Annotated in this window: 81 protein-coding genes and 1 tRNA gene; 57 read left to right on the top strand and 25 right to left on the bottom strand. The window is 46.7% G+C overall.

The features are described 5' to 3' along the window. The 6 genes from J2W69_RS15375 to J2W69_RS15350 all read left to right on the top strand — a co-directional run. Positions 1-3555, top strand: a 3555-nt coding sequence (locus tag J2W69_RS15375) for a cadherin domain-containing protein (protein ID WP_310280104.1), incomplete at its 5' end; no start/stop codon positions are given. Positions 3556-3564: 9 nt separating this feature from the next. Further along, entirely contained in the window at positions 3565-4380 is an 816-nt protein-coding gene (locus tag J2W69_RS15370) for an MBL fold metallo-hydrolase (protein ID WP_310280102.1), read from the top strand. After that, positions 4374-6581: a CHASE2 domain-containing protein gene (locus J2W69_RS15365; protein ID WP_310280099.1), complete on the top strand. Its 2208-nt coding sequence runs from the start codon at positions 4374-4376 to the stop codon at positions 6579-6581. The genes J2W69_RS15370 and J2W69_RS15365 overlap by 7 nt, the downstream gene beginning before the upstream one ends. A gap of 14 nt (positions 6582-6595) precedes the next feature. Beyond that, the gene (locus tag J2W69_RS15360) at positions 6596-8224 is read left to right on the top strand and encodes an HD domain-containing phosphohydrolase (protein ID WP_310280097.1); all 1629 of its coding nucleotides are present in this window, start codon (positions 6596-6598) and stop codon (positions 8222-8224) included. A 51-nt stretch (positions 8225-8275) separates the two neighbouring features. After that, positions 8276-9031, top strand: coding sequence for a hypothetical protein (locus J2W69_RS15355; RefSeq protein WP_310280093.1), 756 nt, complete (start codon positions 8276-8278; stop codon positions 9029-9031). Positions 9032-9111: 80 nt separating this feature from the next. Beyond that, positions 9112-9870, top strand: coding sequence for a TerC family protein (locus tag J2W69_RS15350; protein ID WP_310280091.1), 759 nt, complete (start codon positions 9112-9114; stop codon positions 9868-9870). A 43-nt stretch (positions 9871-9913) separates the two neighbouring features. Here the strand turns inward: J2W69_RS15350 and J2W69_RS15345 are convergent, their stop codons facing one another. Continuing rightward, positions 9914-10540, bottom strand: a complete 627-nt coding sequence (locus tag J2W69_RS15345; RefSeq protein WP_310280090.1) for a trimeric intracellular cation channel family protein — start codon at positions 10538-10540, stop codon at positions 9914-9916. Positions 10541-10672: 132 nt separating this feature from the next. Here J2W69_RS15345 and J2W69_RS15340 point away from each other — a divergent pair, with 132 nt between their 5' ends. From J2W69_RS15340 to J2W69_RS15330, 3 genes are read left to right on the top strand one after another with little or no spacing between them, the layout of a single operon-like run. Then, positions 10673-11638, top strand: coding sequence for a hypothetical protein (locus J2W69_RS15340; protein WP_310280088.1), 966 nt, complete (start codon positions 10673-10675; stop codon positions 11636-11638). Positions 11639-11690: 52 nt separating this feature from the next. After that, positions 11691-13814 (top strand): TonB-dependent receptor, encoded by a 2124-nt coding sequence (locus J2W69_RS15335; RefSeq protein ID WP_310280086.1) that lies wholly within the window; start codon positions 11691-11693, stop codon positions 13812-13814. A 17-nt stretch (positions 13815-13831) separates the two neighbouring features. Continuing rightward, entirely contained in the window at positions 13832-14890 is a 1059-nt protein-coding gene (locus J2W69_RS15330) for a PepSY-associated TM helix domain-containing protein (protein ID WP_310280085.1), read from the top strand. Between the two features lie 46 nt (positions 14891-14936). Here J2W69_RS15330 and J2W69_RS15325 read toward each other — a convergent pair whose 3' ends face one another. The 5 genes from J2W69_RS15325 to leuA all read right to left on the bottom strand — a co-directional run bounded on the left by J2W69_RS15325 (position 14937) and on the right by leuA (position 20295). Next, a complete protein-coding gene (locus J2W69_RS15325; RefSeq protein ID WP_310280084.1) occupies positions 14937-15308 on the bottom strand; it encodes a DUF3718 domain-containing protein in 372 nt (123 codons plus the stop codon). Between the two features lie 307 nt (positions 15309-15615). Continuing rightward, positions 15616-16218, bottom strand: a complete 603-nt coding sequence (gene leuD, locus J2W69_RS15320) for a 3-isopropylmalate dehydratase small subunit (RefSeq protein WP_310280083.1) — start codon at positions 16216-16218, stop codon at positions 15616-15618. Beyond that, positions 16215-17639: a 3-isopropylmalate dehydratase large subunit gene (gene leuC, locus J2W69_RS15315; RefSeq protein WP_310280081.1), complete on the bottom strand. Its 1425-nt coding sequence runs from the start codon at positions 17637-17639 to the stop codon at positions 16215-16217. The genes leuD and leuC overlap by 4 nt, the downstream gene beginning before the upstream one ends. Then, the gene (gene leuB, locus J2W69_RS15310) at positions 17636-18724 is read right to left on the bottom strand and encodes a 3-isopropylmalate dehydrogenase (RefSeq protein WP_310280079.1); all 1089 of its coding nucleotides are present in this window, start codon (positions 18722-18724) and stop codon (positions 17636-17638) included. The genes leuC and leuB overlap by 4 nt, the downstream gene beginning before the upstream one ends. Continuing rightward, the gene (leuA, locus tag J2W69_RS15305) at positions 18724-20295 is read right to left on the bottom strand and encodes a 2-isopropylmalate synthase (protein WP_310280108.1); all 1572 of its coding nucleotides are present in this window, start codon (positions 20293-20295) and stop codon (positions 18724-18726) included. The genes leuB and leuA overlap by 1 nt, the downstream gene beginning before the upstream one ends. Before the next feature lie 477 nt (positions 20296-20772). Between leuA and J2W69_RS15300 the strand changes: the two genes are divergently transcribed. From J2W69_RS15300 to J2W69_RS15265, 8 genes are all read left to right on the top strand, one after another. Continuing rightward, a tRNA-Leu gene (locus J2W69_RS15300) sits at positions 20773-20859 on the top strand. 101 nt (positions 20860-20960) lie between these two features. Then, positions 20961-22190, top strand: a complete 1230-nt coding sequence (locus J2W69_RS15295) for an adenosine deaminase family protein (RefSeq protein WP_310280077.1) — start codon at positions 20961-20963, stop codon at positions 22188-22190. A gap of 460 nt (positions 22191-22650) precedes the next feature. Next, the gene (locus J2W69_RS15290) at positions 22651-22842 is read left to right on the top strand and encodes a hypothetical protein (protein ID WP_008899183.1); all 192 of its coding nucleotides are present in this window, start codon (positions 22651-22653) and stop codon (positions 22840-22842) included. Positions 22843-23183: 341 nt separating this feature from the next. After that, positions 23184-24545, top strand: coding sequence for a sensor histidine kinase (locus J2W69_RS15285; RefSeq protein ID WP_310280075.1), 1362 nt, complete (start codon positions 23184-23186; stop codon positions 24543-24545). Further along, a complete protein-coding gene (locus J2W69_RS15280; RefSeq protein WP_310280073.1) occupies positions 24542-25117 on the top strand; it encodes a hypothetical protein in 576 nt (191 codons plus the stop codon). Before J2W69_RS15285 ends, J2W69_RS15280 begins: the two co-directional genes overlap by 4 nt. 3 nt (positions 25118-25120) lie before the next feature. Further along, positions 25121-26470: a sigma 54-interacting transcriptional regulator gene (locus J2W69_RS15275; protein WP_310280071.1), complete on the top strand. Its 1350-nt coding sequence runs from the start codon at positions 25121-25123 to the stop codon at positions 26468-26470. A gap of 36 nt (positions 26471-26506) precedes the next feature. Continuing rightward, complete coding sequence (locus J2W69_RS15270) at positions 26507-26833, top strand: DUF2288 domain-containing protein (RefSeq protein WP_310280070.1); 327 nt, start codon at positions 26507-26509, stop codon at positions 26831-26833. 19 nt (positions 26834-26852) lie between these two features. After that, positions 26853-27608, top strand: a complete 756-nt coding sequence (locus tag J2W69_RS15265) for an arylamine N-acetyltransferase family protein (protein WP_310280068.1) — start codon at positions 26853-26855, stop codon at positions 27606-27608. A gap of 110 nt (positions 27609-27718) precedes the next feature. On the opposite strand, the gene ggt is transcribed toward J2W69_RS15265, so the two are convergent. Further along, complete coding sequence (gene ggt, locus J2W69_RS15260; RefSeq protein ID WP_310280066.1) at positions 27719-29431, bottom strand: gamma-glutamyltransferase; 1713 nt, start codon at positions 29429-29431, stop codon at positions 27719-27721. 84 nt (positions 29432-29515) lie between these two features. Beyond that, entirely contained in the window at positions 29516-29908 is a 393-nt protein-coding gene (locus J2W69_RS15255) for an acyl-CoA thioesterase (RefSeq protein ID WP_310280064.1), read from the bottom strand. Between the two features lie 18 nt (positions 29909-29926). Here J2W69_RS15255 and J2W69_RS15250 point away from each other — a divergent pair, with 18 nt between their 5' ends. Beyond that, the gene (locus tag J2W69_RS15250; RefSeq protein WP_310280062.1) at positions 29927-30634 is read left to right on the top strand and encodes a 2OG-Fe(II) oxygenase; all 708 of its coding nucleotides are present in this window, start codon (positions 29927-29929) and stop codon (positions 30632-30634) included. Positions 30635-30665: 31 nt separating this feature from the next. On the opposite strand, the gene J2W69_RS15245 is transcribed toward J2W69_RS15250, so the two are convergent. Beyond that, on the bottom strand, positions 30666-31142 hold the full coding sequence (locus J2W69_RS15245; protein WP_310280060.1) for a GNAT family N-acetyltransferase: 477 nt from the start codon (positions 31140-31142) through the stop codon (positions 30666-30668). Between the two features lie 165 nt (positions 31143-31307). Here J2W69_RS15245 and J2W69_RS15240 point away from each other — a divergent pair, with 165 nt between their 5' ends. Beyond that, positions 31308-33116: an EAL domain-containing protein gene (locus J2W69_RS15240; protein WP_310280058.1), complete on the top strand. Its 1809-nt coding sequence runs from the start codon at positions 31308-31310 to the stop codon at positions 33114-33116. 19 nt (positions 33117-33135) lie between these two features. On the opposite strand, the gene J2W69_RS15235 is transcribed toward J2W69_RS15240, so the two are convergent. Beyond that, complete coding sequence (locus J2W69_RS15235; RefSeq protein WP_310280056.1) at positions 33136-34053, bottom strand: 1-aminocyclopropane-1-carboxylate deaminase/D-cysteine desulfhydrase; 918 nt, start codon at positions 34051-34053, stop codon at positions 33136-33138. 103 nt (positions 34054-34156) lie between these two features. On the opposite strand from J2W69_RS15235, the gene J2W69_RS15230 reads away from it, so the two are divergent. From J2W69_RS15230 to pssA, 25 genes are all read left to right on the top strand, one after another. Continuing rightward, positions 34157-35119: a hypothetical protein gene (locus tag J2W69_RS15230; protein WP_310280054.1), complete on the top strand. Its 963-nt coding sequence runs from the start codon at positions 34157-34159 to the stop codon at positions 35117-35119. Further along, complete coding sequence (locus J2W69_RS15225) at positions 35103-35720, top strand: PilN domain-containing protein (RefSeq protein WP_310280052.1); 618 nt, start codon at positions 35103-35105, stop codon at positions 35718-35720. The genes J2W69_RS15230 and J2W69_RS15225 overlap by 17 nt, the downstream gene beginning before the upstream one ends. Next, positions 35717-36367, top strand: coding sequence for a hypothetical protein (locus tag J2W69_RS15220; RefSeq protein WP_310280050.1), 651 nt, complete (start codon positions 35717-35719; stop codon positions 36365-36367). The genes J2W69_RS15225 and J2W69_RS15220 overlap by 4 nt, the downstream gene beginning before the upstream one ends. Beyond that, positions 36345-36677, top strand: coding sequence for a hypothetical protein (locus J2W69_RS15215; RefSeq protein ID WP_310280049.1), 333 nt, complete (start codon positions 36345-36347; stop codon positions 36675-36677). Before J2W69_RS15220 ends, J2W69_RS15215 begins: the two co-directional genes overlap by 23 nt. After that, positions 36674-38359 (top strand): pilus (MSHA type) biogenesis protein MshL, encoded by a 1686-nt coding sequence (mshL, locus tag J2W69_RS15210; RefSeq protein WP_310280047.1) that lies wholly within the window; start codon positions 36674-36676, stop codon positions 38357-38359. Before J2W69_RS15215 ends, mshL begins: the two co-directional genes overlap by 4 nt. Then, the gene (locus J2W69_RS15205) at positions 38341-39273 is read left to right on the top strand and encodes an ExeA family protein (RefSeq protein ID WP_310280046.1); all 933 of its coding nucleotides are present in this window, start codon (positions 38341-38343) and stop codon (positions 39271-39273) included. Before mshL ends, J2W69_RS15205 begins: the two co-directional genes overlap by 19 nt. Further along, the gene (locus J2W69_RS15200; RefSeq protein WP_310280044.1) at positions 39270-40514 is read left to right on the top strand and encodes a tetratricopeptide repeat protein; all 1245 of its coding nucleotides are present in this window, start codon (positions 39270-39272) and stop codon (positions 40512-40514) included. Before J2W69_RS15205 ends, J2W69_RS15200 begins: the two co-directional genes overlap by 4 nt. Before the next feature lie 4 nt (positions 40515-40518). After that, entirely contained in the window at positions 40519-42282 is a 1764-nt protein-coding gene (locus J2W69_RS15195; RefSeq protein WP_310280041.1) for a GspE/PulE family protein, read from the top strand. Then, positions 42282-43499, top strand: a complete 1218-nt coding sequence (locus tag J2W69_RS15190) for a type II secretion system F family protein (RefSeq protein WP_310280039.1) — start codon at positions 42282-42284, stop codon at positions 43497-43499. The genes J2W69_RS15195 and J2W69_RS15190 overlap by 1 nt, the downstream gene beginning before the upstream one ends. Positions 43500-43603: 104 nt before the next feature. Then, on the top strand, positions 43604-44299 hold the full coding sequence (locus J2W69_RS15185; RefSeq protein ID WP_310280037.1) for a prepilin-type N-terminal cleavage/methylation domain-containing protein: 696 nt from the start codon (positions 43604-43606) through the stop codon (positions 44297-44299). A 23-nt stretch (positions 44300-44322) separates the two neighbouring features. After that, positions 44323-44886 (top strand): prepilin-type N-terminal cleavage/methylation domain-containing protein, encoded by a 564-nt coding sequence (locus J2W69_RS15180; protein ID WP_310280035.1) that lies wholly within the window; start codon positions 44323-44325, stop codon positions 44884-44886. 15 nt (positions 44887-44901) lie between these two features. Beyond that, positions 44902-45333: a type IV pilin protein gene (locus J2W69_RS15175; RefSeq protein ID WP_310280032.1), complete on the top strand. Its 432-nt coding sequence runs from the start codon at positions 44902-44904 to the stop codon at positions 45331-45333. Continuing rightward, positions 45327-45989, top strand: a complete 663-nt coding sequence (locus J2W69_RS15170; RefSeq protein ID WP_310280030.1) for a type IV pilus modification PilV family protein — start codon at positions 45327-45329, stop codon at positions 45987-45989. The genes J2W69_RS15175 and J2W69_RS15170 overlap by 7 nt, the downstream gene beginning before the upstream one ends. After that, positions 45989-46852, top strand: coding sequence for a PulJ/GspJ family protein (locus J2W69_RS15165; protein WP_310280028.1), 864 nt, complete (start codon positions 45989-45991; stop codon positions 46850-46852). Before J2W69_RS15170 ends, J2W69_RS15165 begins: the two co-directional genes overlap by 1 nt. Further along, positions 46842-47285, top strand: coding sequence for a pilus assembly PilX N-terminal domain-containing protein (locus tag J2W69_RS15160; RefSeq protein WP_310280026.1), 444 nt, complete (start codon positions 46842-46844; stop codon positions 47283-47285). Before J2W69_RS15165 ends, J2W69_RS15160 begins: the two co-directional genes overlap by 11 nt. A 67-nt stretch (positions 47286-47352) precedes the next feature. Next, entirely contained in the window at positions 47353-52086 is a 4734-nt protein-coding gene (locus J2W69_RS15155) for a DUF6701 domain-containing protein (protein WP_310280024.1), read from the top strand. A gap of 342 nt (positions 52087-52428) precedes the next feature. Continuing rightward, entirely contained in the window at positions 52429-53472 is a 1044-nt protein-coding gene (locus tag J2W69_RS15150; protein WP_127686481.1) for a rod shape-determining protein, read from the top strand. Between the two features lie 14 nt (positions 53473-53486). Then, positions 53487-54374 carry a rod shape-determining protein MreC gene (mreC, locus tag J2W69_RS15145; protein ID WP_310280019.1) on the top strand — a complete coding sequence of 296 codons (888 nt, stop codon included), beginning with the start codon at positions 53487-53489 and terminating at the stop codon, positions 54372-54374. After that, positions 54374-54856: a rod shape-determining protein MreD gene (gene mreD, locus J2W69_RS15140; RefSeq protein ID WP_310280017.1), complete on the top strand. Its 483-nt coding sequence runs from the start codon at positions 54374-54376 to the stop codon at positions 54854-54856. Before mreC ends, mreD begins: the two co-directional genes overlap by 1 nt. A gap of 8 nt (positions 54857-54864) precedes the next feature. Beyond that, positions 54865-55428 (top strand): Maf family protein, encoded by a 564-nt coding sequence (locus J2W69_RS15135; protein ID WP_310280015.1) that lies wholly within the window; start codon positions 54865-54867, stop codon positions 55426-55428. After that, complete coding sequence (rng, locus tag J2W69_RS15130) at positions 55425-56894, top strand: ribonuclease G (protein ID WP_310280013.1); 1470 nt, start codon at positions 55425-55427, stop codon at positions 56892-56894. Before J2W69_RS15135 ends, rng begins: the two co-directional genes overlap by 4 nt. Further along, positions 56894-60868 carry a YhdP family protein gene (locus tag J2W69_RS15125; RefSeq protein ID WP_310280012.1) on the top strand — a complete coding sequence of 1325 codons (3975 nt, stop codon included), beginning with the start codon at positions 56894-56896 and terminating at the stop codon, positions 60866-60868. The genes rng and J2W69_RS15125 overlap by 1 nt, the downstream gene beginning before the upstream one ends. Continuing rightward, complete coding sequence (locus J2W69_RS15120) at positions 60861-61703, top strand: carbon-nitrogen hydrolase family protein (RefSeq protein ID WP_310280010.1); 843 nt, start codon at positions 60861-60863, stop codon at positions 61701-61703. The genes J2W69_RS15125 and J2W69_RS15120 overlap by 8 nt, the downstream gene beginning before the upstream one ends. Next, positions 61696-63135, top strand: a complete 1440-nt coding sequence (gene tldD, locus J2W69_RS15115; protein WP_310280008.1) for a metalloprotease TldD — start codon at positions 61696-61698, stop codon at positions 63133-63135. The genes J2W69_RS15120 and tldD overlap by 8 nt, the downstream gene beginning before the upstream one ends. Positions 63136-63229: 94 nt before the next feature. After that, positions 63230-64573: a CDP-diacylglycerol--serine O-phosphatidyltransferase gene (gene pssA / locus J2W69_RS15110; protein WP_310280006.1), complete on the top strand. Its 1344-nt coding sequence runs from the start codon at positions 63230-63232 to the stop codon at positions 64571-64573. A 27-nt stretch (positions 64574-64600) separates the two neighbouring features. On the opposite strand, the gene yjgA is transcribed toward pssA, so the two are convergent. Further along, entirely contained in the window at positions 64601-65128 is a 528-nt protein-coding gene (gene yjgA / locus J2W69_RS15105; RefSeq protein WP_310280004.1) for a ribosome biogenesis factor YjgA, read from the bottom strand. Positions 65129-65329: 201 nt separating this feature from the next. Between yjgA and pmbA the strand changes: the two genes are divergently transcribed. Beyond that, positions 65330-66676, top strand: a complete 1347-nt coding sequence (gene pmbA / locus J2W69_RS15100; protein ID WP_310280002.1) for a metalloprotease PmbA — start codon at positions 65330-65332, stop codon at positions 66674-66676. A 59-nt stretch (positions 66677-66735) separates the two neighbouring features. Here pmbA and J2W69_RS15095 read toward each other — a convergent pair whose 3' ends face one another. The 8 genes from J2W69_RS15095 to agaR all read right to left on the bottom strand — a co-directional run bounded on the left by J2W69_RS15095 (position 66736) and on the right by agaR (position 77183). Continuing rightward, positions 66736-68919 (bottom strand): M3 family metallopeptidase, encoded by a 2184-nt coding sequence (locus tag J2W69_RS15095; RefSeq protein WP_310280000.1) that lies wholly within the window; start codon positions 68917-68919, stop codon positions 66736-66738. A 217-nt stretch (positions 68920-69136) separates the two neighbouring features. Beyond that, positions 69137-70444: a sugar MFS transporter gene (locus tag J2W69_RS15090; RefSeq protein WP_310279998.1), complete on the bottom strand. Its 1308-nt coding sequence runs from the start codon at positions 70442-70444 to the stop codon at positions 69137-69139. A gap of 43 nt (positions 70445-70487) precedes the next feature. After that, positions 70488-71627 (bottom strand): N-acetylglucosamine-6-phosphate deacetylase, encoded by a 1140-nt coding sequence (gene nagA / locus J2W69_RS15085; protein ID WP_310279996.1) that lies wholly within the window; start codon positions 71625-71627, stop codon positions 70488-70490. Continuing rightward, positions 71617-72543, bottom strand: coding sequence for an ROK family protein (locus tag J2W69_RS15080; protein ID WP_310279994.1), 927 nt, complete (start codon positions 72541-72543; stop codon positions 71617-71619). The genes nagA and J2W69_RS15080 overlap by 11 nt, the downstream gene beginning before the upstream one ends. A gap of 3 nt (positions 72544-72546) precedes the next feature. After that, positions 72547-73695, bottom strand: coding sequence for an SIS domain-containing protein (locus J2W69_RS15075; RefSeq protein WP_310279992.1), 1149 nt, complete (start codon positions 73693-73695; stop codon positions 72547-72549). Beyond that, the gene (locus J2W69_RS15070; protein WP_310279990.1) at positions 73695-74978 is read right to left on the bottom strand and encodes a class II D-tagatose-bisphosphate aldolase, non-catalytic subunit; all 1284 of its coding nucleotides are present in this window, start codon (positions 74976-74978) and stop codon (positions 73695-73697) included. Before J2W69_RS15070 ends, J2W69_RS15075 begins: the two co-directional genes overlap by 1 nt. A gap of 2 nt (positions 74979-74980) precedes the next feature. After that, positions 74981-76369 (bottom strand): Gfo/Idh/MocA family oxidoreductase, encoded by a 1389-nt coding sequence (locus J2W69_RS15065; protein ID WP_310279988.1) that lies wholly within the window; start codon positions 76367-76369, stop codon positions 74981-74983. Positions 76370-76397: 28 nt separating this feature from the next. After that, complete coding sequence (gene agaR, locus J2W69_RS15060) at positions 76398-77183, bottom strand: transcriptional repressor AgaR (RefSeq protein ID WP_310279986.1); 786 nt, start codon at positions 77181-77183, stop codon at positions 76398-76400. Positions 77184-77506: 323 nt separating this feature from the next. Between agaR and J2W69_RS15055 the strand changes: the two genes are divergently transcribed. Next, positions 77507-80347 carry a TonB-dependent receptor gene (locus J2W69_RS15055; RefSeq protein WP_310279984.1) on the top strand — a complete coding sequence of 947 codons (2841 nt, stop codon included), beginning with the start codon at positions 77507-77509 and terminating at the stop codon, positions 80345-80347. A gap of 89 nt (positions 80348-80436) precedes the next feature. After that, complete coding sequence (locus J2W69_RS15050) at positions 80437-81750, top strand: DUF3472 domain-containing protein (protein WP_310279982.1); 1314 nt, start codon at positions 80437-80439, stop codon at positions 81748-81750. Between the two features lie 44 nt (positions 81751-81794). On the opposite strand, the gene J2W69_RS15045 is transcribed toward J2W69_RS15050, so the two are convergent. Then, positions 81795-82625, bottom strand: a complete 831-nt coding sequence (locus J2W69_RS15045; protein ID WP_310279980.1) for an alpha/beta fold hydrolase — start codon at positions 82623-82625, stop codon at positions 81795-81797. A gap of 311 nt (positions 82626-82936) precedes the next feature. Here J2W69_RS15045 and rnk point away from each other — a divergent pair, with 311 nt between their 5' ends. The 6 genes from rnk (at position 82937) to J2W69_RS15015 (ending at position 91095) form a co-directional block, all read left to right on the top strand. Next, on the top strand, positions 82937-83797 hold the full coding sequence (gene rnk, locus J2W69_RS15040) for a nucleoside diphosphate kinase regulator (RefSeq protein WP_310279978.1): 861 nt from the start codon (positions 82937-82939) through the stop codon (positions 83795-83797). Positions 83798-83903: 106 nt separating this feature from the next. After that, the gene (locus J2W69_RS15035) at positions 83904-84932 is read left to right on the top strand and encodes an FAD:protein FMN transferase (RefSeq protein ID WP_310279976.1); all 1029 of its coding nucleotides are present in this window, start codon (positions 83904-83906) and stop codon (positions 84930-84932) included. Between the two features lie 27 nt (positions 84933-84959). Next, on the top strand, positions 84960-85349 hold the full coding sequence (locus tag J2W69_RS15030) for a hypothetical protein (protein WP_310279974.1): 390 nt from the start codon (positions 84960-84962) through the stop codon (positions 85347-85349). A 59-nt stretch (positions 85350-85408) separates the two neighbouring features. Then, entirely contained in the window at positions 85409-86722 is a 1314-nt protein-coding gene (locus J2W69_RS15025; RefSeq protein ID WP_310279973.1) for a TolC family protein, read from the top strand. Beyond that, positions 86719-87966 carry an efflux RND transporter periplasmic adaptor subunit gene (locus tag J2W69_RS15020; RefSeq protein WP_310279971.1) on the top strand — a complete coding sequence of 416 codons (1248 nt, stop codon included), beginning with the start codon at positions 86719-86721 and terminating at the stop codon, positions 87964-87966. The genes J2W69_RS15025 and J2W69_RS15020 overlap by 4 nt, the downstream gene beginning before the upstream one ends. Positions 87967-87972: 6 nt before the next feature. Continuing rightward, positions 87973-91095: an efflux RND transporter permease subunit gene (locus J2W69_RS15015; protein ID WP_473091927.1), complete on the top strand. Its 3123-nt coding sequence runs from the start codon at positions 87973-87975 to the stop codon at positions 91093-91095. Positions 91096-91162: 67 nt separating this feature from the next. On the opposite strand, the gene J2W69_RS15010 is transcribed toward J2W69_RS15015, so the two are convergent. Next, the gene (locus tag J2W69_RS15010) at positions 91163-92230 is read right to left on the bottom strand and encodes a pectate lyase (protein WP_310279969.1); all 1068 of its coding nucleotides are present in this window, start codon (positions 92228-92230) and stop codon (positions 91163-91165) included. 280 nt (positions 92231-92510) lie between these two features. Here J2W69_RS15010 and J2W69_RS15005 point away from each other — a divergent pair, with 280 nt between their 5' ends. Continuing rightward, positions 92511-93863, top strand: a complete 1353-nt coding sequence (locus J2W69_RS15005) for a GGDEF domain-containing protein (RefSeq protein ID WP_310279968.1) — start codon at positions 92511-92513, stop codon at positions 93861-93863. Positions 93864-93914: 51 nt separating this feature from the next. Here the strand turns inward: J2W69_RS15005 and J2W69_RS15000 are convergent, their stop codons facing one another. Then, positions 93915-94799 carry an SMP-30/gluconolactonase/LRE family protein gene (locus tag J2W69_RS15000; protein ID WP_310279966.1) on the bottom strand — a complete coding sequence of 295 codons (885 nt, stop codon included), beginning with the start codon at positions 94797-94799 and terminating at the stop codon, positions 93915-93917. Positions 94800-94990: 191 nt separating this feature from the next. Here J2W69_RS15000 and J2W69_RS14995 point away from each other — a divergent pair, with 191 nt between their 5' ends. Then, entirely contained in the window at positions 94991-96514 is a 1524-nt protein-coding gene (locus tag J2W69_RS14995) for a S41 family peptidase (RefSeq protein ID WP_310279964.1), read from the top strand. Between the two features lie 392 nt (positions 96515-96906). Here J2W69_RS14995 and J2W69_RS14990 read toward each other — a convergent pair whose 3' ends face one another. The 3 genes from J2W69_RS14990 to J2W69_RS14980 form a co-directional block, all read right to left on the bottom strand. Further along, positions 96907-97629 carry a DUF3800 domain-containing protein gene (locus J2W69_RS14990; RefSeq protein WP_310279962.1) on the bottom strand — a complete coding sequence of 241 codons (723 nt, stop codon included), beginning with the start codon at positions 97627-97629 and terminating at the stop codon, positions 96907-96909. Further along, positions 97626-97769, bottom strand: coding sequence for a GNAT family N-acetyltransferase (locus tag J2W69_RS14985; protein WP_310279961.1), 144 nt, complete (start codon positions 97767-97769; stop codon positions 97626-97628). The genes J2W69_RS14990 and J2W69_RS14985 overlap by 4 nt, the downstream gene beginning before the upstream one ends. Positions 97770-97876: 107 nt before the next feature. Beyond that, the gene (locus J2W69_RS14980; protein WP_310279959.1) at positions 97877-98986 is read right to left on the bottom strand and encodes a phosphoribosylaminoimidazolesuccinocarboxamide synthase; all 1110 of its coding nucleotides are present in this window, start codon (positions 98984-98986) and stop codon (positions 97877-97879) included. Positions 98987-99403: 417 nt separating this feature from the next. On the opposite strand from J2W69_RS14980, the gene J2W69_RS14975 reads away from it, so the two are divergent. After that, positions 99404-99949: a hypothetical protein gene (locus tag J2W69_RS14975; RefSeq protein WP_310279957.1), complete on the top strand. Its 546-nt coding sequence runs from the start codon at positions 99404-99406 to the stop codon at positions 99947-99949. A 2-nt stretch (positions 99950-99951) separates the two neighbouring features. Next, complete coding sequence (locus J2W69_RS14970) at positions 99952-101820, top strand: DNA phosphorothioation-associated putative methyltransferase (protein ID WP_310279955.1); 1869 nt, start codon at positions 99952-99954, stop codon at positions 101818-101820. The last annotated feature ends 255 nt before the right edge of the window (positions 101821-102075 follow it).

Raw genomic sequence — 102075 nt, 5'->3', positions numbered from 1 at the left:
ACTTTTACCTATCAGCCTGTTGCTAACTCTTATGGTGCTTTTTACTTCACATACCGGCTGACTCAGGGGGCGCTTACTTCAGATGCACAGGTGGAGTTAAATGTGACCTCTGTGATTGACGCTCCTGTTTTACAGGATGCGACAGTCACTATTACGGATAATTATGCGGACTTACAGCAAGTACTGACGCTGAACCTGTTTGACCCGGATCCTGGCAGTTACAGCTATGAGATTTTATCTGGCAATACAGGCGGTGCTTTTAGTGTGACTGCTGGTGGTGTGATTACAGTGGCGAATTCGGCAGCACTGAATGCAGGCACCCTATCTACCTACAGTCTGGTGGTGAAAGTAGTAAAAGATAATGAGGCCAGCCTGAGTGATACCGCGACCATAGTGGTGAACGTGACTCATGCTCTACTGGCTTCAGCTGACGCTTACACCCTGGATGAAGATACGCTACTGACAGTCACAGCAGGTAGTTCATTGCTGCAGAATGATATTTATGACCCAGACCTGGCCTTCAGTGTCAGTCTGGTACAAGCGCCGCCTTATGGCACCCTGAGTTTAAATACAGATGGTACTTTTACCTATCAGCCTGCAACTGGCTCCTACGGTGCCTATTATTTTACCTATCGACTGACTCAGGGGAATTTAACTTCTGACGCACAGGTGGAACTAAATATTCTTCCCGTTAATGCACCTCCGACGCTGCAAGATGCAACTGTTACTATTTATGATGACTATGTCAATTCACAACATGTGCTGACCATGACAGTGTCTGACCCAGATCCGGGCAGTTACAGTTTTGAAATTTTGTCAGGGAACACAGCTGGGGTTTTTAGCATTACATCAGCGGGTGTTATTCAGGTTGCGAATTCATCACTGTTGAATGCCGGAACTACCCCTTCTTATAGCTTGGTTGTCAAAGTGACAGAAAATGGCGATGCCAATCTGGTGGATACAGCCACAGTGGTCATTACAGTCATTGCAGCCCAGACCTATGAAACGCTGGTCAGTCCTGACACGACCTTTGCCGGCGGTGGCAACCTGTCCTTAGAAATGATGTTAAGCGGAGAATACAACGACCCGGTACAGATAATTCCATTAAGTGATGGCAGTAGTCTGGTGATTGGTAACGTCAGCAATTCTTCTGTGCAGGAACTTTTTGTCGCACGCTTGAATCCAGATGGATCTGTTGACTCCAGCTATGGAGAACGAGGCTTGTTCAGAACTAAGATGTTTTCGATCTATACCACAGAGCAAGCTGTAGCCGGGGTTTTAACCAGTAACAATAAACTGGTGATACTGGCAAACTACATTGAAAGTGGAGCTTCAGGTTTTTACCTGATTAAACTCAGTGACGATGGGTCTCTGGATTATAACTTTGGCAATATGCAGGGTTATGTGCTGTGTGAATACACTCCATGTGATAGTGGTGATGTGCAGGCAACAGATCTGATCCTGAATCATCTTGGACATTATGTGGTGTCTGGCAGCAAGGATGATCGTGCTTTCCTGTTTGAGTTTGCAGATTCCGGCTATCAGTCTGGCTGGGTTAGTACAATCAATACTATTGCACAGTTCGATCTGGTTCGTCAGGACAGCGACCATAATTACTATGGCATAGGCCAATCGTCCGGTGATCATATAGTGATTGCCCGATTCTTATCTTCTTTTGTACCAGACAGCAGCACCTTTGGTTGTACTCCAGGCTGTGTTGGCTACCGGCAGTATGATTTCTCTCTAGCTTCTTCCAAAGCTTATGATGCTGTGATGTACAACGATGAGTTGTATGTGGTGGGCAGCGTGACTGAGTCCTCTGCTCCTGCAAGTCCGGATGGGTTGTTTTTTAAACTGACTTACGACGGCAGTCTGACCTCTGGCTTTGGCAATGCTGCCGGATTTATTCAGGTCAGTGGTCATTCAGGTTATCCGTTGCATTACCAATCTCTGGCGGTCGATCAGAGTGGATTCTATGTGCTGACCAGTACAGAAGAGAGCGGCGGTGATAGGGTCTCGCTTAGTCAATACAATCTGATTGGGGACTTTATGTCCGATCAGCCTCTTGCCGTGGATGGACAATTAAAAGCCGTTGATCTGCAAAGCAATGGTGCAGGCTTATGGTTGCTCAATCATTTCAGTAATCCAAATTATGGAGCTGCTGGCAATGTCAGCTTTAACTGGGTCGGTAAATATCAGCACAATACTTTGGCTGCGGACACAGCATTTTCCGGCGATGGACAACGCTGGTTTAATGCTGGTTTTGGTGAAGATACCCTGATGGGCAGTCGACGATTGCTGCTGGGAAGTCAGGTCAATAAAACTCTGTTTTATGGCTATAGCTATTCATTCCTCAATGGCAGCTATCAGCAGGCTTTTGTTGGACGACTTACCGCCAGCGGTGCCTTAGATCAAAGTTTTGGTAATCATGGGCTGATATTACTCGCTACTGACCAGCTAGCTCATATGACTATTGCAACCATAGCTGAGGCGGCTGCAAACCAACTTTATGTGGCTGGTGATGGCATAGATGGCAATAGTGATCAGACAGGTTTCGTTTTGAGGTTAAATCAGAATGGTACTCTGGATACTGGTTTTGCCAATGGACTTTTTGCTTTAACTCCGGCTGCTGTAGGTGGTTACGACAGATCTGAGGCTCGAAAGCTGCAGGTCAGGGCCAACGGTGATCTGCTGATTGGTGCCGAGTACAGCTATATGTATGACAATACAGATGTGGTCTTGTTGCAACTCAATGCAGATGGCAGTCTGGATTCTGGGTATTTTGGTGACTCAGCTGCGGGCTTTGTGGTCTTTAGCGCCATAGATACCAGCTCAGCGACTAGAGAGACGCTCAGTCAAATGAAGCTGGATCCTGTGGATGGCAGTTTGGTGATTGCGGGGCAGCATTATTTGGCAACCGACCCTCAACTCTATGTTGCGCGCTTTAATGAATCTGGCTGGCTAATGAATTCGGCTAACAGCCCTTCCGACCCTTTTGGCGTTGCTGGTGTAGGTTATCGCCTGATCAATGTGGTGAATGAGCAAAGCTATTATTCTGAATACATCAATGGCTTGGAGTTTGATGCCGGACGCAATCTGGTTCTGGCATTGTCGAGCAATTACGAAGGTGATAAAGCACATTACCTGTACCGGCTGTTGCAAAACGGTTTGACGGATCTTGCTTTTAACTCAGGCATGCCAAGACTTTATGGCAGTTTCAGTGATATGGTGCCAGCTGATTTGGAAATCACGAAACTCCATATTGATGCCTCAGGGCGTTTACTGATGGCTGGTACTGTTGATTCTGATGTGTGGGTGGGACGAGTATTGCTGGATGGCAGTGGCTCTGATGTTGGCCGTTGGGATCCCGCATTTGAACCTGATTCTACGATTTATGGTGCTTATGTGTTTACCGGTTTTAGCTTCTCCTATGACTTATTTATCGAGCTGACCAGCAGTAAAGTCACGTTAGGCTGGAGTAACTATGGCTCGGGTGGCTACACTGCGACATTGCGGCAATTCCAACTTTATGAATATCAAAATAATCCGATTTAGTGAGTCATTATGCAGATTAAATTCTATGGTGTGCGTGGCTCAATTCCAACACCGGGTGCGGAGACACAAAGGTATGGAGGTAATACGCCTTGTGTATTGCTGACCAGTCAGAGTGGTCAGCAATTAATTCTCGATTCAGGTACTGGTATCCGGCAACTTGGCCATGAATTGTTAGCTGACAATACAGAACTGGTGTTGCTGCTGAGCCATAACCATTGGGATCATATTCAGGGCTTTCCATTTTTTGCACCAGCCTATCAGACCGGGCGGCAGATCCGCATTATTCCGGGTCATACGTTGCATGGTGAGCACGACGCTATTTTAAAGCAAATGTGTGGTGAGTTTTTTCCTGTACCACCCAATCAGTTACCCTCTGCTATACGCATTACCCCTATGGCAGAAGATCAGTGGCAACTTGGCGATTTTCATATCCGGCGTTGCCGGCTGAACCATCCGGGATCTGGCAGTGCTTATCGTATTACTGCAGACGGACAAAGCCTGGCCTATGTCACAGACAATGAACTATTCCCACCACAACAAGAGCTCACTCCAAGAGCGCAATGGCTGGAGTTTGTCGCTGGAGTTGATCTGCTGATCCATGATGGTCAGTATCTGGAAACAGATATGCCACATAAATTAGGCTGGGGTCACTCGCTGGTGACTGAGGCTGTGGTTTTAGCTGTGGAAGCTAAAGTGAAAAAGCTGGTGATCTTCAGCCATGATCCGGCCCGCAGCGATCAGCAATTGGATCTGTTGGCGCAGCAATGGAGTGGCCAGCAGCCTGAAGTAGTGATGGCGATGGAAGGAATGGAGTTGTGGTGCTGAATTATTGGCGTCGTCATCACTGGATACTGCTGTGCAGCCTGTTGTTTAGTGGGGTGCTGGTGCTGGTTCAGCTCAGCGCCGTCTATTCAGAGCAGTCAGTGTTAAAGCGGCTGGATGGGTTGTTGTATGACATCAGATTAAAATTGACTCTGCCTTATCGATCCTCGACCGATCTGCCTGTTGTCATTGTGGATATAGACGAAAAAAGTTTGCAGCAGGTAGGCCGTTGGCCCTGGAGTCGGCAGATGGTAGCGCAAATGCTTGAGCAGTTAACTGCTGCAGGTGCTTCAGTGGTCGCTTTTGATGTGATTTTCTCCGAGCCCGAGCGTAATCCGGTACAGCAAGTATTGCAGGGCGGAAAGCAGCAGTTATCGGCAGAAATGACTGAAGAGTTGCAGCTATTAGCCCCGGCTCTGGACGCCGATCAGCAGTTTGCCAGGAGTCTGGAAAATAAAGATGTGGTGCTGGGTTTTTTGTTCCAGCAAGAGCAACTGGCGGTAGGTCAGTTGCCTGAAAGTTATGTCGCCATGGACAGCCTGGCCAGCCAAAGTTCAGCCAGCAATTTTGCAGGCTATGTCGCCAATACCGCAGTGCTGCAACAACAAAGTTCTGGTACAGGTTTTATTAACTCTTCCCCTGATCCCGATGGTTTTATCCGTCAGGCGGCTTTACTGATCCGTTATCAGGATAAAGTTTATCCTTCGCTGGCGCTGGAAGCCGCCCGTTTGTATGCGCTGGCAAATGAGCTGATAGTGGAAACAGCGCCTTTGGAACAGATTAATACTATAATCGGTGTCACTGTGGGCAATACCCGCATCAATACAGATTTATACGGCAGGGTGCTGATCCCTTATCGCGGGCCGGCCCGCAGTTTCCCTTATATTTCCGCTTCCGATGTGTTGCATGGCATAGTGGATAAAACCTTGCTCAAAGATGCTGTGGTTTTTGTGGGCACTTCTGCGGTAGGCCATGCGGATTTACGGTCCACTCCCGTTGGGGTGCAATACCCCGGTGTCGAAGTGCATGCCAATGTATTTGAAGGTTTAATTTACCCGGAACTGATTCACTCCCATCCGGATTGGGCTGAAGCTTTGGTGTTTTTGTTTTTAGTTGTGCTGGGTTTAATTATGAGTTTGTTATTCCCTGTACTTGGCCCTGTCAGCCTGGCGTTAACGGGCGGCAGCCTGCTGCTATTAACTCTGGGCGGTAACTTATACTGCTGGCAGGAGTTAAAGCTGGATTTACCACTGACCTCCAGTTTGTTACTGATTCTGGGTCTGACCTTGCTGAATTTAATTTATGGTTTTTTTGGTGCTTCAAGGCAAAAAGCGCGAATTAAATCTATTTTTGACCAGTATGTGCCTCCTGCTCACATTGATGAAATGCTGAATCACCCTGAAAGCGTTAGCCTGGATGGCAAACGTAAGGAAATGTCGGTGTTGTTTTCTGATATCCGTGGTTTTACTACTTTGTCTGAAAAGCTGACAGCCACAGAACTAAAATCTTTATTAAATCGCTACTTTTCACCTATCACTAAAACTATATTTGAACATCAGGGCACCATAGATAAATATGTGGGTGATATGGTAATGGCTTTCTGGAATGCGCCTCTGGATGTAAAAGCTCACGCTGAGCTCGCAGTAAAAGCTGGTTTTTCCATGCTAAAGATCACCGATGAATTGAGTAAGAACTTTGTCTCTGATGGTTTGCCAGCTATTGATATTGGTGTTGGCGTCAATACAGGTGAAATGAATGTAGGCGACATGGGATCTGAATACCGCCGGGCTTACACAGTGCTGGGCGATGCAGTGAATTTAGGCTCAAGGCTGGAAAGTCTGACCAAATATTATGGGGTCCGGTTTTTAGTCAGCCAGGTGACAGTGCAGCAATGCCCGACTTTAACCTTCCGTACTGTGGATAAAGTCAAAGTAAAAGGCAAAACTGAAGCTGTCACTATTTATGAACCTATAGATCCAGAGCAACTGGAGAGTCCACATTATATTGCCGCTTTTCAGCAGCATGAGCAGGCGCTGATTCTGTATTTACAGCAACACTGGTCTGAAGCTGAAACCTTATGGACCTTGTTACAGCAGCAATCCAACCACAAGTTGTATAGTTTGTATCTCGAACGTATAAATGTTTACCGTCAGCAACCACCAGGTGCTGATTGGGATGGTGTATATACCCATGCGGAAAAATAGGGCAGGGAAGACAAATGACTGAACCTTCTGTATTAAAGCATCTGATTGAAATTGGTATTTCATTATCGGTGGAGCGGAATACTACCCGCTTACTGGAACGTATTCTCACCAGTGCTCAAACCTTAACCCAGGCCGATGGCGGCACCATTTATTCCATCACAGCAGACAAAAGTCTGAAATTTGAAACCCTGATCAACAATTCGTTGAATATGTATATGGGCGGCAGTTCAGGCCAGCCTATTCCTTTCCCTTCTATTCCTATCTACAAAGATGGCGAGGTGAATCAACACGCTATAGTGGCTATAGCCGCAGCTGAAGGTGAAATGATCCATATTCCGGATGCCTATGCCTGTCAGAAGTATGATTTAAGTGCCGCCCGCAGTATGGATCAGCGCACCGGCTATCACACTCAGTCGGTGTTGACTGTGCCAATGAAAAATCATGAGGGTGAACTGAACGGCGTATTGCAGCTGATCAATGCCACAGTGAATGGCAAAGTCAGTGCATTTTCCGCGCAACAAATGGAGTTAGTGCGCTCACTGGCTTCTTTGGCCGCTGTGGCATTAACCAATAAGCAGCTGATTGAAAACATGGAGGAGTTATTTCAGGGCATAGCACGGCTTATTGCTAAAGCTATAGATGAAAAATCTCCTTATACCGGCGGTCATTGCAAGCGGGTTCCTGAACTGACCATGATGCTGGCAGATGCTGTGCATCGCCACGATAGCGGGCCTTTGGCTGACTTTGGTCTGACTGAAGCCGACCGGCATGAATTAAGTGTCGCGGGCTGGTTACATGACTGTGGAAAAATAGCGACTCCCGAATATGTGATGGATAAAGCCAGTAAGTTGCAGACTATTTTTGACCGGATAGAACTGGTCGATGCCAAAATAGAGATTGCCAAAAGAGATCTGGAACTGAGTCTGGCGGGTCCTTTGTATCTGGCCTCGCATCAGCAGGATCTGGAACAAGTTGCCAGATTGCAACAACAGCTGGATCAAGGTTTGGCTGAGTTGGATGCTCAACGTGAATTTTTGCGTAAAGCCAATATTGGCGGTGAGTTTATGGATAAAAACGATCAACAGCGTGTGGCTGATTTTGGTCGTCAGCAACAGATCCTCATCGCAGATCAGTTACAGGATTTGTTGTCGGAAAATGAAATTTATAACCTGAGCATAGCCCGGGGCACCTTAACCGCCGAGGAGCGGCAGATCATCAACCGCCATATGGATATTACGGTTGATATGCTGGAGTCTTTGCCATTCCCTAAACACTTACAACGAGTGCCTGAGTTTGCTTGTGGTCATCATGAAAAAATGGACGGTACAGGTTATCCCAAAGGATTAAGCAGAGAACAAATGTCAGTGCCAGCCCGAATGATGGCAATAGCTGATATTTTTGAAGCCCTGACCGCTTCTGATCGTCCATACAAAGAGGGTAAACCTTTAAGTGAATGCCTGATGATTATGGGACGAATGAAAGAGAACCAGCATATAGATCCGGACTTGTTTGATATTTTTATCGATCAGAAAGTGTATCTGCAGTATGCAGAGCAATTTTTAAAACCGGGTCAGATGGATCATATCGACCTGAACCGTATTCCGGGTTATTTGCCACCAGAACAAAGGTATGCAGGTAAATAAGCTCTGAATCAACTAGGCTTATAAAAGTATCATTGAAGAAGTTGGAGTTGCATGCGCCTTGTCCTGATGTTGTTGTTCAGTAGCTGTTTTTGTTGGAGCCTGCAGGCTAAAACCTATGTGATAGGTATAGAGCAACTGGATTATTATCCACATTATGATTTTCTATCGCCTCAGCCGCGTGGTTATTTTTTTGATTTGATCGGGCTTTACAGCAAGTGGAGCGGTGACGAGTTCAGCTTTAAGGCTTTACCGGTCAAACGCTTGTACAAAGACTCAGCCGAATTAACTGATTTTGTCTATCCGGATAACAAGGCATGGCAACCTCATTTAGATATCGATCAGAACCAACCCAAATACTACAGCGCTCCGGTGATTTATACCCTGGGCTCAACATTAGTTTTACCGGAAAAACGTTTAATGCAGCTGGCTGACTTTAAAGTGTTAGCCAATATTCATGGATTTTCGCCCAGCCTCTGGCTTCAGCTGAAACAAACGCATAAGTTTAAAATACTGGATGTACCTGACGCTGAATCGGCTTTACGTATGGCGATCCGGGGCAGGGTGGATGCTGCTAATGTTGAATACAATGTGGCACAGTACCATTTAAAACAAATGCAGTTGCCGGGTGCATTAGTGATGGCTGAACATTTACCTTTTACCAATCTGGCATTTCACTTATCCAGTCAAAAACATCCGGAGCAAATCCGTCGCTTTAATCAGTTTCTGATTGAACAACAAGATCAGATCCAAAAGTTAAAACAACGTTATGGTCTGGTTGAATACAAGGAACAATTGCCAAAGCCCTGAGATATATCAGAGCTTACAGCTGAAGTTCGCCAGTAAAGTCGTTAGACTAGCCACAATGAATTAAACTTTGGGAAGGTCGTATGTTTGAATGGATCGCAAGTCCGGAGGCCTGGATTGCGTTAGGTACTCTTGCTGCTCTGGAAATAGTGTTGGGTATAGACAACATTATCTTTTTATCTATTCTGGTTGGACGTTTACCTGCACATCAACGGGAGTTTGCCCGTCGTGTTGGTTTAGGTTTAGCTATGTTCGCCCGTCTGGCATTGTTATTCTCTATTTCATGGGTGATGGGGTTAACTGATAATTGGTTTACTGTGCTTGGTCATGATATTTCAGGCCGTGATCTGATTTTAATAGGTGGAGGTTTATTCCTGCTGGCTAAATCTACTCAGGAAATTCACCATAGTCTGGAAGGTGTCGAACAAGAAACAACTGGCCCTAAGGTAGTGGCGAATAGTTTGTTTATGGTGCTGATCCAAATCGCAATTTTAGACATTGTATTCTCGCTGGATTCTGTGATCACGGCTGTAGGTTTGGTAAACGACATTGAAATTATGGCTATAGCTATCATTTCCGCTGTGCTTGTGATGTTGTTTGCAGCTAAGTCTATTGGGGAATTTGTCGATGCACATCCGTCCATCAAAATTCTGGCGCTGTCTTTCCTTATTCTGGTGGGTGTGACCTTAATGATTGAAGGTTTTGATGTGCATGTGCCAAAAGGTTATATCTATTTCGCCATGGCTTTCTCTATGACAGTGGAGATGATCAATATACGCATGCGTAAAAGCCGTAATGCGGTGAAGTTACATAAAGCGATGACGGAAGAAAAAGCAGAATAAAGCTGCGTTGGGTGATGGACAGCCTCTGGCCATCACCCCTTCTTCAGCGCAGGTCGTTGGCTTTTTTACCAAAGACCGGAATGGTCAGATGCCAGCGAATGGCAGCCAGACGCAAAGCCAGTAAAGCTACCATGCCTGCCAACATAGCGGGCATTTGTGCTAGACCAAACCCCAGGAGTTGCACATACACCAGACCGCCAAAAATACAGGTGATAGCATACAACTCACCACGGAACACCATAGGGATCTCCCGACACAACACATCGCGGATCATGCCACCACAGACGCCACTCATAGTACCCAGCATAATGGCGACAAAACCAGAAGTGCCGTGATCCAGGGCTTTTTGGGTGCCCATAATGACAAAAAATGCCAACCCTATAGCATCGGCAATTTGTAAGGTATTGTTCGGGATCACCAGTCGGTTGCGTACCAATAAAATAGTCAGCACAGCCGCAGAAAAAATGGCTAAAAAGTAACTGTTGTCAGTCAGCCAAATGACGGGTGAGTCGAGGATCAGATCCCGTAAGGTGCCGCCTCCTATGGCTGTTACAGTAGCCAGCACTATGACACCAAAGCCATCCATTTGTTTTCGCCAGGCCGCTAAAGTGCCGGAGACAGCAAATACAGCTATACCCAATAAATCAAACCAATGGAAATAGAGCTCCATAGCACACCCAAAAAATGAGATGAATAACGTCAAATTAACAGGCTTTTACACTGAATCACAGCTTCAGGCAGGTGTTTTATTTTCTGCTCATGCTAGTATGGCGTCGTTAGTTTTGTGGAAGGAAAAGGGAATATGGGTAAAAAGGTTTGGCTTGGGGCTGCATTCTTTGTATCGGCCAGTGCTCTGGCAGGTTTTTTTTATGCGAACCATCATGCGGAGCAACTGATGGCTGGGCATATAGAGCGCAGTAATCAGCAGTACCTGCAATTGGCCGAACATGGCGATATGCCGCCTATTCATATGAGTTACAGCAAACTGTCTGCCAACATTATTACCTCAAGTTATAAAATCCAGAATTTGCATATTGGCATTGCTGGTATGGGAGATTTAGTCACTATAGGTCAGGTTGAGCTTATCGGTTTGCAGCGTGATGGTTTACCCGAAGATGGCGCAGCCCGCTTAAAAGACTTAAAACTGGCGCCACAGGCTCTGGCTTCTTTACCACCTGAGTTAGCGACCTATCTGGGGACTTTGTTGATGGAGCTGAGTTATCAGTACAAATACAAAGCAAAAACGGGAGAGCTGTCTTTTCAGCAAGAATTGCGAGTTAATCATCACTTTAGCCTGAACTACCGTTTTGCCTTAACCGGGGTAACGGATCTATGGCATTTTGCTGAAGAAGTGAAACAGCTGACCCCTGAACAACAACAACAACGCTCTGAGCATCCTGACTATTTACCTGACTTAATGAAAAAGGTGGGAGTAATAGCTATAGCCAATGGTTCGGTTGAACTGGAAAACAAAGCCTTTTTAGAGCAATTTTTTGATCAACTGGCTCAAGCACAAATCACCGCAGATTATGCTGGAATGCAACAGCAATTCACTGCTGCTTTGCAACAAAATCCACAAATTCCGGAGCAGATAAGTACGCCTGTACTGGGCTTTTTGAAGCAACCACAACGTTTAAAACTCAGCTTCCAGTTCCGGCAACCTCCTAGCTTTTCTCAAATGCAGGATGGTTCGGCCATGGCTGGAATTAATACGGCAGAAGATTTTATCAGCTTTGCCAGTTTAACTTTGAAAGCAAATTCAAACTAAAACCAGACTCGTATTTTATTCAACTTGACATAAGAATAGTTCGCATTTATAAATGCGACCTATTCTTATTCGTTTGAGTGTAGTGATGAAATTGTCCAGACTGGTGTTAGCTTTGGCTTTGCCATTTCCGTTGTTAGTTGCAGAAACAGTAGCTGCAGAAACAGCTGTTGAAATCGAAACCATCCAGGTGTCAGCAACCCGTTCTTCTTATCCGGTCAGTACAGTGCCAGCCACTATCACCGTGATTGATCAGGAAGAATTGAAATCACAGCTGGCCGTGACTCAGGACCTGTCACAAATTTTGGGGAATTTATTACCCAGCTTCTCACCGAGCCGACAGAAACTAACGGCCAATGGCGAAACTCTGCGTGGCCGCGAGCCACTCTACATGATTGATGGTGTGCCTCAGTCGACCCCTTTACGTAATGGTTCCCGTGACGGCAATACCATAGACCCTTCGATGATTGAACGTATTGAAGTGATACGTGGCGCCAATGCGATTCAGGGCATGGGGGCCAGTGGCGGCATTATTAATATCATTACCAAATCACCGGCTGAGCATCAGCATCAGGTCAGTTTATCTGGCTCTGCACCCACTGCAGGCGGCTCGGACACCCAAAGTTACAAAGCCAGTTATTTGTTTTCAGAACAGTTTGATGATGTCTCTTTCATCGCAGGCGGCGCTTTTAATAAAACAGGCTTGTATCTGGATGGTAATGGCCAGCCTATAGGTGTCGACACCACTCAGGGCGATACCATGGATTCAGACACGGTCAATTTGTTTATCAAAAGCAAATGGCAGATGTCTGAAGATCAAAGTGTGCAGTTGATGATCAATCACTTTGATTTACAAGGAAATAATAACTATGTGACTGTGCAGGGCAATGCAGCCGCAGGTGTTCCTACTACCTCAGCGCGCGGCATCACCGAAGGCAAGCCGTCGCAAAACAAAGTGACCTCCGCTTCTTTGGATTATCAACATCAGGATATAGCGGGTGGTCAGCTGAACCTGCAATTGTTTGCTCAGGATTTTGCCTCTATGTTTGGTGGCAGCAGAGCTGGCGTATTTCAGGATCCGGCGCTTGGCGTCAGTGTTTTTGATCAATCCCAAAACATCTCCGAAAAAGTTGGCAGTCGACTGACCTGGTTCCGCGCCAATTTGGCGGACTCTGGAGTGGATTTAAGCACTGGTTTGGATTGGTTGCAGGACAGTACTTATCAGGAACTGGTGATGAGCAACAGAAACTGGGTGCCTGAAACCGAATTCACTAACTACGCGCCTTTTGTGCAGTTACGCTACAACCAGATCAACGACTGGACCTTCAGTGCTGGTGCCCGTTATGAATATGGCCAGTTATCAGTTGCTGATTTCACGACACTGGCTTCGTCTAACAGCAGTTTTGTTACAGGCGGTGAGCCCAGCTTTAACGAACTGCTGAAAAACTTTGGTGTGGTGCATCAGTGGTCCGACAGTATTCGTTTGTATGCCAGCTACAGTGAAGGTTTCAGTATGCCCGATGTGGGTCGGGTATTAAGAGCCATTAATACGCCTAATCAGTCTGTGGCTCAGTTTCTGAATTTACAGCCTGTGGTATCAGACAATACTGAAGTGGGTATTGAACTGACGGAAGATAAGTACCGTTTGCAATTGAGTTACTTCCAATCGGATTCAGACTTAGGTTCCCGTCTGCAAGCGGATGCCGATGGTATTTACAGTGTGATGCGTGAACGCACCGAAATTAGCGGTTTTGAAGCCGAAGGTGAGTATAACCTGAATGAAGACAGCACTTTAGGTTTCACTTATGCCCGCACTGAGGGCCAGTTTGACAGTAACAATGATGGTCAGGTAGACAAAGATCTGGGCGGCATCAATATAGCCCCTGAACGGTTAAATCTATACTGGTTACAGCAATGGCCAATGCAACTGAGCAGCAGAGTGCAACTCAGTCAGTTGTTCGATGTGAACTACAACGACGGGACCTCTTTTGATAGCTACCATACGCTGGATCTATCTGGTCGCTATGAAACAGACAACTGGGGCAGTTGGACTTTGGGTCTGGAGAATGCGCTGGATAAACAGTACATTACCTATTATTCCCAAACCACTCCTGCCAACAACAGTTATTTTGCCGGCTTAGGCCGCACTTTAAATCTGAACTGGCAAATAAGCTTTTAATTGATCCGGTGCCCTGAATGGCCAAAAAGTTACACAGGTTTTTTGGCCTGATCCTGGCGTTATGGCTGGTGCCCGCCAGCCTGACAGGCTCCGTACTGCTGTATAAAAACGTTTTACTGCAATGGCTTTACCCTCAATTGCAGCAGCCTTTAGTCACAGATTTAGCCACCTGGGGCAAGGTATTGGATGCCTTGCCCCAGACAGACTACCACTTTGTCCGCCTTGCCAACACTGAACGCCCATGGCTGGAATTGTCCCGTCTGGACGGGTCTTTAGAATACTGGTCCGCTTCAGGTGAGTTATTGCTCAGTCGCAGTCAGTACCAGGATTTCATCGGCTGGTGTTATGAATTCCATTTGCATTTATTCAGTGCAGATTTGGGTGAACAAATGATTGGTGTGTTGGGATTATTGACACTGCTGTTGATTGGGGCGGGTTTATGGCAGAGTTGGCCCAGACACTGGCGCTGGAAATTATGGCGTTTACCCTGGTCGGCTTCCACTATTCGCTGGTCCAGACAATGGCATTTTGTTATTGCATTCTGGACTGCTCCGTTGTTAGTGCTAACCAGTCTGACTGGTACTGCTATGGTTTATAACCAGCAGGTACAACAAAGCTTAAGCTGGTTGTTCAGCGATGCTGAAGTCACACTGCCTGAAGTTGCTTCTGAGGTTTACTCTGTGACTCAAAGTCAGTGGGCCTTATGGTTGCCTCAGGCACAGCGGCATTTGCCTGAGGCTGATTTACGTTTAGCCAGTTTTCGAAAAACCGCAGAACAAAGCCAATCTATTCGTGCTCAGTTGACCGAAGAGTGGCATCCAAATGGCCGTACTCTGATCAGCATCAATCCAAAAAGTTCTGAGGTGTTAGCTATGCAAAAGGCTACGGAAATGGGACTGGGCAAACAACTCAGCCAGATGATTTATCCTCTGCATATGGCAGCTGTAGGCGGAGAACCTTACAAAATTCTGTTGCTACTGACAGGCTTGATTCCGTTATTACTTTGGGTGTTAGGTTTGGTTTTTTATACACAGCGTAAAGCTTTGGACAGTGGTAAAAAAAGATTTCAATTGTAGGGGCGGGGTTTATCCCCGCCCGTTGGCTTCAAGTACCAAGGCTATATTAATCCTGGCCGATACGGGCTTTGATATCGTTGATCAGCGGGGATGCGGCTAAACCATTAGCGCTAGCCCAGACTTCCAAATCTTCAGCCACTAAAGCTTTAGCTGGCATCTGTTTTACAAAAAATGAACCTGTTTCATAAGCATCGCTGCGCATAGCAAACTTGATCAGTGAGTCGCCGTTGCATTGAATAGCGTCATAGACTTTACGAACGTTTACTTTGTTATCTGATAATACCTTGCGAACGCGGTTTTTATCGTCTGCTTTAGTGTATTCACATAAAGAGGTGGCCCATTGATCCTGTGCTAGAGCTGCTGGCGCTGCTGCGAAATACGCAGTTGCTACTACTGCTAATGTAACGAGCTTTTTCATAAAAATACCCCTTAGAGGTTTATAGGTGAACTGGTAAAATTGATAATAATGAAACTATATACTGTCTGATACTGCTTTGCCAAGTATTACCTGCATTTTCTGATAAGCAAGTAGTCGATTAAAATCAGTAGTTTACGGCTAGATGGCTGGCAGGTGAAGGAGCTGTATGGGTTATGTCAACATTGGGTTATGAAACAAGGTGTTGAGGTGTAGGGGAGGGGCTTGCTCCTCCCGTCTACATGATACCGTGGTGCCCATAGACGGGCCGTGACAAGCCGCGGCCCCTACGGCCTGTACGAAAGCGTGGTTAACCTAACCAGGGCTGTGCTGTGGCGCGTTGTTTTTCGTAGTCGCTGATTTGCGGTGCAAACTGCTCACTGGCACCGATAAAATCCAGACCACTTAATAAACGCTGTTTAATATCAGGGTCGATTTGAAAACCCACAGCGGCATTGTTACCCAGAATAATCTGCTGGCCTGCCAAATCAATTTTCCATTCCTGTGTGCCTTGCTGGCAACGGCTGAATAAAAATTCGATATTGGATGCGCTCAGGCTGATCAGTAACATGCCGTTATTGATACTGTTATTAAAGAAAATATCGGCAAAACTCTCGGCAATCACTACGTTAAAACCATACTGTTGAATAGCCCAAGGCGCATGTTCACGGCTGGAACCGCAACCAAAGTTAGCCCGGGTAAGCAGTATAGAAGCACCTTTAAAGGCAGGCTCATTTAACACAAAGTCAGGGTTAGGTTGTTCATTCGCCAGATAACGCCAGTCATAAAACAAGGCTTCGGCAAAACCGTCGCGGCTGACTGAAGTTAAAAACTGCTTTGGAATAATCTGGTCGGTATCGACATTGTTTTTATCTAAAGGGCACACCAGCCCTTGTGCAAATATCTGGCTCATGAGTAACTCCCTTCAGCGCGCTCTACATAAGAAATATCTACAAAACGACCGGCAATAGCTGCAGCAGCTGCCATAGCAGGGCTGACCAAATGAGTGCGGCTGCCACGACCCTGACGGCCTTCAAAGTTGCGGTTTGAGGTGGAGGCACAACGTTGGCCTGCTTCAACACGATCGTCGTTCATGCCTAAACACATAGAGCAACCGGGTTCACGCCATTCAAAACCAGAGGCTTTAAAGATATCAGCTAAACCTTCGGCCTCGGCCTGACGTTTGACCTGACCTGAGCCCGGTACTATTAAAGCGCGAACACCGGACGCCACTTGTTTGCCTTGCACCACGGCAGCAGCCTGACGTAAATCTTCAATACGGCTATTGGTACAGGAACCAATAAAGACCACATCAACTTTCAGATCGGTTAACTTCTGGCCCGCTTCAATGCCCATATAAGTTAAAGCACGACGGGCGGCGTCGGCTTTAATTAAATCGCTGAACGACTCAGGGGAAGGAATAGGCTGATCGACTGCGATCACCTGCTCAGGATTCGTACCCCAGGTCACTTGTGGTCTGATTTTTTCTGCGGCAATAGTCACAGTTTTATCAAAGACGGCATCAGCATCTGAATACAGGCTTTGCCAATACTGCACTGCTGCATCCCAGTGCTCTGCTTGTGGCGCATGAGGTTTGCCTTTTAAATAGGCAAAAGTCACTTCATCCGGCGCTATTAAACCGGCTTTAGCACCCATTTCAATGCTCATATTACACAGCGTCATGCGGCCTTCCATGCTCATGCCACGAATAGCAGAGCCGCAGAATTCCGCCACATAACCATTACCGCCAGCTGTCCCTAACTGGCCTATCACCGCCATAATCACATCTTTTGGTGTGACAAAAGGTGATAAAGAGCCTGTCACTTCCACTTTTAAGGTTTTCGCCACTTGCTGCTGTAAGGTTTGAGTGGCCAGCACATGCTCTACTTCAGAAGTACCAATACCAAAGGCGATAGCGCCAAAAGCGCCATGAGTAGAAGTATGGGAATCACCGCAGACAATAATCATGCCCGGCTGGGTTAAACCCAGCTCAGGGCCAATCACATGCACTATGCCTTGATCCGGGTGCATTAAATCCAGCAAAGGCACATTAAATTCTTTGCAGTTGGTTGCTAAAGCTTCCAGCTGTTTACGTGAGGTTTCCCCTGCAGCATCTATGCTACGCAACTGAGTGGAGACGTTATGATCCATAGTGGCATAAGTTAAATCAGGGCGGCGCACAGTCCGGCCGGCCTGACGTAAACCGGCAAAAGCCTGAGGGCTGGTGACTTCATGTATTAAATGGCGGTCGACAAACAACAAGTCGGTGCTGCCATTGACCGGTGCCACTACATGGCTTTGGTAAATTTTCTGATATAAGGTTTTAGCCATCATGAAGCTCTCTTTGTATCAATAGCGTTTAACGCAGCAATGACTGCTGCGCCTACATCTGCAGTGCCATAGTTAGAGGCGGAATTAATATCCCGCGTTACTATGCCTTGCTCTAAAGTGCTGGCAACCGCCTGCTCAATAGCGCGGGCTGCTGCTTCTTCGGCAAAGCTGTACCGTAACATTAAAGCTGCACTTAAAATCTGTGCTATTGGATTGGCAATACCTTTGCCTGCAATGTCTGGTGCTGTGCCACCTGCAGGTTCATACAAACCAAAGTTGGAACCATTTAAGCTGGCTGAAGGTAATAAACCTAACGAGCCGGCAATGGCAGCAATTTCATCTGACAAAATATCGCCAAACAGGTTGTCGCATAACAACACATCAAAATGCTGCGGTGCCCGAATCAACTGCATTGCGGCATTGTCTATATACATATGTTCCAGCTGCACCTGTGGGTAGTCTTTAGCGACACGCTCCACCACTTCACGCCATAACACACTGGTCGCCAGCACGTTAGCTTTGTCGATGGAGGTCACCTTATTCCTGCGTTTAGTGGCAGCTTCAAAAGCCACCCGGCTGATGCGTTCAATTTCACTGACACTGTATTTTTGTGTATCAAAAGCTGCGTCTTCAGTGCGGCCTTTTTCACCAAAATAAATACCGCCTGTCAGCTCGCGTACACATAGAATATCCATGCCCTGGCTGCTGATTTTTGGATGCAAAGGCGATAATTCGGCAAAAGCAGGGTAAATCTGGCCAGGGCGTAAGTTGCAGAATAAATCGAAAGTTTTACGCAATGGCAATAAAGAGGCTCGCTCTGGTTGCTGAGCCGGTGGCAGGCTGGTCCACTTAGGGCCACCAACAGAGCCAAATAAAATGGCATCACTGCTTTTGCATAAATCCAGTGTCGCTTCCGGTAAAGCCACACCCGTTGCATCAATAGCTGCGCCACCAATTAAAGCTTCAGTACTTTGCATGCTGAAGTTAAATTTTGCTGAAACTACATCCAGTACTTTTAATGCCTGAACCATCACTTCAGGGCCAATACCATCTCCGGCTAACACGGCAATTTTATAGTTTTTCATCATTACTTCTCTGTCTGTGATTCAGATAAACGGCGAGCCTGCTTAGCGGCGTCTACCTGTTTGCTGCGTTCAATTAAATTTAATACGTGTACATAAGCCAACACTGAAGAGCGCACTATGTCGGTGGCTAAGCCTGCACCGTGGTAACGGCGGCCCTGATGTTCGGCAATAATATCCACCTGGCCCAAAGCATCTTCACCACTGCCTTTGGCTTGTAAGTTAAAGTCGACCATCTTGACGTCAGTGCCAACAATGCGCTGAATGGCCTGAAATGAAGCTTCCACCGGGCCATTGCCTGTGGCTGCTTCGGTATGAGTTTCACCATTAAAGCTGATGCCCACTGTGGCGCTGGCAACATGGCCGGTATGAGTGGACGAGCTTAAAAACTCCAGTTTGTACGGTTCGTTGGTGTCCTGTAAATTCTGGAAAAACACCAGAGCTTCTAAGTCGTAATCAAAGACACGGCCTTTTTGGTCAGCTAAGGTAACAAAGGCCTGGTAGATCTCGTCTAAGTTGTAATCTTCACTGGTGTAACCCATTTCGCTTAAACGATGTTGGATCACAGCGCGGCCAGAGCGCGAGGTCAGGTTTAATTCGTTCTGACGGATACCCACCTGCTCAGGCGACATAATTTCATATGTGTTTTGCGCTTTTAATACGCCATCCTGATGAATGCCGGAAGAGTGGGCAAAAGCGTTTTCACCGACAATAGCTTTATTCGGCTGAATTGGCATATGGCAAATCTGGCTGACCAAATGGCTGCTGCGATAAATTTCAGTACTTTTAATGTCTGTGTAAAACGGCAGAATGTCCGGGCGGGTTTTGATAATCATCGCCACTTCTTCTAACGAACAGTTACCTGCACGTTCACCTATACCGTTGACTGTACATTCAATCTGGCGGGCCCCGGCCTGAACCGCAGTGATACTGTTCGCCACAGCCAAACCTAAATCGTTATGGCAGTGCACACTTAAAATGGCCTGATCAATATTGGGCACTTTATTGCGCAGGTCAGTAATGATGCGGGCAAATTCATTCGGAATGGTGTAGCCAACAGTGTCCGGAATATTAATGGTGCGGGCTCCGGCCTTAATAGCGGCTTCGACAATGCGGCATAAATCATCAATAGGAGTACGGCCGGCATCTTCACAGGAAAACTCGACATCGTCTGTATAACGACGAGCTAACTGAATCGCAGCAACAGCTTGTTCGGTGGCTTGCTCTAAAGTGCGGCGTAATTTGTACTGCAAGTGCAAAGGTGAGGTCGCGATAAAGGTGTGGATACGGCGACGCTCCGCATTAGCCAAAGCCTGACCACAAGCTTCAATATCAGCACTGACAGCCCGGGCCAATCCACAAATAATGGGGCCTTTTACCTGAGTGGCTATGCTTTGCACCGATTCAAAGTCACCAGGGGACGACACAGGAAAACCTACTTCCATCACGTCGACATTTAGACGGGCAATAGCATGCGCCAGTTGAATTTTTTGCTTATGGCTTAAACTGGCACGCAACGCCTGTTCGCCGTCTCTTAAGGTGGTATCAAAAATCCAGATTTTGTCCTGACCACTCATCACATATTCCTCATTCATTGATTAAAACCCGTTCTGGTGGCCTTGGTTAAAACAAAAAACCCCGGCCTGTGGCACGGGGTTTTTGGTTTACTGGTACAGTCGTTTTACCAATGCACAAAGCCCCGTGGCCTGTTGAGGAGCACGAGGAGAGTGAGCAGGTTAGCGAAACGCTGGTTTAAATTCATTGTTGTTTGAGTCTTCATTGGGTTTAATTTATACAACTGCTATTAGTAATATCACGGCACTTTTGGCTTTGCAACAGTATAGACGGCTAAATATCTAAGTATTTTTGTTTGAGTAAGAGTCACAGCCTGATGTTTTTTGAGGCAATCGCAGTGAAATACAGTTGTTTTTGTTGAAAAATTAGGCGGTTGATGTCTTTTTTTAGTTTTTTTATGAAAAACACATGACGAACGCCTGTTATTCAGCATAAAATGCGCCCCGTTCTGCCAGTGTTATCAAACACGCTCTGCTCATGCCCGGGTGGTGAAATCGGTAGACACAAGGGATTTAAAATCCCTCGCTCGAAAGGGCGTGCCGGTTCAAGTCCGGCCCCGGGCACCATTTATCTTCTGTGATACCTTACTCATTCCCTTTTAAATTCCTGTTCTATCACTAAACTGCTATAACTAAAACATGTTGCTTATTTTGCAGGTTTATCTGTTATGCATTTTTACTCTCTTGATTTTATTAAAGAAATGCCCAAGTCCGATCTGCATTTGCATTTAGACGGCAGCTTACGTTTAGACAGCCTGATTGAGATGGCTGCTAAAGCCGGTGTGAAACTGCCGAGTCAGACAGTGGAAGGTTTAAAAGAGCTGGTGTTTAAAGACAGCTATCAAAATCTGGGCGAATACCTGCATTGTTTCCAATATACCTGTGCAGTGCTGCGCGATATGGATAATCTGGAGCGCGCGGCTTATGAACTGGCCATCGACAACCAGCTTGAAGGCGTGAATTACATCGAAGTGCGTTTTGCGCCTCAGTTATTAATCGACTTGCCAACAGGCATAGATTTTGACCGTGTCATGCATGCGGTAAACAATGGTCTGAAAAGAGCGCAGCAGGAATACAACAGCCAGGCTGCTATTCTGAGCGGCGACAAACCGCCTTTTGCCTACGGCATTATCAACTGTGCTATGCGGATGTTTGGCGACAAGGGTTTTTCTCCTTATTACACCAACCTATTCCAGCTGATGCGGGATTTCAGTCCTATTGAAGTTATTAAGCTGGCCGCTATGGAACTGGTTCGTGCCAGTGTGCGGCTGCGTGATGAAGCAGGCATTCCTATAGTGGCTTTGGATTTGGCAGGGCAGGAGTCTGGTTATCCGGCCAGCAAATTTAAAGAAGTTTATGAGTTTGCTCATCAGCACTTTTTGCTGAAAACTCTGCATGCAGGTGAAGCTTATGGCGCTGAAAGTGTGTTTGAGGCTATCACCGAATGCTACGCCGACCGTATAGGCCATGGTTATTCGTTGTTTGTACCGGAGATGATCCAGGACCCGGCCATCAAAGATAAACAAAAGTACATTCGTGAACTGGCGTCTTACATCGCCGACAAACGTATTGCCATTGAAGTTTGCCTCACCAGCAACCTGCAAACCAATCCAGGCATCAGCGACATTAAGGCGCATAAATTGGCGGATATGCTGGATCACCGTATTGTCACTGTGATTTGTACTGACAACAGGCTGGTATCAAATACCACGGTCAGCCGCGAATACAAACTGGCTTTGGATAACTTTGATATTCCGCTGAAACGCTTAAAAGACATGGTGGCCTACGGCTTTAAGAAAAGCTTCTTTCCGGGCAGCTACGTAGAAAAGCGCCAATACGCCAAACAATGTTTAGAGTACTTCGATAAAGTCGCACAAAAATACGGCTTTATTAACTAGCCTTAAAATAGAGTCAGATTACATTGCTAACTGTTAACAATGTAATCTGACCTCGTAGTCCCTTCGCTCTCCCCCTAAAACCTCTATTTTCATATGCTGTAAGTTATTGAAATTTAAATGAATTAGTTCGTTTTCAGCAATGCTCCCAAAACTGTCGCAAAAAGCATACAGGTTAAGTTGTTGAAATATATAGATATTATTTTAAGTCCTGTTTTGCTGTTGCTAATTAGCGACAGATCTTTTGGGGTTTCTGTTCAGTTTCAGCTAAAAACAAAATAAATGATATTTAAGTTATTGATTTTTAATGGTTAAATGTCAGCTCAAAGACTTGGCACGAAGTCTGCATTTATTAGTTCGTAACGGTAAATTAGGTAAGAGGTACGATGTTGTTACTCTTACCTAATTTACCGGCAGGCTCAGCAAAACGCTGAAATGAACAGTAGTAAAGACGGGGTGAATTATGGACTTATTTTTAATCGCAGCTATCGCATTCTTCATGGTTAACGCTTTTGTATTCGTAACCTACATGCGCAAAATTGATTTAAACGGCAATGCAGTTTTAGAGTTAGAGCGTGTTCAGGCCGCTGATGCTTATGCCCGTACTGCTGCTAAAGCACGTACTTCAGTTGCATTGGAACAAGCCACTAACTAATGAGTTGCTGTGAATACGAAGAAGCCGGTCCCTGACCGGCTTTTTTTATGCTCTGCAATCCTGCAGAGCACCCCAAGGGGCCAACGCTTCGCGTTGTTAAAAATCGTTCCAGACGATTTTTTATGCGCTGCCATCCATGGCGCTTACTCACATTGGATTGGAATTTGAGACGGGCGGGGACAAGCCCGCGCCCCTACGGTTAAAAATCGTTCCAGACGATTTTTTTACCTGCCTGTTTAAATCCGTTATGATAAGCACCTGATTTTTCGTGGAACCTTGTTCTGATGCGAATGCCTGTTCAGCCTGCTTCTTTGCGGCAGTTTGTTTTACTCAGCTTTTTTATGGCATTAATCCCACTTGGGGTTTTGTTGTGGCAAAGTCATAGTGCTTTATCTGATGTGAGCCGTTATGCCATAGCTGAAGCCGAGAGTTCAGTTACTAATGTGCGCCGGGCTGAAAATATGCAAAAGCTGGTGAACGATATTGAACGTTCAGTCTTGCAATTCAGCATTTTAAAAACCGATGCCTTATCGCAACTGGCTGCCACTCATTTAAATAACTATCAACAAAACCTGGGGTCAGTTTGCCTGAACCTGAGCCAGCCTGCGCTCTGTGCGCAGCAACAGCAACAGCTTGAACTGTTATTTAATAGTTATCTGCATGAAAGCAATGAAGATCTGAGCCCGATTTTGCAAAGAATCCGCCAGCAGCAGGTGCAACTGACTCAAGTGATCTGGGCATTGCTGGAACAACGATTACAGCAGCAGCAAGTTTATGCTGAAAAAGCTCAAGGCCATTTAGCCTGGCAAACTGTGGCTTTAGTGGTGTTAACTTTGTTAATGGTGCTTTGGGCTTCTGCCCGTATTACTGCACCGGTGAAGATGCTCGACACCATGATCCGTTCTATAGGTCAGGCCAGCCATCATTTCCCGCACGATAAAGTAGATGGCCCCCGTGAACTGACCGAACTGGGTGAGCAGTTGCGTTGGCTGGCGTCACGTTTGCAGCAATTGGAAGCCTTACGACTGATTTTATTACGTCATGCTTCTCATGAATTAAAAACGCCTTTATCCAGTATTCGGGAGGGCTGTGCGCTGTTAAGTGAACAGTTGGTTGGGCCTTTGAATCTGCAACAAATGGAAGTGGTGAGTTTACTGAATGGCAGTGCCGATCGTTTAAGTGTGCTGACGGAGCAGTTACTGGATTACAACAAGTTATTGCAACAAGCCAAACCCGAGTTTGACTGGCACGACAGTGAAACTCTGCTGCAAAACTGTTTTAATGACCATGCTTTATCTTTGCAGCAGCGAGATCAAAAAATAGTACTGGATTGTCAGTTACCCCGCCTGTATACCGATTCTATGTTGTTCAGACGTATTCTGGATAATTTAATCAACAATGCACAGGCTTATGGTGCTGAAGGCAGTAATGTCTGGGTCAATTTACGTCAGCATGATAAATTTATGCTGTTAGATGTGGCGAATAACGGCACTCCAATCCCGGCTGAGCTGCGGGCTAAATTGTTTGAGCCCTTCCAACGGGGTAAAGCTCCTCGTTTTGATTCGGTACAAGGGTCTGGTTTAGGTTTATCTATTGTTGCCGACTGCGCCCGTTTATTAGGTGGTTTGGCAGAAATTATCGATGTAAGTTACGCCGACGTGTGTATTCAGGTGCGTTTGCCTTTAGTTGAGGATGTGGTATGAAAGTTTGGTTAAGTCTTGGCCTTTGTCTGGTATTAACAGCCTGTCAGGGTGTTAAACCTGTTACTCCTGTGGTCAATAAAACCATACCCAAAGTTGAACCAGAACAAGCCCAACAAGTGGATCCACCTAAACCAGTTAAAGCGCAACTGGCTATTGCCGATGATAATTTAACCTTGCAGGCCTGGCGTGATTTCCGCGCTCAATTATTGTTGATGCCTGTAGCTGAACGGGACTTATTACTGAAAAGTTTTAAAACCAGCCCTGTGACTACCTTACAAACTTTATTAATCAAACTGCATCCGGATAGCCCTTATGCAGTGCGTTTTGCCGCTCAAACTCAATTAAATGACAAGCTGACCACTTTACCTAAAGGCCTTGCTGATTTATTGCGCTGGGATTTAGCCTATAACCAGAAACTACTAGAAAGTGAATCTGCAGTTACTGCTTTATCCCGCCTGAACGCTCAGCAGCAAGAGCAGTTAGACAAGCTGCGTAAGCAAAGCAAAGACTTACAAAAGAAAATTGATGCACTGACTCAAATTGAAGCCAAACTAAACCAGACAGGAAACTAAATCATGAGCAATGGCGCCCGGTTATTGCTGGTGGATGATGATCCCAGCTTATTACGTTTGCTGACGTTGCGGCTTGAAGGCGAAGGTTATCAGGTGATCAGTGCTGACTGCGCTGAAACTGCCTTGGTATTGCTTGGCAAAAATAAAGTGGATGTGGTGCTGAGCGACTTGCGTATGCCGGGCTTAGATGGCATGGCTTTATTTGATGAAATTGCCAAACGCCACGCCGGTTTACCTGTGGTATTGATGACGGCACATGGCTCAATTCCTGAAGCTGTGGCCGCTACTCAGCGTGGTGTCTTTGGTTTCTTAACTAAGCCGCTAAACAACAACGATTTACGCGATATTTTAGCTCAGGCTGTGCATCAGTCTCATGTACCCAGCCAAGACGAATGGCGCACCGATATTATTACCCGCAGCAAAGTGATGGAGCAGGTGCTGGATCAAGCGTACCGCGTTGCACAACGTGACGTCAGTGTACTAATCACTGGTGCCAGTGGCACAGGTAAAGAAATGCTGGCCAAAGCTATTCATAAAGCCAGCCCTCGGGCTAAGGGCCACTTTGTGGCCATTAACTGTGGCGCTTTACCAGAGCATTTGTTGGAATCCGAGCTGTTTGGTCATACCAAAGGTGCTTTTACCGGTGCTGTCACTGAGCATTTGGGGTTATTCCGTGAAGCTGATGGTGGTACTTTATTCCTTGATGAAATTGGTGACATGCCAATGCCATTGCAGGTGAAGTTATTGCGGGCTTTGCAGGAAAGGCAAATCCGCCCTGTGGGCAGCACTAAAACCATTGCTATAGATGTGCGGGTATTATCGGCCACTCACCGGGATTTAAAGCAGGCAATGCAGGAACAAAGTTTCCGCGAAGATTTGTATTACCGCTTAAATGTGGTGAATTTACAGTTGCCGACCTTAAGAGAGCGGGCTGAAGATATTCCGTTATTGGCCCGTCATGTGCTGCAACAAAATGCTGAACGTCATGGTGTGCAGGTCAACCGTTTTTCTGAAGATGCCATGCAGGCGCTGGTGACAGCTCAATGGCCTGGTAATGTACGTCAACTGGTAAATGTGGTGGAACAATGTGTGGCTTTAACCCAAAGCCCAGTGTTGAGCGTGGCTTTAGTGGAGCAGGCGTTATCGCAAAATCGCAGCTTTTGGCCGACTTTAAGCGAAGCCCGTGATCAGTTTGAACGCCAGTATTTAATCAGGGTGCTCAAAATGGCTGAAGGCAATGTCACCCGTGCTGCAGAGTTGGCTGGACGCAACAGAACCGACTTTCATAAACTACTGAAAAAACATGAACTCAGCGCAGCTCAGGTGTCCGAGCAAAGCGACGAACTTGAATAGTAAAGCGATGAATTAGAATAGCTAAGAGATGAATTGATGCACGAAAATTTTGAAGTAGAACCCGATGTACTGAAAGCTAAAATCATCAGTGAAACCGCCCGGATCCAATGGCTGGAGCTGCAGAAGTTTTATGCGGCAGGTTCTGTGGTTCAGGTGTCTGCACAACTGGATTTAGTGGATGTGGCTTTTGCTTTTAGTCAGGATGATAAAGCCGCAGTGCAACATTGGTTGCAGGCTGGTTTGGTGGACAGAGTCAATGACACCCAGGCTCAGCTGTGGGTAGAACAACAGGCCGAGCTTTGGGCTGTGGTGATTTCGCCCTGGATTTTGGTGCAGGATAAAACCGCTCAAGCTCCCCATTAATCAGGCAGGTCACAGTTTTATGTATGCAGAAAATTTCCAGTTAGAGTCTTACCTGAAACGTATTGGCTATCAGGGGCCTTTGGAGCAAAACGCCGGGACGTTAAAACAACTGATGCGCGCCCAGCTCTTTAACGTTGCCTTTGAAAACCTTGATGTGCAGGCCGGCAAGATAGTCTCCTTAGTGCCAGAACAGATAGTCGATAAAATAGTGGGGCAGGGCCGTGGTGGTTATTGTTATGAGGTGAATGGCCTCTTTGCAATGGCATTGCAGGCTTTAGGGTTCAGCTACAAGTTTGTCGCTTGTCGCCCTATGTTTTATCCGGTGCGCCGGCCTAAAACTCATATGGTGTTGTTGGTTGAAGCCGATGGCGATGAATGGATCTGTGATTTAGGCTTTGGCAGCTACGGTATTCGGGCTCCCATCGCTTTGTCCTCGCTAGAACAAGTCCAGCACCAGGATTTTGATCAGTTTCGTTTAACCACAGAAGACAGCGGTGCTTATGTGGTGCAGGCGATGGTGGATGGCCAGTGGTTAAGTCAGTTTGGTTTTGAACCTTATGCCAGCGAATGGGTGGACTTTATGCCTGCCAATTATCTGAACTCAACCCATCCGGACACTATTTTTGTGCAGAAGTTACTGGTGATTAAGCACCATGAACAAGGTCGCGATATTCTGCTGGGCGATCAGTTCAAACAGATACGAGCCGATGGCACAAAAGTACAGCAGTTGAGCCCTGAGCAGCGGGAAGAAGTGCTAAAGCAACTGTTGAAGTAAAATTGGAGTTGCAACGAGGCGCAACGTAGGAGCGGGTGAAGGGCGGGGACAAGCCCAGCCCCTACAATACCCGCCCGTCTTATGATACCGCTGACCCCAATTTTAAAAAGTTAATAGCCTGCAGCCTGACCGTCTTTACGGGACTCTGAAGCGCCGTAATAAACACCGGTTTTGGGGTCTTTCATAATGGCCTGATAACCACCAAATTCGCCTAAACCATAACGCACATCATGGCCTTTTTTCATCAGCTCGCGGGCTGTTTCATAAGGCACACCTTTTTCCAGCTGCACATAACCGCCATTGGTTAAGTAAGTGACCTGATCGTCTGTAGGTTCAGTGCTGCCCAGATGTTGCCAGCGCGCTGCGTCCCCTGCTTCCTGCAGGTTCATGCCGTAATCAATCATATTCACCACAATTTGCACATGACCCTGAGGCTGCATAGCGCCACCCATCACACCAAAGCTGGTCAGTGGTTTGCCGTCTTTACTGATAAATGCCGGAATAATAGTCTGGAAAGGGCGTTTACCCGGTTCATAGGCATTGGCGTGTTTTTTATCCATAGAAAACATCTGACCTCTGTCCTGGAACACAAAACCTGTGCCTGGTGCAACCACACCTGAACCCATACCCCTGTAGTTACTTTGAATAAGCGAAACCATAGTGCCGTCTTTATCGGCTGTGGTCATATAAATGGTGTCCCCTTCATAAGCGGCCGGATTGCCAGCGTCCACCCGTTTTGCTGCGGTAGCACCGATCAGTTTGGCGCGCTCTTTGCCATAGCTTTCAGAAATCAGACCTTTGATGGGCAGCTTGTTAAAGTCGGTATCCGCATAAAATTTGGCTCTGTCTTCAAAGGCCAGTTTTTTTGCTTCCACTAAGGTATGAATACTTTCGACACTGTTGTAACCCATAGCTTTTAAGTCGAAGTTTTTCAGAATTTGCAGCATCTGTAGTGCCGCTATGCCCTGACCATTAGGGGGTAATTCCCAGACATCATAACCACGGTAATTCACTGATACAGGTTCTACCCAGTCTGAGCTGTGGTTGGCGAAATCCTCATAACGCAGGTAACCGCCATTGGCTTTCATAAAACCATCGATACTTTTGGCGATATCGCCTTTATAAAAGGCATCACGGCCGCCTGTGGCTATGGCTTTATAAGTGGCTGCTAAATCGGGGTTTTTAAACATCTCCCCTTTGGCTGGTGCTTTGCCATTAATAGTAAAAGTACCAACAAAATCACCTGGCTGATCTTTTAAACGGGGTACGGATCTATCCCAGTAATAAGCAATCAGTTCGCTGACAGGGAAACCTTGTTCGGCATAAGTAATAGCAGGTTGCAGAATTTGTGTCATAGGCAATTTGCCAAACTTCTGGTGCATTTCAAACCAGCCGTCTATAGCACCAGGTACGCTGATGGGCAGCATGCCATAAGGGGGGAGGTCTTTCAGGCCGAGTTTTTTCAGCTCTTTAGACAGTTGTGTATGGCTTAAGCCTTTAGGTGAACGGCCTGAGGCATTTAAACCATAAATTTTGTTGGTTTTACCGTCCCAGATAATAGCGTACAAGTCGCCGCCTATGCCGTTGCCTGTAGGTTCCATTAAACCTAAAGCCGCGTTAGCTGCTATGGCTGCATCTACAGCTGTGCCGCCTTGTTTCATTATATCCAGCGCAATTTGGGTGGCTAATGGCTGACTGGTGGCTGCCATAGCATGAGGTGCTATCACTTCAGAGCGACTGGCAAAGTCAGCGCCAGTAATGCGGTCATAGGCCATCAGTTGAGGGGATAAAGCAATCAGGCTGCAGAGTAAGAGTTTTTTCATTGTGGTTGTGTCTCTGAAATACAGGAGCACACAACCTAGTCAGAGAATGCTGAAATTACCAGCAGCACGCGACCAAAAGCCAGATTAGCTGGCTAAGTGTTCATTCAACGATGCTTTTTGTTCGATGCTGAGCATTAGTTTTTGTTTAGCGGCAAAATCGTATTGCACCAGCACGGCTTTACCCACAGCGCAGCATTGATTGTTTTGCCAGGCTTCCTGATGCACTTCAAACGAGCTATTGCCCACCATGCTGATGCCAGAGCGTAATTCCACCGGCAGGCCATAAAACAGCTCCGCTTTAAACTGCACACTGATGCTGGCGAGGATCAGTTTCCATTGTCTGGTATCGAGATCAGGTGTAAATAATTTGAAAATAGGATCACGAGCCCCTTCAAACCACGCCGTTAGCACTGTATTGTTGATATGACCTAAGGCGTCCGTTTCATTGAAACGTGGCTGAATAATTTCTTTAAACATAACAATAACCTAAAAACTATGAATGATTTTATTGAAGTATACGATGATGTATTACCCGCCGAATTTTGTCAGCAACTGATCTCTTTATTTGAGCAAAGCCCTTTTACTACTGCAGGTCGTACAGGCGGTGGGGTCGATACCAGTAAAAAGCTCAGCACTGACTTGTATTTAAATCAGTATCCTGAGTATCACCCGGCTCTGGCTGAGATTATCCGCTACACCACCACTTATGTAGCTGATTACTTTCGCAAGTACCATTTTGCCTTGATTGGCCCTGTCAGCATGACAGTGCCTCATCCGGCTGAAAACCGTATGGTGGCCATTACTGCCGATAACTACCTGCAATTGGGTGCTCCACAGGCCGATCACTTTATGCGTACTTTGTACCGGCTTGGTCCTATTCAGATGCAAAAATATCAGCAGGGTAAAGGCAATTATGGCTACTGGCACTCAGAGGTCTATCCACAGTTACCGCACAATGAGCCACTGCATCGTACTTTGTTATTTATGTTTTATTTAAACGATGTGGCAGAGGGTGGCCAGACTGAATTTTATTATCAGAATAAAGCCATTCAACCCAAAGCCGGGCGTATGGTCATAGCTCCGGCTTACTTTACCCATACCCACAGAGGTTGTGTGCCTGTGTCTGATGATAAATATATTCTGACCAGTTGGGTGCTGTTTAATCGCGCAGAACAGCTATACGGTCAGGCACCAGAAAGCTGACAATCAGCCCTTGCAGAGCTCCGTTGAGCCATTACAGCTGTGCTGAGCTGAGTGGCTTTGCCGGGCGTGCCATTTCCAGATGTGGAATATCGTCCTCAAGATAAGGTTCGCTGCAAGAAATAAAACCAAAAGACTCGTAAAAACGTTGCAGATAACACTGAGCTGAAATGCGGATGTCTAAATCAGGCCAACAACTGCTGGCAACATCCAGAGCTTTATCCATTAAACCCCGGCCTAAGGCCAGGCGGCGAGCTGTTTGTGATACACAGATACGACCCAAAGCCGGGCTGTTTTCATAGCTGACACCTGGCGCCAGAACCCGGGCGTAAGCTAAAATTTTATCGCCTTTTTTAAGTAAGATATGCCGGGTTTGCGGGTGTAAATCTTTATTATCCAGCTCAGGATATGGGCAGTTTTGTTCCACTACAAACACATCCACCCTTAATTGCAACATGGCGTATACCGTGTACGAATCGAGCTGACTAAAGCCTGCAACTTGCCATTCCATCTGTCTGTCCTGTTTTTTCTCTAATGATTCTGGCTTTACTATATCAAAGTCATCAATTCTTGTCTGATTGCATATAACCAGCAAAAAACCAATAAAATAATCAGCATAGTGACCAAACTTGACGCACACTTATCAGACTCGTTCGACAGGGCAAAAGGAGTTGGAATGTGGTTAAGCCAGATAGTCCAAAAGAAACGCCATTGGCAACAGTTGCTCAGTGTATTGGTGTTGCTGCTGGTCAATATCAGCTTTTATAGTATTGGTCAGTTGCAGCTGCAACAGCGCCAGCAGCAATGGCAACAATGGCTTGTGTTGCAGCCGTTACAGCAACAGTCATGGCTGGTCAGTGAACAAAACCAGCTTAAACTGTTGTCCAGCCCACCTTCGGATGCTGCTGATTTTGTGGCTTTGGATGGCTCTAACCCTGTATTGCATCTGTCGCCACAACTGGTGAAAAGCTGGACTGTTCTGGACTACCTGTTATTAAATTTGCCTTTTGCGATCTGGCTGGGCTGGCTGTTGTGGATCCGGCCTTATCAGCAACAATTCAGGCAGGAGTTACAACAACTGGAGCAGCAAACCCAGTTGTTACTTACTCATTTAGACTTACCATTTCATACCGAAACTAACCCTGCTACCCAATTGCAGCGGGTGTTGTTAAAACTACAAAACTGGCAAAAACGCGATAGTGAAATCCGTCAACTGGTGCGGGTGCAAGGTCTGGTGGATCACGAGCTGGCGATAGGCAACAGAGTGTTTTTTGAAAGCCGTTTAAATCATTATTTAACTGAAAATGGTGAGGCTGGTAGTGGTGCTGTGTTTTTGGTGCAGCTATCGCACCCTGAATCTAATTTGTCCAATCTGATCAAATTACAGCGTTTAAGGGGCTGTGTTGAGTTGATTGCTGAACTGGCATCTGGCTGGCCAGATGCTGTGATGGCGAGGTTGGCCGATAACGACCTGTCGTTGCTGATCCCAGGTTTAGCCGGGAGAGACGCTGAACAATTGGGCGATCGTATGGCACAGGTGTTGAGTCAGGCCAACTTTTTTGACGAATGTCAGGATTTTGATCTGATCCATATAGGCTTTGTATTGTATCAGCAAGGGCAAAGCTCTTATCAGCTCATGGCTGAAGCAGATATGGCGTTAAAAACAGCCCAATTACAGGGGCCTAATGCTGCTTATGGCTTTAATGATCCACAAAAACCAAAAATCAAAGGCTCAGTCTGGTGGCGAACTGAGTTGCATAATGCGTTAAAAGAAAACAGATTTTTGCTGAGTTTCCAGCCGGTCTTTTCCTGGCAGGACAATGATGTATTGCAGCATGAAGTTTTGGTGCGTCTGGCCAGCAGTGACGGTGACAAACTGGCGGCTGCGCTGTTTTTACCTATGGCGGCGAACTGTGGTCTGGTCAGCGCTATAGACCAGTATGTACTGCTGAAGGTTGCTAAGCTGGGCGAAACTGAAGTGCTGGAACATTGCCGTTGCAGTGTGAACTTAAATACCCAATCTCTATTAGATGAAGCCTGGTGGCATTGGCTGCAACAGCAGGTCAATAACGGAACTATAGTAGCCTCGGATCTGGCGCTGGAATTTCATGAGCATCATTTAATTAAGCACTACAAAAACCTGAAACCCAAATTGATGCAGCTCCAGCAGTGGGGTTTTGAATTGATAGTCGACCATGTAGGCTTAAGTCTGGATGCCACTCCTTATACCGATGAGCTGCCCATTCGAATGCTAAAAATCCATCCGGCCGTGGTGCGGGGCATTGACCATCAACTGGAGCAGCAGCTGTTTATCCGTGGTTTATTGGCCTCTTGTGTAGGCAAAGATATTAAAGTGATAGCCACAGGGGTAGAGCAGGACCCTGAATGGCAATGCCTGAAAAAGCTGGGGGTTGTAGGTGCTCAGGGCTATTACTTCAGTCAGCCACTGGCGCGTCTTATCGCCCAGAACCAGTTGTCGGAATAAGAAGCCCTGCGAGCCCTTTTTATTGCCTGGGATCAGCGCCGGGAATAAGGCCTCTGTAGGCAAGCCCCTTTAACCCTTGTAATCCGCCTGTATGGAAAAAGCTCAGGCGACTGCCTTTAGCAATCTTCCCGGCTTTAATCAGTTCAAATACAGAATACAAAGCCTTGCCGGTGTAAACAGGTTCAAGCTGCACATCCTGCTCTGCAAAAGACAGGCAAAACTGCCATAACTGCTGATCAAAGCGACCGTACATGGGTTGATGCAGGGCCTGAATTAACTGCCACTCCGGCCAGTTGCGATCTGTGGCTAAAAAGGCTCTGATTTTTTCTGGCAGGCTCTGATCCTGTACTACTGCAATACCTAATACAGGCGTTGTTTCAGAGCCCCGGATTAAACCTGCCACTGTACCACCGCTGCCAACAGCACAAATGAGCATAGAGGCAGGGCCATCAGGCGTAGCGCACATATCCAGTTCACTGACGCCCTGAACTGCGGCTTCACAAGTGCCCCCTTCCGGAATATGCAGATAACCTGGGTATTGATCACCGAGTTGCTGCAATATGTCTTGCTGATAACGGCCCCGATAAAAATCTCTGCTGACCCGGATCAGTTGCATGCCATAAGAGCGACATAAGGCCAAAGTGGGGTTATCTAAATCCACCTCTTCACCACGCACTATACCAACACTTTTCAGCTTATTTTCGGCAGCCGCCGCCGCAGTTGCGACCAAATGATTGGAAAATGCACCACCAAAGGTCAGCAACCCTGACGATTTTTGTTGCAGTGCCTGCTCCAACTGGTATTTTAGCTTCAGTATTTTGTTTCCGGATATATCCGGATTATTGCCTGGAGCATAACGCAGCCAAAGTTCAGTCTGATGTTCATGCAAAACAGGGTGGTGCAGCTTTTTCCACTGCAAATAAGAAGTTAGAATCATTGTATCTTGTCATTGAGGAACGAAATTTTTATCATTTTTATCGTTTTTGTGATAATTTACAGTTAATAAGATTAAGAAAGCACAGTAGGTAGTATTTGCCGTTATGTTAACAAAGCTATTGGCGCAATTAAAATTTACCAGAAAGTCAGGCAATTCGCTTGCTGGCGTTCATCTGTCTGCCAATAGTTTAAAGGTTGTGGTGGTCACTCAGCAATCCACAACAGAGCAAAGGGTAGAACAAGTATTCCAGGAACAGTTCAGTTCTGCTGCACAATTACCTGCTGCTTTTAAAGCTTTAGCGGCAAAATTACCACCTGATTGTCAGTGTACCTTAGTGATCCCTCCTGAACGTTATATGGTGCTGCAGATCGATAAGCCTGCTGTGCCTGATGAGGAAATCTCTCTGGCTTTACCCTGGACTATCAAAGATTTAGTCACTCTGCCTGATGACGATATGGTGCTGGACTACCTGGATTTGCCACTGCAAAACCAGTTGCAGGGCATCAAAGTGAATGTAGTGGTCAGCTCTAAAAGCTGGCTGGCCGATATAGTGGCCTTGTTTGTGCAGAATAAATTGCAATTGGTGGGAATTCAGCCGGAAGAATGGTTAGCCAGGAACCTGTTGCCAGCTAAACATCAGGCATTGATGCTGGTCTCACATCAGCCTGGTCAGGATTTAGCAGTGCAAATTCTGCAGCAAGGTAATTTATGTTTTTCCCGTCGTTTACGTGGCTTTAATCGCCTGGATCAATACAGTCTGGATGAATTACAGCAGGGCGTTTTTGATAACTTACTGCTGGAACTTCAGCGTTCCATTGATTACTTCGAAGGGCAGCTCAAACAAGCACCGGTCAGGGAAATTGCGTTGTTATTAGCCAATTCGGATCAGGCCGGAGTGGTGCAATTGTTTGTACAAAATGGTTTTTCTCAGGTGTTTGCATTGTCAGCCAAAGAGGCTGGAGTACAAATGTCTGCTGAACAGTTCAGTTCATATTGGTTGGCTCTTGCCGGTGCTATTGAACCTTTATGCGCTCAAAAGGAGGTGAACCTTGAAGCTGCGGGTTAACCTTTATGTTCAGGCGTTGCAGCCTGTTAAAGAAAAAATCAGTTTAAAGTTAGTGGTCGGCAGTACAATGGGCCTCTCTGCTGTATTGTTGGCTGCGGGTTTTCTCATTAATCTGCAAACTGACTCAAAAAAAGCTGAATTAACACTGTTGCAGCAGCAAGTAAAAACGCAGGAACAACAACTGGCTCAGTTGCAACAGAGTGTTGGCAATCGTCAGCCCTCTGCTGTTCTGGTAAAGCAGCATACCGAACTGAACCAAATCATTGCACAAAAGCAAAAGTTGCTGAATTTTGTGCAAGGTGAACAACTGAAAACCTCAGTGCAATACTCTCCGGTATTTCAGTACCTTGCCAGTATAGATCCGCAGGGCTTGTGGTTAGATGGGTTTAGTTTAAATGCAAGTTCCAGTCAGTTTAGTGGTTATGTCACAGCACCTGAATTGTTGCCACAATGGTTAACCCAACTCAGTGGTACAGCCTTTTTCAAGGGCCATACCTTCTCTCACTTTGAAATAAAACAAGCTGAAAACACTGAAGCTTTGGCTTTTAAAGTCACTTCTTCTGCAACAGGTTCAGCCGCAGCGGCGGAGGCAAGACCATGAGTGCATGGCAACAGCTGTCCGATCGTTTCAGAGCCTTAAAAGAGCGGGAGAAATACACCATTCTTATTGGAGCCCTGCTGTTATGTCTGTGGCTTTTTATGTTGCAATTTTTAATGCCCGCTTTTGAAGATCTGAGAAAAGTGGAGCTGCAGATGAAAAGTGCCACTATGACAACACAGCAACACAACAACACTTTGACGGCTTTACAGCAACAAGCAGGTACAGACGTAGACGCCAGCTATAAACAGGAAGTAGAGAAACTGCAACGTCAGGAACAAGAGCTGCAGCAACAGATTTCTCAGCTCACCAGTTACTTTGTAGGTTCGGAGCGCATGGCGCTGGTACTGCAAGATGTGTTAAAAAGTAGCAATAATGTAAAATTGAAATCGATCATTGCCAATCCGCCAGTGCCTTTAACCTTCGCCGATCAAGGTTCTGACAACAAAGCTGTTATTTATCAACACTCGACTGTTGTTATTTTAACGGGGGATTATTTTTCATTAACTGCTGTGTTAGAGCGACTGGATAAGTTGTCCTGGTCTCTGGGCTGGCAAAGCATTGATTACAAGGTAACTGAATACCCTGATGCAGAGCTTACTTTGCAATTACTGACTGTGAGTGACAATGAAAGTTATATTAAGTTGTAGCCTGTGTTTAGTTCTGAGTGTGGCTGTTGTGGCTGCATCAGATCCAACCAAACCTGATATGGTGGTGGCGGTCGCTGTCAGTACAAATGAAGCAACTACTGTTGTGGCCGATCAGGGCGCGAGGTTTAAACTGGGCTTGATCAAAAATGTGCAGGGGCAACATATGGCGTTGATCAACGGTCAGTCGGTGAAGCAAGGCGATGAAATTGAAGGCTATACAGTGATGAGCATTAACCGGCAGCAGGTTGTGCTACAGCAGGCGAATGAACGTTTAACTTTAAATTTGTTTAAAGCGATGAAAACTCAATGAATTATTTTAAGAAAAACTATTTCACATTAGCTTTCATCAGCCTGGGTTTAGCTGGTTGTCAGGGTATGCAGGAAACAAAAGTCCCCCGCGATGCGCAGGCCGCTTTAGCTGAACAGCAAAAACAACACCGGGTTGCGGCAACAGTTGTGCCTGACAGCGTAACTCAGGATTTATTGGCTTTGACCAGTCCTATGCAGCAAGCTCAGCCTATGCAGCAACGTTTTAACGTGGCCGCTGCGAATGTGGATGTAGCAGACTTTTTTACTTCATTGGTGGCAGATACAGATTACAGCGTGGCTATTCATCCGGCTGTTTCGGGCCAGATCACGCTGGATTTAAAACAAGTCACGTTAAACGAAGCTTTTGCTGTGATAGAACAGTTGTATGGTTACCATATTAAGCAGGTCGGCTCAATTTATAAGGTAATGCCTGGTGGCTTACGCACTGAAACTATTGCCGTGAATTATTTGCTGATGCAGCGTTCCGGCAGTTCTTCTATTTCTGTGACTGCTGGTGGTATTTCGTCATCTCAGGGCGGTAACAGCGGCGGTAATTCAGGTGGTAATAACCAAAACAGTAATCAGAGCAATAACCAAAATAACAATAACCAGAATGGCAACCAGAATAGCCAGGGTGGCTCAGGCAATGGCAGTTCAGTGCAAAGCTCCAGCCAGACCGATTTCTGGAAAGATTTAAAAGAAGCCATTACAGGCGTGATGGGAGCAGGTCCTGATCGCGCTGTGGTCATTAGTCCGCAGGCTGGTTTAGTCACAGTGCGGGGCTTACCTTCAGAAATAGAGGCTGTTCGTGCTTATTTAGGTCAGACTGAAGAAAGCTTGCAGCGCCAGGTGATACTGGAAGTGAAAATTATTGAAGTGACCTTAAATGATGATTACCAGCAGGGGATCAACTGGAGCCAGATCGCCAGTACCATAGGTTCAACAGATCTTAACTTTAGTAATAACAGCTTTAGTCTGGGTAATAATATTACCGCTCAGGTGGGTGGCTTGGGCCGTATAGGTTTTGAAGGCGACGATTTTAGTGGCGTGATCAACCTGCTGGAAACTCAGGGTAATGCACAAGTGTTATCCAGCCCCCGTGTGACTGCTATTAATAATCAAAAAGCTGTGATTAAAGTGGGTTCTGACGAATACTATGTTACAGGGGTCAGCAGCAGTTCTAATGTCACTGATACCGGAGGTACAGGCACTGGTATCACCAGAGATGTGCCTATCCCGCAGCTTGAACCCTTTTTCTCTGGCATAGCTTTGGATGTAACGCCGCAGATCAATATGGATGGCGACGTGATTTTACATGTACATCCTTCGGTTTCTGAAACCACAGAACTGAGTAAATCCATTAATCTGGGCGGAAACAGCTCTTTCAGCTTGCCTTCTGCTCAAACCAATATCCGTGAGTCCGACACTATAATTAAAGCCCGTAACGGTGAGATTGTAGTGATTGGTGGTTTGATGCAGTCCACCATCAGTGACAGTGAATCCAAAGTCCCGGTGCTTGGTTCTGTGCCTTTATTTGGCAAGTTGTTCACTAATATCAGCAAGATAGAGCGGAAAAAAGAACTGATTATTTTGATAAAACCTACGGTATCGTCCAGCAGTGCTATGCAGCAACAGATAAAGCAGTCTGCTGATTTGATTGATCAATGGTATCCAAAGAACTGACTATGTTGTATTTACGCCATTTTGGTTTACAGCAAACCCCTTTTAGTTTGACACCAAACACGGCGTTTTATGTCGACTTGCCCCAACATCATGAAGCCTTGGAGGTGCTGACCACAGCGTTGAATGTGGGCGAAGGTTTTATCAAAGTGACAGGCGAAGTGGGCACCGGCAAAACTATGTTATGCCGTAAGCTGATGAACGAAGCGCCGGATGACTGGGTAATAGCCTATATTCCGGATCCCTATTTGTCGCCTGTTGAATTACGCTGGGCTTTTGCCACTGAATTAGGATTAAAACAATCCGACACCATAGACAACCAACAGCTGGTGCAGTTGTTACAGCATTGTCTGGTGGCGCTTGCCGCTGAAGGCAAAAGAGTAGTGCTGATTATCGATGAAGCCCAGGCTTTGCCTGACGATACGCTGGAGGCTTTGCGGCTGTTAACTAACCTTGAAACTGAACAGCGTAAATTATTGCAGGTGGTGTTGTTTGGTCAGCCAGAGCTGGATAAACGATTAGCCAGCTACAAGTTTCGCCAGTTACGTCAACGCGTCAGTTTCTCCTATTTTTTGCGTGGCATGTCTTATTACGAAGTACAGGCTTATATCAGCGCCCGTGTTGATATAGCTGGCGTTCGACAACCATTGTTTTCACCCGGCGCGTTAAAAGCGATTTGGAAATACAGCAGAGGGATCCCACGTTTAGTGAATGTATTAAGTCATAAAGGTCTGATGCTGGCTTTTGGTGAAAATAAGCTGCAGGTGGATACCAGGCATTTACGTTATGCCGCAAAAGATACTGAAGACGTCAGATATCATAACGCAAGCCTGAACCCTGTATGGCTGGGTGTTTTAGTGTCATTGCTGATGATTGCGGCTGCGGCAGCCTGGCATTTCAGGGGGTTGTGGTTATGAGTGTCATTAATAAAATGTTGCGTGATTTAGACAAGCAACAAGAGCAGCAGCACCACAGAGGTTTCGTCAGTTTTAAACCACAACGTAAATCCCACTGGCTGCTGTGGATTTCCGTGCCTTTCGCTTTATTGGCGGGCTGGTGTGGGCAGGCCTGGTATATGGAACGTTTTACTATCAAAACAGATCAGGCAGCTACTGTATCCGAAGTGCAACAAGGTCAGTTGCATCCATTGGCTGCTGTAGCAAAGCTGGTTCCGGAAGTACAACAGTTGGCTGCGGTAACAACACCAACACCAGGCACAACAGAACAAGTGGTTAGTTTGCAGGATGTGGTGGCAAGCCGTATATCTCCTGAGCTGGCAGCTGAGTTGGGTAAATCAAAAGCGGCCAAACCTGTGGTCGAGGTTGAACCTAAGCTGAAACCTTTTACCAGTCAGCCCGTTGCAGCAGAGCGGGTGGTGCAGGTACAAATGCGTCAGCCAGATGAAAGCGTAAACAGTGCAGAGCCTGTAGCTGAGCTCTTTGCCAGTACTGAAGTTCAGGTCAGCGAATTTGATCAGGCGGCTGAGTTTGTGCCTGAGCAGGAAAGTCTGGCAGAAACCAACTGGAATGACAGCGCCCCCGAAGTAAGCAAACCTCGTTCTCTGGCGATTGAAAAAGTACAACTCAGCCCGCAGCAGCAAAAAGATTTACTGATGCAAAAAGCCAAAAAGGCTGAATCAGGCGGCAATCTGAATCAGGCGGTCAGTCACTGGCAACAAGTTCGTCAACTGGAACCTGGGTCCAGTCAGGCGTATTTAGAGTTATCCCGTTTGGCGCAAATTCAGCGTAATGATGAAGGCGCAGTGCAGATACTGGAACAGGCCAGCGCTGCAGGTGTGCAGGATCCTAAAGTCTCCATGGCATTGGCCGCCTTGGCTGTTAAACAGCAGAATTGGGCCAAAGCCCTGAGTTATTTAGAGTACGAGCCTGATATCTTAAATTACACAGATTTTTATGCATTAAAAGCTGCGGCTTTGCAAAAAACCAATCAGCATGCGCAGTCAGTGCAGGTCTTTCAACAACTGGCACGGCAGCAACCAGAACAGGCACGTTGGTGGTTAGGTATGGCATTAAGTTATGATGCTATGCAACAACAGGAACAGGCACTGCTGGCCTATCGTCAGGTGGCAGTAAACGGCTTTGGCTTATCAGCGGCCAGCCTGGACTATGTAAAAAAGCGCATCGCGGCGTTAGAGTGATTTTATGTTAAAACCCAGACTAAAAATGCGGCTTGGCGACCTGTTGGTGCATGAAAACATCATCAGCGAACAACAATTGCAGCAAGCCTTAGCCCAGCAACAAAAAACTGGCCGCAAGCTGGGTAGTAGCCTGATTGATATGCAGTTTTTAACTGAAGATCAGTTACTGCAGTTTTTGTCTCAGCAGCTTAAAGTCGATTTATTGGATATCAGCCAACAGCAAATTGATCCTAAAGCTGTGGCTTTATTACCTGAAGTGCATGCCCGCCGTTTCCGCGCTTTAGTACTGGAAGACAGAGGCAGTTCTGTATTGCTTGGTATGAGCGACCCGGCTGATTTGTCAGTGCTGGATCAAATATCGCCTATGCTGGCGCCAAAAGACATTTCCATTGCGATAGTGCGGGAAAGCCAGCTGATCAGTGCGTTTGACCGCCTGTACCGTCGTACTAAACAAATCGAAAGTTTTGCCACCCAGCTCAAAGAAGAATACGCCGAAACTGATATTCTGGATTTTGGTGCGCTCAATGACGCCACTGACAAAGACAATACCATTGTTAAACTGCTGCAATCTATTTTTGAAGATGCTGTGCAGGTGCGGGCTTCGGATATTCATATAGAACCTGATGAAAAGCTGCTGCGTATACGGCAGCGTGTCGACGGTGTGTTACAGGAAAACGTCTTAAAAGAAGTCAGTATAGTGCCGGCTTTGGTGTTGCGGTTAAAGCTGATGGCACAGCTGGATATTTCGGAAAAACGTTTACCGCAGGATGGCCGTTTTCAGATCAAAATTAAAGGCCGTACCATAGATGTGCGGATGTCGACTATGCCTGTGCAGTATGGCGAGTCTGTGGTGATGCGTTTACTGGATCAGTCGGCAGGCTTGCTGACGATGGAACAAACCGGCATGCCGGATGCGCTGCTAAAACGTTTACGCCGGATTTTGAAAACGCCCCATGGCATGATTCTGGTCACAGGCCCGACAGGTTCAGGTAAAACCACCAGTTTGTATGGCATGCTGAGCGAGCTGAATAAAGAAGGTAATAAAATTATTACCGTTGAAGACCCGGTGGAATACCGCTTACCCCGTATTAATCAGGTGCAGGTGAACCATAAAATTGGCCTGACGTTCAGTAACGTGTTAAGAACCAGCTTACGTCAGGATCCGGATATCATCATGGTGGGTGAGATGCGGGATCAGGAAACCGCAGAAATTGGTTTGCGTGGTGCTTTAACGGGTCACTTGGTATTGTCGACTTTACACACCAATGACGCCATCAGCAGTACCTTGCGTTTAATAGATATGGGAGCAGCTGAGTACTTAGTGGCCAGCGCATTACGGGCTATTCTGGCGCAGCGACTGATCAGGCGTTTATGCGCTCATTGCAAAACAAGCTATACCCCGGATCCGTCTGAAACCAGCTGGTTACAGTATAAAAATATAGCGCTCACTCAGCAGTTCTGGCGCAGCGAAGGCTGTCAGAACTGTAATAACACAGGCTACTCTGGCCGTATTGGTGTCTTTGAATTATTGGTGATGAACCGCGAGCTGGCCGATGCCTTGCGCCGTGGTGATGCCGAAGGTTTTGCAATAGCTGCCCGTAACAACGAAGGCTTCCGGCCTTTGGGGGATATGGCACTGGATTATGCAATGCAGGGCCTGACCAGTATCGAAGAAGTGATTAAGGTGTCTGAATACCTGGAGCTGGAAGAACCGGTCCAGAGCAGCGCAGGTAACGGTGTTGCCACTGCAGAGCAGGAGCCTGACTAATGGCTACCTTCAGCTATACAGCAAGAGACAGGCAAGGCCAGTCTGTTAGCGGTAGCATTGAAGCTGGTAGTGAAGCTGCAGTTGCGGATATGCTGCTGCAACGCAGTCAAACCCCTATTAAAATTAAGTTGCAGGAAGAAAAGCAAGCCAGCGCCGCCATCGTCTGGCCATGGCAGCAGGTCAGTATGACCGAGCTGATTATTTTTTCCCGCCAGATGTATTCCCTGATGAAAGCCGGTATTCCCATCATCAGAGCTATAGTGGGCTTAGCAGAAAGCACAAGTTCAACAGCATTAAACACAGTGCTGCTGGATTTAGCTGATCAGCTGGAAAAAGGCCGCACTTTATCAGCAGCTATGGCACAGCATCCGAAGATATTCAGTCGTTTGGTGGTTTCTATAGTGCATGTGGGCGAAAACACAGGTCGTTTGGATGAATCCTTTTTGCAACTTTCCGGCTATTTTGAGCAGGAAATGGAAACCAAAAAGCAAATTAAACAAGCCACCCGTTACCCCACTTTTGTACTTATTGCCATCAGCATCGCCATGGTAATTATGAATATTATGGTGATCCCTCAATTCGCAGGTATGTTTGCCAAATTTAATACAGAGTTGCCCTGGGCCACTAAAGTACTGCTGGCCAGCTCGAATCTTTTTGTGAATTATTGGCAATGGATGGCAGGGGCCGTTGTGGGGCTTTTATGGGCATTAAAGCTGTATTTACAAACAGACAAAGGCCGCTACCAATGGAGTTACTGGAAACTGAAAATGCCACTGATGGGCACTATTTTAGTGCGCGCCAGTTTAGGGCGTTTCAGCCGCAGCTTTGCCATGATGCTCAGAGCAGGTGTGCCTTTAACTTCAGCCTTAACATTGGTAGCTGAGGCAGTCGACAACGATTATATGGCGGAAAAAATCCGTGATATGCGAAAAAACATCGAAAGGGGCGAAAGTTTACTGCGCGTTTCGGTACAAAGTGAATTATTTACACCTTTGGTACTCCAAATGTTGGCTGTAGGCGAAGAAACAGGTCAGGTTGACGAAATGTTGACGGAAGTTGCCTCATTTTATGAGAGAGAAGTGGCATACGACTTGAAAGGACTTACAGCAAAGATAGAACCTATTTTGATTTCAGTAGTGTCTGCTATGGTGCTTATTTTGGCCTTAGGTATCTTCACACCTATGTGGGATATGTTGAATGCCTATAAGGGTGGCTAGTAAATAATCGGGAAAATGAAAAAAATAGAAGACAACTTGGTAATAGTGGGTAAAATGAGCGCAATTAGCGATAAACTAACAAAAAAAGATGTGGAGTTAACAAAATGAGACGACAGAGCGGTTTCACTATTATCGAAATTATCATTGTGATAATTATTTTAGGCTTATTGGCAGCCACAGCTTTACCTCGCTTTCTGGATGTAGTGGATGACGCTGAAGGCGCTTCACTGGAAGGCGTCACTGGTGGTTTTGCGACATCTGTAGGTTTAGTGCGTGGTCAATGGGAAGTGGCGGGTCGTCCAAGTGGTTCTGCAGCCAGTGGCAGCACTGGTGCACTCCAGGCCAACCTGACCTTTGTCACTGTCGATAACCGTCGAATTGGTGTGGATGCCAGTACTGCCCAGGTTTTGGGTGGTTTTACCCGTGGTTATCCTACTGCTGGCGTCACTTCAGCTGCAACTGCAGCAGTAGTGAGTGGCACTGCAAACAACACCCAGGTAGCGAACATGACAGAAGCCCGTTGTCTGGAAGTGTTTAACCTGATATTGCAAAACCCACCTGCAGCCATTGTTGGCACTGGTGCTACCGCCGCTACTTTAGCACAAAATAAATTTGTTGTTAGGGAAGGAACTGGCACAGCTGATAACATCTGTTTCTATTTCCAGACTGCTGGTATGGTCGCAGTGCCAACGGCACCTGCGACAGCAACAAACAATGTTCCAGCAGCTGTAACTGGTCTCAACTATTTTTGGTACAATCCTGCGACTGGCGTAGTAAACGCTGTTCGTAACAAGGCGTAAAGAATTTTTAAACGAGGTGAAGTATGAAGACTTTAAATAAACAACAAGGTTTTACGTTAGTAGAACTGATTATAGTAATAGTAATTTTAGGTATTTTAGCTGTGACAGCAGCGCCACGGTTTTTGAATTTCAGTGGCGATGCAAAAATTAGTGTATTAAACACAGTGAAGGCTTCGGCTCAAACTGCCGCTAAAATGGTTTATGGTAAAGCTGTATTGCAAAGCCAGGTAGGTACTGCACCAACGGCAGCAAACGCTGGACCAGAAGTCGAAGGTGTGGAACTGACACACGGTTATCCTCAGGCAACTGCCGAAGGTATTATCGCTGCTATTGATATGCCTGATGGCTGGGTTTCCAGCTCAGATGTAGCATCTGGGTTAGTTGCAGAGACATTTACAGCTGAAGTTGCTGGTCCTCCGGTTGTTCCTGCTTACATCAGCGCCGCAGGCCAAATTCGTATTGCAGCAGCAACTGCAGACTTGGCTAATGGCGGCTGCTATGTACTGTATACAGCAGCGTTTAAAGCAAACGCAACAGCAACAGAAACTGAGCCAGTCACCACAGTTGTAACAACTGGTTGTAATTAATAGAGAGATGTAGCCGTGAAACATTCTTGCGGCTTTACTCTGATCGAGCTGATTATAGTTATCATGTTGCTCGGTATTATTTCTGCTACTGCGTTGCCCAAATTTATGGGCAAAGGTGGCATTGAAGAAGCTACGGTGCAAGATCAGATGATTTCTGTCTTGCGTCGTATGCAAATTCAGGCGATGCAACAAACCAATACCAGTTGTAGTTTACAGTTGTCAGCTTCAGAACTAAGCCCTACTGGTTGCACTGCCGCAGAAAGTTTCAACCTTATTTTACCTACAGACTCTGGTTTAAGTTTTTCTCCCGCTATAACCTTAACTTTTGATTCGTTAGGCAGATTAAGCTCAAAGCCTTCCTCTGTCACCACTCTCGTTATTTTGTCTTCCGGCGTCCCCACCGCTAATGTTTGTATTGAAACTGAAGGCTATATCCATCCATGTTAAAACCTTCAAATAGTGCATCCATAAAACAACAAGCTGGTTTTACTTTGGTAGAACTGGTGATCGGTATAGTGGTGTTAGCAATAGCCTTAACTATGATTACCGGAGTATTAGGCCCTTTGTATCAGCGCAGCACAGACCCGTGGCATCAGGTGCGGGCTGCAGAACTTGGTCATAGTTTTTTAAATGAAATTATGGCGCGTTCTTTTGATGAAAACTCTGACAGGGCAGGCAGTGAATTCCGTTGTGATGCAAGCTCAGACCCTTCAGATGCAGCCTATGAGGCCGGTGCTGATGTGTGTAGTAATGAACCTGTATTAACAACACCTCCTTTACTATGCGCCAACCAAACAGCTTTTGTTTTTTCTTGTTCAATAGCGCCATGCTGGGGACCGGATCCTGACGATACCGGAGGACGTTCAGGTTTTGATGATGTGGATGATTTTCATGGTTTTGTAGGCTCGGGCTCCACATTGCTGAATGTGTTAGGTAATAATTTAGCTGACAGTTATACAAATTATAAAGTTTGTGTTGATGTGCGCTATGCCGGTGCTGATTTAGGTGATGCAAATAACAGAGCTGCAAAGCGTGTAACTGTGAGTATTGTTACTCCTTCAGGTGAGCAAATTGACTTCTCTGCTTATCGGAGCAACTGGTAATGCGGACTGGTAACAGAAAAAGCAGTGGATTCACTTTAGTTGAGTTAATTTTGGTGATTGTGGTGCTTGGTATTCTGGCAACTGCAACAACCAGCTATCTTGGTTTAGGTGCCAGAATGTATGCCGAAGCTTCAGACCGGGATCAATTATTAAGCCAAAGCCGCTTTGCATTGGAACGCTTAACCAGAGAGCTACGTAATGCGTTACCAAATAGCGTAAGACTACATGATGCGAATAACGGATCGCAGTGTATTGAATTTGTTCCTGTTGTTGTTGCAGCTCGTTACACAACCATTCCAACTTTGACTCAGCCCGGCAATAGCATTCCTTTGTTTAGTATGGCGACTGAATGGGTCAGATTAAGCGCCGAAGAAGCCGGTTATATTGCAGAAAGCAAAACTTTCCGGGTTTACATTTATGCGACCGACAGAAGTCAGATTTATCCTGCAGCCCACTCAAACCCAGGACGTTTTCATAGTCTGAACTCAGCGGATTTGTATAACATAGTTGGAGTAAGCGCTCCCTTTGCTGTGACATTGAATTTATCAGGCAATGTCAGCTTTTCAAACAGCTCTCCAAGTAACAGGTTATATCTTGCAGATCAACCTGTGAGTTATTGTATTACTGTATTAAACCAGTTATTACGTTATGAGGGTTATGGTTACAGTACCAGCGGCCCAACGTTTGATACTAATGACGGAGTGTTGATGGCAAAAAATCTCAATACACTGCAGTCGTCTTTTGTCATTGAAGAGCCTGTATTAAGCAGAAACTCTGTAGTGCATGTAGTTCTGGCATTTGAATCAGGCTTTAGCGACGATTTGTTTTTTAACCAGGAGGTTCATATCCCCAATGTCCCCTGAGAATCTGACGAGATCTGGCAAATTACAACAAGGCAGTGCTTTAGTTGTTGCTGTGTTTATTATTGTAGTGATGTTGCTTTTGATTGGGTCACTGTCAAAGCTTCTGGTAAGCAGCACTGAGTCAGTTTCTTATGAAGTGCTGGGGACCCGCGCTTTTTTTGCGGCCCAATCTGGCATGGAATATGGAGTAAAGCTTTTGTATCCTTTCGGTGAAGTTGACTCCGCTGTCTCTGTTGCTGCCTGTACGGGGATGGCGCCATTGCTGTTACCAGATTTTGACGCTGCAGGGCTGCAATCCTGCAGCGCTTCAATCTCTTGCCTGCCATCAGCTTCTCCTGAAGGAACAATTCATTTTCTGTTAAGCAGTACGGGTCGTTGTGATGGCGGGTCCATCCAAACGTCCCGCACTATAGAAATGGAAGTGTGGCAGTAGTGGGTGCTATAACTAATCAAAGCGTTGTTCAAGGTTGTGCTCTTCATAAAAAGAGCGGAGTAAAGGCATGAAGAGGTTGTTGTGGGTTGTTGTGGTTCTCCTGCTGTCCATGTATGGGCAGGCTATGGCAGCCACTCTGAATTTTAATGATAGCAGCAGCCTCGCCGCACTTCAGGCCAGCGGTACTTGTGCTACCTGGAATAATGCATGGGATTACAGTGCTGGCGAATTCTCCTGTAATGCGCAGGTTACTTTTAGCAGTGGTGATCAAATCCGCACTACCAGTGCATCGGTGATCATCAGAGGTAATGCGGGCATTAGTGGCAGTAATCTCTCTGTGGGTACCAGTACCAACAGAGTGAATTTAACAACCACTCATGGTGTACTTCAGATCAGCGGTTCTTCTACAGTCTATGGCAACCTTCAGACCTCAAGTGGCGCTGTTACGGTACAAAGTTCTACTGTAAACGGCAGCATCACTTCGTCGGGTGCTCTTACATTAAATGCGGCCTCAATCAGTGGCAGTGTCAGTACCAGTGGTACTGGATCGATCACAAACGGCAGTAGTCTGGGCGCTGCGGTCAGCATAGGCAACGGCCTGACAAGCAGTGGGTCAACATACCTTTCAACTTTGGCAGTGACTAATGGCGGCTTAACTACCAACACCAGTGTTTATCACGGTGCTGTTACCGTAAGAAGTCATATTCTTTCCACTAATGATACATTTCTGTCTGATGTCACCAGTACCAATGGTCGGCTGGAGTTTACCGGAGGCTCAGTCACAGGTTTGATTTACACCCCTTGCTGTACTCTGACCACCAATAATACCAACCTTGCCGGTGGGGCCACAGTGCAATCCGGTATCACTATTACCGGCGGTACCATAGCGGGTGACTATACCATGACATCGAATAACCCGGCTGTAGTGAGTAATGTCACTATGACCAGCGGTTCTATTACCAGTGCCAGCACAGTAACTATTACCAACAGTACTTTAGGTTCTGATACTTCTCCTGTGCTTGTTACGTCGGTATCGGGCAATATTTCGGTAAATAACTCTCAGGTTTATGGTGATTTAACCACGCCTGGTTATGGTGTTGTGCAGGTGAACGGTTCCAGTGAGGTTATTGGATCCTGTGTGCCTATAGATGAACCGCTGTTTGCCTGTGGTGGCGTGGCTTCTGTTACGCGCGAATCGTATTGGCGCTTTGATGAAGTGCTCTGGAATGGCACTGCGAATGAGGTAAAGGACTCTTCGTTAGAACAGCGGGATGGCAGAGCCAGAAACAGTGCTGTGGTGGCGCAACTGACTCCTTCGCCTGCGTCCTGTACTTATGGCGATTTTCAGTCCGTGGGAGCCTCTAACCATCCTTTTGTCGATATCAACAGAAACACCTATTTTCACGACAGTGACGAATTTGGTTTTACCTTATGGCTTAAAATGAACGCTTCAGCTCAGGCTGCCGGCAGCCAGACTATTATGGCCTATGGTGGTGCTATCAACAGTGCCAATGGACGTTTTCAGTTAACCCGGGAGTCGGGTGGCAATTTACGTTTCACCATACGAATGACAGGCGGCACAACCCGTTTTGTTGAAGTCAGTGGCGCTAATATCTTTAATGATCAATGGCAACACATTGCGTTTAGTTATAGTAAAAACAATAGGCGGATGCGGCTCTACGTTAATAATCAACTGGTGGATGACACGCCTAATAGCAGTATAGATAATGCTGATGCTACCAAAACTCCGAACGACGGTAGCGGAAATTTTGCTATAGGTGCATTGCCTGATGGTACTTCGGGCATTCGTGGTCAAATTGACGAAGTGCGGTTTTTTAACCGTGAGTTGAGCACCTCCGATGTCAAAAATATGTACGAACAAACAGCCACTTGTATTAACGAATGTTTTACTGAGAACTTCAGCAACGACGCCAACTGGTATCTGACTCAACTGAACAGCACACCTCCTTCGTTAAGAACAGCGCCAAGTCGTTTACGTTTAACTGAAAATAGCCAAAATCAATCCACCTCTATTACCTTTAAGCGTAGTTTCCCTGCTGCCGGCAATAAAATGACCATAGAGTTTGACCATTATGCTTACGGTGGTAATGGTGCTGACGGTATTGCTGTGGTGTTATCTGATGCAACAGTCAGTCCGGTACCTGGTAGTTATGGCGGCAGTTTGGGCTATGCACAGCGAACCAATGTGAATCCGGCTCAAAGCGGTTTTGCCGGAGGTTGGCTGGGTATAGGTTTTGATGAATTTGGTAATTATTCTCAGGCCACCGAAGGACGGGTTGGTGGTACTACAGCCCGCCCGAATGCAATAGGGGTGCGTGCTGCCAGCAGCACTAATTTTGGCTGGCTTGGCGGCACCAATACTTTATCACCCGCCTTGAGTGCTGCTGGCAGTACTTTGGCTCGTGGTGACAGATACAGAATTACTATCGACTCCAGAATTCAGAGCCCACAAACCGTTTCTTTTCAGCTGGAAAGACGTTTAGCTGGCGGTTCTGCTTACAGTACCTTGCTGACATCTGCTAATTTGCTGAGCTTAGGCCAACCTGCACCTCCGGCTAATTTATTATTGTCTTACACTGGCTCTACAGGAGATAACACCAACTTCCATGAGATTACCAATATTCAGGTCTGTACCCAGCAACCTTCAGTGCCTGTAGAAATCGGCTCACAATTGCACCATATTGAATTCAGTTATCCTGCGTCACCTTTAACCTGTAATCCCACAGCTGTGATCATTAAGGCTTGTGCCAATGCCTCTTGTACTGAGTTGTATACTTCCCCTCTGACTTTAAACCTCGCTGCTACAGGTGGTAGTTGGGAAGGTGGTAATGCGGTGACTTTTACCGGTTCAACCACGAAAAATCTGATAAAAACAACTGCAGGAAGTTTCACTCTCGCGGTCAGCTCGTCCAGCGTGCCGCCAGCCAATGCACAGCAATGCCTGCAAAATGGTCTGGCTGACGATTGTATTTTTACTGTCGCGGATAGCGGTTTTGTATTTGATGTGCAGGATATGATTGCGAATCAATCCCAAAATGTGCTGATCAGTGCGGTGCGTAAAGACAACGCCAGCCAACAGTGTGTACCTGCTTTTGCCAGTGTCACAAAACCGGTTAAATTCTGGTCTGGGTACATTGACCCTGTGGCTGCTGGCCGACCAGAAAGCCGTTCTGTGTTATTAGACGCAGTAGCTGTTGCACAGTCTGAAGTCGCAGCACAAACAAGAAATCTGAATTTTAATGCCAGTGGTCAGGCTACTGTGTCGCTGAATTACATTGATGCTGGTCAAATGCAACTTAATGCCCGTTATGATGGCTCTGGTGCCGATGCCGGACTGCTGATGACGGGTTCTGATCAATTTATTGCCCGTCCAGCCGGACTTTGTGTGCAGGAAGGAAATACCAGTGTTGCTCCGGTCAGTTGTGCTTTACCTTATGCAAACTGCGCTGCGTACAAAAAGGCTGGCGAAACTTTTCAGTTGTCTGTTATTGCTAAAGCCTCTGCCAATAACGGTGACGCCAATTTATGTTCCAACCCACTGAGCACTCCGAATTTCAGGATGAATACTGTTGGATTAACTCATAATTTGCTGGCTCCATTGGCTGCTGACGGCGGCAGTGCTGGTGCTCTTGGCGTTGCCTCTTATAATCATATTCAGGCAGTTGGTGGAGTAGTGACAACCAATCAGACGGTATCTGAAGTAGGAGTCTATAGCTTTACTGCAACTCCGGCGGAAAATAGCTACTTTGGTTACACTATCCCTGCAGCGACCAGTGCTGCTGTTGGCCGTTTTATTCCTGCTTATTTTACCGCTTCAGTGAATACTCCTGTGCTGGAAGCAGCTTGTAATGCAAATGACCCTGATCCATCAAAGACAAAATTTGCTTATCTGGGCCAGGCCGTGGGTTATCAGGTTTTCCCTCAGGCTACTTTAATTGCAAAAAATGTTCAGGGAGCGACAACGACAAACTATGGCCTGAATTTCTTCAAAGCTCAGTCGATGACTGCAGATACAGTTGCTGAAATGAACGCCGCAACCAGCTATTCCACTTTAAGTACAGTGGCAACTTCTTCTGCGCCAAGCAGGGGCGAGCTGACGCCAATAAATTTTGACAATTATGATGGTCAATTTGACCTGGCTATGAGTAATGTGACAACACCAACCATCAGAGCTGAGCAACTGAGTTTCGCCCGCACTTTGCCTTACAGCGCTCCTGTGTTAAGTGCGGCTTTAGGTTTGAGACTGGATTTAGCAGATACCTTTGTCAGAGACAGTGACGGAGTTTGTGTTAAAACTGCAGATAACGGCAGTTGTTTGCCTGTTACTTTTAGCACTATTACAGCTCCTGAGTTGCGATATGGGCGCTTGCGTCTAAGTGGTGGATCTGTTCCTGAAGCCAATCCGACAAATGCTGTTTCAATACCTGTGGGTTTATTCGCGGAGTATTGGAATGACACTGCCTTTGTATCAAACACAGCGGATAATTGCAGTGCCGTGAACTTTAATAGTATGACTGTTGAGTCGGGTCATGGCAAAAGTGGTACTGTGGGTACCCTTACTGCTGGTAAAAACGACCTGAATACTTTGATAGTTCAGGTTCCTGCTTCCATAGAAGGCAGTTGGCCTGTGTTTTACACCGCACCTGACTGGCTGAAGTTTGATTGGTTAAAAGAGGCGACTGGCCAGCCGCTGGTATTGGAAAATCCAACAAGTGAAATCAGCGTTGGCCGTTACCGTGGCAATAAACGCCAAATTTTCTGGCAGGAACGGCTGAACTAACTAAATGTTGAAACCTGTTGGATGGGAGCGTCATTTGAGACGGGCGGGGGCAAGCCCGCGCGCTTTGGTTTACCTGATGCCGATGTAAATTTGAAACCGATGCATCATCATGACGGGCAGGGGCAAGCCCGCGCCCCTGCAATTTTATATTCTCAGCCCCGCTAAACTTAAGTTCATCTCTCTTGTCTGACTACGAAACATTTGGCTTTTCAATGGCTTTGGTTTAATTTGGTAAAAACTAAAGATAAAGCTATTTTCTTGGCGTTTTGTTACTTAAAATAAGCGACATTATTTTGGGCACCTTGTGTCACCACCTCTTAGTTAAAAGGATTAGTCTGTTCCATGTTCAATAAACTGCGTGGTCTGTTTTCAAATGATCTGTCGATCGACCTGGGGACAGCCAATACACTCATCTATGTAAAAGATCAGGGCATAGTCCTGAACGAGCCTTCAGTAGTTGCTATTCGTCAGGAAAGAACTGGCGGACCTAAGAGTGTTGCGGCCGTAGGCCACGCTGCCAAGCGTATGCTTGGTCGTACTCCTGGCAATATTAAAGCCATTCGTCCAATGAAAGACGGTGTAATTGCCGACTTTTATGTGACTGAAAAAATGCTGCAGCACTTTATCAAACAAGCACACAGCAACAGTTTCCTGCGTCCAAGCCCACGAGTACTGGTTTGTGTGCCTTGTGGTTCTACTCAGGTTGAACGCCGCGCTATCCGTGAATCGGCTCAGGGTGCAGGCGCCCGTGAAGTCTATTTAATAGACGAGCCTATGGCCGCTGCTATTGGTGCAGGTTTACCTGTGTCTGAAGCCACAGGTTCTATGGTGGTCGACATAGGTGGTGGTACTACTGAAGTTGCCATTATTTCTCTGAACGGTGTGGTGTATTCCTCATCAGTTCGTATTGGTGGCGACAAGTTTGACGATGCCATTATCAACTACATCCGTCGTAACTACGGCATACTGATTGGTGAAGCTACAGCGGAACGCATCAAAACAGAAATTGGTTCAGCTTACCCAAGCGACGAAATTCTGGAAATTGAAGTCCGTGGCCGTAACCTGGCTGAAGGTGTACCTCGCAGCTTCACTATGACCAGCAACGAAATTTTAGAAGCTTTACAAGAGCCATTGGCTGGTATCGTTTCTGCAGTCATGGTTGCTTTGGAACAGTCTCCACCAGAACTGGCTTCAGATATTTCTGAACGCGGTATGGTATTAACTGGTGGTGGCGCTTTATTGCGTGACTTAGACCGCCTGTTAATGGAAGAAACCGGTATTCCTGTGGTTGTGGCTGATGACCCGCTGACCTGTGTGGCTCGTGGTGGTGGTAAAGCTTTAGAAATGATCGACATGCATGGCGGTGATGTGTTTAGTTACGACTAACAAGTCAGTTCTGAATGAAACCTATCTTTGAGCGTGGCCCATCTCTGCCGCTAAGACTGTTTTTTGCAGTCTTGTGCAGCGTTGGGCTGATGACGCTGGATCGATTCACCGACAGCTCCACACAGTTGCGTAGTTATTTAACCGCAACTGTAAGTCCTTTGTATTATCTGGCCAATTTACCCCAGGCCATGATGTCTGATGCTTCCGAACAATTTATGTCTCACCAGCGTTTACTGCAGCAGAACCAAAAGCTGCGTGAAACCTTGTTGCGGCAAAATACCCAAATGCAGCGCCTGCAATTTTTACAGCAGGAAAACGACAAATTACGCTCCCTGTTAGGTTCTGTACCTGTGGCTGAAAGTAAGCGCCTGGTGGCTGAAGTGCTGGCTGTGTACAGCCATCCATTCAGTAATCAGATAGTACTGAACAAAGGCAGCAACGACGGTGTTGTGGCACAACAGCCTTTGATTGATGATTTAGGGGTTCTGGGGCAAATTGTCAGTGTGGGTCCTACCAGCAGCCGTGCTTTACTCATTTCCGATACCACTCATGCCATTTCGATGCGGGTTGAACGCAACGGCGATCATGTGGTGGCTGAGGGTTTAGGTCAGGCCGACGAAGTACGGCTGATGCATATTCCACACAGTGCTGATATTCAGCAGGGAGATAAACTCATTACCTCTGGTCTGGATGGCGTTTTTCCTGAAGGTTACCCTGTCGCTGAAGTAGTACGTATTATTCGTAATGCACAACAGCCGTTTTTACAGGTATATGCCCGGCCTTATGCTCAGTTGGATCGCATTCGTTACGTGTTATTGGTATGGCCGAAAGAAAAACCGGAAATTGATGAACAAATTGCGCCGCCTGATGCCGAAGCTGCTGCTGTAGCGGGAGATTTCTGATGGAAAAGTCGCATCGTTTAATTCTGGTGTATTTGTCGTTGATGTTTGCGCTGGTGCTGGCTGTAGTGCCACTGCCTGCCATTGTGAAGTTATTCCGGCCTGACTGGCCTTTGCTGGTGTTGTTTTACTGGGCTTTGGCTTTGCCGTTTCGCGTCAGTATAGGCACAGCTTTTGTCACAGGTTTTTTATTGGATGTATTGGTCGGCACTGTGCTTGGTGTCAATGCACTGGCGTATTCAGTGATTATTTATTTCTGCTCAGTGCACCATCTGAAAATCCGCAACTTCTCTATTTTGCAGCAAAGCCTGGTTATAGCGCTGTTTTTAGCCTTTTATCATTATTTTATCTTTTGGTTGAGTCACTTCTTAACAGGTGTTGTTTTTACCATGGCGTATTTGTGGCCTGTAGTCACAGGTGCTGCGGTCTGGCCATGGATCTTTTGGTTACTACGTCGTATCCGCCGCCAGTTTAAAATTCATTGAGTACCGCCATGATAGCCCTTGCGTCCGCTTCACCCCGTCGCCGCGAATTATTAGTTCAGTTGCAGCAGGATTTTGTGCTGGTCAAAGGCGAAATTGATGAAAGCCAACTCGAAGGCGAAACTGCCGATCAGTATGTGTTACGGTTAGCCGAACAAAAAGCCCTGGCCGGCTATCAGAGCCAGCAGCGACCGCTACCGACTCTGGGGGCTGATACCATAGTGCAGGTGGACGAATTAGTTTTAGGTAAACCTGTTGATCTGGTCGATTTTCAGCGCATGATGGGCTTATTGTCGGGCCGCAGTCATTGGGTCAAAACAGCGGTGGCTATTGCAACAGCACAGGGTATGATCAGCACTACTGTCGCGACTAAAGTCTGGTTTAAACCACTGTCCGAACAGGAAATACTCTGGTACTGGACTACCGGCGAGCCCGCTGATAAAGCCGGTGGTTATGGTATTCAGGGGCTGGCAGGTCAGTTTGTACAGCGTATAGATGGTAGTTATTTTGCTGTGGTAGGTTTGCCTTTGTATGAAACCGCACAGCTGTTACAGACTCTGAAGGACATGCAATGAGCGCAGAATTACTGATCAACGTCACGCCAAGTGAAACCCGGGTGGCTTTGATTGAAAACGGTGTATTGCAGGAAGTGCATATTGAGCGCCAGGCCAAACATGGGCTGGTCGGCAACATTTATATGGGTAAAATCAGCCGTGTCTTACCTGGCATGCAGGCTGCTTTTGTCGATATAGGCTTAGATAAAGCCGCTTTTTTACACGCCTCAGATATAGTCACAGCAGGTTTAAACATTGCGGATCCTGAACTTAAAGCTGGTCCGGTGAAAGATATTCGCCTGCTGGTGCATGAAGGTCAGTTTTTACTGGTGCAGGTGGTGAAAGACCCGCTAGGGACCAAAGGCGCCCGCTTAACCACTGATATCACTTTGCCAAGCCGCCATCTGGTTTTTATGCCAGGTTCTGCTCATGTTGGCGTATCACAACGTATTGAAAGTGATAGCGAGCGTCAGCGTTTAAAAGATATTGTCAGCACTTGTCTGGAAGAAAGCGGTGGTTACATAGTTCGTACAGCGGCCGAAGGTGCGGGTGAAGACGAGCTGCTGCACGATGGTAAGTTTTTACAGAAGCTGTGGGCTAAGATCCAAAAACGTAAAAAAAATGCCCGCAAAGAAACTATGTTGTACGAAGAGCTCACGCTGGCGTATCGCATTTTACGTGACTTTGTGGGTTCTGATTTAGAACGGGTGCGCATCGACAGCAAGCTGACTTATCAGCAATTGCATGCCTTTACCGAAGAATTTGTGCCTGAAATGACAGCACGGCTGGAGTATTATCCGGGCGAGCGGCCGGTCTTTGATTTATTTGATGTTGAAAATGAAATTCAGCGTGCGCTGGAGCGGCGCGTGATGCTGAAAAGTGGTGGTTATCTGATGATCGACCAAACCGAAGCCATGACCACTATAGACGTCAATACTGGTGCTTTTGTTGGTCATCGCAATTTAGAAGAAACCATTTTTAATACCAACACAGAAGCCACTCAGGCTATAGCCCGTCAGTTGCGGCTACGGAATCTGGGCGGCATTATTATTATCGACTTTATCGATATGCAAAGCGAAGAGCACCAGAAGCGCGTACTGCATAGTTTAGAGCTGGCTTTAGGCCGGGATAAAACCAAAACCAATATTCATGGTTTTTCTGCTTTGGGTTTGGTTGAAATGACCCGCAAACGCACTCGTGAAAGTCTGGAACATGTGCTTTGTGGTGAATGCCCTATTTGTGCTGGCCGCGGCAGTTTAAAAACCGTCGAAACTGTTTGTTTTGAAATTTTGCGTGAAATAGTGCGGGTAAACCGGGCTTATGTGGCAGATAAATTTGTGGTTTATGCCTCACCTGCGGTAAAAGATGCCTTAATTAATGATGAATTTCACAGCATGGCTGAACTCGAAGTCTTTATTGGTAAACAAATCAGTGTCGTGATCGAACCTCAATACGGTCAGGAACAATTTGATGTGGTGATGATGTAGTGCGGACTGTAAAACAGGCCTGGTTTTATTGCTTACACAAAATTTGGATCTTCTTTGCTATCTTCGTGGTGTTGATGGCCACATTAGTCTCGGCTTTACGTTTTGGCCTGCCTTATGCCCCGGGTTATAAAACCGACATCGAACACTGGATCAAAACACAATACGGTACTGAAGTACGAATTGGCGCTTTGTCAGCAGGCTGGCAGGGCACTGGTCCGGCTTTGGTATTGCAGAAACTGCAAGTACTGGACAGCAATTTTCAGCCGCAATTAACCATAGAGGAAACCGGCATCCGGCTGGATTTCTGGCGATCATTACGCACTATGGAACTCAGTGCTGCTCATTTTGAACTGACGGGTTTAATCTACAGAGTGGATGCACAGCGCTGGTTAGGTACTGGTGTAGCTACTCCTTCGGATAACCAGCCGTTATTTGATGCACTGCAGGATTTGTTTTTTAAGCAGCTGCAGCATTTTTCTGTACTCGACAGTCAACTGGTGTTTAACAACACGCAGGATGAAGATATCCGGCTGGATATTAAAGCGCTGAACTGGCGAAACGAAGGTGAACGCCATCAGGGCTGGGGCGAATTGTCTGTCGCTGATGTGACCGCCAATACCTTGTCTTTTATTATCGATTTAACAGGCGAGCCGTCTAAAGCCAATGGCCAGCTGTATCTGGCCAGTCAGCAACTGGATTTGTTGCCCTGGTTTCAGCAGCTACTGCCGCAAACCCGCAAGCTGAACAGCGCTAAACTCAACTTTGCCGCCTGGGGGGATATTAAAGCCGGTAAGTTGCAAAAAATTGATGTGGCTTTGTCTGACAACAATGTTGGCTGGTTAAAAGATGGCGTCTGGAACAAAGTGGCTTTGTCTGATGGCTATCTGCGCTGGTTGCCTATGGCCAAAGGCTGGAGTTTAAGTTCAAGCCCTATGAGGCTTAGTAACAGCCATCAAAGCTGGCCGGGTTTGCAATTGCAAATGAGTCAGAATGAACTGGGTTATCAGGCATCCTTACAAAACCTGCAGTTAGGTATAGCGCGGCCTTTGCTGGAATTATTCTCTGATGGCTCTGAGCAATTGCAGTCGCTGTTGGCTTACCAACTGGATGGCAAAATAGACAGACTGGATTTACTCACAGAAAACGAGCAGTGGTATCTGGCAGGGCAGTTTAATGAATTGTCTTCTGCGCCAGTTGCCGATGTACCAGGCGTGAAAGGCTTTCACGGCAGTTTTGTGGCTTCGCCGCATTTTGGCTGGCTGGGCTTAAAAGCCAAAGAGGGCAGCTTGCAATGGGGCCAGGCTTTTAGTCAGGACTGGAACTACAAAGGCGCTGAATTAGAGCTGGCCTGGCGTAAACGTGCCGGCAACTGGCAAATTCTGGTGCCTTACCTGAGTTTATGGCAGGACGCTTTTAGCCTGGAAGCCGAGCTGGTGGTGAATCTGGACGACAAACCCAATATGGATTTAGTTGCACAACTGCATGGGGTGCCAGTACAGAATGCGGAGCAGTTCTTCCCTAAGTTTTATATGCCTGGATCTGTCATCAACTATCTTAAGCCTGCGTTGTTATCCGGTGATCTCAGTTCAGGCAAAGTGTTATGGTCCGGTGAATTTTCTGCTTACCCTTATGCAGAAAAAGACGGTGTATTTCAGGCTTTGGCTGACGTAAACAATGCTGAGTTTTTATTTGATGAAAGCTGGCCAAGCATTACCGAGTTATCAGCAGAATTGTTGTTTGAAAATGCCTCTATGCTGATCAGCAGCAAATCGGGTTATCTGGTGGATGCTCCTGTTGAACAAGGTGTACAAGTGGCTATTCCTGATTTGTACAACGCCGACAACTTAATTATTGATATTAAACAACAACTGCTGGCAGAGCAGGTGACTACCCTGATGCAGGCTTCGCCTATGCATGATTCAATCGGTGAAACTCTGGCTTACTTAGGTGTCACAGGGCCGGTGAAAGGTGATGTGCGCCTGACTATAGGTTTAGAAGAACCCACTGTGGATGTAAAAGGGGCTATTGACTTTGAACGCAATGGCTTATCTTTGTCTGCACCCGTTTTAGTGGGCGAGAACCTGACGGGCCGTCTGGAGTTTCATAATGACAAACTCAGCGCAGACGATTTGCAGCTTTTTATCAGTAATATTCCGCTGCAGTTTGGCTTTCGTGGTGAACAGCAACAAGATAACTACAAAGTCTCTTTGTTAAGTCAGGGCTTACAAAACAGCCAGGAACTGTTGCTGAATTTAGCGCCGCAACTGGAACATTTTGCCAGCGGCCCTTTAAACTGGCAGTTTAAACTCGACTTGCTGCTGGCAGGCGAAGGTTATACCTATCAGGCCGATTTAGCGCTGGATTTAACCAACACTGAATTAATGCTGCCCATGCCGCTGGCGAAAAAGCCTGGTCAGGCCGGTACTCTATTCTGGTCTTCCAGTGGCAGTCAGGACAACTCAGTGCTGGCTCTGAGTTATCAGGATCTGGTGTTTTTTGATGCCAGTTATGCACATGCACAGGGCCAGATAGGCCGGGCTCATTTAAGTTTAGGTGCCAAAGACAATGCGGGTTTTGCCGATGGTTTTACCATCAGTGCTCAACTGGACAACACTGATTTTATGCCCTGGTTTGAGCTGGTTCATCAACAAGTCAGTCAGCAATCCGCTGAAGCTGGCTTGCTGCCCGCTTTAACGTCGGTCAAGGCCAGTATAAATAAACTGACGGTGACAGAAGATATTCAGTTTGATCGGGTGCAGTTGCAGATAAAACCAGAAGCTGATTATTGGTTGGCAGATGTAGCAGCCACTCAAACCAAAGGCCAGTTAAAACTACCAAGAGACTTAATGGAACAGGGCATTGAAGCCAATCTGGAGTTTTTGAAATTATTCCCCTTTGACCCTCAGCAAGTTGAAGCTGAAGCTTTAGTGGCGGAAGAGGCCATGGCCAAACTGACGAAGGAGCAACAAATTGCCAAAGCTCTGGCTGAAGTGGTGAAACCTGAACCTATGCCATGGCTGGCCGATTTGCCGCCATTAAAACTGGATTGTAAAAGTTGTGTGTTTGGACCTTTTGATTTGGGCCAACTGAGTATACAAACCGAATCTGATGGTGAGCGTTTAACTATTCACAGCTTTGAGTCGCGCTATAAAAAACATCAGTTAAGTATTAAAGGTCACTGGCAAAAAGATGCAGAAGCAGGTGTCACCAGGTTATCCGCTAAATTAACAAGCCCTGATTTTGGCCAATTAATGAAAGATTACCATTTAAGCTCTGCTATAGCGGGCAGTCCGGCCGAAGTACAGATAGATAACTTAAGCTGGGCTGGTGGCCCAACTCAGTTTAACTACGCGACTTTAGGCGGCAAACTGAATTGGAAATTAGGCGAAGGCTCTCTGTCAGAAGTCAGCGACAAAGGTGCGCGCTTATTATCTGTGTTCAGCCTGGGTTCTCTGGTACGTAAGCTGAAGCTGGATTTCAGGGATATTTTCTCTAAAGGTTTTTTCTACACCGAAATGAAAGGTGATTTGCAGCTGGATAAAGGCGTGGTTCACACCAACAATACCCTGGTGGACGGGGCTGCAGGCAAAATAGAACTTCAGGGTTATGCCGATTTAGTCACACGTCAGCTGGATTATCAGATGGCATTTTTGCCAAAAATCACCTCCAGTTTACCTGTGCTGGTGGCTTTGCTGCAGTTTAATCCGGCCACGGGTTTAGCTGCTTTGGCGCTGGATGAGTTGGTTGAATCGGCTGAGGTGGTTTCCAAAGTCAACTTTGTAGTGACAGGTAATTTTGATCAGCCAGAAGTACAGGAAGTCGCGCGCCATACCACAGAAATTGAAGTGCCACGTTCTGAGTTATTAAAAGCTGAGCAGGAAAAACGTTTGCGCTTGCAGCAGGAACAAGAAGCACAAAAGAATCCCGCTAAACCATCGGCTAAGCGACAAAACAAGGACAAAGCTAATGGCTAAGCTCTGGCGTTTATCTGCTGTGCAGCTGACCAGTGGTCCGGATCCTGCGGTTAATCTGGCTAAAGTAGAGCAGTTACTGGCGCAACTACCCAAAGCTGAGCGACACCTTGCTGTATTACCAGAAGGTGTGGCTGTATTTGCCGGCGCTGATGGCCTAAACCTGCAATTAGCCGAAGCCTTGGGGGCTGGCCCGTTACAGTCCGCTTATGCCGCTTTAGCGAAAAAACATCAGTTGTATTTGCTGGTGGGTACTTTACCCACTCAAACTTCTGATCCGATGCGTTTTGCTGCCAGTAGTCTGTTGTACAATCCAACTGGTGAATTGATTGGCGACTATCAGAAAATCCATTTATTTGATGCCTTAATAAACGACTGCAGCAAGCAGTACCTGGAATCTGCGACTACTATGCCGGGAGACAAAGTAAGTCTGGAGCAGCTTGATGAGCTAAAACTTGGCATGCTGATTTGTTACGATATGCGTTTTCCGGGTTTAAGCCAGACTCTGGCAGCACAAGGCATGAATGTGCTGGCTGCTCCTTCTGCTTTTACTACAGTGACAGGGGAGGCCCATTGGCATACCTTGTTAAGAGCCCGGGCTATAGAAACTCAGAGTTTTGTCGTAGCGCCTGCTCAGGTGGGGACACACATCAATGGCCGTCAAACTTATGGCCATAGTTTAATTATCGACCCATGGGGCCGCATTCTGGCAGAAGCCGATGGCAGCAGCGAAATGGTGCTGAGTGTCGAAACAGATTTAGATCTTTGCCAGCAACTGGCAGAGAATATGCCCGTAAGGCACCACAACAGATTTCAAAGTGAGTTAAAGCATGAGTAATGTCGAACACAACCTGTTAAGCGCCAGTGACTTAAGCGCCAGTGATTTACAGCAAAGTCTGGGCTTTTTATTTGCGCACAAGCTGGATTATGCCGATCTGTATTTTCAGTCCAGCGTGCATGAATCCTGGGGTCTGGAAGATGGTTTAGTGAAAGACGGCTCTTTTAATATCGAACGTGGAGTAGGTGTTCGCGCTATTAGCGGTGAAAAAACCGGTTTTGCTTATGCCGATTCTATCTCCGCCGCAGCGTTAAAACAGGCTGCAGAAGCTGCCCGTGGTATAGCTGGTGCTGGCAAACAAGGTTCAGTGCAGGTATTTAAACAACAAAGCCAGCCACAAATTTATTTGCCTTGTGAGCCGCTACAAAGTTTAGATAACACCGCTAAAGTTGAGCTGCTAAAGCAGATGGAAGTTTATATTCGCAGCCTGGACAGCCGTGCCGAGCAAGTTGCTGTCAGCTTGTCCGGTGTGTATGAAGAAGTATTGGTAGCTGCATCAGACGGCACTTTTGCTACTGATATCCGTCCTCTGGTGCGGTTAAATTGTTCAGTACTGCTGCAGCACAATGGCCGTCGTGAACGCGGTGGCAGTGGTGGTGGTGCCCGTACCAACTATCAGTATTTCCTTGAAGACGTCAATGGTTCACCCCGCTGGCAGGGTTATGCCCGTGAAGCTGTGCGTATGGCTCAGGTGAACTTAACTGCGGTCGATGCACCAGCTGGCACTATGCCTGTGGTGTTAGGTTCTGGCTGGCCTGGCGTGTTATTACACGAAGCTGTAGGTCATGGTCTGGAAGGTGACTTTAACCGCAAAGGTTCCTCTACTTTTGCTGGCCGCGTTGGCGAGCAGGTTGCGTCCAAACACTGCACTATTGTCGATGACGGCACTTTAGCTCATCGTCGTGGTTCTTTGAATATCGATGACGAAGGCACAGCCAGTCAATACAACGTATTGATCGAAAACGGTATTTTAAAAGGTTATATTCAGGACAAACACAATGCGATGCTGATGAATGTGGCACCAACTGGTAACGGTCGTCGTGAATCTTTTGCCCATTTGCCTATGCCTCGTATGACCAATACTTATATGCTGGCGGGTGAATACGACCCACAAGAAATTATCGGCAGCGTGAAAAAAGGTATTTATGCCCCTAATTTTGGTGGTGGTCAGGTGGATATCACTTCAGGCAAGTTTGTGTTTTCAGCTTCAGAAGCTTATCTGATTGAAGATGGCAAAATTACCACGCCTATTAAAGGCGCAACCCTGATTGGCAATGGCCCTGAAGCGATGCAGCAGGTGTCTATGGTAGGTAACGATTTAGCGCTGGATGCTGGTGTTGGGGTTTGCGGTAAACAAGGTCAAAGCCTGCCTGTAGGCGTAGGCCAACCGACATTAAAACTGGATGCCATGACGGTAGGTGGCACTGCGTAAACTGCCTCGCCGTAAAAAAGGCTGTCCCTTCAAGCAGTTTTACGGCAAGATCCCACTCATTAAAATTAAGCGCTGACTGAGAATTTCGCCTGTTATGTTACAAACTTTGTTAAACAGACGTCGTCTGGCTAAATTGCCAAAAACAGATCTGGTGGCTGAAACCGTTTCTGTGTTGTGGTCGGCCGCTGAATACAAAAGCACAGTGCTGGATCTGATCCAGCGCGCTCAGCATCGTATTGTGATCACTGCTTTGTATCTGCAGGCTGATGAAGCAGGTGAACAAATTCTGCGGGCTTTATTTGCTGCTAAACAGCAAAAACCTGATTTGCAGGTGACAGTCTATGTTGATTTTCATCGTGCCCGACGTGGTCTTATTGGTCAGGAAGGTGCTCGGACCAACAACGATTTTTACCGTGAAATTGCCAAAGACTACGACTTGCCTATTCAAATCATTGGTGTGCCTGTTAAAAAGCGAGAGCTCTTTGGTGTCTTACATTTAAAGGGGTTTGTCTTTGATCAAACCCTGCTGTACAGCGGTGCTTCACTGAACAACGTCTATCTGGCCGAACAAAACCGCTATCGGGCTGACCGCTATTTGGTGCTGCAAAATCAGGTGATGACTGATGCCATAGTGCAGGCGCATCAGCAGTTGTTTGGTGATGAAGAACAAACACCTGAACTGCTGGATGATGAAGCTTATGTCAGTCTGGCCGTCAAACGTCAGTCACGTTTATGGTTAAAACACGCCAAAGCCACCCGTTATCAGTATGCAGATAAAAACGACTCTGCGTTACGTGCCTCACTGCTGATTGGCTTAGGCCGTCGTAATAACGAGCTGAACAGTACTGTACTTGCGCTGCTTTCTGTAGCACAGCAGGATGTACTGATTTATACCCCTTACTTTAATCCACCTATAGCTTTAGCCCGTGCACTGCGTAAGTGTTTAAAACGAGGTGTGCCTGTGACTATTGTGGTGGGTGATAAAACCGCCAACGATTTTTATATTCCGCCTGGGCAGCGTTTTAGCAAAATTGGCGGTTTGCCTTATTTCTACGAAACTATTTTACGCAAGTTTGTACGGGCAAATCAGAAGTTTATCGACGCCGGTTTACTGCACGTCAAACTGTGGAAACACGAAGATAACAGCTATCACCTCAAAGGTTTAAGTGTCGATGGCGTCAAGCATCTGTTTACCGGTCACAACCTGAACCCAAGGGCTTTTGCCCTCGATTTTGAAAATGGCATTTATGTCGAAGACGATTTGCAGCAGTTGAAGGCTTTACTGGAACAGGAAAAGCTGGTGATCACGGCTCACAGTAGTGAAATTGTGCATTATTCTGAAATTGAGACGGTGCGGGATTATCCTGAAGTTGTGCAGAAGCTGTTAAGTCAGCTGCGGCGAATAGGTGCGGATTTGGTGGTGAAACGCCTGATATAAAAATGGGGTCAAATCTGACCCCATTTTTTAGTCTTCTAAAATAGACGGCTTAATAAGCTGGAACAGTTCACGGAAGGCCTTAGGTGGCAGGTTCTTTTCCTGTTCTCTTTGTGCATTACGAATAAGTGCACGTAACTGCTGTACGTCTACATCCGGGAAAGCCGCAACAAATTCGGTTAAAGCATCCGGATTTGCAATCAGTTTATCGCGCCAGGTTTCCACTAAGTGGAATTTACGGGTCGCTGCCTGATTGGTGTTTCTAAGCACAGCTAAAGCACGTTCAATAGGCTCCAGATCACGGGTACGCATTAAACGACCAATAAACTGAATATGACGACGTAGCGCTTCGTGCTTTTTCGACAGCTTATCAGCCAAAGCCAAAGCGTCTTTTAACTCATCATCTAAATCTAACTTAGCACGGGCTGCAGGGCTTAAAGAAACCAGATCTTCACCCAGTTTCTGCAGCGCAGTCATCTCTTTTTTGACTTGTGTTTTACTTTTACCATGCTCAACATCCCAGTCGTCGCCATGGGTAAAGTCGGTCATATCGGCCATACAATTCTCTTACCATCTTGTTTAATGTGCATAGTATACCCGATAGCCTGCACTCTGTCGTGCATCGGATTGGGCTTGGGCCGTGTCGTCCAGAATAGACGCAGCTGCGTTGACCGCCCCTACATCCAAATTTTTCAGATCTATGGTAAGCTGCGGCCACATTCTGGCAGTTAAAACAGAACAACTCTGACAGGTAAAGCAATGAGTCAAACCGAAGTTACAATCTGGCAAGAAATAGCCGAAGTGAAAGATGCCGTCAGCCAGGTGCTGGCGCATGCAAAACAATTAGGTGCCAGCAGCGCCGAAGCCTCAATGAATCGTACCCGTGGTTTAAGTGTTGAAACCCGTCACGGTGAAGTCGAAACCGTTGAGTTTAATCAGGACGGTGGTTTAGGTATCAGCATTTATGTCGGTCAGCGTAAGGGTTCTGCTTCTACTGCTGATTTAAGCCCTGCCGCATTAAAACGCACAGTCGAAGCTGCTATTGATATAGCCCGTTATACCTCTGAAGATCCACATGCGGGTTTGGCTGACGCTTCCTGGCTGGAATTGTCGCCACCGGATCTGGATTTATTTCACCCTGCTTCAGTGTCGACCGAACAAGCTATTGAATGGTGTAAAGCTTCTGAAGAAGCAGCCTTTGCCTATGACCCAAGGATCACCAACTCTGAAGGCGCTTCATTTTCGTCGCATCAGGGCTTAAAAGTCTATGGCAACAGCCATGGTCAACTGGTCGGTTACCCAAGCAGTCGCCATAGCTTAAGTTGTGTCGTCATTGGTGAAGACGGTGACGACATGCAGCGCGATTACAGTTACACAGTAGCCCGTGAATTAGGCGCTTTACTTGACCCGGCTCAGATTGGTCGCGAAGCAGCTTTGGAAACTGTGCAACGTTTAAATGGTCGTAAACTCGGCACTCAAAAAGTGCCGGTGATTTTCCGTGCTGATATCGCCAGCAGTATTTTTGGTCACCTGGTGTCTGCGATCAGTGGTGGCAGTATTTACCGCAAATCCAGTTTCCTGCTGGATAAAGTCGGCCAACCTGTGATGTCCGACAAAGTGACTATTATTGAGCGGCCGCATTTAAAACAAGCTTTGGCCTCTAGCCCCTTTGATGGCGAAGGCGTGAGAACCCGCGATTTAACAGTGCTGGATAAAGGCGTATTAAATACCTACCTGACCACCAGCTATTCAGGCCGTAAGTTAGGTTTGCCAAGTACAGGTCATGCCGGTGGTATTCATAACTGGTTAGTGCAACATGGTGATGCTGATTTAGCACAGCTGTGTCGCGATATGGGCACCGGCTTGTTAGTGACAGAACTGATGGGGCAGGGCGTCAATACAGTAACAGGTGACTACTCTCGTGGTGCAGCAGGTTTTTGGATTGAAAATGGTCAAATTCAGTTCCCTGTGTCCGAAATCACCATTGCTGGTACTTTGCAGCAAATGTTTATGGATATTCAGGCCATAGGCAAGGATGTGGATCCTCGTGGTGGTGTGCTGACAGGTTCAGTATTGATAGGTCAGATGCAAATCGCAGGACATTAAAAATAAAAAGGGGACGGCTCACATGGTTAACAGTATGAGCTGACCCCTTTTTTTAGCTATTAGTTAATACCAGTTTTTAAACCACGGCGAATTAACAGTGCATCTGTAGTTGGCTCCTGACCGCGGAAGGCTTTGTAAGCTTCCATTGGGTCTTTGCTGTTACCAATAGACAGAATGTTTTTGCGGAAGTTAATACCGTTTTCCAGCTTCAGGCCACCCTGGTTTTGCACATGGGCATAAGCGTCAGCTGCCAGAATTTCACTCCACATATAAGCGTAGTAACTGGCTGAATAACCACCTGAGAACACATGGGCAAAGTAGGTTGATTTGTAACGTGGTGGTACTGCAATCAGGTCCACACCATGTTTTTTCAATGCTTCTGCTTCAAACTTCTGTACATCCTGCAATGGAGCATCGGCTGGCAGAGCATGCCATTCCATATCTAACAGCGCCGCAGACATATATTCCAGCGTATCAAAACCCTGGTTGAAGCTGCGTGACTTCATGATTTTTGCCAGCAATTCAGCCGGAATAGCTTCGCCTGTTTTGTAGTGTTTTGCGTAGTTACCAATCACATCAGGGTGAGCTGCCCAATCTTCCTGGAAGGTAGACGGGAATTCAACGAAGTCACGGGATACTGCAGTACCAGCTAAAGTCGGGTAGGTCACGTCAGAGAATAAACCATGCACAGCATGACCAAACTCGTGAAACATAGTGGTTACGTTGTCGTAGCTAACCAATGTAGGCTCACCGGCAGGGCCTTTCGGAATGTTCATCACGTTCACTACCACAGGCTTCTGATTCAGCAGCTTGTTTTGTGCCACAAAAGAACTCATCCAGGCGCCACCACGTTTGCCGTCACGGGCGAAGTAGTCGGCATAAAACAACGCAATGCTGCTGCCGTCACCGTCAAAGACTTCATAAGCTTTTACATCCGGATGATACACAGGTAAATCCGGACGCTCCTTCATCGTGATGCCAAACAGCTTGTTCATGGTGTAGAACATACCGTCTGTTAATACGCGTTCAAATTCGAAGTATTCACGCACTTGCGCTTCGTCTAAATCGTATTTGGCTTTACGTACTTTCTCGGCGTAGAACTCCCAGTCCCATGGTTGTAATTCAAAATCACTACCAGTTTCTTTGATCATCGCCTGAATAGCTTCAGCTTCTTTTTTGGTGTTTTCGATCACTGCCGGCACCATAGAAGCGAACATATCCATCACAGCTTTTGGTGTTTTAGCCATAGTAGGTTCTAACTGGTAAGTGGCCCAGTTGTTATAACCCAGTAAGGCAGCACGTTCAGCACGTAACTGAGCCAGGCGGGCAACTATAGGTTGGTTGTCTGTTTCGCCTGACGTGCCGCGGTTCGCAGAGGCTTCCCATATTTTTTTACGTAGCTCGCGGTTTTCCAGCGAAGCTAAAGCCGGCTGACGGGTGGTGTTGGTAATTTCAATAATGAATTTACCTTCTTTGCCTTTGGCTTTCGCGCCTTCAGCTGCGGCAGTAATTTCTGCTTCAGATAAACCTGCTAATTCTTCTTTGGTATCGACATAAACCGCGATTTGATCTTTCATCGCCATCAGGTTTTGCTGATAGTTGTTGGTCAGAGTGGATTGTTCTTCGTTTAAAGCACGGATCTTCGTTTTTTGTTCTTCCGTTAAGTTCGCGCCGGCACGAACAAAACGCTCGTAGTAATCCTCCACTAAACGAGTGGCTTCAGCATCTAAACCTAAAGTGGCACGGGTGTCATATAAAGATTTTACACGGGCAAATAATTGCGGATTCAGGTTGATATTGTCTGAGTGTGCAGCAAGTTTAGGCGCCATTTCAGACTGAATTTGCTGAATAGTTGGGTTGCTGATGGTTCCAGTCATATTGTAAAACACGCGTGAAGCGCGGTTTAATAACTCCCCACTTTTTTCCATAGCCACTATAGTATTGTCGAAAGTTGCTGGCTCTGTGTTACCTGCTATGGTAAGGATCTCAGCCATTTGCTGCTTGATACCTTCTTCCAGTGCAGGTTGGTAATGCTCAACTTTAATTTGATCGAATGCAGGTGCTTCATATTGCAGAGTGCTTTTTGCTAATAATGGATTGCTCACTGCGCCTTGCTCCGCTGCCGGGGTTGCTGTTTGAGTTTGCTCAACTGCTGCTGTGGTTGTTGCTTCTTCGGCTGGCTTTGAGCAAGCGCTTAAAGTAATAGCTGCACCAATGGCACTGGCGATTAAGGTCTTACGCATGGATTTTCCCCTCTGGGTATCTTGGTTGCTTTTTTGTTATGAAATCACAGTAAAAATCATCAACTGTTAACCGGTCGAGTATGCCAAAAGCGAGGCACAAAAAACAGGTTTTGCAGTAAGTGGCCTGATTCGTGGGATAAGCGGTAATGCGTTGTGGTCTGTGGACAGGACAATGGAAAACCCTGCTGCAGATTGAACCGCAGCAGGGGGAACCAGATTATTTTAACTTATGGCCTTTGATCGCATAAAACAAAATCATGCCGTAACAAGGCAGCAGCAACCAGTACGCGTTTTGATTGCCTTGTTGTTGCGCTAAATAGCCATAAGCCAAAGGAATAATAGCACCGCCTGCAATGCCCATAATCAGTAAAGCTGAAGCTGTGGCTGTTAATTTGCCTAAACCTTGCAGCGCCAGCGGCCAGACGGCAGGCCACACCAGCGCATTGGCTAAACCTAATAACGCCAGATACATCACAGGGTCCGGTACTGCCGGAATGTTTAGCCAGCCCAGCAACAGTTCAGACAAAACAAAAGACTGCAGATCACTGCTTAATACACCAGCCGTAAAAGCAATACCAGCCACAGCTGAAGCTATTAAGGCCTGTTGTTGGCTCAGCCAGTTGGGAATAAGCGTTATGCCCAGCAGATAACCCAACACCATAAAAGCCATAGTGTAGGAGGTTAAGCTGCCAAAATGTGCCAGCCCTAAACCCTGACCAAATAAACCTATAGTGTCACCTGCTATCACTTCGACCCCTACATAACAAAACAAAGTCAGGGTACCCAAAAGCACTTGCGGGTATTTCAGCACAGCGCGCCATTCGGTGTTTTTATCAGCAGGGTCGTCCAGTTGTAGCTCTGGCAAAGGGGAAAAATGCACAAAAGCCATCAGGCCAATTAATACCACAGCCATCAACAGATAAGGCTGTACTAAACGGCCTGATAGTTCAGCCAGCAGCGTGGTTTTTTCATCTGGGCTAAGCAGGGCTAAAGCTGAATCACTAAAAGCATCCATGCCCGTTAAAATCCAGGCACTGAACAACAATGGCACTATAAAACCTGCGCCTTTATTCACTATGCCCATCAGGCTGATGCGCATGGCGGCACTTTCGCGTGGACCAATACAAACAATGTAAGGATTAGTAGCGGTTTGCAGAATAGTCAGGCCTGTGCCGAGCACAAACAAGGCCAGTAAAAACAGTTCAAAAGTGGCACTAAAAGCTGCTGGAATAAATAACAAAGCGCCTGCTGCCATCACAGCTAAACCTATAATCATGCCTTGTTTATAGCCAAAACGGGTCAGTAAGCCCGAGGTGGGTAAAGCCATCACAAAATAAGCGATATAAAATACAAAAGTCACCAGCAGCGCCTGAAACTCATTGAGCTGACAGGCAATTTTCAGAAAAGGGATCAAGGCCCCATTCAGCCAGGTGACAAAACCAAACACAAAAAACAGTATGCCTATCAGGATCATAGGCAATAGGCTGCTATGCCGCGTCTGTGACACAGCGCTAAGGTTGCTCATAAATTTCCCCGTTGTTATGGATAGTTTTATTGTTATATGCCGGTCAGGCTGTTTTGCCTGCTATCCAGCTTTGTTGGATTTGATACTTGTTATTCATCCAGATTAAATCGGCTTGAGCGCCGGGCCGGATTTGGCCTCTGACTTTGCTTTGACCAATAAAATCAGCAGCTGTGGCTGTTGCCATTTGAATGGCAGTGGCTAAATCCAGTTGCAGTTGTTCTTTGGCATAACGCACAGCACTGGCCATATCCAGCACTGAACCTGCTAAAGAGCCTTCGGCATTGGTTAGTTTTAAACCCTGGCGTGTGACTTTGCCGTCAAAAAACTCGAACTCTTTTTGATCAGTCCCTACAGGTGACATGGCATCTGTCACCAATACTAAACGTTCTGCGCCTTTGGCCTGATAAGCCAGCCGTGCTGATAAAGGATGCACATGCTCACCGTCCAGAATAATGCCGCAAAAGGTGCGTGGATCGGCAAGGGCTGTGCCCACCATACCTGGCTCACGAGAGGTTAAACCTGACATGCCGTTGTACAAATGGGTAAAGCCTGTAGCCCCGGCGTCCAAAGCGGCCAGCACTGTATCGCTATTCGCATTGGAATGACCTAAACAGACGATCACGCCAGCATCACTAAGGCGACGAATTTGCTCCGGGCTGACAGCTTCAGGTGCTATGGTCAGCATGCGCACACCTAAATCTGTGCGCTGATACAACTCCAGTTCAGCCGCAGATAAAGAGCGTAAATGTTGGGTCGGGTGACAACCTCTTTTCGCCAAAGACAAATGCGGCCCTTCAAAGTGAATGCCAATAATACCGGGTTCGGCACGGGCTAAAGCGGCAGCCACCGCATCTGCGGCTTGTCGCATGCTATGGATATGGTCCGTGATCACAGTGGGCAACATAGCTGTGGTGCCAAAAGCCCGGTGTGCTGCCATCATCAGGCGCAAAGCCTCAACAGTAGGCTGCTGGTTAAACAAAATGCCACCGCCGCCATTGACCTGGGTATCAATAAAACCTGGTAACAACATACCGTCAGGCAGTTCCAGCACAGTCACACCAGCTTCTGCAGTGCTGCTTATTTGTTGGATCACGCCATCGGCGATCAGCAGGTACTGCTGCTGTTGCCAGCGACCTTCAATCAAAGTGCAGTGGGCGTGCAGATAAAAAGGCTCAGACTTCATAGCTTTGTCCTTTGGTTAAAGCTTTGCCTAATAAAGCAGCGCCACGTACGCCACTGGCGGCGCCCCACTGAGCTTTTTTAAACTCTGGCACTGCAGCTCCGGCAAATAAATGTGCAGCTGTCGCTTTTGGTAAAGCGGCAATAATTTCAGGGATATCGGATAAACCACCACCCAGCACAATCAGATCCGGGTTTAAACTCAGTACCTGATTGGCCATTACAGAACCTAAAGCGCTGATATAAGCCTCGAAGGTAAGAATGGCTGCGGGTCTTTCGGCGCGGTAATCGGCTAACCACTGGTAAGTGTCGGCCTTCTGGCCACTAAAATACTGATACAAACGCGCCAAACCTGTGCCCGAGATATAAGGTTCGTTACAGCCAGTTAAGCCACAACCACAGCTAAAGAGCGGCAAATTAAACTGCTGTACTACAGCCGCAGCTAAGCCCTGATGACCGTATTCACCTGCTAAACGCTGGGCACCCTGATAGAGTTTGCCGTTCAGGCAAAAACCACCACCAGCACCAGTGCCGAGGATAAAACCCAGCACTTTAGACTGTTGTTGGCCCGCGCCCAGCACAGCTTCGGATAAGGCAAAGCAGCGGCAATCGTTGCCTATAGCAACAGGGCGTTGCAACAAAGCAGTTAAGTCTTTGGCCACTGTTTTGTTCGTCAAACAAGGCACGTTGCTGGATAACACTGTGCCATTGCTTCGGATCACGCCGGGCAGGGCTATACCCAAAGTGCCGGGGCTTTGGCACAAAGCATCGGCCTTTTGAATTTGCTGTAATACAGTCTGCAAAAACTCATCGTAGCTTTGTTGAGGGGTGGGCACCCGCCAGCTGTGCTGCAATTCAAACTTTGCATCCAGCACTGCCAGTTCTATTTTAGTGCCGCCTATATCCAGTCCGTACCACATGGCTTAGCCTTTAAAAGGATATAAGGTGACACCTTGCACCACACGATTCACCTGACCGCCAGGGCAAGGATTATCAGGGGACACTTTTAATTGCAGGGCTTTGTAAAAAGCCAGAGTCTGGCACCAGACAATAAAAGGCAAAGTCAGCCAGACATCAGGCAGTGGGCTGGAAGTGCTGCTGCCCAGTTGGGCTTCGGACAACAGGGCACTGTCGAGCGCCAGATTATCCCGTTGCAGTTCGGCCAGCAGATCCTGATCGTACAAACTGCTGTAAGGATCTGAGCTTTGCAGCAACAAGATCTGGGTCTCTTTGTTAATCAATGATTTAGGGCCATGGCGAAACCCCAGCGGGCTTTCAAAACTGCTGATCACCTGGCCTGCAGTGAGTTCCAGATACTTCAGCGCGGCTTCCTGAGCTATAGCTTTCAGCGGGCCACTGCCTAAAAACACCATACGCTGGCAAGGTTGTTCTGCCTGAGCTTTAATCTCCGGCAATTTATACTGCAGTAGCTGTGCTGCCAGCGAGCATGCCTGTTCAAACGCTGTAGTGTCTGTAGCAAATGTCAATAAAGTAGCCAGATACATAGAGCTGAAACTGCTGGTCATAGCAAAACTCTGATCATGACTTTGTTCAGGCAACTGATACACCGCACTGCGGATACTGTGGCGTTTGGCGTAGGAAGCTAGTTTGCCTTCTGCATTACAGGTGATCATCAGATGTTGCACAGCAGGCACTAACTGATCGGCCAGCTCTACAGCAGCCACACTTTCAGGGCTATTGCCGGAACGTCCATAAGACACCAGTAAAGTTGGCAGTCGGGCATCTAAATACAAAGACGGGTGGCTTACTAAATCTGTGGTGCTGATGGCTTCTACTTTTTGCGTGGCAAAAGGCAGTTGCTGTTGCACAAAGGCTGCCAAAGCCGCACCTATATAAGCCGAAGTGCCAGCGCCAGTTAAGATAATACGTAAGTCAGCTTTGGCGAGCAGAGGCTTCAGAAAATCCTGTAACTCCGTCTGCTTTTGCTGGTGCTGCAGTTTTACCTGCCGCCATAAATCGGGTTGCTGCTGAATTTCACGGGCAGTCCAGTAGCCACCGGCTTGCTCCAGCTCAGTACTGCTAAGCTGTAAAAATAAATTCTGCGTTGACATTAAATACTCCTGGTTGTCGCAGCTAAAGCACAGGCGTTGGCGTAGCTGGCCAGTACCTGATCAATATGGTGGATCACTAAATCTTCCACCTTGTTGGCTACTGTGCCTGTTAATACAGCCTGATAAGAGGCAGGTAAAAACTGGCTAAGCAGTGGCAAAGGCAAGGGGGCTGACAAATTACTGAACAAGGTGTCGATGGCCCGCTGTAATTCAGTTTCAGGCCAATAATACCGAATGCGATCGCTAAAGCTGTACAGCAACTGCCATTGCTGCGATGAGTCAGTGTAGAACTTTTGCCAGTATCCGGTATTGTTTTGCATCAGAGCTTTGCAACGGGTCCGAAGCTGCGAGCTTTGTTCCGGAGCTACCAATTCATCTTCAATAAAACTTAGAGCAAATAAAGCTTCCCGCAGTGCAAAGGTCAGGCCCGGGCCTACTTTCAAAATCGCAAAATGGCCCTGCACTAAAGCTTTTAACTGTTCTGGCAACTGATAATCAGTGGAATGCGCTTCATACACCAGGCCAGCTTGGGTCTGAATATAAGCACTTAAGGCCTGACTGGCAGGGACATCAAACAGATGCACCTTGCTGTTATCAAACTCAACGCCGGGTTGTACCACTAAAGCTATAACTTTTTGCCAGACATCATCACCTAAGCCCGCCGCAGTAAAAGCCGCTTTATGGGTATTCAGCGTATGTTGCACCGCCTGAACCGGGGTTGGGGCTAATTCATGTTCCAGTTCAGTCACGCCGCCAGGGGCCGGTACTTCAGTGCCTATCACATAACAGAGCGATTGTTCCGGTGCACGGTGCTGCTCTGCTACTTTGCATAAACGTGCGGCCCGTGTCGCTATCACTTCATCGGATAAAGCAGCCGGGTCGTCAGCGCAGGCCATGCTGGTGTCTAAATGAATTTTGCTAAAACCCGCTGCGACAAAAACGGCAATCAGCTGTTCGGCTTTTAGCATGGCCTGTTCTGCAGGTTCTTTACACCAGACCACAGGGCCTAAATGATCACCACCAAAAATCAGTTGCTGTTGCTGTACCCCTTCGATTTCAGCCAGTTGCCTGACATAAGCGATAAAGTCAGCAGGCACCATACCGGTGTAACCACCAAACTGATTGACCTGATTGGCGGTGGCTTCAATCAACAGCACAGAATTGTCTGCTTTGGCGCGGCGCAAGGCCGCGGTTAATACCAGAGACTGAGCTGAACAGACCGAATAAATGCCACTACCCAATCCCTGTTTATTCTGCTGTAAAATTTGCGATAAGGCGCTCATGCTTAGCTTTTCCCTACAATGCCAAGTGGTGTACCGTTTTGCCATGCACCACGGGTAAAGTCAGGGAAGTCTTTGGAGTTGCTGCGATCGGAAACCGAAGCCACAGACAAAGGCAATACAGCTGACCAGGCGGCACCGTCGTATACATCCTGATCCAAAGCTTCGCCGTTACGCAGGCAATAAATCATGCGCCAGCACATTAAGAAGTCCATGCCGCCATGGCCGCCGTTGCGTTCAGCTTCTTTGCCCATACGCACCCACAAAGGGTGATCGTATTTGTCATACCAGGGGTCCATATCGGTTTCCCACTCGTGGAAGCTTCCTTTGTGATTGGCGCTGCCGCCATTTTCTAATGCAATGCGGTTAGGGAAACCGGCAAAAACACCATTAGTGCCCTGAATAAGGTTATGGCGGGAGTAAGGCCGTGGTGTTGTAGTGTCATGCTGGATCATAATGCTCCGGCCTTTAACGGTTTTAATCACGCTGGTATTGATGTCGCCATGAATATACTTCAGTTGATTACGTGGGTGATCGGCCGGGAATTCACGTTTGGCATAAGCGGCACGGCCTAAAGCCGGTGAGCTGACCGAACTTAAATAATCAAAGCGGTCGCCTCTGTTGATATTCATATACTGAGCCACAGGGCCTAAGCCATGAGTGGGGTACAGATTGCCATTCAGCTGGGTATGATACAAAGTGCGCCATGAACCGGTTTTACGGTCCATTTCTTTCATCTGCCAGCGTAATTCGTGAATATAAGCCGCTTCAGCGTGCAGCAAGTCGCCAAACAACCCCTGACGTACCATATTCAGTACCATCAGTTCATCACGGCCATAGTTGACGTTTTCCATCATCATGCAGTTCAGCTGAGTGGCTTCAGCCGTGTCGACCAGATCCCACATTTCTTCTAAAGTTAAAGCCATAGGCACTTCAACAAAAGCATGTTTACCGGCCAGCATGGCTTCTTTGGCCATAGGGTGGTGCCATTTCCATGGGGTGGAAATAACCACAATATCCACGTCCTGACGGTTTAATAGTTCACGGTAGGCATAATCACCATTGCCATAATAGGTCGCTGCTGTATTGCCATAATCCGCCATTTTTTTGCGGGCACGGTCCAGTACTAAAGAGTCCGGATCACAGATCGCAGTAATACGGGCGCCTTCAATTTTATTGAAGTGGTCTACATAACCAGTACCACGTTCACCCACACCAATTAAGCCAACCCGTACTTCGTTCATTTTTGGTACCACTAAACCCATCACCGACTTGCCTTTTGGCTTGGTGGTAATGCCTGTGCTGCTGCCTGTCTGAGCGCAGGACGCCAAAGCGCCTAAAGCTGCTGTTGCCATAGATGCTTTTAAAAATGAACGACGATTAAATCCAGACATACTCTTTCCTTCCCCGTTTTTAATTTAGCTACAAGTTCGTTTTATCTATGATGTGTAGGTGCACACCTTGTTTTGTTAAATGTTCTGCATACTGCTCTGGTATTCCGCTGTCGGTCACCAGGCTGTGAATGTTGGCGCTGCCGCAAATCACATGAAAAGCGCGTTGATCAAATTTGGACGAATCCGTCACCACAATAATTTCGTTGGCTATGTCACACATCAGCCGGTTTAAGCTGGCTTCTTTTTCAAAGTGGGTGGTTAAACCTGCTTTTAAATCAAAACCATCAACCCCTAAAATCAGTTTGTTGAAGTTGTAATCCCGCAGGCTTTTTTCTGCCACGTTGCCGTAAAACGACATCGACTTTTTGCGTAACAAGCCGCCGGTTAACATCACTTCCACTTCTTCTTTTTGCGCCAGCTCCATCGCAATATTTAAGCCGTTGGTCATCACAATCAGATCTTTATGGTCAGCTAAATGTGCTGCTACCTGCTGAGTGGTGGTGCCTGAATCTAAAATCACTCTGTCGCCATCACGGATCAAGCCAGCCGCAGCTGCCCCCAATTGTTGCTTTAACGCCGAATAACAATGACGTTTTTCTTTTAACGACAACTCGCGGCTCAGCTCACTGTTAATCAAAGCTCCGCCACGGGAACGCACCAGTAACTTTTTCTGATCCAGCACCGCCAAATCACTGCGTATTGTGACTTCCGATACAGCAAAACGATCCGCCAGTTCTCTGACGGCCACTTTGCCCAGTTGCTGTGTTAGCCGGACTATCTCTTGCTGCCGTTCGATCGTATTTAAGTTGTCCATTTATTTTCCTGTTCATGCACTTTTTGTTGCGCTGAACATAACATGCCGTTTTTAGTTTCGAAAGCTTTCGAAAGTGCGTGTCTTTGCACCTGCTTTAGCGAAAGACCTTGATTTATCTGGCCTTCTGACTGGTTTCAGGCCGCTCTGACTGCTTTCAGTTGAATCTAGCATGGCATGAAAAGAAAATAAATAAAAGTTTTTTTGTGCTTCGTTGTTGATCATTGATGTTTTTTAGCGCTATAAGTAAATAATCGCAAGTTAAATCAATCTTCGTTGACTTGTGAATTGACGAAAACTATAAAAATTACCAGAGCGGGGAATACATGAACAGGATCACAACAAAACCAGCCATGCTTAGTCTGGCTATCAGTGCCGCCTTAGCTGGATTTAGCTGGCAGCTTGCCGCAGAGCAAACCGAAACAGCAGAAACTACAGCAGCAGTGCAGGCAGAAAAAAATGCGAAAGACATTGAAGTCATTCAGGTGTCTGGCATTCGCAGCAGTATCAAAGAGTCTTTGTTTCAAAAACAAAACGCCACCAGCCTGGTGGATTTAGTGGTATCCGATGACATAGGTAAGTTTCCGGATGAAAACTTAGCTGAAGCCTTGCAGCGTATTCCGGGTATTACCATTACCCGTAATGGCGGCGAAGGTCAGAATATTCTGGTGCGTGGTTTAGGTGGTGGTTACAACATTACTACCTTAAATGGCCGCAAGCTGGCGTCTGAATATGCTGGCCGTGATTTTAACTTCGACACCATAGCCTCAGAGCTGGTCAGTGTGCTCAGGGTGTATAAATCCCCTGAAGCTCAGCTGCCCGAAGGTGGCATTGGTGCTGTGATTGATATAGAAACCCGCAAGCCACTGGATATGGATGGCACTACTATTTCGGCATCCGCCAAAGGTATTTATGAATCACGCACTCAGGACACACATCCACATGCGTCTTTTATCTATGGCCAGAAAAACGAAGATGACAGTTTCGGTGCCTTGTTTTCTGCTGTCTATTCAAAGAAAACCTTACGGGCTGATACCTATTCAGCCTCAGGTTTTTTTGATGAAGATGAAGGCTGGGGTGTTGACAGTGCCGGGGTACCAGTCGATACCAATAGCAACGGTATTATAGATGCGGGTGAAACTTATGCCTCTAAGATCCCAAGCTATATGTACTTTGCTAATGCGCAGGATGTGCGTGAACGTTTAGGTGCCACTTTAGCTTTGCAGTGGAAACCTACAGATCAGTTGGATATTAACTTCGACAGCCTTTTTTCCCGCTACAACACAGATGGCAACAGGTATCAGATTGGTTTTGTAAACTACGACGAAAGCTGGACTCCGGGCACGCCACTTTTTAGCGACGCCACTTTTGACGAGATGGACAGAGTAGTCAAAATGCGACAGACAGGTGAAAATACTATGGTGGAGCTGCTGAATATCAGCTCTCCCCGTAAAACCGACACTTATCAGTTAGGTTTCAATACAAAATACCAGTACAACGAACAATGGTCTTTTACTCTGGACGCAGCTTATTCAGAAGCCAAAGATCAAAACGCCGGTGATAATCGCTTTATTGTGGCCCGGGGTTTTGTTGACGCCATCGACATTGATTACAGTTCAGACAACAAATTACCAGACGTGGTGATAAGCCCTGGCCTGACCGCAAATCAGGACTATGGTGCACACTACAGCTATAACTCTGGTACTGGTGTGAGCGACAAAATTGGTGACTTCAAACTGCTCAGCACCTATACGCCACAGGATGGACTGATCACTAAAGTGGATGCTGGTTTAACTTATGTGAACCAAAACAAAGGTCAGAATCAGTATGCCTCAGCCAACCCCAGCCAGTTCAGCCGGGGTGGTTTCTATTTAACCCGTGACGGTTATGCCTTTGATGACAGTACGGTATTCCAAAAAGGCGAATTTGAGCTGTTCCGTATTCCGGCTGATGTCTTTGTACCAGCCAATTTTGACAACTTCCTTGATGGCGAAACCAGCACATCGCCACAGACATGGCCAAGTTTTGATTACGACAAGCTGCTGGCTTATTACCGTGGTTTAAATGCTGAAGCCGCTGATAAAAGCATAGTGGCGGTGCAAAACAGGGCAGGTAGCTACGAAGTGGAAGAAGCTGTGACTACTGCCTTTGTACAACTGACGATGGAACCGGAAATTTTTGGTTTAAGTTCGATGTTGAACCTGGGTTTAAGGGGCAGTAAAACTGATGTCACTTCGATAGGCTTTGGCTATGACTTAGCTAAAGTAGAACTGGATGGTGCAGGTTTACCCATTAATAACGACTGGCGTCAGGTATTGCCTGTCAGCTACGACGACAGCTACAACAGTATTTTGCCAAGCTTAAACTTTAAGCTGAATTTAACCGATGAATTATTACTCCGTTTTTCTGCCGCCGAAGTGTTAAGTCGTCCTGCTTTGTATTATCTGCGCTCCTGGGCCGCACCTAACTTCACAGTACGCGAACAAGGTTTGCCCACTCTGGCTATGGGCAATCCCGGTGTAAAACCTGAAGAAGCCAATCAGGCGGATCTGACCCTGGAATGGTATTACGGTGAAAGTAGTGCCTTAAGCGGTGGTGTGTTTATAAAAGACATTAAGTCTTTTGTTACTGAAGGCAAATTTGCCGCCAACGTTGCAGGCACTGATTATCTGGTCACAACTTCGGTCAACGGTGATTACGGCGCCAAAGTGCAGGGTTATGAAATGGCCTGGCAACAATCACTGCAGGAATGGTTGCCAGAACCTTTTAACGGTTTAGGTTTCCAGTTGAATTACACCTATGTCGACAGTAACTACGAGGATCCTGCGCTAAAAGCCAAAGAGCTGCCGTTTCAGGGCATGTCGAAAAACTCCTACAACGCTGTGGTTTATTATGAACAATATGGCGTACAGGCCCGTTTAGCTTACAACTGGCGTTCTAAATTTGTGACTAATCCGGAAGATTGGGGTGGAGCCTCCTGGATAGCGGATTATGGTCAGCTGGATGCCAGCATCAGTTATGACTTTATGCAGGGTCTGACGGTTTTTGCTGAGGCCAGTAACTTAAGCAACAGCCGCTACTGGGGTTATGTCAAACGTGAAGATCAGGTCAACTATCTGGAACGTTTTGGTACTCAGCTTGCTGTGGGTATCAGGGGCAGCTTCTAACTTTATCCTGATGGAATCAATGGAAACGAGAGGCGGGCGCGGATAAACCGCGCCCCTACAAAAGCCGGATAACAGTAAAGGATAAACCTATGATGCGATATTTAATGGCCCTGCCGGGGCTTATTTTTTTAACAGCTTGTGGCGGCAGTTCGGCGGAACAAGCTGCTGTTTCTGCGAAGCCTGTACAGCAGCAGCCTTTGCCTTACCAGTTAAGTCTGGCAGCCAATAGCTGGGTGGAAGGAGACGCCCAAGCTACGGGTGCTATAGTGACAGATCAGGGAATAACGAACTGGCAACATGCTGATGATGTGTTGGCGGTGTATTTGTATTTACCACAAACAGGAGAGCTGGATTTAGCTTTAACAGGGCAGGTGGCACAAGGCGAATCTAAACTGGAAGTTAGTTTAAATGAGCAACGCCAGACTGTGTCTTTAACTGGCTCCAGCAGCAAGCAACATGCGGTTGGCCGTTTTCAGGTGACTCAAACTGGTTATCAGAAAATTTTGTTGCGGGGAGTCAGCAGTAACGGTCAGACTTTTGCTGAACTGACTCAACTGAATTTTGGTGGTTCAGCCGCAGCAAACGCCAGTTATATTAAAGATGAAGTGTATTGGGGGCGGCGTGGGCCTTCGGTGCACTTAAATTATCAGTTGCCTGACAACAGCACAACACGCTGGTTTTACAGTGAAATGGAAATTCCATCTGGCAGCGACACCTTAGGCAGCTACTTTATGGCCAATGGTTTTGCCGATGGTTATTTTGGTATTCAGGTGAATTCTGCCACAGAGCGGCGTGTGTTGTTTTCTGTCTGGAGCCCTTATGAAACAGACGACCCAAGCAGTATTCCACAAGAGTTTCAGGTGAAATTACTGCGTAAGGGCGCGCAAGTACAAACAGGGGAGTTTGGTAACGAAGGTTCAGGCGGCCAGAGTTTCCTGCGTTATTTGTGGCAAACCGACACCCGCTATGGTTTTCTGCTCAAAGCAGAACCACAAAACGACAACCACACCCATTACAGCGCCTGGTTTTATCCGCCAGAGTCCGGCCAATGGCAGTTGATCGCCAGTTTCAGCCGGCCTGATACGCAGCGCAATATAGAAAGGCCGCATTCCTTTTTAGAAAACTTTATCCCAGAAACCGGAGATACAGGCCGTAAGGTGTTTTTCCCGAGCCAATGGTTTGCTGATGCAGCAGGCAACTGGACACAAAACCGCAGCGCCAGTTTTACTGTCGACAGTACAGGTGGCAGCGGCAACCGACTGGATTTCAAAGGCGGTGTAACAGAGCAGGGTTTTATGCTGCAAAACTGTGGATTCTTTAGCGACACCACCGTAGTGGGTACTTCATGGCAATTGCCAGTCAGTAACGCAGTACCACAAATCGATTTTGCTGCTTTGCCTTAACAAGGAGTCAGAGCGCAAGCTCTGACTGAAGTTTTGCTCCACTGTTAAACTGAGTCCGCTTTTAAAAACTGGATTAAATCCCGGCTTAAGCGGTCTTTTTCTGTGGCAAATAAGCCATGGGGTGCGCCATCGTATTCAATCAGTTCTGCGTCCGGAATAAAGTTACGGATTAAGCGTGACGAACTTTGAATGGGTACTGTGGCATCTTCAGTGCCATGGATCACTAACACAGGCACCTGTATTGCTTCTAAATCTGCCCTGAAGTCAGTGGACGAAAAAGAGTTCAGGCACTGCAAGGCTGAACGTAAACTGCCTTGCATAGCTATGCCTTGCATCCAGTCTAAATAAGCAGAGCTGACCGGATTGGACAATATAGTGACGCCAAAAAACTTCTGGAAAAACGCAGTGTAAAAGTGCGGCCTGTCGGTTTTTAATGCCAAAGCCGTTTGTTCAAAAGTTGCAGCGTCAGTACCGCTTGGATTGTCCGGCGTCAGTAAACGAAAAGGTAAGACGGAGGAAATCAGCGCAATTTTAGTGACTTTTTTGCCTTCAAAACGTGACATATAACGTGCTACTTCGCCACCGCCCATTGAGAATCCAACCAGGGCTACATCATTGACTGCCGTGTGGTTGATCAGTTCAGCTAAGTCGTCGGCCAGGGTATTGTAATCGTAACCATGCCAGGGCTGTGAAGACCGGCCAAAACCACGTCTGTCGTAAGCAATGACTCTGTGGCCGGCATTGACCAGCGCTATGGCCTGATCTTCCCAACTGTCGGAAGATAAAGGCCAGCCATGGATCAAAATCACAGTGCTGCCACTGCCCCAGTCTTTGTAATAAAGCCGGGTATTGTCTTTGGTGGTGAAATAGCTCATGTCGTACTCCGTGTATTGGGCTGATTTATGAGCATGGACTGATTTTAACCACATATCTGTGGGCCAGGGCACAGAGCAGCAAAGCAAGCCGGGGCTTTGAGTTCTGTCGCCAAATGCGATATGGTGTCCAGAGTCGAATTCCTTTTTCCATTTCAACAAGACGGAGGTTCTTTTGTTCAAAACAGCAATAAAGTCGCCGTCTTATCACGCCGCTTTTTTTACCGTCTTCCATTCCTAAGCCGGCTCCGTTTGACGGGGTCGGCTGTTCGTTACGCTCTCTGATTTGGACTATTTAAATTCCGGAGTCTGGAATGACTATCTTTACTAAAAAAACATCGGCTAAAACCGATGTTTCAACGCTATTTTTTATGGCAAGTTCGGCTATTCACCCTTTACCGCCCTGGCAACTACAGCACGTGTTGCAACAACTTGGCGCTGTTGCGAACCATAAACCTAAAGTACTGAGCGAAACCGGCATGCTGCCTGGTTGTTCGGTGCGGTTGCTGGATTTGTCTGATCAGACGGAATCCTGGATCACTCTGGTTTACCCGCAGCAAGCACAACCAGAACAAGGTTTTATTTCGGTGTTATCCCCTTTAGGCGCGGCTTTATTGGGGAAAAATGTGGGGCAAGTGGCTGAAGTTCAGCTGTTTCGCCGTACTTTGCGTTTTATGTTGTGTGATCTGATGTCAGTCAAACAACCCCCTGCTTTCACTTTCACTCCCTCTGTACAGGAGAAACGAATGAATCAAACTTTACCTGACCCCGCCTTACCTGAATTGCTGTTATCCAGTCTGGATCTGGATCGTTTAGATGCGCTGTTAAGCCGATTGCCAGCTACAGATCCAGCCCGCTTAGCGCTGGAGCAAGAACTGGAACGAGGTGCTGTGGTAGAACCCGAAGAAATGCCAAAGGATGTGGTCACTATGAATTCCACTGTGCGGCTACGTTTACTGAAAACAGGCGAAGAACCTTGCCTGACACTGGTGTATCCAAAAGATCTGGATGCAGCAGGTGATAAAGTCTCAGTGCTGGCTCCTGTAGGTTCTGCTTTGCTTGGGTTACGTGAGGGCGATCAAATTCACTGGCCTATGCCTGATGGCGACATTCAACCGATACAAGTACTGCAACTGCTTTACCAGCCAGAAAGGGCAGGACAGTTGCACCGATAAATCAGCACTGTGGCGATGGGTAAGCCATTAGATCAGATAAGTGTAAAGCTTTGACGAGGTGCTCTGTGGGATAATAACCACAGAGCTGCCCTGAAGGAAAAACGATTTGAATACCGCATCTTTTTTGGGGCTGAAACAACATTTTTTCGCTTTTGTTGTTTTAGTGACCTTAGCCGCTTGTGCACAACCTGACAGTGAAAAAGTGTTGCTGGAAGGCAAAACCATGGGTACGACCTACCATGTCACCTATATCAGCCAGCCTGGCATGCCGGATCAGCAGCAAGTGCAGGCTCAGATTGATCTGGCATTAAAAGAGGTGAATCAGGTGGCCTCTACTTATATCAAAGATTCTGAGTTGTCCTTATTGAACAGCAGTGATTCGACAGAGCCACGCGAAGCTTCAGAAATGCTGCGGCTGTTATTTGCAGAAGGGATCCGGCTGGCGCAGCTGACCGATGGTTATCTGGATATTACTGTAGGTCCTTTGGTAAATTTATGGGGTTTTGGCCCCACGCACAGACCAGAAAAAGTACCGGATGATGCCGCCATAGCCCTGGCCAAAACACAAATTGGAGCACAGTATCTGCAGCTGGATGGCAGCAAAGTGTATAAAACCAAGCCAGAGCTTTATGTTGACTTATCCACTATAGCTAAAGGTTATGGTGTTGATTTGCTGGCAGAAGTGTTGGAGCAGCAAGGCATCAGCAACTTTCTGGCTGAAATTGGTGGTGAAATTCGTGTCAAAGGCAGCTCTCTGGCAAACAAAGACTGGACTGTAGGACTGGAAAAACCTGTGGCTGAAGGTCGTGTGTTGCAACGTCTGCTCCGGCCTAAAGACAATGCTGTGGCTACTTCAGGCGACTACCGTATTTTCTTTGAAGAAAACAACCAGCGTTATTCGCACTTAATAGATCCTAAAACCGGCAAGCCAGTAACCCACATGATGTTGTCCTCTACAGTGATCCATCCGTCCTGCATGACAGCGGATGGCTTATCAACAGCTTTTATGGTGATGGGCCCGGAAAAAGCCATGGAACTTGCTAATCAACAGCAAATTGCCGCCTTGTTTATTGTTAAAAACCAACAAGGTGAATTTGTAGAGCTGTACTCAAAGGCCTTTGAACCTTATCTGTAAGCTTGAGTTGGTGAAGAACTATAGGCTATGATGCGAGCAGTTCTTATCGAGGGCTTTATGCCAAAACCTATGCTCCGCCTGCTTGTACTGATGCTGATTATGCTGAATCACGCCGTTTCGGCTTGTGAAAGCATTATTATGCATTTGCCGCAGGAGGATCACCCTTTTTCTTTATTCGACAACTCCAGTCACAGTGAACATCAGCATTGCGCTATGCAAGAAAGCGCAGAAGATGCTGCAGGACACGAAGCAGAACATAACGACAACCATCACCCCACTCATGCTCATGTTGCCTGCTATATAGCCGAACTTTATTCTGTATCTGCAGACCCTGTGGTGCACAAAGCATCAGGCTTAGCTCAATATGCGATGATCACCACCAGCTATACCCCTTTAGTGCCTCCACCCAATCTTTAAATCTCCTGATTAAACATCCGTTTTTTACTTTTATTTAAATGATCCAGTGGAGCATAGTTATGACTATGAATTCCGGCTATGCGGCTTCTGTGCTGCTGGCCTTAGTGTTGCTGTGGGCTATGCCTGCCCAGGCGACAACACTTACTATTGAAGAAGCGTTAAAACGCACTTTAGTGCAAAGCCCTGGCTTGCAATTGTATCCCTATCAGCAGCGTATCCATGATGCCGCCGCTATCAGCGCCGGACAGCGGCCTAACCCCGAACTGAACCTGGAGCTGGCCGATGTGCTTGGTACTGGCGACAGCACTGGCTTTAAAAATGCCGAACTGACCTTAAGCCTGAGTCAATTGATTGAACTGGGTGATAAACGCCAGAAGCGGCTTGAGCTGACCCAGTGGCAAAGCAAGTTAACTGAACAGCAATACCAACTGGATAAAGTGGATGCACTGGCGGCCACTATGCGCTCTTTTCTGCAGCTATTGCATCAGCAGGATTTGCTGCAGTGGACAGAGCAAAAAATGGCGACTGAACAGCAAATGCTTGACGTGGCTAAACAGCGCGCTAAAGCGGGCAATGTGACAGATGCAGATGTCACCCGACTGGAACTGAAAGTGCTGCAAAGCCGGATGGAGCATAAAAGTCTGTTGGCTGAAAAGCGGGTGAACCTGCGTCTGTTAGCCAGTCACTGGGCAAGTCAGCCCGATTTTGAAACTGTATCAGGTGATTTAAGCCTGCTTCCCACTTTGCCTGTTTTGGCGGATGTACTGACGCAATTACAGCAAGCGCCAGAGCTGCAGTGGTGGCTGACGCAAAGCAGAGTGCTGGATAGTCAGTTGCAGTTAGCCAAAGCTTTAGGTCAGGCTGATTTAACCCTTGGGGCTGGTATTCGCCGTAATGAACAAAGCAACGACAATGCCTTTGTGCTGCAGCTCAGTATGCCGCTTAGCCTGGAGAATCCCAATCGTGGCGCTGTTTTAGCCAGTGAAGCTTTGGCTGAACAAACAAAGCTGCAGCAGCAACAGACTATGCAGCAGTTGCAATTACAAACAGAGCGTATTTATCTGCAACTGACTCAGCTAAGCGAGCAAATCCTTGATTACCAAAAAGCCGTGATCCCGCTGGCACAACAGCTACTGGAGCAGATGTCGGCCGGTTATCAGCAAGGCATCTTTGATATGACCGACTTACTCTCAGCGCAGCAGGAAATATTGTCAGCCAAACGTAACGTCATTGACCTGCAATACGCTTTGCATCTGCAGCTGTTAGAGCTGGAACGCCTGACCGGTTTACCTATGGTGGTAAAAGGTCCACAGGCCTTAACTCAGCAGCGCAACAGGTCCACTCTCCCTTTACAGCAGGAGCTTTCTCAATGAATTTTTTCCGCTTTTTAACCATTTTATTGTTAAGTGTGTGCCTTAGTTTTACTGCTTTGGTTGCTGCTCACGGTGATGATCATAGTGCAGATCACCAAGACGGACATTCTGAAACCGAACCCGCCAAAGGTCCACAGGGCGGGCCTTTACTGACCCAGGATGACTTCGCTATAGAAGTCACTATCTATGAAACTGAAGTTGAGCCCGAGTTGCGTTTATATCTTTATCAAAACGGCAAAGCCATAAAAGCCACAGAGCTAAAACTACAGGCCACTTTACAGCGCTTGGGTGAAGCTGCAGAACTCATCAACTTTAGCCCTGAGCTGGATTATTGGCTTGGCGATACAGTCATTCGTGAGCCTCATTCCTTTGAAGTGGAAATAAAGGCCAGTTATCAGGGCAAAAACTATGAATGGCATTATGATTCCTTTGAAGGCCGTATTCAGTTGTCCGAGCGTTCTGTTCAAAAAGCTGGTATAGAGCTGCAGCAAACAAAAGCGGGCCAAATCCGTACTCAGCTGCATTTATTCGGAGTCGTAGCCGCTATACCAGAGCAGCAGGTGCAGCCAGGTGCTGCTTATGCTGGCTTGGTGCAGCAACTGACGGTGAAAGTCGGCGATAAAGTGACGAAAGGCCAGTTAGTGGCAACAGTGCAAAACCCGGCCAGCTTAAAAAGTTACTCTGTTTATGCGCCAATTTCAGGTGAAGTGACGGCCAAATACGTCAGTGTTGGCAGCAGAGTCTCTGAACAGCCGCTGCTGGAAATCAGTGATTTTTCTTCTGTTTATATCGAAATGTCCGCTTTTCCCTCTGATACAGAACAACTTAAAGTGGGGGATGATTTTTTGGTAAAAGACTTACATGGTCATCAATCGGCACTAAGCCAAATCAGTTATATAGCGCCACAAATGACAGGTGGTCATATTGCCCGCGCCCGTGGTGTAGTGGCAAACCCAGACGGACACTGGCGGCCAGGTATGCATGTCAAAACCGACGTCACGGTTGCTACTATCGATGCGCCTTTAGTGATCAACAAAGCTGCTTTGCAACAGTGGAATGGCAAAACCGTGATTTTTATTCGCCATGGCGACAACTTTGAAATTCGTATGCCGCAATTAGGCCGTGCCGACGATACACAAGTGGAAGTGTTGTCCGGTGTGCCACTGGGTGTGCAGTACGCCACAACTCATAGTTTTATCCTCAAAGCCGACCTGATGAAGTCTGGCGCCAGCCATGATCATTAGGAGCTTATGATGATAAACACTGTATTAAAAACAGCATTGGCAAGGCCAGTGCTTGTCATGCTGCTGACGCTGTTGTTGGCTGCAGCAGGGCTTTGGCAAGCATCGCGTTTACCTGTCGATGCAGTGCCCGATATCACCAATGTGCAGGTGCAAATTAATACAGCTGCAGAAGGTTTTTCACCACTGGAAACCGAGCAGCGTATTACTTACCCGATAGAAACTGCTATGGCAGGTTTGCCGCAGCTGGAATATACCCGTTCTTTATCCCGTTATGGTTTATCGCAAGTCACAGTGGTCTTTACCGAAGGTACTGATATTTATTGGGCCAGACAACAAGTGTCGGAGCGGCTGCAAAATGTCAGAAACGAACTGCCTGCCGATATAGATCCGGAAATGGGGCCCATAGTTTCAGGCCTTGGCGAAATCTTCTCTTACACAGTTAAAGTGGTACCTGATGCCAAAAAAGCCGATGGCTCTGCCTATAACCCAGAAGATTTGCGCACTATTCAGGACTGGGTGATCCGGCCTCAGCTACTCAAAGTGCCGGGTGTCACCGAAATTAATACCATTGGCGGTTATGTCCGCGAATATCAGGTGGCGCCTGATCTGATCAAACTGCTGGCTTTTAAACTGACTTTGGATGATTTGGCGACAGCTCTTGAGCAAAACAACAGCAATGTTGGCGCTGGTTATATAGAGCGCAATGGTGAGCAATGGTTGATCCGCTCACCAGGCCAGTTGAAGTCCTTAGAGGATATCAGCCAACTGGTGATCGCCAAACGAGACGACGGCCCGGTTCGGGTGAAAGATGTCGCCGAGGTGGCCATTGGCAAACAACTTCGTACCGGAGCTGCCACTCAGGATGGCAACGAAGTAGTGCTTGGCACAGTGATGATGCTGATGGGGCAAAACAGCCGCACCGTATCGCAGCAAGTGGCGAGCCGTCTTCAGGACATCAACTTACGTTTGCCCCAAGGTGTGCTGGCTGAAGCCAATTACAACAGAACTACCCTGGTGGATAAAACCATCAAAACAGTAGATACCAATCTGCTGGAAGGTGCTGTGCTGGTAGTGGTGATCCTGTTTTTGTTTTTAGGCAATGTCAGGGCGGCGTTATTAACAGCGCTTGTGATCCCACTGAGTATGCTGTTTGCTATCAGCGGTATGGCGGCCAATAAAATGAGTGGCAACCTGATGAGCTTAGGGGCTATTGATTTTGGCCTGATAGTCGACGGCTCTGTGATAGTGGTAGAAAACTGCTTACGCCAACTGGGTTTAGCTCAGCATCGACAGGGCAGGTTACTGAACTTAAAAGAGCGTTCTGCTGTGGTATTAGCTGCCACCAAAGAAGTGATGACGCCGGCCATGTTTGGGGTTTTTATTATTATGTTGGTGTATCTGCCGATTTTTGCCTTAAGTGGCGTGGAAGGCAAAATGTTCCAGCCTATGGCGTTTACCGTTATAGCGGCTTTATTGGGCGCTTTAATTCTGGCCATTACTTTTATTCCGGCCTCTATTGCCTTGTTTGTCAGTGGCAAAATTTCGGAAAAAGAAAATGCCTTAATGCTGGCACTTCGCAAGGCTTATCAACCTTTGCTGGTGCTGTCTATTCGAACGCCGCTGTTGGTATCTGTTGCCGCTGTGCTTCTGATGTCTGTTGCGCTTTGGCAAGCCAGTAAAATGGGCTCAGAGTTTTTGCCTCAACTGGATGAAGGCGATATAGCCATGCATGCCTTACGTATTCCGGGCACCAGCTTAACCCAGTCGGTGTTGATGCAAATGCAATTGGAGGCGGAAGTAGCCACTCTGCCTGAAGTAGATAAAGTATTCTCAAAAATTGGCACACCCGAAGTCGCCACAGATCCTATGCCACCTAATGTAGCCGATACTTTTATCATTCTAAAAAACCAGCAGGACTGGCCGAACCCGGATAAAAGCAAAGCGCAGTTTGAAGAGGAACTGCGGCAATTAGCAGAGCAAATTCCGGGCAACAAATACGAATTTACCCAGCCAATAGAAATGCGTTTTAACGAGCTGATCGCAGGGGTTCGTACCGACGTGGCGGTAAGGGTTTATGGTGATGATCTGGATATTTTGGCCGAAGTGGGTGAGCAGGTCGCTGCAGTGCTTGCTGCAGTGCCGGGTGCTGAAGATGCACGAATGGAACAGGCGGCGGGTTTGCCTTTGCTTTCCATAGAACCTCAGCGTGATCACTTAGCTTTAGTCGGTATGGATGTGGCGCAAATGCAGCAGCTGATCCAAACCGCTATTGGTGGCCGTCAGGTGGGATTGATGTACGAAGGTGACAAGCGCTTTAAATTAGTGCTGAGGTTGCCGGAAGAACTGCGGCAAGACCCCGCAGCCTTAGCCCGTATTCCAGTCACTTTGCCCCTCAATGGCTCGGCTGAATTACCTTATGTGCCCTTGGGTGAAATTGCCACTATTAAAGAAATCACAGGCCCGAACCAAATTAACAGGGAAAGTGGTAAACGTAATGTGGTGGTGACAGCCAATGTCACAGGCAGAGACTTGGGCAGTTTTATTGCCGAAGTGCAGCAACGCATGAATGCCTTAGAGTTGCCAGATGGCTATTGGTTGGATTACGGCGGTACTTTTAAGCAACTGCAATCGGCGACAGAGCGTTTAAGCATAGTGGTGCCTTTAACTTTGCTGCTGATCATCGGCCTGTTGTATGGCGCTTTAAACTCAGTGCGGGATACTTTAGTTGTATTCAGTGGTGTGCCGCTGGCACTGACAGGCGGCGTATTTGCGTTGCTGCTGCGTGATATGCCGCTGTCTATCTCTGCTGCTGTAGGTTTTATTGCCTTATCAGGTATAGCTGTGTTGAATGGCATAGTGCTGATCAGTTTTATCCGTCAGTTGCGTGATCAGGGTATGGAGCTTTTGGCCGCGCTGGAGCGAGGCGCTCTATCAAGGTTAAGACCAGTACTGATGACAGCGCTTGTTGCCAGCCTGGGTTTTGTCCCTATGGCCTTTAACACAGGCACTGGTGCAGAAATTCAGCGGCCTTTGGCTACTGTAGTGATAGGCGGCATTATCACCTCCACTTTGCTTACCTTGCTGGTGTTGCCTGCTTTATACCGGCTGGTGAATTTCAGAAAGTCCTAAAATAAAAATGAGGTCAGGACACATTGGTTAGGCATAACTACTGTGTTCTGACCTCAATTTAAATCAATTACAGCTTGGTTACGTCGGTTTTGCTGACATTACAGCTGGCGCTGTTCCAGTATTCTTTATCTTTTACAGATTTACCCTGGCCTTTTTTCACCCCGGTGTAGTGTTCACAAACAGGTGGCTTGCCTGCTTTGTAATCTTTAATTTTCAGATTGCGGATAGTAGCCACGTCTTTGTAGTTACTGTTGACACCAGCAATGCTGTCGATTTTTCCATTCACGGTCACACCTGAAATGGTCAGATAACGTGGGCCACCGTTATCGGTACAGTCACCACAAGAGCGCCATAATTTGCCGTGTTCGCCAGTCAGGGTGAAGTTACCTGTCAGTACAGTAGTGCTGTTTTTTGAATTGTGCTGAAATACTTTGTCTGGTTTGCCACCCGGGCCATTGGCGCTGTTAAAGGCTAAACCACCTTTGACTGTCATCGTCTTACCATTGTTGGTGGCGGCATCTTCACAAATATCTTCCCAGACTACGTTTTCAATAGTGCAGTTGCCACTGCTGCAATGAATACCATCTGCACCACCGCTGGCGGAAATACGCAGGTTTTTCACACTGGCGTTTTTCAAGGTGATCACCGGTTTCTGGCCTTCTGCATCGCTGGCACAACTGCTGCCTACAGTCACACCACCACAGTCCACGGTTTCGTTGCTAAAGGTAGCTCCTGCTTTGCAACGGCTGGCATTGGCTATAGTGGCAAAGGGCTGATAGCTTAATGCAGGTACTGTGGCAGATAAGTTGGACAGATGTTCCTTACCATCAGCGTCAATTACTTTTAACCAATACCAATAGTCCTGATGTGGGTCAAAGTTGTTGTCTTCCGCCACTTGTTGATAAGGGTCTAATACCGAAATACGTTCAGCCTGTTCAAGCAGGCTGCTGGTGCTGCGGTAAATTTCCTGTCGGGCCACAGCTGTAACTTCTGTTGACCAGCTAAGGTAGGTTTTGTCGGTTTTTTTGGTCAGCATCAGTGTGGTGTTGAGCTCAGTTTGCCCAACAACAGACAGTGACAAAGGCAATAACAAGGCACAAGACAGTACTTTGATGGAACGATGCAGTAAGTTCATAGAACCTCCGGTTGTTGTGTTCCCTGTCACGGTACATTATTTATTAACAATAAATAAACCTATCGATAACTTAATGCATTAAGTTTCCACTAGTGGAATTTTTTAGCTGAACGAAATGACTACATTCAGACTGCAACTTGTGCAACTGGGCTTACTTCATTATCTAAATCAGTAATTTGTCGTTAAGATGTTCAGCAGATAAGCAGATGCTCACTGGCATCATGCGAACAGGCTGGCAGTTTTATCGCCGTCTAAATGCTCAGCTCTGACAGGTTCTTTTATGCAGCAATGGTTTAATGCCTCTTTACAGCGAAAAATCAGTGGTTTACTGGTGGTTCTGCTGTCCTTTTTATTTGTTGTTATTCTTTACTCCATTTTCAAACTTAAACTGATCAGTGCGGAAATGCATGAGGTGGCAGAAATTGATGTGCCTTTGACTGCAATGCTCAGCGAGCTGGAAATGATGCAATTAAAGCAGCATTTATTTATTGAGCAATTTCGTTTAAATCCAAAACAAGCCAGAGTTGAGTTAAAGCCAGAACAGGCTTTTGCCGCACAACGCGAGGCATTAAAAGCTCTGCTGGATAAAACTGAGCTGGTGTTAAACAAAAGTTTGCAGCAACATCAGGTTCGTTTTGCCGCGGCTGAGCATCAGCAAATTCTGGTCAGTATCCAACAGTTTCATCAGCAAAGTGACAGCTTTGAGCAGTACCTTATGTCGGCCTTACAACAAGGGCATACCACAGAGCAACAGTGGCTAAAGTTTGAAGACGAGGCCACCCTTTTAGACCAAAGCATGATGTCAATTCTGCGGCATATGGAAAAATTAACGCTCGAAGCCAGCCGTTATACCGACAAACATCAAAATGAATTTATGCTGGTGAACACAGGCCTTGGCTTTTGCGCTTTTGTGATTGGCTTGTATCTGACATTTTATATACTGCAAATTTTTCGTCGCCGTATTGGCCGTATTCAGGCCGAAATTAAAAACGTGCAACAGTCCATAGAGCTGGGCGAACCTATCAGCAGCCCGGTATTTCATCAGCCAGATCATCAGGACGAGCTGACAGAACTTGAACATGATTTGAAAATGATGGTGCAGCGCCTTTCTTTGGAAATCAGTAACAGGCAGGAAATAGAACAGCAATTGCTGGTGCTGGCGACACGGGATAAATTAACAGGTGCCTTTAACCGCCATAAATGGGATGAACAACTGCGTATGGAGCTGAGCCTTGCCGAACGTGGTGGCCTGTTCAGTATTGCCATGCTGGATGTGGACTTCTTTAAAAAGGTGAACGATCAGTGTGGCCATCACACAGGTGACAAAGTATTGCAGGCTTTAACAGAGCATATCAGTCGCCGCTTACGTAAAACAGATTCGTTGTTTCGCTTAGGCGGGGAAGAGTTTGTCATTTTACTGCCGCAACAAAAAGCCGAAGCCGCATGTCAACTCGCGGAAATGTTAAGACAACATATTGCCAGTCTTGAAGAGCCAGGCTTGCCCCAATTCACCATCAGTTTTGGTGTGACAGAATACCAGCAGGGTGATGATAAGGATTCAGTGCTAAAGAGAGCCGATCAGGCGTTGTATCAGGCCAAAGCTATGGGGCGAAACAGAGTACAGTTGGGCTAAAAGCCAGTGTCGGATAGCTGGCACTGGCTTTTTAAAGGGCGAAGTTAAAACTTACTGCAGATCCAACTTATAAGCCTGCACTGAATTGCCAAAAAAGGTCGGGACATACAAGGTTTTAGTTGCTGCATCCCAGCCAATATCTGCTGTGTTAAGTTTGGCTGCTCTGGTGTCCAGCAGCTCTTTAATGCGGCCATCGGCATGGACGTAATACACCAGGCCCGCCCAGCAACTGACAATAAAATCGCCATTGCCAACAGCTTCCACGCCATCTGCGCGTTCGGCAAAACCACTAGCAAGTTGTGTGACGGTTTTGTTGTTGTCGGCTAAATCGACCTTCAGCAGTTTATCAGCAGCTGCAATATACAGCTGCTCAGCCACTACTGTTAAACCATTCGCCGCTTCTACATTGTCCAGAAAAACACTGATCTTGTCTTGTTCCAGCTTATAAACACGATTCAAACGGGTATCAGAAATATAGACCACGCCCTTAGGGTCTACTGTGACATCATTTAAAAATACCGCTTCTGGCGCTTTGATTTTGTTCAGTATTTTGGCAGATGCTATATCTACCACTACGACCTCGGTTAAGTCAGCAATATAAAGTTTGCCTTGATACACCGCCAAACCTTTAGGCGCATTCAGACCGCGCAACCAGTCTTTGTCACGAATACTGCCGTCGGTATTTAACAGGGCGATACCACCCACGCCATCGGCTTCATTACCTTTACCATCAATTTCCGAGACAAATAACAGGCTGTCGGTTTTGCCATTGTTTTGCTGTTGATACCAAAGCACAGACTCAGGTACACGCAGGCCATCGGTTTGCCATAAAGCTTCTAAGGCAGGTTTGGTGGCGACAGTTTCTGCAGCAACCACCAGAGGGCTGGTTAGCATTGGCAGCGTGAGGCTTAACAAAAAGGGCAGCAAAGTTTTCATTGATCATTTCCTTTAATTACAAATTTGCTTCTACCTTACCCAGAGCCTGGAAAAAAAGCGAATCGGCTATGGGGGAAGAGGTGGGAAATATGCTGTTGTTTTGGATATAAAACTCTTGTTTCAAAGGTCAATCTTGAGTTGTTCCTGTGCTTCAGTTAATCTTTTTTCTTTATTTAACAATAAGGTAACTTATGAGCTGTGCTATTAAAACTCAGGTGTCCAGGTTGGCTGTTGCGGCCTTGTTGTGTGCTTTTCCTTCTGTTCTGCTCGCCAGCGAACAACAAGCCCCGCTGTTGCCCACTACGGCTCAGGGTTGGGCAGAGCTTGCCCGTCAGGACATTGAAGCTGCTTATCAAATCACGGCAGAAAATCATCCTGGCATGGCTGACTCACAAAACCCTGGTTTTCAACAACAGTTGATGCAGGCCAAAACCAATGCGCTGGTATTGGCAACACAAGTGAGTGATGCCTACGGCTATGAAGCAGTGATTGATCGTTTCAGCACCAGTTTGCAGGACGGTCATGCCGGAGCTTATGCCAGATTACCCGAATCAGTACCAAGTATCAGGCGTTGGCCTGGTTTTAATACGGTCTGGCGTGGCGATGCCTTATGGGTGTATCACAGTGAGCAAGCTGGTGTCACAGCCGGAATGCAAGTGCTGTCTTGTGACGGTAAACCAGTGGAAAGCCTGATCAAAGACAGAGTTTTTGCTTTTGCAGGGCAAGCAGACCAGCCAGGACACTGGTGGTCTTATGGTGGCAGGCTGATGCTGGATGATGGTAATCCATTTAACCCGCCATTAAAGCAATGCCAACTGGTAAAACCCGGTGCTGAAGCTGTTGCTATCACACTGGACTGGCGGCCCCGGCCTGAGTCGGCTATGCAGCACGTGCAGGCCGCTTATAACGGTGACAAATTAGCTGTTGGCTTAAGTTGGCAGCAGCAGGATATAGCCTGGATTGCTATGCCTACTTTTAGTCCTGAAGCTGATGATATTAAGCTGTATGAAAGCTTGTTCAGTAGCCTTGAACAGCAGCGATCACGGCTGTTGCAGGCAAAGGCTATAGTGCTGGATTTACGCCACAATCAGGGCGGGTCCTCGTACTGGAGTGTTCAGGTAGCCAGTGCTTTATGGGGCAAAAAGCGGGTTGGATCTCTGCGTGACGCCTTGTTTAGCAACACTGAAGTCTGGTGGTTTGCGTCCCGTGGTAATACAGACTACGTAAAATCTTTATACGATGTACTCAAAACTCAGGGCCAAACCGACATGTTGCCATGGATCCAGGCTGTAGGGCTGGGCATGCAAAAGTCGCTGGACTCGGGCAAAGCTTTTTATATTGAAGGGAATGACTCTGAAACTGATGCAGCATCAGTCCAGCCAGATACAACGCATGAGCTGCCAACGCTGCAGGTCCCTGTGTATGTGATTATGCCGGGCCAATGTGCCAGCGCCTGTCTGGATGCTGTAGATGTATTTAGCTTGTTTGAAAATACTAAACTGGCTGGCGCACCCAGCAGTGCCGACTCCACTTATATGGACGTCCGATTCGAGCCGCTGCCATCTGGTCTTGGCAAGGTGATTATTCCAAACAAAGTTTATGTAAACAGACCCAGAGCCAATGGCCAGTATTACACTCCGGCTTTAACGCATAACGAGCTGGACTGGTCGACACAAGCACTGTTGCAAAAAGTGTTGTCGGATATAAAGCCCTGATATTTTTGTCAATTGAGCAACAACTTAAAGCAATCAGGCTGGTTACTCATGATGTCTGATTAGGAAACTGGTGGTGTCAGGCAGTTTAGCTTTGGATTTGTTGCTTATTCTGCATCCATCAGGTAATTGCTTAATTATGGTGTTAACAGTTGAAATGAAATAGTGCTGTCACTATACTCACTATCAAGTGGATTGGGGGTGCCCGGTCGGCGTTATAGCCTCGGTGAGTTTCATCGGGGCTTTTCGCTTTCTTGCCCTGGATAAATTTTCATGCCAATCCCCTCAAAATCCTGACCCAGTCTTCTCCTGCCTCCGTCACAGTAGAATTTTTTCATTAAGACTTCAAAAGCACGGTTTTCCTGTTGTGGTCTTACTGTTTTCAGACCTATAGGTCAGGCGACCAGATCTGCCAATTGTAAACCTGACGACATGGCTTTTTTATCTGCAAACAGTACTTCAAAAGGAAGTGGGATCCCAAGCCTGTTATTGCCATCGCTAATACGCCTGAATTCCAGCTCCAACTCTCTGTCTTCTTTATTTCCCCGGCATTCGACGACGATAAAAGTCTTTTTCTGTTGCTGGCCTTTTTCCAGAAGGAATTCGTATAAAGTCTCCATGCAGAAACCAAGGGCTGTATGATAAGGATTAGATTCTAAATCGGCTTGTTTTTTCAAAGCCCGTTTGTCTATGGTGCAGCTGATGAGGATAAAGTTACTAAATTCAATAATATGGGTTAACTCATTCAGGAACTGAATTTTATCTTCTTTACTACGGAAAATATTAAAAGCCCCTTTTTCCTTACGAATTTCGTTTTCGTGTAACACGACTTGATCATAGCCAAAGTGGTTAAATTTGAACTTCTCCAGTGCCGGGACTATAGCTTCGCTGTAATGTCTTTTGTGAAAAATGCAAAAAGCTAATACGAAGACAGGGTAGTTTTCATCAATACTTTGCAAGCTGTGATCGCCACTCTCATCTACATAGATGATGTATTTGCTAAAGGGCGACTCAGACTTTTCGGAGCTGTTATCCTGTGCTGCCTCCGGTACTGCCGTCGGAGAATACTCTTCGGTTTCAAACAGCGGAAGCTGCCTGTCTGCATCTTTTGTTTTCATGCCTGTAACCCTGTATTGTTTCCAGCCATTTGTTCTTTAGTGACTTCCTGCTCTTTAAAAGTGACGCAGGTGTTCAGTACATAGTGGTTATAAATAGTCACTATGGCTGCTGCGTCTGCAGGAATTACCTGGCGGATCAAGTTGTATCTCCACAATGTAGAAAGATTTTCTTTATTCCAGATACAACAATGCCAGTCATTTGACTGGCATATACAATATAGCTTTTGTATTAAAAGCAGTTTGAAGTTTATTCCGCTATCAAACCATAGTCGCGGCCCAACACCTCAATAATTTCTGCTTTAGGGTTAGTGGCTAATTCAATTTTACGGCCTGTTACTTTTTCCGCTATGCCAAGGTAAGTGCGGGAAATATCCATCATTACTTCCGTAGGCAGAGCATTGTCGCGGGCTAGTGCTGCGCGTTCTGGCATACGGTCTTTATTCAGTAAAATATCCGGATCAGGGAAGTTACTTAACAGCCACTGACGGAAGCCTTCTTTTGACTGCTCCACTATGCTGCCATTGCGCCAACTGGCGCCATCCCAAATACGTGAGCTGTCTGGTGTTCCCACTTCGTCCATATAAATCAGTTTGCTTTGGCCTTGTGCGTCCTTGACATAACCAAACTCAAACTTGGTATCAACAAACATCTGATCCAGCGCAGCTAAAGCGTCGCTTATCACGCCAAAACCTTGTTTTAACAGGGTTTCATACAAGCTGATATCGGATAACTGTTCAAAACCAAAGGCAGCACTATGGCGTTCAATATCGGTGCGGGAAATGTTTACGTCGTCTGCTTCAGGCACACCGGCCAGGCCAGTCAGAATACCTTTGGTAGACGGAGTAATTAAAATTTCCGGCAGTTTTTGATCTTTTTGCAGGCCTTCAGGCAAGGTAATGCCACAGAATTCGCGTTCGCCTTTGCTGTAAGCGCGCCACATAGAACCAGTAATGTACTGACGGGCTATGGCTTCAATTTTCAGCGGACGGGCTTTTTGCACTATCCACACCAGCGGGTGCGGAATATCCAGAATATGACTATCGGCCAGGCCATGTTGTTTAAACAAAGCAAACCAGTGATTGGAAATTGCGTTTAACGCAGCGCCTTTGCCAGGCACACCGTTTAAGCCATTTTCGCCATGCCAGATGCAGTCAAAAGCAGAGATGCGGTCGCTGATCACCATAATGGCCAGCGGCGTGTCTGGGGCTACAGGGTAATTTTTTTCCCGGATCAACCGCTCGCTGTCAGCGGCAGTCAGCCAGTACACACTGCGAACTTTGCCTGAATGAACAGGTAAATCTGTACGAATAGGCAAGTCGTCATTGACCGCCAGGACCTGAGTTGCAAGAGTCATCATCACTTCTTCTGTAGCTGAAAAAAGGCGGGGCAGAGTTTAACAGAAAGTATGGGTGAACTGAATCGGTCTGCTGCATGGCTTTGCGGTAAAAATGCTGGGTACAGAGTTTTTTAAATAACTGTGTTTGTGGTTATTCCAAAGGGTAGTTTATGAACTCAGCTATTCAAGCTATGGTTAAGCAATACATAAATCAACTAAGCATGAGGGCAAATTGGTATCCGATAGCAGCATCAAAAAAGATCAGAGCAACAAAACAGACGAGTTGTGGCTAACCAGCAAAGAAATGCAAAAAGCCCTAAAACTTTCTGGCTGTGAATTAATGCATCAGCGTATGGCTGGCAAATTTGTATTTAAAAAAGTGGGTAACAGCTTTATATATCAGTTACCAGCCACAAACGGCCCGCAAAAGGCTGACTGATGAATGCTAAAGCCCAAGCCTTACATAACCAGCTTGTTCACTGGTTTCAACAAAAGCGCCAGGTGCAGTGTTGTAACACTCCCTCAGTTGAATCGGCCAGATATCTCGAGCTGTTAGTGAATAATTTATTACTTCCAATCGAAGAAAACTTAGGTGAAATATCCATTAGCTATGGCTTTGTTGGTCCGGAGTTAAATCGTTATATTCAGCGCCATTCATCAGTTAGCACAGCACCTTTGTTGGATCAACACGCTTGCTGCGAAGTGAATAGCAAAGGTAAGACTATCAGTCTGCGTCCCGGTGCTGCTTGCGATTTTTTTGTGCTTGGCTTTGAGGATAAAATGCACGAAGTGGTGTTGTTTATTTGTCAGCATCTGGCGTTTGATAAGTTGTACTTTTATGGCCGGAACAGGCCTATCCACTTGAGTATTTCTGATACACCTATGCGGCATTTACAAGTGATGCAACAGAATAAAAATGGCAGGCGTTATCCCGGTAAAAAAGCCTTTTCTGATAACGCCTTAGCTTTAGCAAAAGAGCTTTAGCTATGAATGCAGCTGACTTTAGTAAATTGGTAAAACAAGTCACTGCAGGCAAAAAGTTACCCGACGCTGTGTATTTACACAAAGACGCTTTTAGTGTTTTGCCGCCACTGCTGGCGAAGTTTATTAAAGTAGTAGCTGCGGCCCTAAAAATAGCGGACAGCGACTGGAATATTGTGAAACTGTCCAAAGCAGATTTTCGCTTGTCTTTATTGCATTACCCTGATTTTTACAGCGATCCCTACCCAGTGCTGAAGCAAAGTGTCACTGTCGATTTAGCTAAACTGCAGCATCGTTTAACGCGTTACGATGAGCATGACAATCCGCCAATTCTGCACCGAAAAGAGCTTTTTGTTCTGGCCGAACATCCTGACTACGAAAGCTTTTGCCAGATCACTCAAGAAGGGGAGGCTGCAGGGCTGTATGACAATCCACGAATGATAGGCTTTAAAGCCAGTTGGCTAAGGCTTATTGCCAAGCATGGTTATGAAGTCGTTGATGGCCGGTTATTCCGAAGCTCGGCCGTTAATACAGTGGCAGATGAGCACAGTATCGACAGGCATAAAACCGCCTTAGTGCGCCATGAACTCTCGGCCCCGATGAAAACCCTGGCCAAGCACGGCTTTTTGCAAGGTGATTACTCGGTATTTGATTACGGTTGTGGCCGGGGTGATGATTTACGTGAGCTTGAGGCTCATGGCTTGGACGTATCAGGCTGGGATCCAAACTTCAGGCCCGATGCAGATAAAGTAAGCTCAGATGTGGTGAATATAGGTTTTGTGATTAACGTCATCGAAGATAAAGACGAGCGTATCGATGCCTTGCTTGGCAGTTGGGAGCTGACACAAAAGCTCTTGGTTGTTTCAGCTATGTTAGCGAATGAGAGCCACATAGCGCAGTTTCAGCCTTATAAAGATGGCGTTATCACCTCGCGAAACACCTTCCAAAAGTACTACAACCAAAGTGAGTTAAAAGGCTTTATCGAAACCACTTTAGATGAAAATGCCATTGCTATCAGCCCAGGTGTTTTTTATGTGTTTCGTGACAAAGAGCTAGAGCAAGAGTTTCAACAAAGCAGGCAAAAACGTCATTACGAGTGGCGACATTTAACAGCACCAGAGCCAGTCTCCGAAACTCAGGCTCGATTGCTGTTTACTCAACATGAAACATTATTTGAAGCTTTTTGGAAATCTTGCCTCAGTTTAGGCCGCTTACCTGCAGAAGATGAATTTACCCATTACAAAGAGCTAATCGCCCTCATCGGTTCTCCGAAAAAAGCCCTGCGCTTAGTCAGCCATTGGTATAACAGCCAGGAGCTTGAACAAGCAGCTCAAATGCGTAAAGAAGACTTATTGGTTTACTTTGCGCTGGCGCAGTTTCAAAAACACAAAGGTTATGCAAAACAACCTGATAGCTTAAAGCGGGATATTAAAGCGTTTTTTGATAATTACAGCGTGGCGCAAACTCAGGCGAAAGATATGCTGTTTAATATTGCTAACTCCCAGGCCATAGAAGCCGCTTGTGTGCAGCTGAATCAAAGCATACCTAGTAAATTGGATTATGAAGACGGTGTGCTGCACAGCATCACTTTTCATAAATCTTTTATGACGCAGTTAAATCCTTTGCTGCGTGTTTATACCGGTTCTGCTTTGCAGCTATACGGCGAGCTGGACGACATCGACCTGATCAAAATTCATATCCACTCAGGCAAGCTGACTTTATTAGGCTATGACGATTTCAGCAAGAACCAGCCTTTGCTGGCAGAGCGTGTGAAGATCAAAATGGCGCAGCAGAGCGTCGATTTTTTTGATTATGTAGATACGATAAACCGCCCACCTTTATTGGATAAATTAAGCTTTCTTGCACAGTTTTAGTTACGAAATTGTTTAAAAAATAATCAAAATGAATTCAAAACCTTAGCTGAAAACACAGCTTAAACGTAATTTATGCACTGGAAAATTACGTAAGGCACGTAATAATTTTACGTATATGTAGAGCGAGGGTTAGCAAATGTCAGATACAGAAAGCGGATTCTGATCTGATCCGGCAACACTGGACACGCCACTAAGCTACTTTCTTTAATTCATAGTTTTCTGGGCTGAGATAGCCAATAGCACTATGCCTTCTGG

Origin of the sequence: Rheinheimera soli (genome assembly GCF_031457405.1) — a bacterium.
GTDB classification, from domain to species: domain Bacteria; phylum Pseudomonadota; class Gammaproteobacteria; order Enterobacterales; family Alteromonadaceae; genus Pararheinheimera; species Pararheinheimera soli_A.
This window is presented reverse-complemented; position numbering and strand designations above follow the sequence as displayed.

Coding starts and splice junctions, on each gene's coding strand:
- J2W69_RS15370 (WP_310280102.1), top strand. CDS start 3,565: ATGCAGATTAAATTCTATGGTGTGCGTGGCTCAATTCCAACACCGGGT.
- J2W69_RS15360 (WP_310280097.1), top strand. CDS start 6,596: ATGACTGAACCTTCTGTATTAAAGCATCTGATTGAAATTGGTATTTCA.
- J2W69_RS15355 (WP_310280093.1), top strand. CDS start 8,276: ATGCGCCTTGTCCTGATGTTGTTGTTCAGTAGCTGTTTTTGTTGGAGC.
- J2W69_RS15350 (WP_310280091.1), top strand. CDS start 9,112: ATGTTTGAATGGATCGCAAGTCCGGAGGCCTGGATTGCGTTAGGTACT.
- J2W69_RS15345 (WP_310280090.1), bottom strand. CDS start 10,540: ATGGAGCTCTATTTCCATTGGTTTGATTTATTGGGTATAGCTGTATTT.
- J2W69_RS15340 (WP_310280088.1), top strand. CDS start 10,673: ATGGGTAAAAAGGTTTGGCTTGGGGCTGCATTCTTTGTATCGGCCAGT.
- J2W69_RS15335 (WP_310280086.1), top strand. CDS start 11,691: ATGCGACCTATTCTTATTCGTTTGAGTGTAGTGATGAAATTGTCCAGA.
- J2W69_RS15330 (WP_310280085.1), top strand. CDS start 13,832: ATGGCCAAAAAGTTACACAGGTTTTTTGGCCTGATCCTGGCGTTATGG.
- J2W69_RS15325 (WP_310280084.1), bottom strand. CDS start 15,308: ATGAAAAAGCTCGTTACATTAGCAGTAGTAGCAACTGCGTATTTCGCA.
- leuD (WP_310280083.1), bottom strand. CDS start 16,218: ATGAGCCAGATATTTGCACAAGGGCTGGTGTGCCCTTTAGATAAAAAC.
- leuC (WP_310280081.1), bottom strand. CDS start 17,639: ATGATGGCTAAAACCTTATATCAGAAAATTTACCAAAGCCATGTAGTG.
- leuB (WP_310280079.1), bottom strand. CDS start 18,724: ATGATGAAAAACTATAAAATTGCCGTGTTAGCCGGAGATGGTATTGGC.
- leuA (WP_310280108.1), bottom strand. CDS start 20,295: ATGAGTGGTCAGGACAAAATCTGGATTTTTGATACCACCTTAAGAGAC.
- J2W69_RS15295 (WP_310280077.1), top strand. CDS start 20,961: ATGCATTTTTACTCTCTTGATTTTATTAAAGAAATGCCCAAGTCCGAT.
- J2W69_RS15290 (WP_008899183.1), top strand. CDS start 22,651: ATGGACTTATTTTTAATCGCAGCTATCGCATTCTTCATGGTTAACGCT.
- J2W69_RS15285 (WP_310280075.1), top strand. CDS start 23,184: ATGGCATTAATCCCACTTGGGGTTTTGTTGTGGCAAAGTCATAGTGCT.
- J2W69_RS15280 (WP_310280073.1), top strand. CDS start 24,542: ATGAAAGTTTGGTTAAGTCTTGGCCTTTGTCTGGTATTAACAGCCTGT.
- J2W69_RS15275 (WP_310280071.1), top strand. CDS start 25,121: ATGAGCAATGGCGCCCGGTTATTGCTGGTGGATGATGATCCCAGCTTA.
- J2W69_RS15270 (WP_310280070.1), top strand. CDS start 26,507: ATGCACGAAAATTTTGAAGTAGAACCCGATGTACTGAAAGCTAAAATC.
- J2W69_RS15265 (WP_310280068.1), top strand. CDS start 26,853: ATGTATGCAGAAAATTTCCAGTTAGAGTCTTACCTGAAACGTATTGGC.
- ggt (WP_310280066.1), bottom strand. CDS start 29,431: ATGAAAAAACTCTTACTCTGCAGCCTGATTGCTTTATCCCCTCAACTG.
- J2W69_RS15255 (WP_310280064.1), bottom strand. CDS start 29,908: ATGTTTAAAGAAATTATTCAGCCACGTTTCAATGAAACGGACGCCTTA.
- J2W69_RS15250 (WP_310280062.1), top strand. CDS start 29,927: ATGAATGATTTTATTGAAGTATACGATGATGTATTACCCGCCGAATTT.
- J2W69_RS15245 (WP_310280060.1), bottom strand. CDS start 31,142: ATGGAATGGCAAGTTGCAGGCTTTAGTCAGCTCGATTCGTACACGGTA.
- J2W69_RS15240 (WP_310280058.1), top strand. CDS start 31,308: ATGTGGTTAAGCCAGATAGTCCAAAAGAAACGCCATTGGCAACAGTTG.
- J2W69_RS15235 (WP_310280056.1), bottom strand. CDS start 34,053: ATGATTCTAACTTCTTATTTGCAGTGGAAAAAGCTGCACCACCCTGTT.
- J2W69_RS15230 (WP_310280054.1), top strand. CDS start 34,157: ATGTTAACAAAGCTATTGGCGCAATTAAAATTTACCAGAAAGTCAGGC.
- J2W69_RS15220 (WP_310280050.1), top strand. CDS start 35,717: ATGAGTGCATGGCAACAGCTGTCCGATCGTTTCAGAGCCTTAAAAGAG.
- J2W69_RS15215 (WP_310280049.1), top strand. CDS start 36,345: ATGAAAGTTATATTAAGTTGTAGCCTGTGTTTAGTTCTGAGTGTGGCT.
- mshL (WP_310280047.1), top strand. CDS start 36,674: ATGAATTATTTTAAGAAAAACTATTTCACATTAGCTTTCATCAGCCTG.
- J2W69_RS15205 (WP_310280046.1), top strand. CDS start 38,341: ATGGTATCCAAAGAACTGACTATGTTGTATTTACGCCATTTTGGTTTA.
- J2W69_RS15200 (WP_310280044.1), top strand. CDS start 39,270: ATGAGTGTCATTAATAAAATGTTGCGTGATTTAGACAAGCAACAAGAG.
- J2W69_RS15195 (WP_310280041.1), top strand. CDS start 40,519: ATGTTAAAACCCAGACTAAAAATGCGGCTTGGCGACCTGTTGGTGCAT.
- J2W69_RS15190 (WP_310280039.1), top strand. CDS start 42,282: ATGGCTACCTTCAGCTATACAGCAAGAGACAGGCAAGGCCAGTCTGTT.
- J2W69_RS15185 (WP_310280037.1), top strand. CDS start 43,604: ATGAGACGACAGAGCGGTTTCACTATTATCGAAATTATCATTGTGATA.
- J2W69_RS15180 (WP_310280035.1), top strand. CDS start 44,323: ATGAAGACTTTAAATAAACAACAAGGTTTTACGTTAGTAGAACTGATT.
- J2W69_RS15170 (WP_310280030.1), top strand. CDS start 45,327: ATGTTAAAACCTTCAAATAGTGCATCCATAAAACAACAAGCTGGTTTT.
- J2W69_RS15165 (WP_310280028.1), top strand. CDS start 45,989: ATGCGGACTGGTAACAGAAAAAGCAGTGGATTCACTTTAGTTGAGTTA.
- J2W69_RS15160 (WP_310280026.1), top strand. CDS start 46,842: ATGTCCCCTGAGAATCTGACGAGATCTGGCAAATTACAACAAGGCAGT.
- J2W69_RS15155 (WP_310280024.1), top strand. CDS start 47,353: ATGAAGAGGTTGTTGTGGGTTGTTGTGGTTCTCCTGCTGTCCATGTAT.
- J2W69_RS15150 (WP_127686481.1), top strand. CDS start 52,429: ATGTTCAATAAACTGCGTGGTCTGTTTTCAAATGATCTGTCGATCGAC.
- mreC (WP_310280019.1), top strand. CDS start 53,487: ATGAAACCTATCTTTGAGCGTGGCCCATCTCTGCCGCTAAGACTGTTT.
- mreD (WP_310280017.1), top strand. CDS start 54,374: ATGGAAAAGTCGCATCGTTTAATTCTGGTGTATTTGTCGTTGATGTTT.
- J2W69_RS15135 (WP_310280015.1), top strand. CDS start 54,865: ATGATAGCCCTTGCGTCCGCTTCACCCCGTCGCCGCGAATTATTAGTT.
- rng (WP_310280013.1), top strand. CDS start 55,425: ATGAGCGCAGAATTACTGATCAACGTCACGCCAAGTGAAACCCGGGTG.
- J2W69_RS15120 (WP_310280010.1), top strand. CDS start 60,861: ATGGCTAAGCTCTGGCGTTTATCTGCTGTGCAGCTGACCAGTGGTCCG.
- tldD (WP_310280008.1), top strand. CDS start 61,696: ATGAGTAATGTCGAACACAACCTGTTAAGCGCCAGTGACTTAAGCGCC.
- pssA (WP_310280006.1), top strand. CDS start 63,230: ATGTTACAAACTTTGTTAAACAGACGTCGTCTGGCTAAATTGCCAAAA.
- yjgA (WP_310280004.1), bottom strand. CDS start 65,128: ATGGCCGATATGACCGACTTTACCCATGGCGACGACTGGGATGTTGAG.
- pmbA (WP_310280002.1), top strand. CDS start 65,330: ATGAGTCAAACCGAAGTTACAATCTGGCAAGAAATAGCCGAAGTGAAA.
- J2W69_RS15095 (WP_310280000.1), bottom strand. CDS start 68,919: ATGCGTAAGACCTTAATCGCCAGTGCCATTGGTGCAGCTATTACTTTA.
- J2W69_RS15090 (WP_310279998.1), bottom strand. CDS start 70,444: ATGAGCAACCTTAGCGCTGTGTCACAGACGCGGCATAGCAGCCTATTG.
- nagA (WP_310279996.1), bottom strand. CDS start 71,627: ATGAAGTCTGAGCCTTTTTATCTGCACGCCCACTGCACTTTGATTGAA.
- J2W69_RS15080 (WP_310279994.1), bottom strand. CDS start 72,543: ATGTGGTACGGACTGGATATAGGCGGCACTAAAATAGAACTGGCAGTG.
- J2W69_RS15075 (WP_310279992.1), bottom strand. CDS start 73,695: ATGTCAACGCAGAATTTATTTTTACAGCTTAGCAGTACTGAGCTGGAG.
- J2W69_RS15070 (WP_310279990.1), bottom strand. CDS start 74,978: ATGAGCGCCTTATCGCAAATTTTACAGCAGAATAAACAGGGATTGGGT.
- J2W69_RS15065 (WP_310279988.1), bottom strand. CDS start 76,369: ATGTCTGGATTTAATCGTCGTTCATTTTTAAAAGCATCTATGGCAACA.
- agaR (WP_310279986.1), bottom strand. CDS start 77,183: ATGGACAACTTAAATACGATCGAACGGCAGCAAGAGATAGTCCGGCTA.
- J2W69_RS15055 (WP_310279984.1), top strand. CDS start 77,507: ATGAACAGGATCACAACAAAACCAGCCATGCTTAGTCTGGCTATCAGT.
- J2W69_RS15050 (WP_310279982.1), top strand. CDS start 80,437: ATGATGCGATATTTAATGGCCCTGCCGGGGCTTATTTTTTTAACAGCT.
- J2W69_RS15045 (WP_310279980.1), bottom strand. CDS start 82,625: ATGAGCTATTTCACCACCAAAGACAATACCCGGCTTTATTACAAAGAC.
- rnk (WP_310279978.1), top strand. CDS start 82,937: ATGACTATCTTTACTAAAAAAACATCGGCTAAAACCGATGTTTCAACG.
- J2W69_RS15030 (WP_310279974.1), top strand. CDS start 84,960: ATGATGCGAGCAGTTCTTATCGAGGGCTTTATGCCAAAACCTATGCTC.
- J2W69_RS15025 (WP_310279973.1), top strand. CDS start 85,409: ATGACTATGAATTCCGGCTATGCGGCTTCTGTGCTGCTGGCCTTAGTG.
- J2W69_RS15020 (WP_310279971.1), top strand. CDS start 86,719: ATGAATTTTTTCCGCTTTTTAACCATTTTATTGTTAAGTGTGTGCCTT.
- J2W69_RS15015 (WP_473091927.1), top strand. CDS start 87,973: ATGATGATAAACACTGTATTAAAAACAGCATTGGCAAGGCCAGTGCTT.
- J2W69_RS15010 (WP_310279969.1), bottom strand. CDS start 92,230: ATGAACTTACTGCATCGTTCCATCAAAGTACTGTCTTGTGCCTTGTTA.
- J2W69_RS15005 (WP_310279968.1), top strand. CDS start 92,511: ATGCAGCAATGGTTTAATGCCTCTTTACAGCGAAAAATCAGTGGTTTA.
- J2W69_RS15000 (WP_310279966.1), bottom strand. CDS start 94,799: ATGAAAACTTTGCTGCCCTTTTTGTTAAGCCTCACGCTGCCAATGCTA.
- J2W69_RS14995 (WP_310279964.1), top strand. CDS start 94,991: ATGAGCTGTGCTATTAAAACTCAGGTGTCCAGGTTGGCTGTTGCGGCC.
- J2W69_RS14990 (WP_310279962.1), bottom strand. CDS start 97,629: ATGAAAACAAAAGATGCAGACAGGCAGCTTCCGCTGTTTGAAACCGAA.
- J2W69_RS14980 (WP_310279959.1), bottom strand. CDS start 98,986: ATGATGACTCTTGCAACTCAGGTCCTGGCGGTCAATGACGACTTGCCT.
- J2W69_RS14975 (WP_310279957.1), top strand. CDS start 99,404: ATGAATGCTAAAGCCCAAGCCTTACATAACCAGCTTGTTCACTGGTTT.
- J2W69_RS14970 (WP_310279955.1), top strand. CDS start 99,952: ATGAATGCAGCTGACTTTAGTAAATTGGTAAAACAAGTCACTGCAGGC.